This window comes from Paenibacillus sp. FSL M8-0142, assembly GCF_038597315.1.
Lineage (GTDB): Bacteria > Bacillota > Bacilli > Paenibacillales > Paenibacillaceae > Paenibacillus_AQ > Paenibacillus_AQ lactis.
Genome location: NZ_CP152008.1, coordinates 5,299,227 through 5,414,569, shown reverse-complemented (window position 1 = coordinate 5,414,569; position 115,343 = coordinate 5,299,227). Strand labels below are relative to the sequence as shown.

Here is a 115,343-nt window from a genome sequence, read left to right as displayed (position 1 = left end):
TTATAGCTCCCTTCCCGTGTAACGTCCCCGTTCAGATTGCCATAGCGACCCGGATATGATATACGTAGGACGATGTACCTGCTCTACGAAGCGTGAGCTCTCCCAATAAGCTGAATAGGAGACCGGAATGAATAACAGGCAAAAAGAGATTTTTCGCAACTTGTTAATGGAAACGAACCGCCAATGGCTCGTTCAGGATCTCGCGGATCAGACCGAGTGCTCGGAGAAGACGATCCGTAACGATCTGAAGGTGATTGAAGAATATATCGTTAAGCACTCCAGTGGCCGTCTGGTGAAAAGGCCGGGACTTGGCGTCTATCTGGAGATTGGAGAAGCGGATCGGGCTGATTTGTTCCACCGTTTGTATTCCAACGAGCGTACCGGCGAGGATGAATCCGATGAGGGAAGGGTGCTGCACCTGGCATATCGGCTCTTGATGAACGCGAAGCCCGTAACCCTGCAGAACCTGGCTTCGCCGTTTTACGTGAACAAGGCGATTATCCGACGGGATATGGACAAGATTGCGGACTGGCTGCGAAGCTTTGATCTGAGTTTAGTGACGAAGCAGCGCGTAGGCTTCATGATTGAGGGTACGGAGAAGAACAAACGGATGGCGCTGGCGCGGCTGAACCAATTGATCAACCGTCCGGAGTTGACGGGACAGATGATGCGTAACCAGTTTGAACCGCACGAGATTGCAGCCGTGTCCCATGAGTTGAAGGCGCTGCAAAAGCAGCATCAGCTCCGCTTCACCGATGAAACCTTTGAAAGCCTGATGCTGCATATTCTGCTCATGGTCAAACGGACCAAGCTGGGTCAGCCGATTTCGCTCTCTGATCAGGACATGGCCTTTTTGGGAAACAAAACGGAATTTGCATGGGCGACGGACTTTTTGAAGCAGCTGCAAAAACTGTTTGCCGTCCCTTTCTCCAAGGAGGAAACCGCTTATCTAACCCTGCACCTGCTTGGCGGGAAGATCCGATACACGCAGGAGAATGAGGGCGTTGGACGAAGCGATCTGGCAGACAGCCACCCCCTCTTGCCCCGCCTGGTTGAGCAGCTGACCCAGCGGATGTCGGAGCTGAATATGCTTCCTTTCTCCAGGGACCCCGTATTGCTGAACGGGTTAAAATTGCATTTGTACACGACCATGAACCGTCTTCATTATGGTCTGCCTGTGTCCAACCCGATGCTGGCTGAGATCAAAAAGATGTACCCGTATATGTTCGATCGGGTCATTATGGCACTGGAAGAGGTAGGGGAAGCGTTCCAGCTGTATTTTCCCGAAGAGGAGGCCGCGTACTTGACGCTGCATTTTCAGGCGTCCGTGGAGCGGCTTCACCAGAATGAAAGTCACCCTCAAAAGGTCATTATCGTGTGTCATATGGGGGTAGGGATGTCCCAACTCCTTCTCGCGAAGGTGGAGCGGAGATTCCCGTCCGTGCATGTAGAGACAACGATGTCCAAAGCGGAAGTTGAGGATTATCTGGCAGCTCATGAGGTGGATCTTGTCATTACGACCGTTGATCTGCCCAAGCTAAAAATACCTCATATCCTCGTTTCCCCTCTGCTCGAGGACAGTGACGAGCGAAAGCTGGAGCAAGCGATCCGTCGGCTTGATGAGCCGGACGGCAGGGCGGCTGAGGAATCGGTTTTTTTGAAATATACGACACCTTTTCTCATCTTTCCTCAGCAGGAGCTAGAGCGTCCGGAACAGTTAATCTCCAAGTTTGCGCAGATGCTGGTGGACAAAGGGTATGTCCAGGCCGGGTATACGGAAAGTGTGCTGGAACGTGAGAAACTGTCTGCTACGACGATAGGAGGAGGCATTGCCATCCCTCATGGCGGCTCGGAGTGGGTTACACAGTCCTGCATCGTTGTCGTTACGTTGAAGCAGCCGATTACCTGGGGGACCGAGAAGGTAGAGCTTGTGTTCTTGCTTGCGATCCAGCATGATGAGCGAAAAGAGATGCGGCAGCTGTTCAAGGAATTGTCGCGCATCAGTGAGCAGCCGGCACTGGTCAGTGCGTTGTCTAAGGAAACGGATGCGATACGATTGCTGAATAGGTTAAAAGGGTAACATGAATGGTAGAAACGGTGATGATCAAGCAGGACGGTATACGTCCTGCTTTTTATATTTTTCAGGATGCTGCAAAGCGTTTGGAATAAGCATCGTGGCATAGCCCGCTTAGAGGGATATTTTGCTTACGAAATAAATCCGTTTTTTCCGAAAGTTCCGGTAATAAGTTCATCCGATAACAGCGCTTTCAGCGTGTACACTATAAATGTAAGCGGGAACATGACAGCGAAGGAGAATGACGAACATGAAAATACTAGCGATTACTTCATGTCCTAACGGAATTGCACATACGTATATGGCCGCTGAGAATCTGCAGAAGGCAGGCGCGAAGCTTGGCGTTGAGATGAAAGTGGAGACCCAAGGCTCCATTGGCGTGGAGAATCAATTCACGGAGCAGGATATCCGCGAAGCGGATGGCATTATTATCGCAGCGGATAAGACGGTGGTGAAGGACCGGTTTGTGGGTAAAAAACTGCTTGTCGTTGGGGTGCAGGATGGCATCCGTCGTCCGGAAGAACTGATTCAACGGGTGATGAAAGGGGATGTGCCCGTCTACCAGGCACAGTCCAAGTCGGCTGAAGCTCTGACGGGAGAGAACAAACCCAAACAAAATCCGATCTATCGCCACTTGATGAACGGTGTATCCTATATGGTGCCGTTTATCGTGATCGGCGGGCTGCTCATCGCAATCGCCCTGACGATGGGCGGCGTGAAAACGCCGGGTGGCCTGGTGATACCGGAAGATTCGATCTGGAAAACGATTGAAAGTATCGGCGCGGCTGCGTTTACCTTCATGGTTCCGATCCTTGCCGGATTTATCGCCATGAGTATTGCGGACAGGCCCGGTCTTGCACCAGGTATGGTCGGCGGGTTCATTGCTGCGAACGGCAGCTTTTATGGAAGTGAAGCAGGAGCTGGATTCATCGGGGGGATTATTGCCGGTTTCCTGGCGGGTTATGTTGCACTTGCTATTAAAAGGATCAAGGTTCCTCGGTCGCTGCAGCCGATTATGCCCATTATCGTTATCCCGGTACTGGCTTCGCTAGTTGTAGGGTTAATCTTCGTCTTTGTGATTGGCGCTCCGGTTGCGGATCTGTTTGAAGCGTTAACCGTCTGGCTTGCGGGAATGCAGGGTACTAGTTCGATTCTGCTCGCGCTTATTCTGGGAGCGATGATTTCTTTTGACATGGGTGGTCCCGTGAATAAGGTTGCGTTCCTGTTCGGCTCGGCCATGATCGGTGAAGGAAACTATGAAATTATGGGCCAAATTGCCGTTGCCATCTGTGTTCCTCCGATTGCCATGGGACTGGTGGCCATGATGAACAAAAGGAAGTTTACGCCTGCGGAACGTGAAGCTGGAAAAGCAACATTTACGATGGGATTGTTCGGTATTACCGAAGGAGCGATTCCATTCGCGGCGCAAGATCCTCTACGCGTCATTCCGAGTATTATGGTCGGTTCCATGACAGGTTCGGTGATTGCCATGCTGGGCAGTGTCGGTGACAGCGTAGCCCATGGCGGTCCGATTGTAGCCGTGCTCGGTGCCGTGGATCATGTGTTGATGTTCTTCATAGCGGTCATGGTCGGTGCAGCCGTGTCGGTTATCATGGTGAGCCTGCTCAAGAAAGATGTTGCAGCTGTGACTCCAGCAGTTGTTGGAGAAGGAAGAGCAGAAGCAGTAGAAAAGCCAGCCGGAGCCGAAGCGGCCCCAGCTGCAGCCGTGGCTGCGGATGCAACCGAAGCGGCTTCAGCCGAGAACAGTAACGGTACAACGATGGAAGCGTCTCCTATCCGCGTTGAGAAATTGACGGATATCGTAACACCGGATCTCATTAACCTGAATCTGGCCGGTACGACACAGGATGCTGTTATCGACGAAATGATCGCTGTATTGGAGCGGAATGGGGCGGTCAGAGCTGACGGTGATTTTAAACAGGCCATATTAGCCCGGGAACAAGAAAGCTCCACCGGCATCGGCATGAATATTGCGATTCCTCACGGTAAATCGGATGCTGTCCTGAAACCAAGCGTGGTCTTTGGTATTCAGCGGGATGGTGTCGACTGGAAGAGTCTCGACGGCAGCGAAGCCAAATTGATCTTTATGATTGCCGTGCCGCGCAATAGTAAACAAAATGCGCATTTGAAAGTGCTGCAGATGCTGTCCCGTAAGCTGATGGACGATGATTTCAGAGAAGCGCTCTTGGCGGTGACATCGAAGGAAGAGGCCTATCGATTGCTCGATCAGGTGCAATAATTCAAGATGCTAAAATGACTTTACCTGGCCATTGGTTGGGTGGGCAGCAGCAGCCCAAGGAGCTTGGTTTAAGCAAAAAGATAATGGCTGTCGTTAGACAGCGATGAAAGGGCCGGCCATCGGTAAAAGATGGGCCGGTTCTTTATTGATTAATTAGTACGATCGTACTAAAATATAAACATGAGTACTAAAAATAAAGCAAATGACCCCAATGACTTGTCGTTTATCGAAAAAGCCCGCCGTGCTCAAATCGTCCAATGCGCGATCGGGACGATTGCCGAAGTCGGCTATGCCCAAGCTTCCATCGGGCAAATCGCCAAGCGCGCCAATGTTAGCAAAGGGGTGATTACCTATCATTTTGCCAGTAAGGATGATCTGCTGGAAGAAGTGGTGGCGGCTTACGCGATCTCGGCGGAGGCTTTTATCCGTCCAGTTGTGGCTAACGCAGCCACACCGAAAGAACGGCTTAGGAAGTATATGGAGGCGAATCTGGCGTTTATTGCGGAGCACCGGGAAATGGTATTTGCCGTCGTGGAAATCGCGGCAGGCATGCGAACGAAGGATGGAAAGCTTCGGTTCTCAGCGGATGCGGACGAGGGCATCTATCAGCCTATTGAGGAGATTCTATATGCGGGTGCGGAGGCTGGATGCTTCCGGACATTTACCCCGTTGTCGGCACGGGTCACGGCGTTAGCCATTCGCCATGCCATTGATGGATTCAGCCTTGAGCTGATGCGTACTCCGGATCTTAGCGTGAAGGAGTACACGGAGGAGCTGATCGGCATCTTTGAGCGGGCCGTAAGTAACGTAGATTACGAATGAGGAGGGGGCGGGGCATGCTGTTCTACGAGGTGGAATGCTTCTGCTGCAAGAAGAAATTCCGGCTTTACGAAGGAAGCGCGGGTTACGCTAATTTTAAGGAAAACAACCAACGCGGGAAGTATACCTGCGAGTCATGCAGCCATACGATCCGACTGGAGGCGATTTTTAACCTGCTGCGAAAATGATGAATACTAACGCAACCAAACATGCGGGATCGCTGAGAAAAGGAAAGGATCCATACTTGCCTCAAACGATCCCTCCCTATACCCCAACAACAAGCCTATAAGGTATAATCATTTTAAAAGTAATTGAAAGCGCTTTATTTAATTCCTGGAACGGCGGCTTGAACAGCACGATTCTCTACAGGTTCCGGCATGCAATATACAATATTTCGGACCAAGGGGGATAGGGATGATGCCTCAGCTGAGAATCTGGATCGACTCGATTGGAAGAATAAAAAGGCGTAAGTTCTTCTTAAAGTTAATCGTCACGACCGTGTTGATTACCGTGCTCCCAAGCTTGGTGTCCAATATCTTCGCTTATTACAGAGTATCTGACATTGTCGAGGAAGAGACGGGAAACAACAAGCTGCAGTATTTGAACCAAACGATCAACACGCTTGAGATTCTATTGAACCGGATTAAGGAAAATTCGAATTTGCTTGCGCTTAACCGTTCTTTTATCAGCTTCGAGAATTTCCCGAACGGGGCTTATTACGAGAGCCTACAAGGGGCGATCCCGAAGGAGGATTTGCCTGCTCTGTATGCTTATTTGGAGGCTAAGAAGAACACCTTCCTCACAATGAATTCATTTAAACTTTCGGATCAATTCGTGGATTCCGTATATTTTTACGACAGCAGCAAGAACCTGGTGATTACCTCGGACAATGACCGCTCGAACCGCCAGTTCCGCCGAGAGGACTTTTATGATCAAGGCTGGTATGAAGCCGTGCAAAACATGCAGATGAACCCCGTTTTCCTGGACACCCGGGTCGCCAAGCAATACCCTCAAGGCGAGAAAGAGCTCCTGTCCGTGATCTACAAGTCCAAGAAAGCCAACAATGCGATTATCGTTAACCTCGATGCATCCATGATTTATGCGGATATTATCAGCAAACTGAACGCGAATGACGACATGTATGTCGTGTCCTCCAGCGGAAATATCGTGTTCCGCAGCCAAGCTTCCGGTAAGGATGACTTTCCGCGAATCGGATTATCCGAAGCGCTCCAACATGCAGGCGGGGCGGGATCTTACTCCATTGAACTGGACGGCGGCAAGAAGCTGGTCAGCTACTCCTCCTCGAAACTGCTGGATTGGACGTTTGTCAACGTCTCCGATATGGGGGTATATACCCAGGGCACGATTGACATCAAACAGACGATAACTTATACAGCCGGCGCCTTAATCCTCTTTTCGCTGCTGCTGTCCTATTTTTCGTCCAGAAGCTTGTATAAGCCCATTTCCCGCTTGAATGCGCTGGCGAAAGGCAGGGAGGATGATATCCGGCCGGATCGTGGAAAGGGTAACGATCATCAGGATTTCAGGCACCGTAAAAGGAGCGTTCACGTTCCGGATCATACGCATAAGGGGGCGAATGATGAACTCAGCGTCATCGGCAGCTTTGTCAGTTCGACCATCGATGAGCGCAATTATTATAAAGAACGGCTGGAGGAAAGCCTGCCTTTCCAATTGGAACGGTTTAAACAATCATTGCTGCAGCGGCATGCCATGAGTCTTGAAGAGATTGAAGCGAAGAAGGATTATCTTGGGCTCGACATCAGCCTTCATGATCTGTCCGTATTCTTGCTGTCTATTGATGAGGAGCTGGCCTCGAATGGCGAGGATATGCTGGCTCAGGATCTGTGCAAGATCAAAATCATGGATGCCCTGCGGGACAGCAGGGTTTTGGGGCAGGAGACCGCATTTTTCGTGGTCAATGTGGAAAAGGACAAGGTCGCTGTTGTTTTTCATTTTCCCGGCAAGGGACGCCAGCCATTATTCCACCTGGCGCAGCAGCTGCTCGATGAAGTCAATGCCCGATTGGGAGCTCAATGCTCCCTCGGCGTTGGAAGCATCTGCAAGGGGATCGGCGAGCTGCCGCTTGCGTATGAAGAAGCGGCGGAGGCGCTGAAATATCGCATTCTGTATGGCAAAGGCTATGTTATATCCATGGACGATATCCGTGCCGACAACGGGCAGACCTTTATTTATCCAAGCCAGCTTGAGGAGAAGCTCAATAATTACATCCGGACCGCCTGCTTGGAGGAAGCACTCTCGACGTTCGGAGCCTTTGTGGCCGAGATCGAAGCCTGCAAGAATAAGCTGCATTACAACCAGATCCAGCCGATCTTCATTCAATTGCTTACATCAATCCGGCATTCTTTCAGCTCGTTCGGAACGGACATCGAGATTTTGTTCGGGGACGGAACAGATCCCTATCGGGAGCTGCTTGATCTGGAATCACTGGATCACATTGTCCTCTGGTTTCAATCGCTTATAACTCGTGGAATTGAATGCATCCGTCAAGAAATTCATGCCAGGGGCAATCAGCATATCGCCAAAATCATCGAGATCCTGGAGAACGAGTACGATAAAGATATTTCGCTCTCGTGGGTAGCCGAGCGGTTGAACCTCAATCCGGCTTATATCAGCAGATTGTTTAAGCAAAGCACCGGTCAGCCCTTCATTGATTATTTGAAGCAGGTTCGGGTCGATAACAGCAAGCGTCTGCTTGCGGAAGGCAGGCTTAAAATCAATGAGATCGGCAGACAGGTCGGATTCGGCAGCGCCCACTATTTTATTAAAGTGTTTAAGGAAATAACCGGACTCACCCCCGGCGAATACAAAAAAATATACTCTTAACCATGATCCCGGCTCCTTACTTCCGCAAAGGAGTACCGGGATTTTTAGCTTCCATAACAAATAATTGATAAGTAGAAATGTTGTTATAAATGTACGGCGTTTTTCATTTAAAGCGTTTACAATCCGTGATAAGGTGTCACCTGACAGAAGGTCCCGGCCATGTTGGAATCGTGGACCCGCAAAGTAGAAGGAGGGATTATGATGAAAAAATTCGCACAGACCACGCTGACGGCCATGCTCGTCCTGGCGATCGCGGCATGTGGCGGCGGAGGGAGCGGGGGCAATGGAACACCAACCGGATCCAAGGAAGCTGATGGAGGTTCCAGCAAGGGCTCCGGGGAAATGCCCAAAATTTATATTTACCAGAATACCGGGGCTTTGAATCAGAAGCCGGAAGGCAGCGTACCGGACGCGTTGGAGGAAATGAAACAGATGTATATGGAAGAGCTCGGCATTGAGCCGATCGCCATTGTGCCTCCGAAAGGCTCCGAGGGCGAAAAGCTGAACCTGCTGCTCGGGTCCAAGGATCAAGTGGATGTATTTCAGGGGGATTGGGATCAGTATGCTTCGAAGGGGGCCATCATTCCGCTGAACGATTTGCTGGAGGAGCACGGCCAGGATATTTTGAAGGCATGGCCGCAGGAAGCCTGGGATTATATGACCGATAAAGACGGGACGATCTGGGGGATTCCCCGCGGCTTGCCTTCCGTTCATTATCCGGTATGGATTCGCACAGACTGGCTGGAGAAGCTGGGCTTGGAAATGCCGAAAACGATCGATGAGCTCGAGGCGGTGATGAAGGCGTTCCAGGAGGGCGATCCTGACGGCAACGGCAAAGCGGATACCATTCCCATGATGACCGATATCAATGGAATCAATAATGCGCTCATGGGCGGCTTCGTTGAAGGCGGCAACAGCAACTGGCTCGACCCTGCCGATAACAAAATCAAGCCGGTCGAGCTGGCGCCGGGCTACCGGGATTTCTTGGCCAAGATGGCGGACTGGTATCAGAAGGGCTACATCTACAAGGAGGCTTTTGCCAAATTTGACCCGCTCGAGCTGCTGAAGACCAACCGGGTGGGCATGTCTTCCATGTGGTATTCAAGAATTACGCTGCTGTTCCCGCAGATCAAGCCAAACCTTCCGGAAGGCGCGGACTATGCGATTGCGAGAGATCTTACGGGTCCTGCCGGCAAGCTGATGACGGCGTCGCGCGGAAACACAACGGGCATGCTGGTCACGAAAAAGGCCAAAAATCCGGAGGCCGTAATCAAGTTTATCAATTATCAATACAAGGACTTGCCGACCAATACTCTGAATGCAGCCTTCGGCAGCAATTGGAAATATTTAGATGACCAAAAGTTCGAGATCGAGCTGCTTAGTCCGGAGCTTCGGTATGCCGGCGAATATATGCTCTCTTTGGGCCTTGCGACGGAGAACAAATACGCCTTCCGCGATCCGGTGAAGAAGATGCACGCCGATTATTTAAATCATGAAATTACGAATGTAAGCGCCGCCAAAATGCCGCTGGATGCGACCGTCGTCTATGACAAGGAGCGGCTGAAGCAGAATGTTCCCATGCTGGAGGACCTGGATCGTTTGCGGAGCGAGGAGCTCGTAAAGTTTGTGACCGGCGTAAGACCTTTGGGTGAATTTGATCAATACATTGAACAATTGAACAAGGCGGGGCTGCAGATGTGGATCGATGAATACACGAAGCAATATCACGAGCTGAAAAAATAAAAGCGGGAGGGCACGCCTATCATGGAGCTTAAAGCAGCGACGGTTCCCCCGCCGGAGTCCAAGAAAAAAAGCCGATGGCCTGCAGTGAAAAAGCATCGATTCTACTATTACTTAATCCTGCCCGGTCTATTATATTTTCTTATTTTTGATTACGTGCCCATGTTTGGCGTCATCATTTCGTTCAAAGACATCTCGCCGTTTGAAGGAGTACGCGGGATATTAACGGGCGAATGGGTAGGCTTCGATCATTTTGTCCGTTTCTTTCAATCCTATTATTTCTGGAATGTTCTCCGAAATACGTTCCTGATCAGCTTCTACAATCTGTTGTTCGGTTTTCCGGCTGCAATCGTATTGGCACTCTTGATGAATGAACTGAAGAACGGACTGTTCAAGCGGTTCGTTCAAACCGTCTCGTACTTACCGCACTTCATCTCGACCGTCGTGGTTGCAGGTCTCATCATGATGATGCTGTCCACGGACAATGGATTGCTTAATGCGATCATCGTGTTTTTCGGCGGAGAGCCGATTCTGTTCCTAGGGGAGCCCAAGTACTTCCGGTCCATCCTCGTTGTATCCCATGTGTGGCAGACCGTCGGATGGGGCACGATCTTGTATTTGGCAGCCATGGCTGGAATTGATCCGGGACTGTATGAAGCCGCAAAAATCGATGGTGCCAACCGGTTTCGCCAAGCATGGCATATCACGCTGCCAGGCATCTCGCATGTCATTGTCATTATGCTTATCCTGTCGATCGGGGGATTGCTGAATGCGGGGTTCGAAAAGGTGCTGCTGCTGTATTCGCCTGCGGTATACGAGGTGGCTGACATCATCGATACGTATGTGTATAGAGAAGGCCTGACATCGCTTAACTATTCATTCGCCACGGCTGTAGGTTTATTTAAAAATCTTCTGGCCATGACGCTCATCTTGGGCGCGAATTATTTCGCGAAACGCATGAACCAAACGGGAATCTGGTAAGGAGGGATACGGTGAGTGGAATAAAGCCGACGACAAGCGAACGAATTTTTGATGCTGCCAACATTGTTTTCCTAATCTTTTTGTCCCTCGTGTTCGTCATCCCGTTTCTGGCGGTGCTGTCGACGTCCTTCATCAGCGCAGAAGAATCCATGCGCCGGGGGGCATTCGTGCTGATTCCGGAAAGGCTCGACTTTACGGCCTATGACGTGCTTCTTAACCGGGGGAAGATCATTTTGAACGCTTATCAGGTTACGCTCTTCCGTGTAATCGTAGGCACGATTCTCAATCTGTTGTTCACGTCCATGCTGGCTTACGGCTTGGCGCGTCGTAGCTTGCCGGGCCGAAACGGGCTGGTGCTGTTCATCTTTCTGACCATGATCTTTCAAGGCGGCTTGATCCCTAATTATATGCTGATGGATACGCTGGGGCTTAAGGATACGCTTTGGGTGCTTATTTTTCCAAGCTTGGTCAGCGCGTGGAATTTGTTTATTCTTCGCAATTTCTTCATGGGACTGCCGGAGGAGCTGGAGGAGTCCGCCGTCATTGACGGGGCTACGCCTCAACTGATTCTGTTCAAAATCGTCATTCCTCTCTCCATGCCGGCTATGGCAACGATCGGCTTGTTCTATGCGGTTCATCATTGGAATGATTGGTTTGGGGCATCGATCTATATCAATGACATTAACAAGATGCCGATCCAGGTCATCATGCGCAATATTTTGCTAACGGGGATAACGCAAAACGAGGCACAGCTGGAATACGTGCAGAATCCCCCGCCGGCCGCCACTCTGAAGTCAGCGGTTATTATCATCAGCACGCTCCCCATCTTGTTTGTGTATCCGTTTCTGCAGAAGTACTTCGTTAAAGGGGTTATGGTCGGCTCCATTAAAGGTTAGGAGGGTTCGTTTATGATGAGGCCGCTTCGCAAGGCGTTTATTGGCTGGATGGTGTTTATTGTTATGGCTGCCTGCTTCCCTCATGGCCCCGTTAGCTTAAGTAAAGCTGTCGAAGCTGAGGCAGCGGCCGGTGGGGAAGCGCAGTTTCGCAATATCGATTTGTTCGTGGCAGGAACGGAAGGGTATCATACGTTTCGCATTCCGACCGTTTTGACGACCATGGACGGAACCTTGCTGGCGTTTGCCGAGGGGCGGAAAAATAGCGCCTCGGATACGGGGGACATCGACCTTGTGCTTAAGCGCAGCATGGACGGCGGCACAACATGGGGGCCGCTCCAAACGGTGTGCGACATGGGTACGGATACCTGTGGCAATCCAACTGCGGTACAAGATGAGAGCAATGGCCGCATATGGTTATTTATGAACCATAATTATGGCGACGACACGATTGAGGAGATCAACAATGGAACGAGCAGGGGCGTACGCACGATTTGGAGCGCATACAGCGACGATGACGGCGCTTCCTGGTCGGAACCGGTTAATCGGTTTGGGGAGGTGCAGCCGCCTGATATAAGGTGGGATGCAACAGGGCCTGCAATCGGCATTCAGCTTCGGCATGGACCTAACCAAGGGAGGCTGGTGATCCCGGCGATTGGCCGGAACATTCAGAGCGATGACCATGGCTTAACCTGGTATCAGAGCGGCTATATTCAGGCGGATACGAACGAGGCCACCGTGGTGGAATTGACGGACGGCACTTTGATGCGGAACGACCGCTTGTCCGCCAACAAAGAACTGAAACGGAGGGCAATCTCGACAAGCAGAGACCAAGGAGCGACTTGGTCACCTGTGCACTACGCGCCTGAACTGATTGATCCGGTTGTGCAAGCGAGCATTGTGCGTTATTTGCCAGCCGATAATGATCTTGGCAGCAAGCTGCTGATTTTCGCCAATCCGGCTAGCGAGAACGTCAGGGAAAAGATGACGGTCCGCCTAAGCCATGACGACGGAGCCACCTGGCCGGTAGCGAAAACGGTATACAGCGGGCATTCCGCCTACTCCTCGCTCACCGTACTGCCGGACGGAACGATAGGTCTGTTGTTTGAAGGCGGGGGCTATACGCCCTATGACAAAATCATGTTTGCAACATTCAATTTGGCTTGGTTCGAAACGGAGGATGCGCAGCTGGACGACCTGGTGTTCTCGGAAGGCTCGCTGTCCCCCGTGTTTAGGAGCGATATCGAGCATTACAGCCTTACATTGTATGAAGGAAGCGAAGCAGTGACGGTTACGCCGATCGCATCGAAAGCTGGAGTCGAAATCGAAATAGCGGGCGAGCCGGCAGCACCAGGAGTACCAAGAACGATCCGGCTGGGCGAGCTTGATGAGCTTCTCGTTACGGCCCGGCTTGGGAATCGCACGCGCAGCTATACGATTGAATTGGATAGGTCCAGACCGCGTCCGGAGCTGCTGCTCCACTGGAATTTCGAGCAGATAAGCGATGGCGCCGTGACGGATGTGACAGGCCGAGGACATACTGGCTTGTTGCAGAACGGCGCAGCGATCCGGCCGGGGACGGTCCGCTCCGATGGGCAGGGCCATGTTCTCCATTTGGATGCCATGCAGCGTTCGCACGTTGAGATCGCGAAGGCTGAGGATCTTCATTTTGGAACCGGCGATTTTACCTTTGCGGCATGGGTCAACCCGGAGACGCTTTCCCGGCAGCGGCATCTGTTGTTATGGTACGGAACGGCCGGCCGAGGTGTCCCGCAGTGGTGGATGTCGGTTGAACAGAACGGTGCAGTCCGGATGAATTTGAACGGGCTGCCGCTGAACAGGGAGATTGGCATAGCAACGCCATCAGGTCTAGTCAAGACCGGGGAATGGACGCATGTTGCCGGTGTCCGGCAGGGCGGCAATCTTCTGGTGTACGTTAACGGGGAATTGGCTGCGACATCGGCCCAATTTGACGGTGCCGCTATGAACGTGACGAACGAAGACGCTCCGCCGCTGGTCGGCCTTGATAAAGGCACAGTTGCCAATCGGGATTGGAACGGCAGTCTGGACGATTTAAGGATATATCGCCATGCGCTGGATCCCTCCGACATCAGAAAGCTGTATCAACTTCCGTTCGACGCAGCCGCACCGGTCACGGAGGCTGTCGTTACGCCGGATGAGCCGGACGGAATGAATGGATGGTATACGTCCGATGTGACGGTGGAGCTAACGGCAGCGGATCAAGACTCCAAGGTGACTCACACGGAATATCGGCTGAATGGCGGGGAATGGACGAATTATTCAGGAGCGGTCTCCGTTTCTGCGGAAGGAATCACCACGATGGAGTACCGGAGCCGGGACGGAGCCGGCAATGTGGAAGAGACTCAAACTCTAGTGCTTCCCATTGACAAGACGGAGCCAGAGCTTACGGCCACTCCGAATCTTGAGGTTCTCTGGCCGCCTAACCGCAAGTGGGTGCCGGTGGAGATAAGGCTTGACCCCAAGGATGAATCATCCGGAATCGATTCGATTGCATTGGTGTCTGTCACAACCGAAGGCACGCCGGACCCTCTTGAAGGAATTCGGGATGCGGACATCGGAACAGCGGATACGTCCTTTCAGCTGTTGGCCGCAAACCATCGGCGCGGAGAGAAGCGGGCGTATATCATTACCTATGAAGCAAGGGATAAGGCCGGGCACTCAACCACGAAGACAATAACCGTGGAAGTGGCGAGAACGGTTAAGGAGGGTGAACGTTAGTGGCGATTGAGAAGTTTGCGATCAGCAGAGACGAGGAATGGTATGAGGCATGGCCCGATGTAACGCTTACTGCAGCGGGCAAGCTGGTATGTGTATTCTCCCAATGCACGCATCACGGAGACAGGTCGGCAACGCGGCTGATGCTGACTGAAAGTACGGATAAAGGAAGAACCTGGAGTGACAAACAACCGTTCACGGCATGGACGAAAGGATTTCCCTACTGGAACTGCGCCCGGATTTCGAGACTGCGGGATGACCGGCTTGTTATCGTCGCAGATCTGATTAGGGAGAAGAAGGAGAACGGGGGACGGAATTATATATGGATTGGGGATGCCGAAGGGAACCGCTGGTCCGAGCCCATCGAGACGCCGGTTACCGGGATCGTGCCGGATAAGCTGTGCGAGCTTGCATCCGGACGGTGGCTGCTGTCCGCCCATGAGCGAAATGCGGAGACAGGCGTCAGCGAGCAGCGTCTATGGTACTCGGATAGCCAAGGCGAAGATTGGTACGGACCGGTTACTGTGGCCTCGCATCCGGATCTGAAGCTGTGCGAGGGGAGCATCCTTCCGCTCCCGGATGGAACCCTGGTTGCCTTCCTGCGGGAGAACTCCGGGCAGGGGCTCGATTGTTACAAATCGATTTCCTATGATCAGGGCGAGACTTGGAGCGGACCCTACCGCGTCCCCATCCCCGGGTGTCATCGTCCGGTTGCAGGGATGCTGCAGAGCGGAAACATTATGATCGCGTACCGTTTCATGCAAGGCGGCAAAGGCTGGCTCGGCACCTGGACGCAGAACTTCTTTGTCGCACTGACGGATCAGGAATCGGCAAAGACGGCCGAGCGGCGGGAGCAGTGGACGAGAATCATGCCCATCGATTATGACCGCAGCCCGGCAGCCGATCTCGGTTATTCGGGATGGGTGCAATTTGAAGATGGGGAAATCTATGTTGTCCAATATATTGCCGACGATGCGCCGAAAGCGCAAATTCGCGGGTACAGCTTTTATGAGGATGATTTTCTGTTAAGACCTAATCCATAAGGAGGGGACTCCCCTTGAACCTGGTATCTGGAGAACGAAGCAAGTTTAAAGGCATATTTACCGCATTGTTGACCCCTATGCACGAGGACGGATCGATCGATTACGAGTCGTTATCGCGTTTGGTGGAGCATCAGATCTTGCTGGGAATTACGGGCTTCTATGTTGGAGGAAGCACCGGGGAAGCGTTTATTTTGACGACGGAAGAACGGAAGCAGGTGCTTGAGTCCGTCGTCAAGACGGTGAACGGCCGGGTGATCGTGATCGCGCATATCGGCTGCATCAGCACCATGGAGTCGGTTAAGCTTGCCCGCCACGCGGAAGAGCTTGGCGCAGATGCCGTTTCGGCCGTCGTCCCGTTCTATTACAAAGTAACGATGAAAGAGATCCGGGAGCATTATGAAACGATCATGTCCGCCGTGCCGTTGCCCATGCTGGTCTATCATTACCCGGGTGCTACCAGCGTGAGTCTGACGATGGATTTTTACACGGACATGAGCAGTCATTCCCAATGTATCGGCGTGAAATTTACGTCCTTGAACCTGTTTGAGATGCAGCAAATCCGCGCCTTATGCCATGAGCGGTTCATGATTTTTAACGGGCATGACGAGGTATATTTAAGCGGGGCTTGTGCCGGAGCCGATGGCGCGATCGGGAGCACCTTCAATATGATGCCGGGACCATTCATTCAAATGCACGATCATATCAGCACTGCCCAAAGGCCTGATATGAGCCTCCTACAGTCTTTGCAGACGGAGGCCAATGCGGTGATCTCGCACATGATCCAATACGATGTTATCGCGTATGAAAAGTATATTTTATATCTCCAAGGGGTACTGCGCTCCCCGAAGGTACGCCAGCCCTTAAAGCAGCTGACGGATGGCGAACGGCGGCAGATTGATGATTTCTATCGGAATTGCGCCTTGCTGCAGGACCACCGTGTCAGCGTTTAAGCCAGCTATTGGGCAGAGCCTATGTAATGTTCTGGTTAATCGTGGAAGAAGATGAATCCGTCATTTTGGCACGCTCATCTACGGTAAAACTTGATCCATGATAAAGCAGCAACAGGCCGGTCGTGACCGGCCTGTTGTTTTGACGTTCGTTGCGTTGGGACGATTCAGATCCATTTGAATATCAACATGAATAGCAATATCAACATGAATACCAATATTAATACTATCAATACCTATTTCGGCCATGCTCCCAAACAAAACACAACCCCAACGCAAAAAAACAATCAATCGGCACCTGCCGACATCCTATAATGAAGCCATGAACGACCAAGAGCTGCTGATGAATCAGGGCAAGGAGGGCGAGCATGAAACGGGATGAATACATGGACGGTGCTGGACTAAAGACAGGGCCGATGGAGGCGCAGGGATGGAAGAGGGATGAGTTTGCGTCCGAATTCGACCGGCGCATAGCCTGGTGGAGAGCGGCCCGGTTTGGCATTTTCGTGCACTGGGGGCCTTATTCGATGCTGGGCGGCATGTGGAAGGGGAAGCGCGTAGAAGCGAATTATGCGGAGCATATCCAGCTGCGCGGGAAGATTCCCGTTGCCGAGTACGCCGAGGCTGCCGCAGGGATGAAGCCGGATGCCTTTGACGCATATGAATGGGTGTCACTGGCGAAGCGGGCCGGTGCCAAATATATGATTGTAACGGCAAAGCACCATGACGGATTCGCGATGTACGACTCCAAGGTCAGCGATTATTCCATCACTCGCCACGCTCATTTTCCGAGCGACCCCCTCAAAGCGTTGGCGGCGGCCTGCGAAGCAGAGGGGATTCGCCTTGGAATCTACTACTCCCACGCGATGGATTGGCATCATCCGGATTCGCAAGGCAATACGCTGGACTACCCGGACAATGTCGGCGCGTGGGACCTGCTGGAGGATTGGGTGGATGACGACGGCAAAAGAACCCGCTTCGAGCGCTATCTTCAGGAGAAGGCATTGCCCCAGGTCGAGGAGCTGTTGACCGGTTACGGCCCGATCGGCGTGATGTGGTTCGACTGCGGCCATAAGATCAGCGATGAGCACGCCGAATGGTTCCGTGACCGGGTGCGCAGGCTTCAGCCGGATTGCCTCATTAATAAGCGCCTTCGGGACGAGCGGTTTGCGGATTACGGCAATCCGCACGATAATCAGCTTCGATTCCGTCCGGTGCAGCCGGACTGGGAGTCGATCCACACCTTGAACGACTCCTGGGGCTTCCGCTATGACGATGATAATTGGAAGAGCCCGGATGAGCTGATCGAGCAGCTGCTCCGGGTCGTAAGCGCGGGCGGCAATCTCGTTCTGAACATTGGGCCGATGGGAAGCGGGGCGATTGATGATACGTCAAGGCGCCTGCTGGAGACGGTAGGGCGTTTCCTGGAGTACAGCGGCGAAGCGATTTACGGGACAGAGGAAAGTCCGATCGGCGTGCCGCAGTGGGGCTGGTGTACATGGAAGCCGGACGAGTCCGCGTTATATCTGTTTGTAAGAGATTGGCCTTCGGACGGGCGATTGATCCTGCCCGGTCTCGCGAGCCGGGTCCAGTATGCGCAGCCGGTAGGGGGCATCGGAGAGCATGAGCATCCCCGCAGCCTTGCCTTCCGGCAGCTTGGGCCTTGGGACGTGGAGATTGACGTTCGTTCGGTCCGGAAGCATCCGTATGCAACGGTGATCAAGGTCAAGATCCTGGGGGAGCTGAAGGCGGATCCGACCCCCAGATTCATTGCCGGAATGCCGAACACGTTCTGGGCATACGATGGATGGATTGAGGGAGGCGTTCATTACGATAACGGCAAACGCGGGCATGACGGCGTAACTGGCTGGGCTGATCCCGGTGCAGCTGTTCACTGGACATTTCGTTCGGAAGAAGAAAGACCTGTCCGATGTCGTCTTATGGTCACATTATCCGCCGATGCCGAGCAGGCGGGCGGCCGGTTCGAGGTGTCGCTTGATGAGCAGAAGGTGGAGGCAACGATAGAGGAGACGGGCGGCGACGGGAGCTGGGGAGAGCTCGAGACGGGCCCGCTTACGGTAAGCTCGCGGGGACTCCACCATCTTGAAATCCGGGGCTTATCACTAGCCGGAAACTCTTTAATGAAGTTGCAAAAAATAACCTTGCTGCCTATAGAAGAAGGAGGGAAAAGCCATGAGGCTGGTGTTTGATCCTGCACCGGCAGCCGGAGGCTTTCGCATGCCGGGCTATTGGGTCTGGTGCGGAAGCGTAATCGAGGGGGAGGACGGCCGATATCATATGTTCGCTTCGCGCTGGCCGAAATCGCTGCCCATGCATCCCGGGTGGCTTGCGGCCTCGGAGATCGTCCGGGCGGCTGCGGATCATCCGGCCGGCCCGTACCGATACGAGGAAACGGTGCTTGGCGCCAGATCCCCGGCCTATTGGGACGGATCCAGCGTGCATAATCCGCACATCGTGAAGGTGGACGGGATATATGTGCTCTATTATATGGGCACCACGTTCCCGTTCCCTCTGCCGGAGGACGGAAGGCAGCTGCGGCCGGATGATCCGCTTGCCGTGGCGGCAAGAGCGAATAAACGAATCGGCATCGCGACGGCGCCATCCGTTGGGGGGCCGTGGACCCGGCCGGACCGACCCGTTTTGACGCCGCGCCCGGACCGCTTCGACAGCTACCTGGTGTCCAATCCGGCTCCATGCATCCATCCGGACGGCCGGGTGCTGCTCATCTATAAATCCCGACCTTATGCCGGGCATTCTTACGGAAACATGCAGCTTGGGGTGGCCTGTGCAGGATCGGTGCACGGTCCATACGTTCGCGGCGATGAGCCGCTATTTCCCCCATCGGTTCATGTTGAGGATCCGTTTATATGGCGTACACCACGCGGATACGAGATGATTGCCAAGGATATGGACGGCTCGCTGTCCGGGGAGCGATATGGCGGCATCCACGCATGGTCCGCTTCCGGCGGCCGATGGCAGTTGACGACGACGCCCGGGGAGCCGGCGTACTCCCGCAGGGTACGCTGGGATGACGGCACCGAGCGGCTGATGGGCAATCTGGAGCGCCCGTTTCTGCTTATGGAGGGAGGGCGCCCTGCCTGGATGTTCGCGGCGACGTCGGATGGGAGCCGCGGATTTCATGACTGCACGGAGACCTGGAATATGGCGATTCCGATCCGGGAAATCCTTCATCCGGATGAATAGCGGCAGCATTACGCGCCGTGAGGCATACGAGTCTCGCAAGAAGGATGCACCAGCGATGCTGATTACGCGTCGATCCCGGCTGATGGAACGAGCAAGCCGGTATTGCATCGCGCCTTGTCCCTCAGGCGTGCTCTCATTTTTCGCGGGATTCAAGCATGGCCGGCAAAAAAGTCGACAGACTGATGTAGAGATGTTTATATCAATCGCTTTTTAAGCGTCCTTTTCCGTAATCCGCGGTTCTTCACTGTGGTTTGGGATTGGACGCTTTTTCACATATAGCGATAATAGCGAGCATCTATGATGTAATCGGATGGAACGACGCCTCCGTTTGACGGTTGTTCCTGGTGAGAGCTTGTACGTAATGGCAGAGAAAACCGCGTGCAATCTGATAACACTGATAACAACCGCTTCGTACCTACAACGCCATTAAGCGTATTATGGGTTTGATGATCCGCGCAGCTTTTGGTCACGACTGGGGCGTCGGCGTTAAGGGTTGTTCTGCGCGGTCGCGCATTGGAATTCGTACTCGTTCGCACTATACTATATCAATAACCTGAGGCTGTTTTTCGCTGCAGGCTCGCCTGCGGGAGATTGCCATGACCAACCAGATAGGGGGGATGGACACAATAATCGGCTCGATCAAGCCGGATCGTAAAAGAACACACAGGATCATAAAAAACGCCAATACGGAAATGAGGCGATATAGGCTACCATGAAATTGATTTTACGTAAGCGCTTACCTTTGAGTGGCAGGGTGACTGATTGGGCATGGCTCGGCATGGATAAGCGACGGATAGGCATGGACAGATATGAATTATGAATCATAAGGATCGAGATGGATCGATGGCATGTTGGAGCTTGTTTGATCTCCAGATGAAATGAACGGTTGATGATTTCGTGGAAAGGGGAGAGGTTGATGAAGAGAGGCTTTTCGGTTTTGCTCGTGAGCTGCCTGATCCTAACGCTGCTGGCAGGCTGCGGAGGAAAAGCGGGTGAGGGCGGACAAGCGGGAGCTCAGCCGGGAGCTAAGGATGGGGCGGCCGCATCCGAGAAACTGTCCTTCTCGATTTCATTCTCTACGGGCGGCAATATCTATATTGAATCCTCGCCGGATATCAATAACGACAAATGGGTGCTGAAGCTGGAGGAAATGACGAACACCGATCTGGATATCCGTTTGATGTCGCACAAGGAATTCGACCAGAAGATGAGCCTGATGTTTGCCGGCAACGATATCCCGGATGTTGTGGGAAATATGCGAGGCGGGCCTACGACGGCCTCCATGTCGGGCTCGGTGGAAGCCGGCGTATTCATGCCGCTTGATGATTTGCTCAAGGAGCATGCGCCGAATCTGATGAAAATGGTGACACCGGAGGCATGGGAGGAGGTGTCGTATAACGGCAGCATTTACGGCATTCCCTCCTGGCTGGAGAACCTGTCGCGCCGCGCTACATTTATCCGTACGGATCTGATGGAGAAGGCCGGCATCAAGGAAGCGCCGAAGACGGTCGAGGAGTACCTGGATATGCTGCGCGCGTTCAAGAAGCTGGGCGTTGAGCATCCGTATCAGTATCGCGAGAATTTCAAATATGCGGATACCTTCCTTGGCGCTTACGATGTGCTGCCGTTTCAATTCATGGAGCTGAACGGCGAGGTGGTGCCGAAGTTTTTTGATGTAGAGAATATGACCAAGGCGCTTCAAACGTACAAGACCATGTATGACGAAGGGTTGATCCCGAAGGACTTTGCCTCGCTCTCGCAGGTTGATTACAGGCGCAACATCAATTCAGGCAAGTCCGGCATGTGGGCTTCCAACGGCGAAGGGCTCATCGGCTTTCGCACGAAGCTGAAGGAAGTGGACCCTTCGATGAAAGTAGATATTTATCCGTCTCCAACCGGGCCGGACGGCAAAGGCGGCCTGGGCTTATACAGCTCGATCTCAACGACGTTTTACATCAACAACAAGGTCGGCAAGGAAAAAGCGATCGAGATCATTAAGTTTCTTGACTGGATGCTGACAGAGGAAGCGGATATGTTCTTCTCGTTCGGGATCGAAGGCGAGAACTACACGATTGAGAACGGTAAAGTCAACTACACATGGCCGGTAAAGAAGGAGGAAGTGGATGAAGCCGGGTTCCGGGCCAACCAATTGTGGTTTGTGCATGAGCTGACCTACAACAAGAAGCAGACAGCCCTTACGGAAGACGGCCAGGACGTAGTGGCCGCATTCCGCGATGTGCTCAGCAACGAAGGGCGAGGCGGCATTACCTTTACGGCGAACCTGAACAGCTTCTCCAAGTTCCCGGACCTTGCCTCGACGGGAGATACGGGACCGAAATTCATTCTGGACAGCATGGTCAAAATGATCTACGGCAAGCAGCCGATCTCCGATTGGCCGAAGGTGCTGGAGGAATATCGGGCCAAAGGTGGGAACGAGATCATTAAGGAAGCGACGGAGCGCTGGAAGAACAAGGAGAATGTCGTGGATCGCACAAGATGACTCTACTGGCGCGCAGCCTCGGTGCCCTGCAAAATAGTCGGCAGGACTTATCAAGCAAAGGCGAATTTTTCTATACAATAAAGCCGATATGTAAGCGTTTCACCTGATGTGGGCTGCGAAAAAAATAGGTATCCGCCGGTCAAGCCGCTTGTCGGCTGACCCAGGAGGTACCTTCTCGTCCCGCCGGCGAGATTGTTCATCGGAATCATTCGGATTCTTCTACATACAGGAGGCTGATAATAATGCGGTTGCTTATTGCTGATGATGAACCCGTCATTCGGAGAGGGCTGGTTAAAATGGCGGAGTCTTACCGCCTGCGGTTTGACGCGATTGATACGGCCGTAAACGGCGAGCATGCTTTGTCGCGGATCAAGGAGGCCGAGCCGGACGTGCTCTTGACCGATATTCGGATGCCCAGAATGAACGGGCTGGAGCTGTGCCGGGAGCTTCATGAGCAGTACGGGCACATTCAGATCGTCGTCATCTCCGGGTATGGCGAATTTCAGTATGCCCAGCAGTGCTTGGCTTACGGCGTAAAGCATTATCTGCTGAAACCGGTGACGGGGGCGATGCTTCATCAGGCGTTCGATGCGATCATGAAGCATCGTCACAAAGGGATTGTGTCCCTTGCTTCCTATGTCGACTGGATCGAAAATATTGGACAGGAAATTTGGATGCTGCAGACGGAACGGCTGGATCAGCTGTTAAAGGAATGGAGAGAGCAGCTGCTGGCAGCCGGGCTCAGCGTCCAGCAGCTGCAGCAGCTGCTGGATGACGCGGTGGGCATGATCTACCGGCGCTTGGTGTCCAAGGGATACATGGAGCTGACGGCCATCAAGCCGCTGGGTCATGGGGCTGCTCCGGAGCCGCTGCTCCAAGCGTTTGAACTAAGGGTCAAGCAAATGACCGCGGATTTGATCACCCAGCGCTGGGGCAACTTCAAAAATCCGCTGGAGGAGGTGAAGTCCTACATCGATTCGCATCTGTCCGAGGAAATCACCTTGGAGGAAGTGGCTGAAATGGCGGGCTACACGCCCACGTATTTTAGCGCGATGTTCAAGAAGATGACGAACGAAACCTTTGTCCGGTACCGTATCCACAGACGGATGGAGCGGGCGAAGGAGCTCCTGGCGCTGCCGCATATGCGGATCATCGATGTCGCCGCGAATGTAGGCTATGAGGATTACCCCCATTTTACGAAGATGTTTAAGAAAGTGACGGGGCACACCCCGACGGAATACCGGTCCATGCTGGGGTTTAACGGATGAGCAGCAAGCTGTACCGCAAGCTGTTTCTGTACTGCGTGTCCATCATCGTACTGTCCTCACTTCTAATCGGCATTGTCACTTATTCCCGTTCATCGGCAGAACTGGACCAGCAGCTGGACCGGCATATGTCACAAACGGTACAGAATGCGCTGATTCATACGGATATGTACATTAAGTCGTATGACCGGACGATGATTACGCTGCTGACGAACCGGGAATTGAAAAAATTCGTGGATCTGCCGAATCCCGCCGACAACTACGAGTACTATCATATCAGCTCGACGATTAAGGAAATGGTCTTTCGCCCGCAGATGGACCGGGGGCCGGATTTGCTGACCATGTATATTCTCTCCAACGACGGCAATGCTGTCTACAGCTTCAGCTCCGACGTTGCGGAGCCGGTGTTCAGCGCGGAGGAGAAGTCGGCACAGCTTGCGGATCTGCGCAGGCTGACAAAGGATGAGAGCGGGCTGATGATCGATACCGCAAGCATCATTCCGGGAAGAGGCGGCAGCGTGGTTCGGATGACAAGACAGATCAAGGGCCTGTCCTCCATCGCGGAAAAGGGCGTGCTGGCCATGGAGGTACGGTCTCAAGAGCTCTCGACGCTTTGGCAAGGAATCGATCTTGGGGAGCAAGGATACTTCTACATCGCCGATGCCGACGGCCACGTGGTGTACCAGCCGGAGAGCCTGGTGGGCGACGCTTCATCACCTGCACAGGATCCGAAGCTGAGGGACCGGATTATGGATGCGGGCGAGGATTCCTTCCGGTACACGACGGCGGATGGCGAGGAGCGGGTATTCATGGCAAGAATGTCGCCTTATTCGGGCTGGCGTCTGGTCACCTCCATACCGCTCGAAGAGTGGCGCAAGCCCATCGCCAATATCCGCACCACCGTCTGGGGCATCGGCCTTGTCAGCCTGCTTGCAGCGTGCTTGCTCGCTTACCGGTTCGTGCGTTCCATCACCCAGCCGATCCAGACCATCATCCGGGGGATGCGGCAGACGGAGCAGGGCCGCTGGACGCCGCTTGAGCTTCCCGAGCGGGACGATGAATTGACCGAGATGATGCAGCGTTACAATTTGATGGTAACCCGTCTGTCGGAGCTCATCGAGCGGGTGTACGAAAGCGAGCTGCAGCAGCAGAAGATCATTATCGCCAGGCAGCGTGCGGAATTCCAGGCTCTTCAGCTGCAGATCAATCCGCATTTTATGTATAACACGCTGGAGACGATCGTCTGTTACGCAGAGGTCAGAGGCTCGTCCGAAATTACGGAAATGGTATCCTCTCTTGCTTATATGATGCGTTACTCCCTCCTTACGTCTCTGGAGGAGATTACAGTGGCTAATGAGCTGAACCATGTGCTGAGCTACATGACCATCATGAAGCATCGGCATGAACTGGAATTTGACCTGCGGGTGGAGGTGCCGCCTGAGCTGCTGCTATTCAGCATGGTTCGCTTGACGCTGCAGCCGCTGATCGAAAATGCGTTTCAGCACGCGTTTCCGGACGGCATCGACGAGTCGAGCTGGATCACGATTTCAGCAGGCCTGAGCGATGACATCTTCTGGGTCAGCGTGACGGATAACGGCGCAGGTCTGTCCGCTGAGAGGCAGCGCGAAATATTAGACCGGTTCTCCCATGCTCATGAGTGGGACGCTGCGACGGCAGAATCCTCGTCAGCTGCAAGCGGAGACGCGTGGGGCATCGGAGGGATTGGAGGCATCGGGCTGCTCAATGTGCACCGCAGGATCCAGCTTGTGTTCGGTGAACGCTATGGTCTTAGGCTGAGCTCGGAAGGCGGGGGGATGGGCACCACCGTCAAGATGATGATGCCAAGTCCGCAGTCTGCTTAAAGCCGGCTTCTCCTAGGAATCGAAAACAGGTGCGATCACCCATACCTCAACTTCTCTTGCCTTAAGGCTTCCCTCGGTTTCAAGCCGCTTAATCATGGTCGCACAGCTTCGTGCAGCCTCATTGTAACGGATGTAACGCCAACGGCACATGCGGCTCCGTTCGTTTGCGATTGTGTTTTCTTAGGAGAGCATATTTCTTAAAAAAACACCCTGTCTCCGCAAGTTACGGCATGGCGTAACGGGCCGGGCAGCCCTACGATGGAATCATAATCCGCTAAGTGGAGGAAGGAGGAGCGCGTCAATCACGGATCGATCGTCAATCACGACATTAGACGAAGGATGGGGGATGAATGATGAAAAAGGCACGAAAGCGCGATGGATGGGAAAACCGCAGGATTGCCGTCCTGCTGCTGGGCGTTCTGCTGCTCTCCTTGGGAAATTTGCCGGTAAAAGGGGACGCGGCCTTGACTGCCGGCGGCGCTCCCGTGAATCTTGCGCTCGACAAGCCGGCCATGGCCAGCTCTGCCGTAAGCGGGCGGGAAGCCGGAAAAGCCGTTGACGGCAGCAGGGATACCTATTGGCAGCCGGCAAGCACGGATCGCGAAGATATGAGCGTGCATATCCAGGTCGAGCTTGGAAGCGGACAGCCGTTGAACCAGGTCATACTTGATTTGAACCGGGGGGATAACCTGAAGGCTGTGGAAATCGATTACTCGCTGGAAGGGGAGTCATGGAGCCGCGCGTTCACAAAGACCGAGGGCATTCGGGCGGACGGTCAGGAGCGTATTTCATTTGATGCCGTAACGGCATCTCAAGTCCGTATCACGCTGCAGCTGTCGCGGAACCTGAACGTGCAGCTGAAGGAGATGGAGATTTATATGCAGGACGGCAGCTCGGAGATTCCGGTCGATGTAACGGAGCTTGCCTTCGTGAAGGAGGACGGAACTCCATTTGGCAACAATGACGAGCTAAGCTTGGAGATTGGCGGTACCACTCCTCTCGAGGTCCGAGGAAGAGGGGCGAACGGGGAGTGGGCGGCGCTGCCTCCTCACCAAATCCGGTATCTAGCGGATGGAGCCAGCTCGACGGTTACGTCAGACGGGACTGTGACCGGCCGCAAAGTCGGCGCGACCCGGATCTACGCCGAAGCCAGCGTGGGCGGCAAGACGGTCCGTTCGCCGGATTTATGGTTCGTCGTGAAGGATGAGCACGAATTCGAAGATGCGAAATATGTTGCCTTCACTTCCTTTCGTCATCCGGCATTGACGCAAAGAATCGGCGAGGCGGCGATTCTGGAGGAGACCAAGACCTTGCCGGTCGTCATGATTGCACCGAATCTAAGCGGAAGCGTCTCCGCGAGATGGCTGAGGGACGGCCAATCGAGAGGAAATCTCGGGACGAAAACGCTAATCGCTGGCGAGGATGCCTCCATACAGCTTCCAGGCGGTATGAAAGTGCCGGGAACCTATGAGATCCAAATGACGTTCCATATGTCGGACGGCGGGACGTACTACGACAGCCTGTATTATACCGTCATGCCCAAGAACGGGGTGCCTGACGGGCAGAGCCGGATCGCCTACGTCGGCAAAAACGGACGGATGGTTTACGTTCCCGACTATAAAGGCAATCGGATCATCGACTTCTCTCATGTCGGATACCAAGGGGGCGGCGTAAGGCTGCCGGATGTTCAGGCGGAGGTTGCCGTGGAGCCGACCGGCGGGGACGATACGGCGATGCTGCAAGCGGCGATTGATGAAGTGTCCCGGCTCCCGCGGGATGCGGACGGGTTCCGGGGCGCCGTGCTGCTAAGAAGCGGAACGTATTTCGTCGGCGGAACCCTGCGCATTCAGGCAAGCGGCGTCGTGCTCCGGGGCGAAGGCAAGGACGACAATGGGACGATCATCCGCGGCACGGGGACAGCTGCCCGAAACCTGATCGAGGTCGGCGGTACGGCCGGTCCGTCGATCGTGGAGGGGACGGAGACGGACATCCAGGACTTGTATGTTCCGGCGGGCTCCCGAACGTTTCATGTTCAGGATGCTTCGGGCTATAAGGCGGGGGATTCCGTTATCGTCAGACGGATCGGCAGCGAGCGCTGGATTCATGAAATCGGCATGGATCATATCTTTATGAGGCCGCTCACCGGCGGAACGAAGCAATGGACGCCCTTTAACCTTGATTTTGACCGGGTGATCACCGCAATTGACGGCAACCGGATTACGGTTGACGCACCGCTGGCCAACGCCATCGAGCGTCAGTGGGGCGGCAGCAAGCTCTTCAAAGCGACGGACGAGGAGCGGATCGAACAGGTCGGCATCGAGAACATGCGGGCCGTATCCGATTTTGACCCGAGCAAGACGGACACGAAGATGGATAATGACGTTCTGGATACGCCGTATTATTCGGATGAAGACCACGCCGAGCGCTTTATCATGATGAACAGCGTGAAGAATGCCTGGGTTCGCGAGGTGGAAGGATACCACTTCTCTTATGCCTTGGTGCAGGTCGGCCGGCAGGCCAAATGGGTAACGGTGCAGGACAGCGAAATGTACGACATGGTGAGCATCATCACCGGGGGAAGACGCTACAGCCTCTTCATTCAGGGGCAGTTAAACCTAGTCCAGCGAAACTATACCGAAACCTCCCGGCATGCTTACGTCATTGAGAGCCGCGTACAGGGACCCAATGTAATGTACGATAACAGGGCAACCCGGGAGTACAATACGAGCGAGCCTCATCACCGCTGGTCGACGGGCGGTCTGTACGACAATGTCAGCGCACGGATCAGCGTTCGCGACCGGGCTTGGCTCGGCAGCGGACACGGGTGGGCAGGCGCCAATTACGTCATGTGGAATACCGAGGGCGGGCTCGTCGCTCAGAAGCCGCCGACTGCTCAGAATTACGCAATCGGGCATGTTCCGACGGAGGACGGCTTGAACGTCAGGCCGCTCGTGCCGAACGACTACGACCCGCGTCCGCGGGAGGACGGTTTTTGGGAGTCGATGGGTCGGCATGTTGCGCCGCAAAGCTTGTTTATCCAGCAGCTGAAGGATCGTCTCGGCCAGGAAGCGGTGGATCATCTCGCCCGTACGCCGGTGGGAGGCGGTGCTTTGGATGTACCGGAATTACCTTGATCTGATATAGGGGAAGAGGGGATGTTCAGCGATGTCTGGAGTCCCCTTTTCCATAGGAATGGGAGGCATGAATACGTATGGGCAACCAGGGCTCGAACATGGACGGGAGGCAGCGATTCGATGCGGAGGTTAAAGCAAGGATCATGGGGACTGACGAGGTGTCATTATCAGGAGGCGTTGAGCGGCCTCTGCGGTTATGGTATACCTCGCCTGCGGCGGAATGGAATGAGGCGCTGCCGATCGGCAATGGACGGCTCGGAGGGATGGTGTTTGGCAGAACCGGCCTTGAGCGGGTGCAATTGAACGAGGATTCGCTATGGTACGGCGGACCGGGAAGGGGGGGCAACCCGAATGCTATCCCATATTTGGGCGACATCCGGCAATTGCTTCAGGATGGCCGTCAAGCGGAGGCCGAGCATCTGGCCCGGATGGCAATGACCTCTTCGCCGAAATATGAGCAGCCCTATCAGCCGCTGGGCGATCTGCTGCTGAAATTCCTGAACGCCGAAGCACCGGCGACGCACTATGAGCGGGAATTGGACTTGCAGCGTTCCATGGCGGCCGTGACCTACACATCGGGGGGAATCACGTACCGCAGGCAGTACTTTGCAAGCGCGCCGGACGGTGTGCTGGTCATCCGTCTGACGGCAGACCGCCCCGGCAGTTTGACCTTTGCCGCAAACCTGATGCGCCGTCCTTTCGACTGCGGCACCCGATCGATCGGGAATGACACCCTGACTATGAAAGGGGAGGCCGGGGCGGACGGCGTCTCCTTCTGCGCCGCTTTGCGCGGAGCCGCTGAAGGGGGGAATATCCGCATCATCGGCGATTTCATGTCCGTTGAAGGTGCGGATGCCGTAACGCTGCTGTTATCCGCTCAGACGACGTTCCGGTGCCGGAAACCGGAAGAGATGTGCCTGCAGCAGCTGGACCATGCGTCTTCGATCCCCTATGAGCGGTTGTTCAGCCGCCACGTGGAGGAATACAGGGAGAAGTTCGGCAGGTTTTCGCTGAAGCTGGAGGTGGACGCCGGCGCGCGGGATTATGCTTCCCTCCCTACCGATCAGCGGCTGAACCTTTTGAAGGAGAGGGTCAGGGTCAGTAACTCGGGGGCGAATCCGGAAGGAAACTCAGGCGCAGATCCGGAGGGTAACTCTGGGGCGTATCCGGATGATGACCCTGGACTAATTGAATTATATGTGCAGTACGGTCGGTATTTACTGCTGTCCAGTTCCCGGCCGGGGTCCCTGGCAGCCAATCTCCAAGGGATATGGAACGACAGCTTTACGCCGCCGTGGGAGTCCAAGTACACGATTAACGCGAACATCCAGATGAACTACTGGCCCGCGGAGCTTCTTGGATTGCCGGAGTGCCATGAGCCGCTGTTCGATCTGATTCACCGAATGCTGCCGAACGGCCGGAAGACGGCCGAGGAGATGTACGGCTGCCGCGGCTTTGCGGCCCATCACAATACGAATGTATGGGGGGAGACCAGACCCGAGGGGATCTTGATGACCTGCACCGTGTGGCCGATGGGAGCCGCATGGCTGTGCTTGCACCTGTGGGAGCATGTCCGCTTCGGAGGAGATGCCGATTTTCTTCGCGACCGGGCATACCCCGTCATGAAGGAAGCGGCCATCTTTCTGCTGGACTATATGACGATAGACGGGGAGGGCAGGCGGATTACCGGGCCCTCCGTATCTCCGGAGAACCGCTTCATGCTTCCGGATGGTGCCGTGGGCAGTCTCTGCATGGGCCCATCCATGGACTCGCAGATTGCCCATGCTTTATTGCAAGCCTGTCTGGAGGCCGGGCGGCTGCTTGGGGAGGACACCCGCTTTCTTGACGAGCTTGAAGCAGCGATCCGTAACATCCCGGCTCCGCAAATCGGAAGGCACGGAGGCATCATGGAGTGGCTCAAGGATTATGAAGAGGCGGACCCGGGCCATCGCCATATCTCTCAATTGTTCGCGTTATATCCGGGGGAGCAGATCGACCCGTTTCATACGCCGGAGCTGGCCGAAGCCGCCAAGAGGACGCTTGAGCGGCGGCTTGCGCATGGGGGAGGACATACCGGCTGGAGCCGGGCTTGGATCATTAATTATTATGCGCGGCTATTGAACGGAACGGGAGCGTACGGGCATTTGCTTCAATTGCTTGCCTCTTCGACATTCCCGAATATGCTCGATTGCCATCCGCCTTTTCAAATCGACGGAAATTTTGGGGGAATTGCAGGCGTTGGCGAGATGCTGCTGCAGTCGCATGCAGGCGAGCTGAGGCTGCTGCCGGCGCTCCCGTCTGGATGGAGCAGCGGCGATGTAAAAGGGCTGCGCGCTCGGGGAGGCTGGGTCGTGGATATACGATGGGAGGATGGGGAGTTATCCGAAGCGAAGGTGTATGCATCGAGAGCAGGCCGGTGCACGGTGTGGTCCTCCACGCCCCTTGTTCCCGTTCCCGTGGAAGCGTCGAGCACGAACGAGGAGGATCGCCACGATAACTCTTCTGGCGGCCATCGCCTGTCGTTTCTTATGAAGGAAGGGGAGTCGTATATTCTGAGGAGGGACTTCGAAAAGCCCGGCGGTGATCCATCCATGCAAACCTTCCCGATATGAAGGGATGGCGCCAGCGCAAGCAGCGACCAGCAACCAGCAACTATGAATCCAGGCAGGGCAGAGGGGCCAAGCTTCTCTGCCTGTCTACTGCTCGGCGTCCTCTCTATTAGAAACGGCCTATTTAAAAACTCACAGGACAAGTCTCGCCAAGCGGTGGGATTTACGCGTTTTTGCTTGATTTTATCCTAATTGTGCCGCCCATCTGCATACATATGTTGTGTAGAGGAGCGTGAGATGCGATGGATGTGAAGTTGCGAAGATACTATCAACTCAAGCAAAAGCAAAAAGAGCTGGAGCAGGAATTATCGGAGCTGCGCGGGCAAATCATTGAGCATTGCCAGCAGCAGGGGGTCCAGGAGCTGGAGGCGGGGACGTATCGGGCTAAGCTGGTCCTTCAAGACCGGAAGGAGTTCGATGAGCAGAAGCTGTACGAAGCGCTGCCGGATCCGGATGTATGGCGGCTGCTCTCCAAGCCGGATGCGTCCAAGATTGCCGGGCTTATCAAATTGAACGTGATTTCCGAAGACGCCATCAAGGATACCTATGCGGCAAAGCGCATTACGATACTGCAAGTGGAAAAAAAATGAGGAAGGAACAATAAGCATGCACGGAGCCCCGCGATGTCGCGGGGTTATTGCATGTCTGGATACAAGCTTCGAGTAAAAATCGCCTATACCCATTCTCCCCCATCCGCGGCGGCTGCCGCTCCTGTACAATGACATCAAGGAAGGGACGTATGTACGTCCGGGCCTTGAAGGAGCCATGGAAAGGGGTGACGTTGTTGAATACGCATTTCATTCACAATCGGATACAGGAGAGAGGGCTCGGGATTTAGGGATATACGCTCGGTCCTCTCGCGCTGTCATGGGAGGAACGCTTGAGAAGATGATGAGGTTAACGACAATGGTTCGAGGTCTGGCCGGCGATACGGTGGCCCGCGAAATGGCGAAGCGATGGGAGCATGACGAAGGGACGATGAAGCTCTGGAGAGCAAGCACCAATTTCGTGTATGTGCTTGACCGTCAGGGCGTCCGGTATTTTCTGCGTTTTAGTTCGGATGAGGATCGTAGCATGGAACAGCTGACCGCCGAGCTGGATTATATGCGGTTTTTGGCCGAGCGGGGGTACCCGTGCGTACTTCCTGTGCCATCATCCGGCGGAAATATCGTCGAAACGGTACGGACCTCGGAAGGCACATACTACGGTGTCGTATTTAGCGCGGCCATCGGTGCCGTGCTGAACAACGAGACTGTGTCGAAGCGGCAGTGCCGGGATTGGGGGAGGGCGCTTGCACGGCTTCACAGGTTATCTTGTGAATACGAGCCGGGGCTATACCGGCGGAGAGGTCCGGAGCAGATCCTGCAGTGGATCGACGGGGTGCTGAAGCGGCATCCCGAAGAACGGGAGGCGAGGGAAGAGCTGTACCGCATCTGTCTATGGCTGCAGTTCATGCCTGCGTCCAGACAGAGCTTCGGTTTGATCCACTATGATTTCCAACTGGATAACGTATTCTATCAAGCGGATCAGCGCTCGTTTCAAGTTATCGATTTTGACGACTCGATGTATCATTGGTTTGCGATGGATATCGCATCAACGCTGGCGGATACGGAGTGCCGGATCCAGCGGGAGGCATTTCTTGAAGGCTATCGCTCCATCCGGAGCTTGGAGCCGGAGACCGAAGAGGAGCTTCCGAGGTTCCGGCGCTTTGGACGCTTGTATAGCTTCGCCAGAATCCTCCGCTCCTTGGAGCATAGCGATCTCGTTCTTGACGACGCGCCCCCTTGGTATAAGGGGCTTCGGGATAAACTGATTGCCTATTGCGACGACGATCGCGGAAGCTTCAGTGAACCATGGTAAATTGCAGCTCTGTTTCGCTGTGCTTCTCCCGGAGTGCGGTGTAATGCTGACTGTAGCACGATGATCAGCGTCAACTTCGGATTACAATCATGGGGAAGTGAAGGGCGCAACGCAGCGATTATTAGCAAGAGGATAGCCGAGACTTGTTACAGACAGGTCTTGGCTTTGTTCGTTAATAAGGAATCATACATATTAACCGTCTCGTTTCATATTGCTGGAATCCAAATAACGTTTGACTCTCCTCTTGGAGGAGGCTTTAGACTGATAGCTGAAAGGAGGTTAACCGCATGCTGTACACGGTAAAGGAAGTGTCGACATTGTCGGGCGTGACCGTCAAGGCACTGCATCATTACCATAAGATCGGTCTTCTTATCCCCGCCGAAATCAGCGACGCTGGCTACCGATTGTACGGGAAGCGCGAGCTGGAACGACTGCAGGAAATTTTATTCTACCGGGAGCTCGACATTCCGCTGGATAAAATCAAAGAGCTGCTGGACGGCTCGCAGAACCGTCGGACCATCCTGTCGGAGCAGGAAGAGCTGCTTGCAGCTCGCCTGGACCGCCTGGACACGATACTGGACACGCTCAGAAAATCAATGAAAGAACTGGAGGGAGGACAACCGATGAAACCAGAGGAAATGTTTAAAGGCTTTGATAGCGATGAAGCCTGGAAGGAAGCGTTAAAGGAACAGAATGATTACTTGAAGGACGCCTATGACGTTGATTTGCTTCAGGATGGGCAGATCCATGCAGCGGATCTGAACGAGCAAGCGGCTGAGGCCTCCGCATTCATGGCGGCGATGGCCGAGTCGTTAACGTCCGGGGTCAAGCATAACGATGAACGCGTACAGCGCCTGATCGGCAAGCATTTGGCATTCTTGAACGCCCATGGCCATTCGATAACGCCGGCGGATTTTGCGGCGCAGACGAAGTTTTTCCTGCAGGATGACTTCCATCTCCGGATGCTGGAGGAGCAGCAGACCGGTCTTGCGTATTATCTTCATGCAGCCGGGGAGCAATACGCAGCCCTTGCCTAATCGAAGCGGCAGAGATAGCAGAATAGACGAAAAAGCGAAAAAAACAAGCGGCAGGAATGCCGTTTGTTTTTTTATTCCAGGATGTTAGGTAGACGCGGAAGAGGGGATCACCGCAACCGATTCCTTTTTCCAGCGTAATAAGAGGAAACCAATACGAAAGAAGGAATATTCCATGTTAATTTCAACAACATCCACCCTTGAAGGTTATCCGGTTCAACGTTATATCGGCGTCGTGACAGGCGAAGTGATTATGGGCGCTAATGTGGTGAGGGATTTTCTGGCCTCGATCACCGACATTGTCGGAGGGCGTTCGGGCGCATATGAGAACAAGCTGCAGGAAGCAAGGGACGCAGCCATCGCCGAAATGAAACAGCAAGCCGATCATATGGGAGCCAATGCGATTTTAGCCGTCGACATTGATTATGAGGTCATTCGCGAAGGCATGCTGATGGTCGCCGTCAGCGGAACGGCCGTAGTTGTTTAGCAGAGAAGATCCCGGGGCGGTTATATAACGATAACGCTGCTCGTTCCCGAGCTGTCTGCGGACAGCCAGCGGTTCGATTTCATTTTGTTCGGGGGCGGCTGCTAGGACAATCGGTGCATCTTTAATATGAAAGGGTTAGGCAGAGGGCTCGAAGCCCGATCTGCCTAACCCTTTTTTATCGTAATCGGTCCTAATCCGACGTTTATCCTGCCCCCATATAGAGCGTTATATCATTTGCGCTTTATTGCTCTAGGTCGTTATTGCTCTGAGTAGCAATTGGCACGGCTGAAACATGGGGAGGTCTTAAAAAATATTAAACTTGCAGTACCTTAATCAGATTCGTGTTGCCGGATTGGCCGATCGGCACGCCGGCGGATAATACAATAATATCGCCTTTTTCAATGTAGCCTGTCTTAATGGCATTCCGGGTTGCGGATTCAAACATTTCGTCCGTTGTCGTAACCTTGTCGCCTTTTACCGGAATGACGCCGGAGAGCAGGCAGATTTTCGCCAGCACTTCCTCGTGCTGCGTGACGGCGATAATCGGCGCCTTCGGCCGGTACTTCGAAATCATCCGCGCGGTAAATCCGCTCTCCGTCGCCGTAATAATGGCTTTCGCATTCAAGACAAGGGAAGAGCTGACCGCTCCCTGGCTGATGACTTCCGTAATGTTAGCCACTTGTTGTCTGGATTTGAAGGCGAATTGATCTTTGTAATCGATCATCGTCTCGGCGCGGCGGGCGACGGCCGCCATGGTGCGCACGGATTCCACCGGGTATTTGCCCGCGGCGGATTCCCCGGACAGCATGACAACGTCCGCGCCTTGAATGACCGCGTTAGCCACGTCACTTACCTCGGAGCGGGTTGGGCGGGGATTGACCTGCATGGATTCGAGCATGTGCGTGGCCACGATAACCGGTTTGCCGGCGAGGTTGCATTTATCGATCATTTCTTTTTGCATCATAGGCACTTCTTCGACTGGCACTTCGACGCCAAGATCTCCCCGGGCAACCATGATGCCGTCCGATGCTTCAATGATGTCATCCAGGTTCTGCATGCCCTCTTCGTTCTCGATCTTGGCGATGATCTGCACATGGTCCGCGCCGCGTTCTTTGAGGATGCGGCGAATCTCGCGAATGTTATCGCCCTGGCGCACGAAAGAGGCGGCAATGATCTCAATCCCGTTCTCCAGTCCGAAGCCGATATGCTTCACGTCCCGCTCGGTGACCCCGGGAAGCGTCGTTTTTATTCCCGGCAGATTGACGCCTTTACGCGGTTTGAGCACGCCGCCGCTAATGATTTTGCAATGGATGTCGTGCCCGTCGATATGCAGAACGTTCAGGTCCACGAGGCCATCATCGATGAGTATGCGGTCTCCCGGCTTGACCACTTGATGAAGCTCTGGATAGTTGACCGAGATGCGGCGGGCGTCGCCTAGAATTTCCTCCGTCGTCAGGATGAGCTCCTGACCCGGCTCCAGCAGGCAGGAAGGCTCTTTCAGCTTGCCGATCCGCACTTCCGGTCCTTTAATGTCCATCATGATAGGCACATACTTGTTTAACTCGGACGCGGCCTGACGAACATTCCGGATCCGGGTCACGTGATCTTCCGGCTCCCCGTGGGCCATATTCAAACGGGCAACGGTCATTCCCTCTTGAATCATATTCTTCAACACCTCAATGGAATCGCACGCAGGTCCCATCGTACAAATGATTTTTGTTTTGAGCATGATTATTGGATCCTCCTTTGTATTCGTACTATTTTGTACCCTTCAGTCTGTTTCCGTTATACAAGTTCAATTCAAACTTTCCTAATGATGACATTGTAGCCTGTCTTGTCGAATCATGATAGGAACTATAGTACAATGATTAGACTATAGTATCGTGAAAGAGGTGGGTTATGGTCACTCCGATAGATGTAAGGCAAATTAACGGCGTCGATTGGTATGAAGAAGCAGACCCGGCGAAGAGAGCATGGCTGTTAAGCCTTGTGACATATGGAACATGCGTGTATTGGCTGAATGGGGATAAGCAGATCATGAAGAAGGGCGAGCTTCTGGTTATTCCGGCGGGCGTTCCGTTTTATGCCAAAAGCATCCCGACCGTAACGCATACGCAAATCGTCGTTGAATGGACGGAAGACGTCTCCCGGGCTTTACCCGTGCTCGGACGGGAAGACGTTTTGAAGCATAAACCGGGCTGTTATGAATTGCTCCTGGAACGTATGAAAGGGATCCATCAGCAGTGGCAGGAGCGCCCATCGTATTATGCCATGATGATAGAAGCATTATTGACAGAAGTATTGATTTATATCAGCCGCGAGCTGGACAGGGGGGCCATTCCGCCAGAAAAGCACTTGCATGCGGAACGGATGAAGTCATATATCGAGCGGCATTACCGTGAGAAAATAACGAAAGAGGAGCTGGGTGATGCCATTGGCAAAACCCCCAATTACGCGGCGGCGCTCTTTAAGAGCGTAACGGGGCAGACGATCAGCCAGTACGTGCACGCTCAGCGGATGAAACGGGCAGCCTATTTGTTAACCGAATCGCAGCTGACGGTACAGGAGATTGCCGTATTTTTAGGATATCAGGACCTCTCCTATTTCTATCGAACCTATAAGCGTGTCATGGGCACCGCTCCGTCGGATTTATTGCATGAGCGTCCACGGACGATATAGGCATTCTTGGGGAAGGACGATGCTTGGCGGATTAGCAGTCCGGTTGGAGGGGGACCGTATAAATTGACGAAAATATTGGTTTACGCTTTTAGCCGCGCGGGTCGCGGCTTTAATTATTATGGCTTTAGCCAGTTGAGCTCGCGAAGCGTGCGAAACAAAAAACCACCCGCTATGCGGGTGGAGGGATCGAGGGTTTGACCAACAAGACCATTCCGATAAAATTGAGATGTTCAGGCTCAATAATGAAAGGAATGGTCTTAGATGGCAAACAAGAGCTATAGTTTAGCTCACACGAAGTGGATGTGCAAGTACCACATTGTGTTCACCCCGAAGTATAGACGGAAAGAGATTTATAATCAAGTGAGGAAAGACTTAATCGAAATTTTCAAACGATTATGCAAATACAAGGGAGTGGAGATAATCGAAGGTCACATGATGCCCGATCATGTACATATGTTGGTAGCAATTCCCCCAAAAATCTCAGTATCATCATTTATGGGATACCTGAAGGGGAAAAGCTCACTCATGATATTCGAGAAGCATGCTACCTTGAAGTATAAATATGGTAATCGAAAATTTTGGGCGGAGGGATACTACGTCAGCACAGTGGGCTTGAATGAAGCCACCGTGGCAAAATATATCCGTGAGCAAGAAGCACACGACCAGGCAATTGATAAACTGAGTGTGAAAGAGTATGAAGACCCATTCAGCAAAAACAGTAGCAAGAAGAAGTAAACCAGTTTAACTGGTAAGTGAAAGTGACAAATTACACTGAGCCTGAACAATTTTATTGTCAGGCTAGCGTCTTTAGGCGCAGTTTGGCAACAAGGGGTTATACCCCAAGAGCAAACCACCCGTTTGACGGGTGGTTCTGATTTATGAACGGAACATTGAAGCTTACGCGGACTTCATGATGCACAATTGTTTAATATCGATGGGTCCGGGTAAGAAATAATCGTTCGATCCATATCAATCCAACCCTGAAGGAGGACGACTTGATGTTTATTCACATGAAAGAACTTCAATACCGCGCAAAACCGGAAAGACCGGATCCGGTGTTTGCCCGGAAGCTTCAGGAAGTGCTGGGTGGACAGTATGGCGAGATGTCCGTCATGATGCAGTACCTGTTCCAAGGCTTCAACTGTCGTGCGGAGCAAAAATATCGGGACATGCTGCTTGATATCGGGACAGAGGAGATCGCGCATGTCGAAATGCTGAGCACGATGATCGCTCAGCTGCTGGACGGTGCACCGGCGGATCAAGTCGACGAAGCGGCCAAGGATCCGGCTATTGCCGCCGCGCTCGGCGGTATGAATCCGCAGCATGCGATCGTGTCAGGGCTTGGCGCAATGCCGACGGACAGCAACGGCTATCCGTGGAACAGCAAGTATATTATCGCGAGCGGCAATCTGCTGGCCGATTTCCGGGCGAACCTGAATGCGGAATCCCAAGGGCTGCTTCAGGTCGTGCGACTGTACGAACAGACGACCGATCCTGGCGTCCGGGATATGCTGTCGTTCATGATTGCGCGTGATATTATGCACCAGAATCAATGGCTGGCAGCCATCGAGGAGATCGAAGCGATTGACGGTCCGATCGCACCGGCGTCGTTCCCTCGGGAGCGTGCGGTTACGGAGGCAACCCGGCAATTCATGAACTTCTCCGTAGGCGAGGAGAGCAGCATGGGACGCTGGGCGAACGGGCCGTTGCCGGACGGTACGGGCAACTTCGAGTATGTGGCTAATCCGACGGCTTATGGGGAAGCGCCCGTTCTGAAGCCGGCTGCCAAGCACCAGCATTCGACGCTCGGAACCGGGCCATACGTTGTGAACGAAACCGTGAAGAACTAAATAATAGTACGAAGGATATCGGATGTTTCACCCCAGTGGGAATGGTTAAATATGAGACATAGCAGTAATCAATAAAACGACTAGGAGTGATGAAACATGGCTAACAACGATAACAAAATGAGCAGAGAAGAAGCAGGACGCAAAGGCGGCGAAGCAACGGCCAAAAATCACGACAAGGAGTTTTATCAGGAGATTGGCCGCAAGGGCGGCGAAGCCACGTCTAAATCGCATGATAAGGAATTCTATGAGGAAATCGGCCGTAAGGGCGGAGAGTCCCGCGGCAATAATAACGACTGATGATTTCCTGCTGCGCTAAGGAAGCGTGGAATCAGGAAATGATGAAACCAAAAGCAGCAGATGAAACCAATACAGCAATGAACAGCGACCGTCCCCGTATCGGGAACGGTCGCTGTTCTATGTTTCTTGCATATTTTGCGCTGGGTGTGCTTTTGGTCGCAAGCGAGCCACGATGAATTCATGGCTCCTAAGAGCTTTTGCTCAATCGAGGCGATATGTTGCAAACGGCTTGCCATGAACAAACGGTTCGCTGATTTGATCCAGGCTGCGTGCAAGCGAATCGTCCATCTTAATGTCCAGGCTCTTCAAATTATCATCAAGCTGCTCGGTCTTCGTTGCGCCGACAATGACGGTGGAAACCGCAGGACGATGGATCAGCCATGCCAGGGACAAAGCGCTTGGGGAGTGCCCATGCTCGGCAGCCAGCTGGGAGACCTGAGTGCCGAGCTTGAGATTGTGATCCTCAAGGAAACGCTGGAAGTTCGGGTCCGTATCCGCCCGGGAACCGGACGGCACCCGGTTGTCCTGATTATATTTCCCCGTAAGAATCCCCCCTGCCAGCGGAAAATACGGGATAATGCCGACGCCTTGATCCATGCACAGCGGCACAAGCTCCCGTTCAGGCGTGCGGTCGGCCAGCGAATAGCTTACTTGCGTGGATACATACCGGGCATACCCCTTAAGCTCGCTGATGCCGAGGGCCTTCATGATCTCCCATGCCGCGTAATTGGAGGCGCCGATGTAGCGGACCTTGCCCGCAGAGACCATGTCGTCCAAGGCGCGCAGCGTTTCGTCCAGCGGCGTGTGCGGATCGAAGGTGTGGATCTGATAAAGATCGACATAATCGGTCTGGAGCCGCTTTAAGCTGTTGTCCAGCTCCTGCTGGAGATGATAGCGGGAGGAGCCGCGTTCGTTCGGGCCCGTCCCCTTTATCAACCCCGCTTTGGTGGCCAGCACGACATGTTGCCGCTTCCCGGCGAGCGCTTGTCCGATAATTCGCTCCGATTCGGTGCCCGCGTAGATGTTGGCCGTATCGATAAAGTTAATTCCGTGATCGAGAGCATGTTCGATAATGCGGATCGAGGTCTTCTCATCGGCTCGTTTGCCGAACGCATTCGTGCCGAGGCCAAGCTCCGACACCTTAAGCCCGCTGCTGCCAAGACGACGGTAGTTCATCATGATCGACTCCTTTTATGTACGTAAATGTATAGTTTTTCTTTAGTATAAACAGTTTGGCCGAACGGGTTCAAATCATCGGGAGGGCCATGGGACTGAGGGGTTACCCAAAAAACATTCTTTTTCAGCGGCATAGGAAAAAATATAGATTAACTTCCATGTCATGAAATGGTAATATAGTCATAGGATAAAAGAAGTAGTTTTTGTCTATCGGATTCCTACCTAAGAACTGCACGAGAATATGAGAGACTGCTGCTTTTTTCACTATGAATCATGGGATGTGAAATGGTGAAGATTTATTTAAAGAATGATGCAGGGGTCACCAAACGAGTGAAGCTGGGGTTTAGCTGGACTACCCTTTTCTTCGCGTTTCTTCCGGCTTTATTCCGCGGGGATTTGAAATGGGCAGTTATTATGTTTATTATTTCTGCAGTTTTTGGTTCATTTACGCTCGGGCTCGGGGCATGGATTAGCGGAATCGTATTTTCCTTCGTCTACAACAAGATTTATATCAAGGAGCTGTTGGAAAAAGGTTACCGCCCTGCTGATGATTCAGCCCGTACCGCTTTGGAACGCAGCCAAATCATCGCAAGAACGGCGGCGTAGTTACAGTAGAGCAATAAAGCTTGTATTTCCCCTCAAGAAAGAAGGGATACAAGCTTTTTATTTTCGATATCGACTGACTGAAATGTATCTCCCCTCACGGGAACACGCCTATTCTTGCGAACTCTATGGAATTTCGATAGGATAGTTACATACGATTAGAAAGGAGATATCAGATGATGAATGAAGCATTGCTGAATCAACTGGATTTTGCCAGAGCATCGACCCTTGCAGCGGCGAAGGATGTAACGGAGCAGGAGGCCGACATCGTGCCGGAAGGATTCGCGAACAGCATTCGCTGGAATCTGGGGCATATCTACACCGTTCATGAACAGTTTTCCTTTGCGACGGCAGGCGAGAAGCCGCATTTGCCGGAGGGATTCGAGGCTTGGTTTGCAACGGGGACCAAACCGGCCGATTGGACCTCCAAGGCCCCTGCACTCTCTGAACTGATTGAGCTTCTGGAAGGCCAAATCAAGCGGATTCGGGATACCTTCCAAGGCCGCATGGACCAATCCTCGGCGCATCCGGTCACCATTGGACCGCTCACGCTTCAAACGGTTGGCGAGTTTCTTTCATTCAGCTTGTTTCATGAAGGGATGCACACCCAGACCATTAAAGCCTATAAGAAGCTGATTCGAAAATAAGTTATACCGAGAGCGATAGTAGGGCTGCCTGACCGCAGTTGCCAACTATCGTTTTTTTATTTGTAGCTTGCCCCTTTCGTCTTTATAATTGAGAAACGATAGCAAGGGTTTAACGAGTGGAGGCGAATAGGAGTTATGGCGGTTGAAATCGAACGGAAATACCTGCTGGGCGAATACCCTGCAGCTCTTATCGAGAATGGGGCGCTTATCGTCGAGAAGGAGCAGCAAATCGAGCAGACGTATTTGGCGTTGGACGGCGATCAAGAGCTGCGCGTGCGCAAAATCATCGACATGAGGACCGGGGTGGTGGAGTTCACCCATACCTTTAAGAAGGGTTGGGGGCTGGCCAGGGAAGAGGTTGAGTATTCCATTTCGGAAGGGCTGTATGAACAGGTGGTGACGGCGCACGGGGCGATCCCGCTTACCAAGAGGAGAGTCACTGCCCGCTGGGGAGAGCGCATCATTGAAATCGATGACTACAGCCAAATCGAGCTGCTGGTGCTGGAAGTGGAGTTTCCTTCGCTCGAAGACGCTGAAGCGTTCGTGCCGCCGGCATGGTTTGGCAGGGATATCAGCATGGAGAAGCAGTATAGCAATAAAAAGGTGTGGCGGGATCTGCAGGCACGCTCTGAAGCTTGATACCGGCACAGTCGATGCGGGCTGTTGAAGCGGAGGACCGCTGCGCTTCTCGCTTGGCATTTTTCAGTCGGCGCCCGACGAGGCCCTTTCAACAGGTCAGCTATGACCGGTGTGAAAGGGCCTTTTTTTGCGTTTGGCTGATGCAAAGGAGTGTCGTTTCGTTCAGGGGGAATTCGTGCAGTCGATTAGAGTTCACTTCGTATGGCGTCACGCCACTTCTTGATGTTGTCGATCGCCATCGCTTCCCCGCCGATGTAAACATCATTGATCGTACGCGTCCAGCTTCTCTGGCTGCGGGATCTCTCCTTACTTGAGAGGGGATTCGCTATTTTGCCTACGGTTTGAATCCGTTCGCGGTTTTCCCGTAATATCGTTGCCGCATCCCAATTGTTGTCATAAGCATCTCGAAATAAGTCGACTAACTGGTCGTACCCTGCATCGGTATAATTGGAAGGGTGCTGGATCATATAACAGGAGACAAGCCAGAAATGAAGGGCGTATAATTCCGGATCCTGATGCTCCCAAGCGAGAGGAAAGCCGAATTGTTCATAACAAGAGTACTGATCAAGCTCCATTGCCCCGCATTCCATACACCGTCCGTTCTTCATGATGGTTGAATGGTCAACCATGACGTTCCCCTCCCATAACTGTTTTCATGAATATGTATGAATAGGATAAACGATGACGTAACGTTAATGTCCAGAGCGAGAATTGATTTTAAAATAAAAGTTGTAAACGTTTCATTTGTATAATATAATATTATCATGATAAATAATTATTATTTATGCAGTTATGACATTATACAATTACACTCAACAGAAAGGAGAACGTTCCATGAATGAGACCCGGCAGCTGCTCGAAAGCTATTTTCCGATTGCTTCGTTCATCGCGGCAATTATCGGGCCGAAATGCGAGGTGGTCGTGCACGACATCAGTGATCCGGAACGCTCCATCATTTTTATCGAGAACGGGCATATTAGCGGACGCAAGGTCGGTGATGCTTCAACCGACCTCGTATTGAAGATTCTGAAGGCGGAGGCATACCGCGAAGAGCAATTCATTGCAAACTATAAAGCCTCCGGTCCGAGAGGGCAGACTTTCAGGTCGGCAACGTATTTTATTAAAGACCGAAGCGGCGGGCTGGTGGGCCTCATGTGTCTGAATATTGATGTTACGCATATGGATGTTGCGGCCGAATGGATCAACAGTATACTGCAAGGCGCTTCACTGACGCCGCCGACATCGATCGATGCTCCGAAAGAAGAGAAGCCGTCAACGGAATACCTGCAAGGAAACGTCGACGATTTGCTTCAGCACATCATCCAGTCTGTTCTTAGCAAAATCAGCATGCCGGCTGATCGGCTATCATCCCAAGAGAAGATCGATATCGTGAAAGAATTGAATGAACAGGGCGTATTTTTGCTAAAAGGCGGAGTATCCAAAGTCGCCGCAGCCTTATCCATATCCGAGCCTACCGTGTACCGATATCTGCAGAAGCTGAAATAACCGGCTTTAGTCCATCAATCATCATGAATGAAAGAATAACAACCAAGGAAGGTGACATCATGACATTCAACTTCGACCATATTGTCAGCAGGTTTGGTACGAACAGTGCGAAGTGGGACGGAATGGCGCAAAGCTTGGGCAGCGACATGATCGCCCTCTCCGTAGCCGACATGGATGTGCCGGCGCCGCCAGCCGTTGTGGACAAGGTATGCGAGATGGCCCGCCACGGTATTTACGGATACACAGATCCGTTCCCGACTTATTATGAGGCTGTCCGTCAATGGATGGATCAAGCTTATCAATGGAAAGTAGAGAGGGATTGGATCGTCTATTGCCCGAGAATTATTCAAGCTGTTTCGGTATTGATCCAGAAATGTACGGAAGCCGGTGACAGGGTGCTGATCCACTCGCCGGTTTATCAGCCTGTTGCGAAAGCGGTTACGCTTAATGACCGTGTCCTGACCGAGAGTCCGCTGCATCTGGTGAACGGCCGGTATGAGATCGATTTTGCGGACATGGAGCAGCGCATGCGGGAAGGCGTCAAAATGGTTCTGCTTATTTCCCCGCATAATCCGGTAGGACGGGTATGGACAAGGGAGGAGCTGGAGCGCATCGGCAGGCTCTGTATCGAGTATGATGCATTGATAGTCTCCGATGATATCCATGCGGATTTCATTCATCAGGGACATGAGCACACGGTCATCGCCAAGCTGTCGGAAGAGATCGCGGAGCGGTCCGTCATCTGTACGTCGCCCGGCAAAACCTTTAATTTGGCCAGTCTCGAAATCGCTAACATTATAATTCCGAATCACGATCTGAGGGAGCGGTTTAAGCAGGGATTGCTGCAGGCGGGCATCCACAATCCAACCTTTTTTTCCATACCTGCGCTCGAAGCAGCCTATACCTCATGTGAGGAGTGGTTAACGGCACTTCAAGGATACATTAAGGACAATATTACTTTTACGAAACAATATATCGCCGAGCATATGCCCGAACTAAAGATTATTGAGCCGGAAGGAACTTATTTGCTGTGGATCGATTGTTCGGCCGTCAGCCGACGGGAGAGCGATCTGGTGGATTGGATCCAGGAGAAGGCCCGAGTAAGCGTCAGTTATGGCACATCCTTCGGCTCAGGCGGTGAAGGCTTCATCAGGGTCAATATCGCCGCTCCGCGAGGGATTATTCAAGAAGGCTTAGCGCGGATGGCTTCGGCATATCCGTTAAACCGTTAAAAAACAAACGTTTATTTACATCCAGGGGGAATTGATATGGCTAAGCCGAAAAAGGAACGAGTAATTAAGCAGCCTACCATGTTTCTTGCGCTGCTTCCGATATTTACGATGGTGATTCTGCTGTGTCTTGGTTTCGTTTTATTTGAGCTGCCTCCGGAGCCGTTGATTATCACATCGGCCATTGTCGCAGGCATCATCGCGATCAGGCTGGGTTACAGCTATAACGACATATTGGAGTCCATCTCGCAAAAAATAGCGAAGACGATGCCGGCCATTCTTATTCTGATCGTCGTTGGATTCATGATCGGCGCATGGATGGTCGGCGGTACCATTCCGATGATGATATTCTACGGGCTCAAAATCATTGATCCGCAGTTCTTGTTAATTACCGCCTTTCTGGTCACATCCGTCGTATCGGTGTGTACCGGCACATCCTGGGGATCGGCCGGTACGATCGGAGTTGCCTTCATGGGCGTTGGCGCCGGTATGGATGCCAATCTTGCAGCCGTAGCAGGTGCTGTAGTGGCAGGCGCTTATTTCGGGGACAAGCTGTCGCCGCTCTCGGATACGACCAATATCGCGGCACTGTCCACCGGCGTTAACCTGTATGAGCACATCGGCCACTTGCTGTACACGACGCTGCCGTCCTTTTTCGTGGCAGGGATTGTATATGTAGTGACAGGATTGAACACGCATACATCGAGCAGCGGAGTTCCGGAGAAGGTCACCGAGATCATGAATACGCTCACCACGATCTACGACTGGAATTTGCTGCTGATTCTGCCTGTTCTGATCGTACTATACGGCTCCATTACCAAAAAACCGACGATTCCGGTTATGCTGATATCCTCTTTTGTCGCGATGGCGAACGGTATGATCTTCCACGGATTCACACTGCATGATGTAGTAACCTCTGTGGTAAGCGGATTTGATATCGCAATGGTACACGTGAGCGGCTTTGATCCTCAGGCGGTCATTGCGGACATTCCACGGCTCATTAACCGGGGAGGCATGAGCTCCATGATGGGAACGCTGCTTATCTGTTTCAGCGCCATTACATTTGCCGGCACGATCTCGCTAACCAAGTCGCTGGAGCTGATTGTCGATAAGCTTCTGAAACTCGTCCATTCCACCGGATCGCTGATTCTGGCTACCATTGCAACGGGTCTGACGATGATCGGGGTAACCAGCAACGGCCAGGTATCCATCTTAATGCCGGGCGAGATGCTGCGTGAGGCGTATATCCGGCGGGGGCTGCATCCGAAAAATCTGGGGCGGACGGTTGAGGATTCTGCCGCCATTACCGAGCCGATCCTGCCATGGACGGCGGCCGGTGCCTATATGGCAGGAACGCTGGGCGTGGCGACGCTGTCCTATCTGCCTTGGGCCGTGCTGTGCTGGACCGGCATCATTTTTGCAACGATTTGGGGCTTTACCGGGTTCGGGATCGCGAAGCTGACGCCTGAGCAGCAGGAGGAAATGCTAAAGGAGTATGGGGGCGATCAAGAGCGAAGCCTCAGCAAGCCTAACGCAACCACCGCATCTGCCAATTAAGAATTACCCTGAAGGAAATGCACCAAGTACCATCAAAAAATATAAATGCGTGCTTAGACACGCTAATGAGGAGAGAGACAACATGACAGAACAACAGAGAACAACCATTTCCACAAACCAAGCTCCAGGTGCCATCGGCCCTTATTCGCAAGCCGTCCAATACGGAAATATGCTGTTTACCTCCGGTCAGCTGGGAATGGATGCAGACGGACAATTTGCGCAGACGGCCTCAGAACAAGCGGAACGTTCTTTGCTGAACGTCAAGGCGATTCTGGAAGCTGCCGGCTTCGGGATGGAGCATATCGTCAAGACCACCGTATTTTTAAAGGATATGAACGATTTCCAAGCAGTCAATGAAGTCTATGCTTCGTTCTTCGCGGAGCCTTATCCGGCACGCAGCGCTGTGCAGGTAGCGCGTTTACCTAAGGATGGATTGGTCGAGATTGAAGTGGTGGCGATCAAGTCATAATCGGATTTCTCTTTATATTGACCTCTATATAAGCGGACAAACGGCCGGGCATAATGCCCGGCCGTTGTTCGTATGATCAACCATGATAAGGGGACCAGGCTATTTATATCTGCCGTACTGCTTGCCAAAAGAAATAACGCGGTTATACAGGCTCTTGTCCTTCAGCGTCAGGAGCGGGTAGACCTGCGGTCTCGTGTTCACCTCGAGAATCCATGGCCGCCCGCTGAAATCCAGCGCAACGTCGAGTCCAAGCTCCTTAAAGCCTTTGTAGTGACGGTCAAAATTATGGCCAGTCGCTACGCCGACCCGTTTCAGCTCGGTCTCCATCTGGGAGATGAAGGCGGGGTTGAAGCCGGCGCCCTCCATCGTATGCCGGAACGTGCCGATTTTGCCTCCCTGATTGTAGTTGGTGGCGACTTTGCCGGGACTGCCGACCTTTGTAAACAAGGCAGTGCCGACCCAGCTTCCCTTCTTGGTCTTCTGGACCATCACCCGGATATCGAACGGCTTGCCGTTGCTCTTCGCGAGTCGGATGCCTTTCTGAAGCAAGTAGGAACGGTTGCCGGCAAAACGCTTCAGCTCCTGATACAGCTGATCGATGCCGGAATAATACGTTTTTTTCGTTTTGAACTGCTTCTGATAGCCCCCATCGGTTTTGCGGATCCGAATAATGTTCTTGCCGCCGGACCCGTCGGTCGGCTTAAAGAAGACGGTGTTATAGTCGTTCAGCATGGAGGTCAGGTTTTTTTTGCTAAAGAGCAGGGTTTGCGGGACATAACGCCGAAAATAGGCGTCCTCTAACAGCCACTTCGTTTTCTTCCATTTGCTTTTGATGGTGCTGCTTTTATAGGGCATATTCTTAGAGGCTCACCTCTCTTTTTTGATCAGCATATGCCGGGAAAGATGAGCAAGCCTCCACGTTGGCCTTGAGCCAAGCTGTGAGATTGAAAACAATTTTTTATCGAATAAGCGCAAGGTGATAACTAATGTCATGGCAATGAGCAGGAATCCTGCGGAAATGATGAACTAACCGTGCGGGAGTGACCGAACATGATCGAACACGAAAGCAGGAACAAATCATGGACAAGGATGGTAAGGAAAATTATGATGTAAGGTAGTCCCGAATCTATCGGTTCGAATGATTCTATGATGAGTCTATTTTTAGAAGAGGAGAGTGGTCGCTTGCGAGACCCGATTATGGCGTACTGCCTTTCAAAAAAGGGAGCCCTGGAGGATTATCCGTTCGGTCCGCTCCCGGTCGTCATGAAGGTCGGCGGCAAAATGTTCGCTCTGTTAACGATAGCGGACCAGAAGGTCAGTCATATTTCCTTGAAATGCGATCCGGTGATTGCAGCGAACTTACGGGAACAGCATGAAGCCGTCCAGCCTGGATACCATCTGAACAAGAAGCATTGGAATACGGTCACGATCGACGGTTCCTTGAGCGAAGCCGATCTGCAAGACATGATTGATCATTCTTACGACCTGGTGCTGAATACGCTGCCGAAGGCAAAGCGTCTGGCGATTACGCAGCGACTGGTGTCATTGGATGGAGAGGCTACGTAAGCGGTAATCTGCATAGGCGTCGCGCCTGTCGATCGCGCAGCGATTGGATTATCGGACAGCAAGGCAGTTTAAGACGGTAGGCTGCATCAGGAGCCCTGCCCGTCGATCGCGCAAGGGTTGGCATTATGGGATTCAAGCCTGCGCACGATGGTAAGCTGCAAGGAGCACCACCAATCTTCCGACCGGCGGTGCTTGTCTCGGGTTATCCCGCCAATGGAGGCGACAGTTAGAAAGGTCTCATACCGAGCGTATCCACCTTTTCGCCCGTAATATCGACGCCCATCCGGGCGGTAATATCGCGGTAGTGCCCTGCCCGCCGCTGGACCGGACTTCCTTCGGTTTCACCTAAGTTTGCTTCCAGACCGTTCAAGACGATAATCGTTGTGCCGAAGCCCGGGTCGCCGAGGCCTCTAAATTTATCGAGTGCGGAAGGCTTCCATTTGCCGACCATGACGTCATGGGCCGAAGGCTTCGGATTCTGCGGCGTCATCCAGAATAGAATCGCGGTCATATAACCGATCTTGCCGTCGGCTGCGACAATCTCCGGCTGGTTAAGGAGCACGCTTTTGTCCCCGTAAATGATGGAGCTGAACAGACCGTAGTTGAAATTCCAGCTGAGCATGATCGGTCCGCGGCCGTAATAACGCTTGCCGGGCGTTCCCGGGTACAGCTCGGCTGACGCAGGATCGACGAAGGCGTCCGGATTGGCTCCCGTCCGGCCCGCGATGTTCTCATTCCAGAACAATCCCCAGCGCAGCGGGCCTCCAGGCGCCGTCGCCCATCCGCCGCCCGTTTCATGCGACAGGTTGGCGAGGAAGGCGGCCAGCTCGCGTTTGCGGTCCTTCTTGAAGCCTTCTTTCAGAAACGTACCGCCATCAATGATAACGGTTTCAATCGGCTTGCTGCGATTCTCCGGAGCGTTAAAGTCTGCCGACCGCAGCACAAGCGTCTCGATCCGGGCCTCCTTGTCCAGCCGTTGGATCTCTTGAGCTGAAGGGGCTCCTTGTCTCGTGCTGATTTTGATCTTCAGATTCGATACGTCCGCGACCGCGGAAATAAGATTGTCATATGAGAAATAATCCGTCTGGTCGGCCTTATAATATTCCTTCCCCTTGGCGACCTGGAACCACGCTTCCGAGCCGAGCCGGTAAGGGAACAGCTGCTCAAAGTCTTCCTCCGACAGCAATGATTGAACAGCGGCGACGGCCTTCTCCGGTGCATAATCCGGATCAAGACCATCCCATTCCTGCATCAGCTCCTTACGGTTTAGAAAACGGTGTTCGCCAACATTCAGCAGGCTGCCCTCTATCACCGGTTCTTGTCCGGAAGGAGCAACCGGCTCGGCTTTCGCGGATTGGCTGGACGGGGAAGCTTCGGGACTTGGCGCGGAATTGGCAGCAAAAGCTTCAAGTGGAGAGATGAGAAGCGCCGTTCCCAGCACGGCAATCATACTGCGTTGAATCATCTTGGTGGATAACGGATATTTCCACACGGTCATACACATTCTCCTTCGTTCCATAATTTGGATTGGGAATCCATTGCCATCATATCTACGGTATGTTGGTTTGTACATAGTCTGTTGCGACTACGAAAGCCAGCCGGAGCGCCGCCTCATCCATAGGCAGATTCATATCCTTGGCGATTGCTATGACGTATGGCAGGGAACATGCTGCGGAATCGGGAGGGATGCCGTCGAAGACGGGCAGCTGCCATTCGCAGTCCCCTCCGTCTTCACGACTAGTTTTTTACCCCAAAAACATTATAATGTTATTATGTCCGCTCCAAATCTATGAATCTATCGCATCGTTTGCGTCATGAGTGTGTTTCGATTCCGATTGTTCTTTTCATTTTCTGCAATTCATATATATTTAAATAAAATAAATAGACATCTTATAGACGAAGAAGGGTAGACGACATGAGTTTATTTGTGCGCGAGAGCGGGTTTTACCGGCGATTTTTCTGGCTGACGCTTGTGATCGGGATGCAGAACCTGATATCGGTAGGAGTGAATTTATCGGATAATATGATGCTTGGCGGTTACAGCGAGACGGCTTTGTCCGGCGTCGCGCTTGCGAACCAGATTCAATTCCTGCTGCATATGCTCGTGATGGGAGCCTGTGAGGGGCTTGTCATCATGTCCTCCAGGTTCTGGGGGGCAAAGCGGATCGATTCGATTAAACAAGCCGCAAGCATCGGCATGCGGATGTCGATTGCGCTCGGCGTCATCATGTGGCTGGTGGTATTCTTCTTCCCGCAAGAGGTACTGTCCCTGTTCACGAAGGACGCGAACGTGATCGCCGCCGGTGTCGAGTATTTGCGGATCATGTGCTTCTCCTACATCTTCTTTGCCGTGACCAGCTCGCTGCTTGCCACGCTGCGGAGCGTGGAGACGGTGAAAATCGGCTTTATCGTGTCGTTATCCACGCTGGTGATTAATATTGTACTGAATTATATTTTGATTTACGGTCACCTGGGCTTTCCCGAATTGGGCGTTCAGGGGTCGGCGATCGCTACGCTGACGGCGCGCATCCTGGAATGTATCATCGTTTGCTTCTATATCAAACGATTCGACCGCAAAATCGGGCTCGCGCTTCGGGATTTCCTGCATATCGACCGGGAGCTGTTCAAGCAGTATATCCGGGTCGGCTCCCCGATTCTGATGTCCAATGCGATCTGGGGACTGGCCATGGCCGTACAAACCGCTATTCTGGGCCATATGGGGGAATCCGCGATCGCGGCCAACTCCATTGCGAACACGATCTTCCAGATGGTCACGGTCATCATCTACGCTTCAGCCAGCGCGACCGCGGTGCTCATTGGGAAGACGATCGGCGAAGGCATGATGGATAAAATCATAGCTTACGCCAAAACGCTGCAGATTTTGTATGTATTCCTTGGCCTCGCGACCGGCGCGGTCCTGTTCCTGCTGAAAGGCCCCGTCCTCGGCTTCTACTCCATCTCCGAAGAGGCGAAGACGCTTGCCGGACACTTCATGACGGTGCTATCGATTACGGTCGTCGGCACCGCCTATCAGATGCCGGCCCTGACAGGGATCGTCCGCAGCGGCGGAGATACGCGCTTCGTGCTGTACAACGACTTCATCTTTATGTGGCTCATCGTGCTGCCGTCCTCGGCGCTCTGCGCTTTCGCGTTCAGCCTGTCGCCGCTGATTGTATTCATTTGCTTGAAATCGGATCAGATTTTGAAGTGTTTTGTGGCGATCGTGAAGGTCAACCGGTTTAAATGGATACGATCCTTCAGCTCATAAGCGATGGAAGGATGCCTAAAGGAAATCGAAAAGTAAAAGGAACCTCGGGTCCACAGACCGCGAAAGGTTCCTTTTTTTATATATGTTACATTCACTCTTCCAGCAGATTTAACGACTGGGCTTTAACCAAAGCCTGCGTTCGGGTGGTCACCCCGAGCTTGCCGTACAGCCTGGATAAATACACCCGGATCGTTCCTTCGGACAGGCCCAGGGCAGCGGCCATTTGTTTATTGGCGGCACCCTGCCGGATCAAGCGCAGCAGATTCATTTCGTTCCGATTCAGCCCTTCCGGAAGAACCGGCATGGCCGGCTTGGCGGTAGAAGGATCCGTTAAGGAAAAATGCTCCATCAGCGTGCGCGCATAGTCAAGGTTCTGCAGGGCTTCCGAGTTCAAGCTATCTTCCTGCCCAGCCTGGTTGGAATACAGCTTCAGAAGCCGGTACATATCCGCACCTTCGTCCAGGAAGGTACGGACATAACCGTTTTGCGCTCCCACATGCAAAGCATGCCCAAGAAGCTGAAGCGACTTCCGTCGCTGACCACGCTGATGCTCCAGCAGCGCTTGAAGGCTCGTGATCTCGATGATGCTGGACCGCTGCTGCTCGCGCTCCGCCTGGGGCTTTAACAGGTCCAGCAGATGAAGCGCTTCGGCTTCCCTGCCCTGTCTGCCTAACAGGCGGATGAAAGCCAGGTATTCGGTTTCCCGGCTATAGGCAGGCCTGTCCTTGACCGAAACGTGAAGGGCGGAAATTTCCTTCCGGGCTTCGGATATCCGCCCTTCCCGGAGATAAAGCAAGCCCCGTACGGCCTTTAACGGAGGGAGCCATAGGTTTGATCTTCCGGAGAGGACAGCGGCCTGCGCTTCATCGAGCGCATAATGGGCAAGATGGAATTTGTCCTCCGCTGCGTACAGCTTGGCTTCGGTAATATGCAGCGGCACAAGCAAACCCATTGTGTCTTCGGCTGGCGGGGCGTTTCGAATGTGAACCAGCAGCTCACGGCATTCGGTAAGGCGATTCCATTCATAATACCCCTCGCACAAAGATTGCTTCACGTATAAATTCATAAGCGAATGATCCCAGCCATGGGATTCGAGCACGCCGGTAAACAGATGGGCAATTTTCTCCGTATCGGCCGATAGTGCACCCTTCATGCCTAGCGGAGTTCGTCTTACGTATGGCTCCCGCCGATTGTAATCGAACTGATAGTATATGGGATTGTCGGGCATCAGGTTATTGAGGAAGCCTTCGCTGAAGGCGAGCCATTTGGCGAAATCCCCGTTCAAAAACACGAGATTGGAGCGCACGAACAATATGCTGCTCTGGAGCTTCTCTCGTCGATCCGAAGGCGCGAGTGCAGCGCACGCTTCTTCAATCCGCGACAGCATGCGCTCGGAGCGAATCAGATCCCCTGTAAGAACCACGATAAAGGCATGCGCCAATGATAATTCGGGTGTCATCGGGTATTGAGGGGGGATTCGGTCAAACCATTTTAGGAGCGTGGCGATTTCGCCCCGTTCAAGCACGCTTTGCATATGCGGCTCCAGCAAATTCACGGCAGCCTCGAAGTCCTGCGCTGCTAACAGATGGTCGATGGCTTCATCCATGGAGCCGATGGCGGCGTAATATTGCCCGGCAAGCCGGTGACGCTTCGCATGCTCACCGTCATACTCACGCTGCAGGAGGTCCAGCAGAAATTGCGAAAACAGATGATGGTAGCGGAACCAGGCATGCTGTTCATCCAGCGGTACCAGGAACAGGTTCAGCTTCTGCAGCTCCTCCAGCATCGGGCGGCTGTCCCTGAAATCCGTTACGGCATTGCAAATCTGCGGATGGAGCTCTGAAAGGACGGCCGTCTGGAGCAGAAAGGAAAACACCTTGGAGGATTGCTTACTCACGACCTCCTGAAACAAGTATTTTGATAGCAGAGACGGATTCCCCCTCATATCATCCATAAAGGGTTCCGGTCCCATGCCGTTCTGAAGGGAAACGGCAGCCAGCTGGAGACCGGCAATCCAGCCTTCCGATTGGCTCCAGACGGTATCCAGCTGCATTGGAGTCAGGAGAGGCTGCTGCCCAGTGTCATCTGCGTGATGAAAAAAACGCTCCGTCTCATCCAATGTAAACTCCAGCTGCTTTATTCCGATATGACGGATCTCATGGTTAATCACGCCCTTGATCGTAGGGAACGGAAGCTCGGTTCGGGAGGAGATGAGGAGATGGAGATGCTCTGGGAGGTAGTCGATCAAGTAGGAAATCCCCTCATGGATGGCCGCATTGTGAATGCTGTGCAGGTCCTCGAGAATGAGATGGAGCGGTTCATGATGCTCGTATAATTCACTGATCAGCGTATCCAGAAAGCTTTCGACCGAGGAGCCCGGCAGCAGATGCGTATGGTCCAGAAGGCGATCTCCCAGCTGCTTGGGAAGCGCCGAGCCGAGAGCTGCGGTGACGTATCGCCAAAAGCGGACGGGGTCGTTATCCCGTTCATCCAGGGACACCCAGGCGCATCGTTTGCCGGCTTCATAAGCCCACTGGGCAAGCAGCGTCGATTTGCCGTATCCGGCAGGGGCGATAATGGTGGTCAGCTGTCCTCCTTGCCCTGCCGTCAACATTCGCAGCAGCCGATCCCGATGGATCAGATGCTTTTTCAGCCCGGGAGGGCTTATTTTCATTTTCAGAATAGGTGGGTCGGTCAGTAGTTTCATAGGATACCCTCACAATATACGAACGTTATTTTTACGGGAATTGAGTCGAGATAACTAGATTATATGAAAAAAAAGATGAAAAGTTAACGTTTGTCAATCGTTTTCCTGCGATAAGTTTGATACCATCCTTGGTGCCGCGGTCCCAATCGGGCTGTGGCTATAAACGCTTAATGAAACGAAGGAGGAGAATATGCTAAGGCGTTCAGTGAAAATCCTGCTGTGCATGGCGATGCTTCTGCTGCAGCTGGATTGGGTCGCGGGATATCGTCATGCGTTTGCGGCACCGGCCGCTGCACCGAAGCTTGTGGCCGGGTACTATCATACCGCTTCGCTCGTAAGCAGCGGTGAAGTTTATTCGTGGGGGTATGGAGACAGGGGACAGCTGGGTAACGGCACCTGGAGTGCCCGCACGACGCCGGTGATGGCGAAGGGGTTGAACCATGTCATCGACGTTCACACCGGCGTTCGCAGCACTATGGCGCTTCGGAGCGACGGTACCGTATGGACCTGGGGATCCAATGAGAATGGGCAATTAGGAATCGGGACGGTAACGGATATGAACGTGCCTGGCCAGGTGAGCGGGCTGAGCGGAATAAAGGCCGTTTCCGGAGGGCTTGGCTATCACAGCATGGCGCTTTCCGAGGACGGGAGCGTATGGACTTGGGGGAAGAATGACAACGGCGAGTTGGGCAATGGAACGACGTTACAACAAAATACTCCGGTTCAGGTCGCCGGTCTGAACGATGTGACGGCGATTGCGGCAGGCGGTTACTTCAGCCTTGCCTTGAAATCCGACGGCACCGTATGGGCTTGGGGAGTAAACGGGGACGGGGAGCTTGGCGATGGGACGACGACGGATCGGTACGTTCCGGTGCAGGTTGCCGGGCTGACTGACGTCATGGCGATCGCCGCCGGAGGCTCCCATAGTTTGGCCGTTACTCAAGACGGCACCGTATGGGCATGGGGAAAAAACACATACGGCACGCTTGGGGATGGCACACGAACCAACCGAACAAGACCCGTGCAAATTAAAAACTTGCAGCATATCGTTGCCGTTGCGGGCGGAGGCTACCACAGCCTTGCCCTGGACCGGACGGGAAACGTATGGAGCTGGGGGGATAACAGTCAGAGGCAGCTTGGCGTGGGCTCGAATGCATCCAGCCTCATTCCGGTCCCGGTGTCAGGCATCGAGCATGTTCGGGAAATTGCGGCAGGCGGTTTTCACAGCGTGGCAATGAAGAAGGATGGAACCGTCTGGGGATGGGGCTTTAACGGCGGAGGACAACTCGGGGACGGGACATCCAGCACCAGGGATACGCCGACGCTGACGAAGGCCGTACTGGATACAACGCCGCCGGATCCAGGCAGCGGGACTCTGAATCCGGACAGTATCACGACGGACTCGGTTGCTTTGCAATGGCCCAAGGCTGTGGACAATATGACGGAGCAGCACGAGCTGCAGTATCTTTTATATTCATCAGGCAGCCCGAATATCGGGGACGTCAGTCAGATGGAGAAGAACGGTAAGCCGGTCGGAAGCTATGCGGCGGATCAAACCGCCCTTGTGGTGAACGGTCTTTCTGAAGGCACGGACTATTATTTTAATGTCATTGCCAAAGATGCTGCCGGCAGAAAAAGCAGCTACCGTATGGTAAAGGTGACAACGAAATGGCCGAACCTTTACTCGTTAACCTATGACGGCAACGGACACACCGCAGGGAATGTTCCGGTAAGCAGCGGTTTGTTTGCCAGAGGAGACGAGACGTTGGTGGCGGATAATACGGGACAGCTGCGCAAGGATGAATTTGTCTTCGAAGGCTGGAACACGGAGCCGGACGGCAGCGGGAGCGATTATCCGGCCGGCAGCAAGCTGACATTCGGTACACAGGATGTCACGCTGTACGCCAAATGGAAGCCGCTCCAGTCCCCGACCGAGCTTAGAGCATTGTCGTATACGCCGTCTCATCATTCTGTCGGAGTGGAAAAAGACGTGCCCCTGCGAGTGGTATTTCAAGAAGAAGTGACAGCTGTCTCGGGCCGATTGATTACGATCAGGCAGAGCCCGGATTCGCATGTTGTGGAGACCATCGATGCGGCCGATGCAGGGAGAGTAACGATTCTCGGCAACACGGCGATTATTGATCCGCTGAACGATTTCGATGAGGGGATGGCTTATTATGTCGAGATCGATCCGGGGGCTTTTACCGGTAATCTTTCAGGTGCCTCCTTTGCCGGGATTCAAGGGGCCGATACATGGAGCTTTACGGTGAAGGAAGCTGCGGTTCCGGCGTACGACGCAAGCCTGCAAGGTTTGCGCTTTGAGTCATCCGAAGGCGAAGTCGGTCTTAGCCCTGCATTCGATCGATATCACTATGATTACAAGGCAGCTGTTCCAAAGGAAACGAATCGGATCACAGTGACGGCGCAGGTGTATGATGCGAGGGCGACGGTTGCGGCCAGCGTGTACGGCGTAGCCGGAGATTTGGTGTTCGGACCGATCGATCTCGTCTCCGGGCAAAAAAGCCCAGACCTTCCCATTGCTGCTGGGAACCATGTCATCGAGGTGGTTATTACGGCGCCCGATGGTCAGCAGCAGAAATATAGAGCGGCGGTGACGGAAGCAGCGTCAACCGGGGGCGGCGGAACTCCTGAAGCTCCTGGAGGCTCGGCGCCAGATTCGGGCCAAGGGCCGGCTTTGCCGAGCCAATCGAACCATGCCGCACCTTCGGAGAATCGCGTGAAGATCAGAGTTACCCTAAACGATGAGTCACAGGAAGGGATGGTTGCTGGTTTGTCCCATGAGATAAATGGACATACCGTCGTATCGATGAAATTGGATACGGCTAAGCTGGAAGCCCGTTTAAAGACAGTGGACTACAAGCCGGTAATCATTATCGCGCTGGATCAGCCTGCGGATCAGGTCTCCCTGGAGGCAAGCGGAGAAGCGATAGATCTGCTTAGCGCCAAGCAGGGAGCCGTTGAAATCCGATCAACGCTGGGCCATTTCCATGTTCCTGCAGCCGTGATGGCATCGTCTCGCTGGCACGAGCCGGACAATCCGAAGCTGCCGTTAGCGGCAGATCAAATGTCGGTGACCTTGAAGATGGCTGCTACCGATGCAGCTAAGGCAGAAGCCGTTAAGAAGGCTCTATCGGAATCAGGGGCTGCTCTGGTCGGTTCCCCAGTCGATTTCGATATAACAGCGAAAGCGAAGGCCCATGATAAGCCGCTTGAGCTGAAGCGATTCCCGCAATATATGGAGCACCGAATCACTTGGACGCAGGGAATGCCGGGCCGCATCACGACAGCTGTCGGAGTGGATGACAACGGGGAATTATACCACATCCCGACACGCGTTGAACCGAGGAAGGATGGCAGCGTTGAGGCCATCATGCACCGTTTGGATGAAGGAACCGTTGCTTTCGTTGCTCATCAAGCGAATGTTGCCGATGTTACGTTTCATTGGTCCAACGATGCGGTGAATGATCTTGCCTCACGCATGATCCTAAGCGGAAAGGGGAGCAGCGAGGATGGAGCTGGAGCGGGCTCAGGTGCAGATCATGCGACGCTCCATTTTGCGCCGAACGCTCAAGTGAACCGTGCCGAATTTGCCGCCATGATCGTGAGGGCTCTCGGCTTGCCTGAGGTGAAGGGTGAAGGCTCCGCGTTCCAGGATGTCCATGCAGGCGACTGGTACAGCGGCGTCATTGCACAAGCTGTGCAGTATGAGCTGATCCAAGGGGATGCGGTCGGCCGTTTCCGGCCAGATCAAGGCATTACGCGTCAAGAGGCTATGGCCGTTATGGCCAGAGCGATGAAGCTGGCAGGATTAACGACTGTAATGAATAAGAAGGAAGCAGATATTGTTCTTGACGGTTACAGAGACCTTCAAGACCTGTCCGATTGGGCCAAACCGGCAGCGGCCGTCCTTGTGAACGAAGGGATCGTCTACGGAGCCGACGATGCGCTTAAGCCGCTTTCGAAGCTGACCCGCGGCGAAGCGGCGGCGATGCTGCAGCGGTTATTGAGGGCGGCGCAGCTCATCGATTGAGATGCCTTTGAAGTAAGCTTGGATTCGGGATCAGTTGTTGTTTCATAGGCTGCTTCATTTTAATGGAAAGGGGATGCCGTGTCAGGCATCCCCTTTAGCATGAGGCCAATATCTAATTCTTCACGAAAGACTTTATCTTTTTGCTCAGTTCAGCTTCATCAAGAATTTGGGTAGGTTTTCCGGAGGATTGTTTAGCAACGAAGCTTTATCTTGAATATCTAGAAGCTCATTTTTAATGAATGCCTGTCTTTCAACTAGTTGATCCCCGATTACTTTATACATGTTTGATTCTTCTCCAGTGATCCAATATAAGTCAGGATACTCTTGTGTTATTGGTCCCACGGCTTTTTTCAGGAATAAAATGTATTCCTCATTCTCATTAAATATAGGGTTATCATTGAACAATATTTCATCGGTACCCTGCTGAATAATCTGGATAGATTCCAGCTCAACCTTCACATCGGATTTCTGAGTTTCTAATATCTGAGCATTAAATACCGTTTTTGGTACAGGCTCATTCAATTCTCCTGACTTTTTTCCTATTCTAACTTTGGCAATTAAATCAGATCGGTTAACTGCCTCTTCAAAAGGAAAAATCTGAATTTGACCATGCACAGATTTCGGTTTTGATGTTGATGTATCGATCCTCTTGTCTGCGGATGTATGGTCCGTCTGTGTAGCGATATTTGTTGAACCTTGTTTACTATTAACTGTACCCGTTGAATAGATCACCCCGCCAATCAATACGGAAAATGCCAAAATTATAGCCAACCATTTATTTTTCATTGAAATGCTTCCTCCTAAATGATGGGGGAGTTGGAGAGTTTTCTCCCTCTTTTCATGAATTATAAAAATCACTACTAAATAATGATCGTTCATATTCTTAATGCATAACAACTCATAAATGTTGCAAATAAAAACCATTTTTTAACTTGTATTTAATTCTCGAATTAATTAAGAAAGGTTTTAGCTGGGACTAGATGCAATAATTGTGGTGGTCCTCTAAACAAAATCCATGGTCCTATGGTAAAGGAAGAAGTCCAAGTCGTGGTCTATTCTCCAATAAATTGCCTTCCTCTAGTACGGCCGAAGGTCTGGATGTATCTCTGCTTTGTACGATATAGAAATAATAAGGAGCGGTTGAATGCCGGCTGTTTTGAAAATAATGCGCTTTCACCCTGGTTCTATGGTAAAAACGACTGATCAAATGTTGGCATTTTCCGAACATTAATGACATTTTTATTAAGGAATGTTCTGTGATATATGCAGTTTTCGGCCAAATTTTTGCTAAAAAACACATTAAACTACATAAAACGCTAAAATTTTTGTTTTGACATCTGCTTGTCTATACCCTAGGATAATAGTATAAAACGTGCTCACTTAGGAGGATAAGCTCAGGACATGAAGAAGACATGGTCAATTCTATTAACACTCGTACTCTCCGTCGGACTGCTGGCAGGCTGCGGCAGCAATGATAAGTCGACCGACAAAGGCGCTGAAGCTGGCGGTGCTGAAGGGTCTAAAGATAAGAAACGCATTGCGCTCGTTCTTCCTGAGAAGATCGGCGTGAATCCATTCTTTGCCTTGATGGACGAAGGCTTGAAGAAAGCGGCTGCCGATTTCGACGTGGAAGTGAAGACGATCGAATCGACGGATCCGGCCTCGATCGAGCAAAATCTGCGCACCGCCGTGGCAGAGAAATATGACTTGATCATCACAACCACATTCCAGATGGAAGATGCGCTTAAGAAGGTTGCGCCGGAGAATCCGGACGTACCGTTCGCGATCATTGATACCGTTGTCGACTTGCCGAATGTTCGCAGCGTCGGATTCCGCGAGCATGAGGCGGCTTACCTCCTTGGAGCGGCTGCCGGATTGGCAACGAAAACGAACAAGATCGGCAATGTCGTGGCAGATGATATTCCGATTATGCACAAGTATATCAAGGGGTTTGAGGAAGGCGCGAAATCCGTCAACCCGAATGTCGAAATCTTCGTTAACTTCGTCGGCGGATTTGACGATCCGGCGAAAGCGAAAGAGCTTGCGCTCCTGCAAAATTCCAAAGGCGCGGATTTCGTAGCAGGCATGTCCGCCGTCGGCGACCTGGGCGTATTCGAAGCTGCGAAAGAGAAGGGCTTCTACACATCGGGCCAAGATACGGACAACACCGGCACCGATCCCGAGCATGTTGTCTTGGCTCAGCTGAAGGGAACGGACGCCGTTGCGTACGAGACAGTCAAAGACTTTGTGGAAGGCAAATTTTCCTTTGATGTTCGCGAGTATGGCTTGAAGGAAGGCGGCGTAGGCCTCACTTATGTAACGCATGAGAGCAAAACTCCGCTGAACCCGTTCATTGGACAAGACATTGTAGACCAGCTCAAGGTGATTTCTGACGATATAATCGCTGGAAAAATTAAAGTAACGAACGCATTGGAACAAAACTAGTTCTCACCTGGACCGGCTGCGCATAGGGCAGTCGGTCTTTTATTCAGAAGCGAAAGGAAGGCATAACCGACATGCTACTCCAGATGGACAGTATTACGAAAAAGTATGGCGAGTTTAGCGCAAACCGCGGCATTGATTTTTCGCTGCGCGCAGGTGAAGTTCATGCGATTGTCGGAGAGAATGGTGCAGGTAAAACGACGCTGATGCGGATTTTGTACGGGATGGAGCAGCCGACCTCGGGTACGATTCGTCTGAACGGCAAGGAAGTGTCCTTTGCCAGTCCCTTGGATGCCATACAGAGCGGAATCGGCATGGTGCATCAGCATTTCATGCTGTTTCCTTCCTTTACGATCGCGGAGAACATTGTTATCGGCAACGAACCGGGCGCAGGGGCCGTCTTTGACCGGAAGCAGGCCGTGAAGACGGTGGAAGAGCTATGCGAAACATTCGGCATGAAGGTGGATCCGCAGGCGATCGTAAGCAGCACCGCTCCCGGTGTGCAGCAGCGGGTCGAAATTTTAAAGGTGCTCTATCAAGGGGCGGACATCATTATCCTGGACGAGCCGACGGGGGTTCTCACACCGCTGGAGGTCCAGGAGCTTTTGGAGGCTATAAAACAGCTGTCGAAGCAGGGCAAAAGCTTTATTCTGATCAGTCACAAGCTGAATGAAGTGCTTGATGTGGCCGACCGCATTACCGTCCTTCGGGACGGAGCGGTGACGGGCGTGGTGGATAAGCATGCTACCGATGCGCATGAAATCTCCCGGCTGATGGTCGGACGTGAGCTGCTGGAGCTGGATCGCAAGCCGATTACGCCTGGAGATAAGGTGCTGGAGGTAACGGACCTTTCGCTGCGCGGCACAAAGGGCAAGCCGGTGCTGGATGCGGTTAGCCTGAGCGTCCGCGCAGGCGAGATCGTAGGAGTAGCGGGCATATCCGGCAACGGACAATCCGAGCTGCTTCAGCTCATCTCGGGTCTGGCCCAGCCGGACGGCGGCCGGATCGCCGTCGCTGGCAAGGACGTTACGGGCAAGGCACCAAGAGATATTCGGGAGAGCGGTCTTGCGCACATCCCGGAGGACCGTTACGTGTGGGGGGCCAACCGGACGGCCACGGTGATGGATACCGGACTGATGGGTCACCATCGTCGGCTGCAGAAGAGCGGCCTCCTCAAGCTGAAGGACATCCGTGCCCTCGTTTCGGGATGGGTGCAGAAATTCTCGATTAAGACGGGCTCGCTGGAGACGAGCACGCAGTATTTGTCCGGGGGCAATCTGCAGAAGCTGATTGTCGCCCGCGAGCTGGAGCAGGGCACGCCGTTCCTGATCGCGGCGGAGCCTACGCGCGGCGTCGACATTGGCGCCATGGAGACGATTCACGGCGAGCTGTTGAAACGGCGCGAAGAAGGAACGGGAATTTTGCTCGTGTCCTCCGAGCTGACCGAGATTTTGAAGCTCTCTGACCGGATACTGGTTATGTATGAAGGCCGAATTGCAGGCGAGCTGTCCGCGAAGGAAGCGACGGAGGAAAAACTGGGATTGCTGATGGCGGGAGGAACATTGCAATGAACAAATGGACAAAATTAACGCTTCCGCTGCTTCAGCCGGTCGCAGCCATCATCGTGGGTCTATTGGCTGGAGCGATTGCAATTATTATTGCCGGAGGCGACATTTTAGAGACGTATGCGGAAATGTGGAAAGGCGCGTTCGGAGGAATGTATTTCTTCACGAACACCCTCTCGCGGGCGACGCCGATCATTCTGATCGGATTGGGCGCGGCGCTTGCCTTCCGCGCGGGCTTCTTTAACCTTGGAGCGGAAGGTCAGATGGTGTTCGGGGCGCTCTGCGCCGCATTGGTCGGATTGTATATGCCGGGACCGGGCTGGCTCGTATGCGTTGCCGCTCTGCTCGCCGGCATTATCGCAGGCGGATTATGGTCGGTCATGGCCGGGTACTTCGATTCGAGATTCGGCGTGAACCTGCTGATCTCGACGCTGCTGCTCAACTATGTGGCCGTACTGTTTGCCGGCTATTTGGTTGCCTACCCGCTGAAGGACCGCTCAGGCTCAGCGGCGATGGCCCAGTCGGAAATGCTTGACAACAGCGTTTGGCTGCCGAAGCTGATCTCGGGCATGCCCCTCCACGTCGGGTTTGTGCTGGCCGTTCTCGCGGCTTTGATCATTTTCGTGGTGCTGAAGCGTACGGTGGTCGGTTATGAAATCCGGATGCTCGGCGGGAACCCGCTGTTCGCCTTGTTCGGCGGGGTGAAGCGGGGGCCGATGATGATCGGCGCCATGTTTGCAAGCGGCGGTCTTGCGGGTCTCGGCGGTGCTGTCGAGATCTTGGGCTCCCAGTATCGTTATATCGACGGCGCATTATCCACGGCGGATTATGCATGGACAGGCATTATGGCAGCCCTGCTGGCCGGATCGAATCCGATCGGCACGCTGATTGCGGCGATCTTTCTGGCCGCGCTGCAGACCGGCGGCATGGGCGTCGAGCGGAATACGGAAGTGCCGCTTGAGGTGGGGGATATCATCCAAGCCGTTCTGATCCTGTTTATTTCCGCCCGATTCACATATAGCTTCCTGAAGCGCAGAAAGGAGAACAAATCCGATGGAACAGCTGTTTGACCTTGCCCTGATTAACTCGGCGCTCCGGGTGCTGACGCCGATTCTGCTCGCAGCCCTCGGCGGCGCCCTTTGCTCGCGCGTCGGATTGTTCAATGTCGGCCTGGAAGGCTTTATGCTGCTGGGTGCGTTCTCCGCAGTGGTTGGGAATTACTACTTCGGCAACGTGTTTTATGCGATATTGTTTGCGATTGCGATTGTATCGATCTTTTCGTTGATATTTGCCTATTTGAGCATAAACCTGCGGGCGAACGTCATCGTCGTCGGGATCGCCATGAATGCGCTGGCGGCCGGGCTTACCACGTTCAGCCTGCGGGCGATCTTCGATGTAAAAGGCGCCTTTTACGACAACACAATGGTGGGGCTGCCGAAATGGAATATCCCCGTCATTGAGGATATTCCCGTGATAGGGCCGATTTTGGCGGGATTGACGCCGCTTGTGTACTTGTCATTTTTGATTGCGGGTTTGATGTGGTACTATTTTTATCGCACGAAGAGCGGATTCCGCTTCCTGGCTGCGGGTGAAAATCCGCTGGCGGCCAAGAGCGTCGGGATTCGGGTAGCCCGTTATCAATACGGCGCCGTACTGGCTAGCGGCGTGCTGTGCGCGCTTGCGGGTGCGCAGCTGTCGCTTGGACAAGTGACGATGTTTACGGAGGGCATGACCGCCGGTCGCGGCTTCATCGCGCTGGTTGCCACAATGCTGGGCCAATCCGGCCCGCTTGGCGTAACGGCGGCAAGTCTGCTGTTCGGGTTCATGGATGCGCTGAGCATCCGGTTCCAGGGACTGGCGCTGCCGACACATTTCACCCAAATGCTGCCGTATGTCGTTACAATCCTGGCGATGTTCTTCTTCAAGGATAAGAGCTTCCAGAAGGATGCGCTGAAGCAGGGCTCAAGCTCGCGATAAAGCTTGATGCCCCGGTGATCTTTCGGAAATGGACCCGAGACTTTGCATAAGGAGATGAGCGGAAGGTGCATAAGAAAGCGGAACGTTTGAAAAAAATGAAGCCGGTCGCGGCCGGCAACCTGACCGAGGAGCAGCGCGTCAAGCTGCCTCCCGGACAGACGCTGACCGAGAAGTTCCCCATTTTGCATGAAGGGGAGGTACCGGTTTATGACATGTCTGAGTGGACGCTGCGGGTATTCGGCGAAGTTGAGGAGGAGCGGATATTTTCGTATGAGGATATTTTGTCGATGAAGTCGGTAACGCTCCAAACCGATATTCATTGCGTCACACGCTGGTCCAAATTCGATACGGTGTGGGAAGGGGTTCTGTTTCGGGATTTCCTGAAGGAGCTGAAGGTCAAGCCGGAAGCCAAGTACGTCATGTTCCATGCGGATCCGGACTATGACACGAACGTGCCGATCGAGGACCTGCTGCGGGACGATGTGCTGCTTGCTTACCGCTTCAACGGAGAGCCGCTGACGGACAAGCATGGCTGGCCGCTGCGCACGGTTGTGCCGCATCGGTATTTCTGGAAAAGCGCGAAGTGGCTGCGCGGCATTGAGTTTATGGCGGAGGACCGGCCGGGCTTCTGGGAACGCAACGGCTTCCATAATGAAGCCGATCCGTTCAAGGAGCAGCGGTTTAGCGGGGAAGCGCTGGATATACCGGAAGACGAATGGACACGTAAGGAGTTTGATTGATATGTTGATGCCGATATTGCAAGTGAACTCTGAGGATATACCCGAATTCGTCGTGGTCTGCGGCGATCCGAAGCGTGCGGAAGTGATCTCCCGCAAGCTGGAAGGCGCGCGCGAGCTGGCGTTCAGCCGCGAATACCGTACCTTCGTGGGGACGTACGAAGGCGTGGAGCTGGCCGTGACGAGCCACGGCGTCGGGTGCCCGGGGGCGGCCGTCTGCTTCGAGGAGCTGATTCGCGCCGGTGCAAAGACGCTGATCCGCGTTGGCACCGCCGGCTCCTACCGGGCGGATACGCCGGCGGGAAGCCTGGTTGTCAGCACCGCGGCCATCCGTACGGACGGGCTGACGAAGCAGCTTGTGCCGGAAGGCTTCCCGGCTGTGGCGGACAGCGCGGTCGCTGAGGCGCTGTACGAATCCGCACTCTCGTTAGGCGAGGGCGTCGTCCGCAAAGGGATGACGGTGACGCTGGATGTATTCTTTAACGGGGTGGAGGAATTCCCCCATCCGAAATATAAGGCGGCCGGCGCGCTCGGCGTGGAGATGGAAATCTCGGCGCTTTATGTAGTGGCCGCCCTCCGCGGCGTCCGCGCTGGTGCGATCGTGGCGATCGACGGCTTCGCGGACGCGGATCTCGCGGCGGAGTATGATCCGAACACGAATGTCGTGTCGGATGCCGTGGAGCGCGAGATTCATGCGGCCTTGATGGCCGTTGCGAAGCTGGCGAAGCAAGGGTGATGGATAAAAGCCGGTTATTCCCGAGGCGTGGGAATAACCGGCTTTTTGATGGGGGCGCGGGCGGCGCTTTGCGGCGTCCCCGCGGGGCCTGACAAGTCCCGGAGAGGGACTTGTACCAGGAAAAGCGCGCCCGCGAGGCCAACAAGTCCCAAAAAGGGACTTGCAGCGATGGAAAGCGCGCGTGCGAGGCCAACAAGTCCCGAAAAGGGACTTGCAGCGATGGAAAGCGCGCCCGCGTGGCTAACAAGTCCCGAAAAGGGACCTGTAGCCAGGAAAAGCGCGCCCGCGGGGCCAACAAGTCCCGAAAAGGGACTTGCAGCGATGGAAAGCGCGCCCGCGAGGCCAACAAGTCCCGAAAAGGGACTTGCAGCGATGGAAAGCGCGCCCGCGAGGCCAACAAGTCCCGAAAAGGGACTTGTAGCCAGGAAAAGCGCGCCCGCGAGGCCGACAAGTCCCAAAAAGGGACTTGCAGCGATGGAAAGCGCGCCCGCGTGGCTAACAAGTCCCGAAAAGGGACTTGCAGCGATGGAAAGCGCGCGTGCGAGGCTAACAAGTCCCGAAATGGGACTTGCACATCAACCCGGGAAACACCTTGCCAGCCCTGGCCCGCTTGTCTAGATTCGCCCCTTATGCTCTAGGCGGTTGAACAATGAAAAACGGTAACTTTTCAATGCCGACCGATCTCGCGTAAGTAAACAATTGTCCCTTGTGGTGGATCTCATGGTCGACCATGTTGCCTAGCCAGACGGAGCCCGGGGCCACAAAGCCGTTAAAATCCAGCGGTTGCTCCAATTGGGCTTCCGTCAGTTCAGCAAAGCCTTTTTCCGTAGCATTGGTTGAGGCTTGAACGATCTCCCGGATATCGCTGATCGATTCGAAGCTTGTCGGGAACGTTGGCGGGGAGAAGGCCCCATGCTTGATCGATTGCAGGAACATATCGGAAGATGCAGCCATGTGGACTATCAATTTCCCTAATGTCATAGCATTCGGCCAAGGCTTATATTCCAGATGCTCGTCCCGTATTTCTTCAAGCAGCTGCTGCAGCACACCCCGATGGCGGAGCCATCGCTTTAACTGTTGTTCAGTTTCCATGTACATCGAAAGTCCCTCCTCATAATCGTCACAGTAGATTCGAACTGCTTCTGGTATTAACCTTGTTTGTCATATGGCCTGACTTTGGCGCATGGGTGTAGTGGAGCAATAGTAAGTAAATTCGATAGTATGCATGAATATCCTTTATCTAGGCATGCTTAATAAGCATATAAAAGTGAAATGTCGAAAGGATGATTCCCCATCCTTGCCTGGACCTCGTTTTCTAGTTCAACTTAGCCGAATGGAAAATCATGAAAAATAACTGTTGCAATCGGACATTCTTTCGCATATACTGATTTCAGTTAGTAATTGGTCAATCAATAATAAAAATTAAAAATTAACTTCTGAAAGGAGTGATTCCGTATGCCGCGCGAAGCCTCCGCGAACCGACGTCAGGATATTGTTGCAGCAGCAATCGAGGTGTTTGCAGAGATCGGCTATTATCGTGCGACAACCGCACAGGTTGCCGAACGTGCAGCCATATCGCAGCCTTACGTGTACCGTTTTTTTACCAAGGAATCGCTGCTGGTTGAAGCGCTGGCCGTATCTTGGAAGCGGATTGTTCATGCCTTCCGTCAGGTGATTGATTCGGCACCGTCCCAGGAGCTCGAAGAGGGATTGATCCGTGCTTACGAGGAGATCATGCTTGCTCATCGTAGTGAAATCTTACTGCAGATGCAGGCACAGACGATCTCGGATGCACCTGTTCGAGCAGCGATGCAGCAGGGAATGGGAGAGGTAAAGGAGCTGGTGGAGAATGCCTTCATCCATGCCGGATTTCAGGATGCGGATGTGAGAGTCTCCAATTTCCTTGCAAGGGGAATGCTCTGTAATGCCGCAATGGCCATGGACATGCCGAGCATCATGCCGAAGCGTTAGGGGTTGCCGATGGCAGCGGGAGATGGTAAAGGTGAGTGCAGCCCAGCACTTTACACCATGGAGGCATCAAAGCATCGAGCCGTAAGGTCTGCCATAGTTGCTTGAGAGCAAGCTACATTCGCCGGGAATGCGCGCCCCGTACAGTGAGAGCACCAAGCTACGTTCGCCGGAAATGCGCGCCCCGTACAGTGAGAGCACCAAGCTACATTCACCGGGAATGCGCGCCCCGTACAGTGAGAGCACCAAGCTACGTTCGCCGGGAATGCACACCCTGTACAGTGGGAGCACCAAGCTACATTCACCGGGAATGCACACCCTGTACAGTGGGAGCACCAAGCTACATTCACGGGGATGCGCGCCCCGAACAGTGAGAGCACCAAGCTACGTCCACCGGGAATGCACACCCTGTACAGTGAGAGCACCAATCTTGCCTCGCCGCGACTGCCTGCCCCTTACCGGGAGGGGCGCCCCCGGATTGCCGCAACAGCTTATCGGAGAGCACAGCTAACGGCAGGTCACGTCTGCCCCACTGTAGTGTAAGAGCTCTGATTTTCCAGTCATTTGGAGTTAGGCATTATTTTTTTGAACATTAGTAATTGGTCAATCAATAACGAAAAACAAAGGAGATGTTTGATTATGAAAAAGGCGATTGTTCTGGGTGCAACGGGCGGAGTAGGAAATCCGCTGACTGCCGAATTGGTGAGAAGAGGGATCGAAACGATTGCCTTCGGCAGATCGATGACCAAGTTAAATGCACTTGCCGAGGAGATTGGCAGCTCCCCATTGTTGAAGCTCCGGACCGGGGATGCCTTTAAACCGGAGGACATCGTTCAGGCGGCCGAAGGGGCGGATGTCATTTTTCACAGCGCGAATATTCCGTATCACGAGATGGAATCACGGCTGCTTCCACTCGGGGAATCCGTAATGCAGGCCGCCCAGCGGATGAACGCAAGAGTAGTTGTCGTGGACGGCATATATCCCTATGGGCGACGCAGAATGGAGAAAGCGACGGAGGAGCACCCGAAAATGCCCCATACCCGAAAAGGCAAAACCAGGCTTGCCTATGAGGAGCTTCTGTTTTCGTCACGTTGGAAACCCCGCACCCGCCCGTTGATCGCCCGGTTACCGGATTATTACGGCCCCTCGGCTCAAGCATCTTATCTATCCGTGACGATGGAGGCTATCGCAGCAGGTAAGCCTACGGCCTTCATCGGAAATATGACGGTTCCCCGCGAATATGTCTACTTGCCGGATGCGGCCCGGATGATTTTGGATATCGCCGTTCAGGAGGAGGCTTACGGGCAAAACTGGCACATTCCCGGTCCTGGCGTCATCTCAGGTCGTGACTTGGTACGCATCGCTCAGGAGGCGAGCGGGAGCCGCAAAGCCGTCATACCGCTGGGACGCATCGGTTTATCCCTGATCGGCCTGTTCAATCCCGTGATGAAGGAGGTCGTGGAGATGCTGTATCTTACCGAAGAGCCTCTCGTGCTGAGCGGGGAAAAATACGAGCGTCTCATCGGACCGTTATCCTGGACGCCGCATGAAAAAGCGATTAAGGAGACCATTCAGAGGTTGATGAAGAAGCAGGGCGTGTGAACGGATTGTTCAAATAGCAAGCGTACAAGATACGCGCAACGTCTGCCCATTATTTTTTACTAATAGTAATTGGTCAATCAATAATACCTAATAAGGAGGTGATTCGATGGCCAAACTTCAATTGAAGTTTGTGGACGGCGTACTGGCTGCCATCATTTTGGTGTCAATGCTTAGCTGGTGGGATTAGTAAACGAGCTTTAAAGCGCAGTGTGCTACAAATCATTGTTAGGGAGGTTTGGATCTATGAATGAAGGTTTACGTTCGGCCTGGGCATCGAAGCATACGCTTTGGCTCGGAATTGCCGCGGTATTGTTGTTACTGTTCTCCATATGGGATTAGCGAAAAATGCTTGCACGCTGGCCGAAAGGGCTGGCGTTTTTTTTTTTCAAAAATATTTATATTCCATCCATCAGTTGCAGTCGTTCAAACGTTATATTAACAAGAAAGACGAAAACGGAAGATACGAGGTCGGCTATGGACGTAAATGATCTGTACGAAAATTTGAAGGTGGATGTCCAGCGCTACGCCCGGTCGATCGCAAAGCACGCGTACGAAGCCGACGATCTGGTGCAGGATGCCTTCATCAAGGCGATGAAGGAGCCGCAGCTGGCACAGTGGCCGCTCCACAAGCAAAAGGCTTGGTTCTTCAGGGTCATCAAAAATCGTTTGATCGACATTACCCGGCGGGAAAAACGGCTGCTCCCCTGGGATGATGATCTGGATGCTACCTTGTTATCCGTGCCAAACCTCGATATGGAGACCACGGAATGGCTGGGCCGCTTGCCTCAGTCCCAAAGCGATATTGTGTTTAAGCGCTACTGGCTTGGCATGTCCAGTCAGGAGATCGGGGAACAGCTTGGATTGCCGGCCGCCACGATCCGTTACAAGCTGCAAGCCGCCATCAAGAAATTAAGAACCTATTGGGAGGAAGATATGAAATGAGCAGAATCATTGGCAATGTGGGGATGCTGGATCTTACAGAGGCAACAGAGGAAAGCGTGAAAAGCATTGAACGGATCGACAATGTGGGCATGGTGCTGTACCGGGCAGAGACCGCCCATCTTCTGGCGCTGCTCACGAACGCCGGCAACATCGGCAAAACACTGGAAATCCCCAGGGGCTACCGCTTTTTTAAAGGCACTTTGAGATTGAACGCCGAGTATTTTAGGCAGAAGCAGCCGGAGAATGTATTTACGTATGGCACGGTGGTCATAGATCAGGATGTAACCCTTGAAGCTTTTGAGCATAGCGGGCTGCACATGGTAGTGAGGGGCGAGGTGTATGTTCCAAAACATTTGGAGGGAGCCATAACCGCATCGCTGCTTAAAATGGAGGGAGCGGAAGCGAGCATCCAAGCCTATCAATCCGAGCTTCGGTTTGAGTCCGGGAAATTCCGTCTGACCAACGCGTATTTGTCTTCGCTCAAGGAGCCCCGGTACTTGGTCGTGAATGGCGTCCTTGAATTGGAGAAGGATCTGGACATGGAACAATTCGCCGCCCGGCTTGAAACGATCCATGTGAACGGCATCGCGATGATCCATGAGGAGCAGAGCCCCTATTTCTATGACAAAATGCAGTCGATCAACGGTCAGGTAAAAGTAATTCCTGCAGGGTTCGAGCATGTAACGAAAACGCTGAGACTGAACGCCCGAACGATTCGCCGATTAGCCGACCGTAAATTATATACCAAGCACCCCATTGTGCTTGATGCTGACGTGACAAGGGAGGCGTTCAGCCGCGCCATCGCCGGAATTCAATCGTCCTCGGTCGTGATCTGCAGCGAAGATATCGAGGATCTGGTCTGGGAACGCTGTCCGGACGTGAATACGGAAATCGTCAGCTATGAGCAGGCATTCGTATTCGTGGAAGGCGAGGAAGCATGGTCGAAGGACCAGTTGCTTGCTTTAAAGGAACCGGCCAGCTTCATTGTAGACGGAACATTGATCCTCGAAGACGACGTTACGGAGGATGTATTGGAGGCCAAGCTGCGTTCCTTGGATCTGTTTGGGAAAGTGATGATCGCGGAAAAAAGAATTAAAGGTGTTTTATACCCTTACCTTCGGAGCATGAGCGGCAGTATTATAGTGAAGGGGACGGAGGAGAAGTTTGCAGGTATCGGTAATGTCGGAATGTTGTCGCTATAAAAGAAAAGAGGAAGGTAAAATGAATATCAATAATGAAGATATTGCCAACCAGCATGTGAACGATCTCCGCCAGGAACTCGAACGATGCAGGTTGGCTCAACAAACGAAAGCCACCCGTAATGAAGCTGCAGATGCTGCCGCAGGCGGCGCGAAGACTGCAGGCAAATGGAAGGCTTTGCTTGATACCATCATGATGATGGGAAGACGATTGCTGTAATTTCAATATGTGATCCATTTTATAGATCGCCGGTGCCAAGAAAGTGGCCCGGCGATTTTTAATGGGGCAAGTCAACTCGCTCAACCCGCGCAACCTGCTCAGCCCGAATCAACCCGAGACAAGCCCAATCAAGCCAAATCATGCGGAATTCAGGCCAGTCATGCGGAACCTCAGTCATGCAGAATCAAGCGTTGCGTTCATTCATTCGCTCATATAGAAAATCAACCACATGCTTGACTTCCATCGTTTCACTGCAGCCGTGCTGTTCCACGCCCAGCTTCATCTGCAGCAGACACCCCGGATTGCTGGTCAGCAGGTATCTGGCTCCGGTGGCGTTGACATTCTCCATCTTATGCTCCAGGATTTGACCCGCCATTTCCGGCTGCGTCACATTGTATATGCCTGCCGAGCCGCAGCAGCGGTCCGCTTCCCTCATCTCTTGGAAGCTGACGTTGGGCACCTGGCTTATGAGCTGCCTTGGTGCCGCCCCGCTGCGCATCACATTCCGCAAATGGCAGGAGTCCTGATAGGTCACAACGACAGGCTCGGTGGACGTCGCGGATTCACTGAATGCAGGCAGTCTGCCATGCTCCACGAGCAGCTTGCTGATGTCCACGACCCGGCTGGCGAACCAGGCGGCTTGTTCCTTCCAAGTCTCATCCTCATAAAGCAGATGGTCATACTCCACCAACAGGGCACCGCAGCCGCCGGCATTGGATACGATATAATCCACATCCAGCTCCTTGAACACCCTCACGTTGATCCTCGCCATATCTCTTGCCAGCTCCAGCTCGCCGCTGTGGGCATGGAGTGCGCCGCAGCAAACCTGCTCCGGCGGTATAACCACCTCGAAGCCTGCCTCCGACAGCAGCTTCACGGTATTGACGTTGGTGCCGGCGAACATGACATCCATGATGCAGCCTCTGAATAAAGCGACGCGAGCGATCGGAGTGCCTTTAGCCGGATACACCGTTCCCAGCTGTTCGACGACGCCATCGGCGGTGGCGTCCGGCAGAATCCGCTCCATGTCCCGCAGATGCTTGGGGAAGAGACGCATGACGCCGGTTCCTCTCGCCACGCGCTGCAAGCCGGATTTTTGGTAAAATTTCAGCGTTCTTCCCAGCGTCTTCAGACGTTTGCGGTGCGGGAAGACGCCCTTGAAGAACAGCTTGCGCATTCCCTTCACAGGAATGGAATGCACCGGATGATCCTCAATGGCGTCTCGGGCCTGCTCAATGAGCTGACCGTATTTCACATCTGCCGGACATACCGGCTCGCAGGCTCGGCAGCCCAGGCAATGGTTCATCTGATCGCGGAAGCGATCATCCGGCTCCATCAGCCCGTCGGCCACGGCCTTCATTAAGGCAATGCGCCCGCGGGGAGATTCGGGCTCTACGCCCGTTTCCCTGAATGTAGGGCAGGCCGGGAGGCAAAACCCGCAGCGCATGCAGTTGGTCAATTGATCGTAATCGAGCTTTTCGAGCAAGGTACGGGCCAGGGGATTGGTATGGTTGATCTGGGGCTTTTTCCCGATATTCGCTTGGCTAGTCATGATGAATTACCACCCTTTTTCGTGATTCTTTGGCAAACACCTTGCCTGGATTCAACAAATTATCGGGATCGAATACCTGCTTGATCCCTTTCATGAGCGAGACGCCGGAAGCGCCGATCTTCCACTCAAGGAATGGTGCCTTCACCATGCCCACGCCGTGCTCGCCGGTAATGGTGCCGCCAAGCTCAAGGGCCGCCGCGAAAATCTCTTCAAAGGCTTGCTCCACCCGGTGAATTTCCTCCGCATCCCGGGCATCGGTCGTTGCCGTAGGATGCAGGTTGCCGTCGCCGGCATGACCGAAGGTGGCAATCGTCACATTATACTTGGCTGAAATGTCATTGATCCGGCGGACCATATCGGCGATTTTGGACCGGGGAACGGTCGCGTCCTCCAGAATCGTGGTCGGACGAAGCCGTGCCAGCGCCGTAAAGGCGCTTCTTCGCGCTGTCAACAGCCGCTCCGCCTCTTCCCGGGTGGCAGCCACCTGAATGCTGTCGGCTTGCTCGCGCATGCAAATTTGGCGGATCTGCTCAATGTCCCTGGTTACAGTTTCGGGGTCACCGTCCTGCTCGATCAACAGGATCGCCTCCATGTCCAGCGGAAGGCCAAGCTTGGCAAAATCATCGACGACACGGATCGTCGGATTATCCATGAATTCCAGCGTCGCCGGAATAATCTTGGATTCGATAATGTCGGAAACCGTCCGTGCCGCTCCGTATAGATCGCGGTACATGGCGAGCATCGTCATTTTGCTCTTCGGCGGGGGAATCAGCTTCAAGGTCGCTTCGGTAATAATCGCAAGCGTGCCTTCCGAGCCGACCAGCAGCTTGGTCAAATCATATCCCGCTACATCCTTCATCAGCTTTCCGCCGGTACGAATGATTTCGCCGCTGGCGAGCACGGCCTCGAGCCCGATCACATAATCCTTCGTCGTGCCGTATTTCAAACCGCGCAGACCGCCCGAGCATTCGGCGATATTGCCGCCGATCGTCGAGATGCGCATGCTGCTTGGGTCCGGGGGATAGAACAAGCCCAAGGATTCAATATGTTGAATGAAGTCGGCCGTAATGATCCCGGGCTGAACGGTGGCCGTCAAATTTTCCAGATCCAGCTCCAGAATTCGGTTCATCCGGTGCATCACCATGACGACGCCGCCTTGAATCGGAACGGTTCCTCCGCAGAGATTGGAGCCTGAGCCTCTGGACACGAGCGGGACTTTATAGGCTGATAACGCCTTCATAATGGCGGAAACCTGCTCCGTGTTGGCAGGATAGATTACAGCGTCAGGCAAAGCCTGCAGCATCGGAGTGCCGTCATAGGAATGCGCGATAAGCGCCTCTTGATCATCCCGGAAGTGGGCATCGCCAACGATGGAGCGAAGCTGTGCGGCGAGAGACGGGTCTAACATAAACGAGTTCCCTCCTAATTGATCAGGTCATCTGATGACTTTTGTTTTATTATATGACATGATTATAGTAATGAATAGTACAAAAAATGAGCAGGAGGCAAACGGACCATGCGAACGATCAAAGTGGAGAACCAGAAGGGGCATGAAATTGTGGGGGAGCATCTGCTTCAGCAGATCCGGGAGGGGCATCTCAAGCCGGGCCAGAAGCTCCCCTCCGTCGTTGAATTAGCGGCCGCATATGGCGTAGGAAGATCCACGATCCGTGAGGCGGTCAGCGCCCTCAAGGCCATGGGATGGGTCGATGTGCGTCAGGGAGGCGGGACATATGTGAAGACGGTTCTTCCCAGCGAGCCCCGAAGCGGCGCCGACTTATTGTTCCAAGGGGCCGAGTCCCTTATTGAGCTGCTTGAAGTCCGCAAGGTGTTGGAGTCCGGTACCGCCTCATTGGCTGCTGAACGGAGGACGGAGCAGGATCTTGTCCGAATGCGCGATGCCCTTTCGCAGATGGAGCATGGGCTGAAAGTAAACGATACGGGGGAAGGCGAGAGGGCGGATGTCGCTTTTCATATGGCGATTGCGGCAGCGTCCGGCAACACGCTGCTGATTCAGCTGATGGAGTCGCTATCCGACCGTTTAACGGACACCATTCAGAAGTCCAGGGAGCTGTGGTTCTACAAGGAACAATCAACCGCCGCCCGGTTATTGACGGAGCATCAAATGATATTTGATGCGATTGAGCGGCAGGATCAGGAGCAGGCCGGTGCGAGAATCGCAGCACATCTGACCAAGGTGGAGCAGGTGCTTCGATCAGGGCTGGAGTCGGAAAGCGGCAGACTGCCGGATTAACGCGTACATGGCTGAGGGAGGGGGAAGAACTCGATTTTTTTGCTGCCCTTGTACCCAAGTAACCTGCAATCGACTTAAGGATGAGCCTTACACTTTACTTCGGGTCAGTGCCGCTTGGCACTGGCTTATTTCATTTTATTGTGCGGTCCGGTTTATTGCATTCTGTTTTTCTACCTATCGTTAAAAAATATTGACTTAACGGAGAGTTGCACGCTATTATTTTACCTAACGATAGTTAAAAAAGAGGTGAGCAACCAATGAAGAAACGTGATATGACTTCACAGCAGTTGATTGAAGCGGCCCTGCACTTATTTGCGCAGCACGGCATCGAGAAGACCAGCCTTGCAATGATCGCAGCGGCGGTAGGCATGACGAAGCCTTCGATTTATTATCATTTTGCTTCAAAGGATGAACTCATCGAGCGGGTCTTCGAATACATGTTCAGTGACTACCATTTCGACCATTACTTCTCGGTTTCAGAGTTGACTGCGGAGAATTTCGCCTTGAAGCTGTACGAGGGCGGGCTGCGTATGTTTCCAGAGGATGAGGAGCATTTTGCCCCGGTCTTCCGATTGTTGAACGAATTCATGCTGACTGCCGGCCGAAACGGACACTATGGCGAGCGAGTCATCGCCATGCAGCGGGAATTTCTGGACGGATTCGAGAAGGTCATGCAGCGGGGAGCCGAGTTAGGCATAATCGAACCCGAGAACGTGACGGTTAAGGCCCATTTGCTGGCACTTCTCATTGACAATATCACCAGCTACATGATGATGGGCATGAAGCTGCCGTATCAGGAGTTATGGAAGGAAGCCGTCAACAGCGTCTTCCGGAAAGGGGAGGATCGTATTGGATAAACGAACGGTATGGACGGAGCTTGGATTATCGACAGTGGATAAAATGCTGATATGGGCGATTCCGCCGGTGCTTGGGGGCGTGCTCGGCTGGTTCCTTCCTGTCATCGCGGAATGGGCGTCCAGCCTGCCATGGGTGCCATTCCAGGGGCCGCTGGAGCTGGTTGCTTCGCTGCATGGACCGTGGGTTGCGCTGATTACGGCACTGCTCGGGCTCCTTGCGGGCATGTGGCTTTCCCATGCGGCCATACGAGAGAGCCTCCACGTACGATTATCCGACCGGGAACTGCAGCTATCAGTGAATGGCGCCGAGGCTGTTTACACGAGAGAAGACATATTCGCCGCCTTCCTGGATGGCAAGGAGCTCGTCCTTGTCGGTCAGCAGGGTCAGGAGCTGTATAGACAGAAGATTGAAGGGAAAGCCCGGCTGTTCACGGAGGAGTTTCTAAGGCACGGCTACCCGTGGCGGGAAGGAGATCCGTATGCGGATGAATACCGCAGGTGGGTCGCAAATTCCCCGGAATTGACCGCAGCCATGAACGCCCTGTTCGAGGCGAGGGAGAAGGCACTGCGAGAGGATGACAAGGATGATGCAGACGATCTGCGTCGGGAGCTCTCAAAGCTCGGGGTAACGGTCCGTGACGAAGGAAAGCGGCAGTACTGGCGTCTGCATGGATCGCGGCTTTAACGACTGTAGCGACCGTAATGGCAGCAACCTGCTCTTCCACTCTCAAACAAATGAACCCCTTCCATCTGACAAAAAGACACCCTACACCGCTCTCGCAAACAATTTTCCCTCTTGAGATAAGACATCCGGCGGTCCTTTCCTTCAAAGAGAAGCTTTACAATGAAAGCGATACCCCGAAAGCGATACCTCACTCGAAGGAGATGTCTTATGAATTTTGATCTGAATATCGTGCCTTTCAGCCGAAGAGAGTCCTTCTTGGCGATCTCCCTCCTGCCCGAGGCTAAGGAGCGGAGAAAGGGGCTTTACCTGCGTACAGTCCGCGGAGGAGACGACAAGTTTGGCGAGGCCTTTCTGATTGAGCTGCTGGACCGAAACAACGAGCCGGTTTCTTTTGAATCTATAGCATCACCTGAAAAAATCAGGCTGGAGGCGACGGATTCGGCTAGCCACGCAGATATTTGTTTATCCGACTCCCGGACCGTCAGGTTCCGGTCGAAAGGATGCGGCATACGCCTTACCTTTTATCCCGCCGCATATGATTATGCTTATGAGACGGACCCGGACCGCTGGGAAGTGAACAGCTTTACCCATGGCTGCCGCTTTATGCTGACAAGGCTTGCGGGACGCATGAGCATGGAGGTTGCATGGGATGAGATCAAGAGCTCGCGGGTAACCGCCGTATTTTCAGCGGATGAGGAGACCGACACGGCGGAATTTGCCGTGGAAGAGTTCATGACGGTAATGACGCCGCGCTCCGAATGGGAGAGCTTCGAGGAGGCGGTGCGGCTCGTTCAGGAGGATTACGGCAGCTGGTTAAACCGCACCTTAACCGTCCCGGAGCGTTGGCAGGAAGCCAGAGAGCTCGCCGCCTATATCACTTGGTCCTGCCTGGTTCCCGCCGAAGGCTGCCTGACCCGCCCGGCGATGTATATGTCAAAGAACTGGATGACCAACATTTGGAGCTGGGACAACTGCTTTAATGCAATGGCCTTGGTGCGGCATAACCCGAAGCTTGCGTGGGACCAGTTTATGATCTTTTTCGACCGGCAGGATGAGAGCGGGCTGATTCCGGACTTCGTGAATGATAAATACGAGCTCTGGAACTGCAACAAGCCGCCGATTCACGGCTGGACGCTGTCTTGGATGATGCGACGCACCGATTTCATACAAGAGGAGCAGCTGCGCGAGGTGTACGGACCGCTCTCCAAATGGACGCAGTGGTGGTTCACGTACCGGGATCATGACGGCGACGGCATTCCCCAGTACAACCACGGCAACGATTCGGGCTGGGATAACAGCACGGCGTTCAATAACGGGATTCCTGTGGAAAGCCCCGACCTCTCATCCTATCTGATTATTCAGATGGAGGTGCTGGCCGAAATCGCCGGCCTTCTCGGGTTGCCGGAGGAAGCTGCCGCATGGAAGCAGAAAGCGGACGATACGCTTGAGCGCATGCTCTGCCATTTTTGGAGGGATGGAAGGTTCACGGCCTGCCGTTCAGGCACGCATGAGGTGTCGGAAGGCGACAGCCTGCTGCTGTTCGTCCCGATCCTGCTGGGCAAGCGGCTGCCGGAGCATATCCGTGCCGCGCTGCTTACGGGACTTCGGGATGAGACCCGATTCCTGACCTGGAACGGCTGGGCCACAGAGAGCGTCAGCAGCCGCTATTATAAGCCGGACGGATACTGGCGCGGGCCGATCTGGGCTCCCTCGACGATGCTGCTCGTCGAAGGCGTTGCGGCAGCCGGTGACCGAGAGCTGGCCATGGAGGTGGCGCAGCGGTTCTGCCGGATGCTTAGCAGCAGCGGCATGGCTGAGAACTTTGACGCCCTGACCGGAGCGGGGCTGAGAGACCGGGCGTTTACCTGGACCTCCAGCGTATTTTTGATACTCGGACATGAATACACGCATTAACCGACCTTAGAGAAACACTTCTTCCCGGGCATTTTTTGCCTTGGGGGGAGGTGCTTTTTCCGTTTCCCCTGTGTTTTCCAGTTGGCGCCTAATTACAAGCCATAGGTTGAGGTTTATAATGAAAGCGGTATCAATTCCGCCGGGGCTGTGAATGCCTTCAGGCTTAAAGCTTGTTTTTGAAAAAAAAGACGAAAAGACAGCGGGGAGATTATCATGAGCTTTCAGCGGACCAAAAAGGTAGCCGGCCGCATGTTCGCCGGCGCCTATCGTAGCATCCGAACCAAGCTGCTCTCCTGGTTTTTAATCGTAACCCTGATCCCTCTGTTTTCGCTTGGCGCGCTGTCCTACTACCAGTCGGCCCGGATCATCAACTCCCAATTCGGGAAATACGGAGATAATGCCGTCGCCCAGCTGGAGCAGCAAACCAGCTCAACCCTGAGCCGGATGAAGCAGACGGCCGAAACGATTTATTCCTATCTGCTGGATCCGAGCCGCATGGGGATTGGAAACCAGGCACCCACCACCTACCGCGACATTTTGGAGAAGAATGATTTTGAATCCTTGCTGAAATCCCTTCGGACCCAGCTGACGGCCGGCATCTACATTATTACGACCTCGGGTTATTACTACGGGGAGAACAACCTGGATGTCGCCAAGCTTGACCGTATCCCCTTATGGCGGTCGAAGCCGAAGGCGTATGCCGGAACCTATTGGCTCGGCTTTTATCCGCAGGATCATTTCATCAAGAGCAGCGACAGCGGCAACCGAAGCGTCATCGGCCTGGCGGTTCCGATTCACCATCCGGACAAGTCCCAGGACGGCAGCATCATTCTCATCGAAGAGTATGCGGAAGAGCTGCTGCAGATGTTCCGGCAATTCGAGGAGGATACCCATGCCCATCTGCAGATCAGCTCGCCGGACGGTACGGTCATCTACGAGACGGATGCCGCCTACTCGCCCAAAGACAGCGATGTAACCTGGTCACGGACGCTCGCCGTCAATCAATGGACGCTCGAGGCCCGGATTCCGGCGAAAGCCTTCTATCGATCCTCAGGCATCATCCGGGCGAACACGATGACGGTTGCCATCTTGTCCTGCCTGCTCGCTTTCGGCATCGCCTACCTGTTCTCTTCGCGCTTCACCTCAAGGATCAGGACATTGAAGGATTCGATGCAGAAGGTCAGCTTCGGCAAGCTGGACACCCGCACGCCGATCGATGGCCGAGACGAGCTGGGCAGCCTGGATATGAGCTTCAACCGGATGGTTACGGGGATTCAGGAATTGATCGGCGAAGTGGAAAGAAGCGAGCGGCTGAAGAAGGAGGCGGAGCTGCGGGCATTTCACTATCAGATCAATCCCCATCTGCTGTTCAACACGCTCAACTCCATTCAGTGGAAAGCCAGGCTCGAGGGCGCCGAGGACATCCGCCTGATGCTGTATCATCTGACGATGGTGCTCGAGGGAAATCTTGATATCTCCCAGGAGCTGGTCACGCTTCGCAGGGAGCTGCGCATGATCGAGCATTTTCTTAAGGTCCAGGAAATCCGGTACGGGGAAGTATTTCGTTATCGCCTGGAATGTGACGATTCACTGCTTCCGTATTTGATTCCGCGGATGACGCTTCAGCCGTTATTTGAAAATATATTCTTCCACGCCTTCACGGACGGCGAAGGAGAGATCGATATGTCGATCAGGATGGACGGCGACGATCTGGTGCTAATGCTCCGGGATAACGGGGCAGGCATGAAGGAGGAGCAGCTGGCGAGGCTATTCTCGCCTGAAGTAAAACGCAAGGGACGGGGCGGGCTTGGCGTACGCAACGCCGATCAAAAATTCAAGCTGCATTTTGGCCCGCTGTACGGGCTCACGGTGTATTCCGTGAAGGGAGAAGGAACGACAATCACCATACGCTGGCCGAAAAAGGAGGAGTCTGACGATGTTGGAAACAGAGAAAATCAAGGTGCTGATTGCCGATGACGAGAGTATCGTGCGCAAGGGACTCCGCACAACGGTGGCTTGGGACCGCTTCGGGATGGAGGTTGTGGCGGACAGCCCTAACGGCCAGGCAGCCTGGGAAGCTTTCCTGGAGCATCGTCCCCAGGTCGTCATCACGGATATCGTCATGCCGGAGATGGACGGGATCGAGTTGTCCCGCAGGGTCAAGGAAGCAACGCCGGAGACCAGAATCATTCTGCTCAGCTGCCATCGGGACTTCGAATATGCCCAAGAGGGGATGCGGCTCGGAGCCTCGGCCTATTTGTTGAAGACCGCCTTCGAGGATGAAGAGCTCGAGGCCCTGCTGGGCAAATTTCAGCGGGAGCTGTATGAGACGGCAGTATCCTTGCAGGATCAGGACGATCAGCTGTCCACGCATCTGTATGCTTGGCTTAATGGGCATAACGACAAATTCCTGGAGGTGCTGCGGAAGCTTTGGAGCGGCAGTTGGCGCATGAAAGGACAGCCTGCCGCGCTGTACCTGGTTAAGTCCGCCGGCTGTGGCAGCTCATGGGAGAGCCTTCTTCAGGAGCATGAAGCCGATGAGCCGAGACTGCACAGCGGCAAGCGGATTCGCTACGGGTCGGACAGCTGTTATTGGGTCGTTCCGGATGGGCTAAAGGACGGTATAGAGAGCCTGCTGATCGAGATGAAGAGCCGGTGCGGCAAGCTGACGTGGGATTCGCGGCGAGGCCTTGAGGACCTGGAGGATGTACAGGATGCCTTTCAATCGCTGCATAAGGAAGCCGAATTGGAGCGGGTGTACGGACTTAGCGCGGAGCATTGGCCCGAACCGATTCTGCAAGCCGTTCATCTGCTGCATGCGTTTCCGTCGGCCGAATGGTCGGCGGCGGAGCTGGCCCAGAAGGTGGGATTAAGCCGCAGCCATTTTTCGATTTTGTTCAAAAAAACGGTTGGCGACAGCTTCATCGCTTTCCAATATAAGCGCAAGCTTCGTCTCGCTTACGGATTGCTGCGCGAAACCTCCTTAACCATGCAGGAAATCGCCGAGCGGACAGGTCTTGGGGACAGCAAATATTTCAGCAAATGGTTCAAGCGCTGCACCGGGAAGACGCCAAGCCAATACCGTACCGAACAAAAAGGGGAATCATCGTAAACAAACGAACACCGAGAATGACCATTTCGAACAAAAACACGATAAACTGCGAATCAGCGCACGTTTTGGACCGCTCTTCATCGGGTTATGATGAAAGCGGTTTAATTCATATTACCTCAACTCTTTAGGGGGAATCGACATGATGAAAAGAAGGTCATGGATGGTTATCGTATCCGTGATGGCGTTAACGGCATCCATGCTGGCCGGATGCGGCGGCGGAGGCACCGGTACGGCGAAGGAGCCGGACAATGGCTCGCAAGCCGGGGTTACAACGCTTCGGTTCGCAACTTGGGATACCGGCGATGCGCTGAAGATTGAACAGGATATCGCCAAAAAATTCGAGGAATCGCATCCCGGCACGAAGGTCCAGGTAGAGGCCTATGCAGACGGGTTCGATCAAAAGCTGGCAGCCGGCTTCGGCGCTGCAAACCCGCCGGACGTGATGTATATGTGGGATTTCCCGACGTATCATCAGTCGCTGGAGCCGCTGGACGATTACGCGTCCAAGGACAAGGATTTGAACATTGACGATTTTTACCAAGGCCTGTTCAACTACGGCAAGATCGGGGATAAGCTGTACGGGATCCCGGCCGGATTCACGACGCGGGTCGTGTATTACAACAAGAAGCTGTTCGATGAGGCGGGAATCGCATATCCAAACGACGGATGGACCTGGACTGACTTCCAGGACATTGCCAAGAGGCTGACGGACCCGTCCAAGAAGCAGTACGGCTTCGGCGTACGCGCGGAGAACGACACGTATGACCTGCAAGGCCTGGTATGGAGCAACGGAGGTTCATTCATATCGGAGGACGGCACGACGATTGAAGGCTATATGAACAGCAAAGAGACGGCGGAAGCCATTCAGATGCTGGGTGATATGCTGAAGAACGGTACCGCCGTGCTTGCCGGTGGCAAGGGACAGCAGAGCGGGGAGGACATCTTCAAGGCCGGAAAGATCGCGATGTGGGAGAGCGGAATATGGCCGCTCGAATCGTTCAGGGAAGCCGGAATCGATGTGGGCACCGTCGAGATGCCGGCCTTCCCGGGCAAGCCGGTCAAGGGGGTTCTTGCCGAATCGGCGCTGTCGATTGCGAAGGACTCCAAGCATAAGGATCTGGCCTGGGAGTTCATCAAGTTCTATGTATCCGATGAGGCGATCAAAATGCGCGTGGCTGACCTTCCGGTCCGGGCAAGCGTCGTCAATGAGCTGAAGAAGGATCAAGATCCGCTCTACAAGCCGTATTACACGATGCTGGAGCGTTCGGACAATACGCCGGCCTTCCTGCTCAACCCGAAATGGAACGAAGTCAACCGCCAGCTGTCGGCAGCCGTGGAGTCCGTCATGTTCGGCAGCGATGCGCAAGAGGCCCTGAACCAAGCGGTGAAGGACAGCGAAGGCTATTTGAAATAAACGATAGAAAGAAGGCTCGCTACTATGGCCCGGATCAATGTGCTTAACCCGCAGCAGCAGACAGCGGCCCCGAAGCGGCTTGGACGAAAACGATGGGGTGGGGCAGCGCCCTACCTCTTCATTTTTCCATGGATATTCGGCTTCCTGGTCTTCACGCTGGGCCCGCTGTTGTTCTCTCTTGTTATATCCTTTTTTGACTGGCCGATCGTCGGCCAAGTCACCTTCGTCGGCTTCGACAATTACGTGGAGATGTTCTCGGATGATCCGCTGTTCTGGAAATCCCTGATGATTACGCTGAAATTTGCGGCTTTATTCGTGCCGCTGAACATTATCGTCGCCTTGGGACTGGCGATGCTGCTGAACCAGAAGGTAAAAGGCAGCGCCTTCTTCCGAACCGCCTTCTACCTGCCGTCGGTCATTTCCGGCGTGGCCCTCGCCATGATCTGGTCATGGGTTTACAGCGGGGATTACGGGATCCTGAATTACTTCTTGTCGGTATTCGGCATTGAAGGTCCCGACTGGCTGAACGATACGAAATGGTCCCTCGTCGCGATGGTGATCGCAAGCCTGTGGGGCCAGGGCTCGATGATGCTTATTTTTCTCGCGGGGCTCAAAGGCATCCCGAAGGACTTGTACGAGTCGGCTTCCATTGATGGAGCCGGCAAGATCAGACAGTTTTTCAATGTGACCGTTCCGATGATTACGCCGACGCTGCTGTTCAACCTGATCACGTCCATCATCGCCGCCTTCCAGCAGCTGACGCTGGCGCTCCTGTTAACGGGCGGGGGGCCGCTGAAATCCACCTTTTTCTATGCGATGTACATGTACGAGAATGCGTTCAAATACTTCAAAATGGGCTACTCTGCAGCGAATGCGTGGTTCATGTTCCTGATCGTCCTGACGCTTACGTTCCTTGTGTTCAAGTCCTCGGAGGCTTGGGTGTTCTATGAGGGCGAGATGAAGAAGGCAAAACCGAAGCATGTCAAACGCCGGGCTGCCGGCAGAGAGGGGCATTGACGCATGAGAAAAGTAATCACGTACACGCTGCTTGTATTCTGCTCCCTGCTGTTCATTGCGCCCCTGTTCTGGGCCGTAACGACCGCGCTAAAGTCCCCGCAGGAGCTGTATCTGTTTCCACCGAAATGGCTGCCGTCCGTTTGGCGGTTCAGCAATTTCGCGGAGGCCTGGAGCATCCAGCCGTTTAACCTGTTTTTGAAAAATACGGTGATCGTGACGCTGCTGTCCACGCTCGGGCAGCTCATCTCCTGCACGCTGGTGGCGTACGGGTTCGCCCGGTTCCAATTCAAGGGACGTGATGCGCTGTTCCTGATCGTGCTTGCAACCATGATGATCCCCTGGGAAGTGACCATGATCCCGCAGTATATGGAGTTCAACTACCTGGGGTGGATCAATACGCTTAAGCCGCTGATCGTCCCGTCCTGGTTCGGCTCCGCGTATTTCATCTTCCTGCTGCGGCAGTTCATCATGACCTTGCCAAGAGAGCTTGACGAGGCGGCCACGATTGACGGTGCGGGAAAAATGACGGTTCTGGCGAGGATCATCGTGCCGCTCATGGGACCGTCGCTGATCTTAGTTGCGGTGTTTCATATGATGAGCTGCTGGAATGATTACCTGGGCCCGCTCATCTTCCTGAATGATCAGACCAAATATACGTTGACGCTGGGCCTGTCCCAGTTCAGGGGCATGCATGGCGTCGACATGCAGTCCATCATGGCCATTACATGCCTGATCTCCATTCCGCCGCTTGCCGTATTTTTCTTCGCCCAGCGGTATATCGTCGGCGGAATCGCGACGACGGGGATCAAAGGCTAGATCAGATGACAGCAACGATAAAGCAATATGGAAAGGATGGAGAGAATAGCATGAAAGTCAGACCGATTGACCGGGATTGGGATAATCTTGGCGTGCTGGAGCGAAACCGCTCCAAGAGCCGGGCCTATTTCATCCCGTTTACGGATGCCGAGGAAGCGCTCCGCTATGACAGGGGCAGCTCGGCATGGTACAAGTCGCTGAACGGCATGTGGAAATTTCATTATGCGGAGGAGCCGGAGGCGGCTCCTGAAGATTTTTATTTAACCGAGTATAACGTTTCGGATTGGGACGATATTCCCGTACCGGGACATTGGCAGCTGCAGGGCTACGGCCATCCGCATTATACGGATCTGTATTATCCGTTCCCGGTGGATCCGCCGCATGTGCCGGATGCGAACCCGACCGGCAGTTATGTCCGGGAATTTGAGATCCCCGGCGATTGGGACGGCAGAAGGATCAGCGTCAAGTTCGACGGCGTGGACAGTGCGTTTCATGTATGGCTCAACGGGTCGTTTATCGGCTACAGCCAAGGAAGCCGGCTGACCTCCGAGTTCGATCTGACGCCCTATGTGACGACCGGGGTGAACCGGATGGCCGTGCGCGTATATCAGTGGTCCGATGGAAGCTATCTGGAGGATCAGGATATGTGGTGGATGAGCGGCATTTTCAGGGATGTGTACCTGGTCGCGGAGCCTGCAGCTCTTCGCATCGCCGATTTCCGCGTGATCACCGAGCTTGATGCGGAGTACCGGCAAGCCAAGCTGAACGTCCTCCTGGAGCTGGAGGGGACGGAGGACGGCTCGGTCCAGCTGCAGCTGTTGAACGGGAACGGCACCGAGATTGGCGCAATCGGGAAGGAAATCGCCCGCTCCTCCTCGGCGGAGCTTGAAATCGAGGTGATCAACCCGGCCCTGTGGAGTGCGGAGTCCCCGGCTTTATATCATCTGGTCATGACCTTGAAGGATTCGAAAGGGCAGTCTCTGGAGACCATTGCGCAGCGCGTCGGCTTCAGGAGCGTTGAAGTCAAGGAAGGCCAGCTCATGGTGAATGGCCGGCCGATCCTGCTCAAAGGAGTCAACCGCCATGATCATCACCCGGATACCGGCCGGACCGTGACGATGTCAACGATGCTCGAGGACATTCAGATGATGAAGCAGCACAACATCAATGCCGTGCGGACGGCGCATTACCCGAATGACCCGCGGTTCTACGATCTGTGCGACGAGTACGGGCTGTACGTCATGGAAGAGGCTGATCTGGAGACCCACGGCTTCGAGCTGCTCGGCAATATTTCGCGTCTAAGCGATGATCCGGCGTGGAAGGAGGCTTATGTGGACCGTGTCCGCCGGATGGTGGAGCGGGATAAGAACCATCCTTGCGTGCTGTTCTGGTCCCTCGGCAACGAATCCGGCTTCGGCTGCAATTTCCGCGCGATGGCGGACTGGTGCCGGGAGCATGACACCACGAGGTTGATCCATTATGAGGAGGACCGGGAAGCCGAGGTGTGCGATGTGGTGAGCACGATGTATTCCTCCGTTGAGAAGATGGAGGGGTTAGGTCAACTGGAGGGGCATCCCAAGCCGCATATTCTGTGCGAATATGCCCACGCCATGGGCAACGGACCCGGCGGACTGCGCCCTTATTTTGACACCTTTGAAAGGTATCCCCGTCTTGCGGGAGGGTTCGTGTGGGAGTGGATCGACCATGGGTTGACGAGAACGACGGAAGACGGCAGGAAGGATTATGCGTACGGCGGAGATTACGGCGACGTGCCGAATAACGGCAACTTTGTCATCGACGGATTGGTGCGTCCGGACCGAACGCCTTCGCCGGGACTTCTCGAGTATAAGAAGGTGATTGAACCGGTCCGCGTTACCATGCCGCAAGCCGGCACGCTGCTCGTCATGAACCGGTACGATTTCATTACGCTGGAGCATCTGCAGGCCCATTACCGGATCTTGGCCGATGGCGAGCTTGTCCGCAGCGGGGTGCTGGAGCTGCCGCTTATCGAAGCGGGCGAGAGCGCGGAGCTGCGTCTTCCCGTGAGCCTCGAGGAAGCGGCGGCCGTGGTGAATCCTTATGCGGAGCTGTGGCTTGAGGTATCCTTCCATCTGGCTGCGGACTGCCGCTGGGCGGAGCGCGGGCACGAGGTGGCTTGGTCCCAATTCCAGCTGCGGGCAGCAACGGTACCCGAATTCCGGCCTACGGATACGGCTGGACGGGGGGAGCTGCGGATCATTGAAGAGAAGCGCAAGCTCAAGGCGGCGATGGACGGCATCGAGCTGTCGCTGAATTCCTCCCGGCCGGGGTTTGAAAGCTTGTCCGTGAGCGGCAAGCTGCTTACGCTTGACGGTCCGCGGCTGAATTTCTGGCGGCCGCCGATCGACAACGACATGTACGTGCTGGCGGATTGGCGGAAGGCCCATCTGGACCGGCTCACCGAGCGGGTCGACCATTTCGAATGGAAGCGACCGGATTCTGCTTCGATTCAAGCCCGCTGGGTCTCCCGAATCGCGCCGCCGGTGTACGATTGGGGGTTCCGTTGCGAAACCGTCTATACGATCACCTCAGGCGGCTTGATCATCATGAATATCAAGGGCGAGCCGATCGGTACGCCGCCATCCACGCTGCCGAAGATCGGGCTGCAAATGAAGCTTGCGGCAGATATGGAGCATGTCCGCTGGTATGGACGGGGTCCGGGCGAAAGCTATCCGGACAGCAAGGAGGCAGGGCGTTTCGGTACGTACCGCAGCACGGTGGAAGGCTTGTTTACGCCGTACATTTATCCGCAAGAGAACGGGAACCGCACGGATGTCCGCTGGATTTCCATCGCGGATGGCGCAGGCCTTGGCCTGCTTGCCGCTTCCGAGTCTGCCCTGAATTTCAGCGCGAGCCGGTATTCCGACTCTGATGTGGAATATGCCAAACATGCCAGCGACCTGATGCCGAGCGAATATATTACGTTCAACCTGGATTACCGCCAGAACGGGCTCGGAAGCAACAGCTGCGGTCCGGCGCAGGCTCCGGAGCATACGGTTAAGCCGGAACCGTTCGAGTTCCGAATTCTGCTGCAGGCATACGCCTCGGAGGATACCGATCCGGGGACGCTCTCCCGGCGGATGCGTTCGGAAGCAAAGCTTTACAGCTGATCCTGGTTTTTGCTCATATTCTTATCGTTTCGGATATTCCGACAGAAGGGGAATCACATGTCCTTTTACATCAAAGACCTGCTGCAGCTGTCTACCGGCGTACGCCGGTTCCTTATAAGCGAAGCCTTGTACGGCATAGGCATCGGTCTTTACACGCTGGTTCTGAATTTGCATTTGCTCTTCCGGGGGCTGAGGGAGGATCAGATCGGCGCGCTGGTATCGATGGGCATTCTGATCATGGGGATCCTCGCCATTCCGGTCTCTCTGCTCGCGAATCGGACGGGAAGAAAAAAACTGCTGGTTACCGGCGTGTTCTTTATCGCCGCAGGAAATGTGCTGTTTGCCGTCAGCGATCAATTGCTCTGGTTCTATGCCGCCCAGATTCTCGTGTCGACCGGGCTGACGCTCGTCGAAACCACGGAGATTCAGCTTCTCTTCCATTATTGCCGTTCCCGTAAGGAGGAAGCCCGCGCCTTCTCCCTGATGTTTGCCGTGTTTACGGCCTTTACGGGTCTCGGCACGCTGGTGGCCGGATATATCGCGGAGGGGGCAGAAGGAAGTCGAGGGTATGAAGCCTCCCTTCTCCTCACCGGGCTGGTTCTCGTGATTCATGGAGCCGTTCGGGCGTTCTGGCTGCTTGCCGAGCGTGTGGGCAGGGAGGAGGAAGCGCCGGGCCGTCCGCTTTCCGAAGGGGCATCCAAGCTAACGGCGCCCATTCTTTCCGGGACCTTATGGCTGTTTGCCGTGTTCATGGCCCTCTTGGGAGGGTGTATCGCGATGACGGGCTCCTTCCTGAATGTGATCGTGAAATTCCGGCTGGACTGGATGGATGATCAAGTATCGCTCATCTTGGCCGTCGGTGCCATTCTGCTCTTTATCTGCTCTCTAATGACGCCTTACGTCATGGAGCGGTTCGGTTATCATACGGCGATCGTTTCCGTATTTATCGTCAATATTCTGCTGTTCGCGGCTTTGTATACGGTACTTCCCGTATGGCTGTTCGTCGTCCTGTTCCTGCTGCGGGGCGGCGGCGTAACGATGCTGTCCAATCTGCTTGACAGCCTGCTGATGTCCGCGTTTAACGAACAGGAACGGAATCTATATGCCGGCATGCGGTCGGTATTTCGGAGCTTGGGATCTTCCGGGGCAACCTTTGTCTCGGGATTGATTCTGGCCAGGCAGGATTATCAGCTTCCCTTCCTTGCCACGGCCGGGGCGCTGCTGATATGCGGTCTGTATTATGTGTTGTGGATACGTCCGGTCTTGTCGAGGAGATTGGGCGGCAGCATAGAAACGTAAAATCAAACCCCGGTTGTGGCTGGATTTCAGCGCGGCCGGGGTGAAGTTTTATGCGGAGAATTCCGGTGGAGGATCCGGAGAGTGTCCGCGGAGACTAGACAGAGGATCCGCAGAGTATCAGCAGAGTATCAGCAGAGTATCAGCAGAGTTATCAGCAGAGCATCCGCGGTGCATCCACAGAGTATCAGCAGGGAATCCGCAGTATAACGGCAGAATTACACCAGAATTACACCAGAATTACACCAGAATACAACGATAAAGACAGCGCTTTTATTTTCGTACCGAAAAGTCCTCAAATAGGTTGACATGAAAAATTGGAACATGTTTAAATAGAAGAAGTGTTAGCACTCTATGCGATGGAGTGCTAAAATCCTGATTCATAACGGAAAGGGGACCTCTTCTCATGGCGAAAAAACAGTTTAAAGCGGAATCCAAGCGTCTGCTTGAGATGATGATCAATTCCATCTATACGCAGCGCGAAATATTCCTGCGCGAGCTGATCTCGAATGCAAGCGACGCTATCGATAAAATCTACTACAAGGCGCTGACGGACGATCAGCTGGTGTTCAATAAAGACGATTATTTCATTAAGATTACGCCGAACAAAGCGGACCGTACGCTGACCATTACCGATACGGGGATCGGCATGACGAAGGAAGAGCTGGAGAACAACCTCGGCGTCATCGCGAAGAGCGGATCGCTCGCGTTCAAGAACGAAATTGAAGCGAAGGACGGCCATAACATCATCGGCCAGTTCGGTGTCGGTTTCTATTCGGCATTCATGGTCGCCGACGTCGTAACGGTAACCAGCCGGGCGCTTGGCAGCGACGAGGCCTATCAGTGGGAATCCAAAGGCGCGGACGGCTATACGATTACTCCGGCCGAGAAAGATACAGTTGGTACGGAGATTGTGCTCAAGATTAAACCGAACACCGAAGAAGATCAATATGACGAGTTTCTGGAAGAGTACCGCCTGCGGGCGATCATCAAGAAATACTCCGACTTCATCCGTTATCCGATCAAGATGGACGTCAAGACGCAGCGGCCAAAGGAAGGCGCGGACAACGAATTCGTGGAGGTTCAGGAGGAGCAGACCCTCAACAGCATGGTGCCGATCTGGCGCAAGAACAAGGGCGAGCTGACCGACGCGGACTACGAGAACTTCTATAACGAGAAGCGCTACGGCTTCGACAAGCCGCTGAAGCATATCCATGTGAAGGCGGACGGCGCGGTCGTGTACAACGCGATTCTGTTCATCCCTGAGCATACGCCGTTTGATTATTACACGAAGGAATATGAGAAAGGGCTGGAGCTGTACTCGAACGGCGTGCTTATTATGGAAAAATGCGGCGATCTGCTGCCGGATTACTTCAGCTTCGTGAAGGGGATGGTCGATTCGGAGGACCTCTCGCTCAACATCTCCCGCGAAATGCTGCAGCATGACCGTCAGCTGACGCTCATTGCGAAGAACATCAAGAATAAGATCAAGAGCGCGCTGCAGAGCATGCTCAAGGATGAGCGCGAGAAATACGAGAAATTCTATCAGTCATTCGGGCGCGGTCTGAAATTTGGCGTCTATAACGAGTACGGCATGCACAAGGACGATCTGCAGGACCTGCTGCTGTTCACCTCCTCGAAGGAGAAGAAGCTGGTTACCCTGGATGAGTATGTATCCAGAATGCCGGAGGATCAGAAGTATATTTATTATGCCGCAGGCGATTCGATTGACCGCCTCGAGAAGCTGCCGCAGACGGAGATGGTGCTGGATAAGGGCTATGAAATTCTGTACTTCACCGACGATGTGGATGAGTTCGCCATCAAGATGCTGATGAAGTATAAGGAGAAGGAATTCAAATCCGTGTCGAGCGGTGATCTCGGAATTGAATCCGATGCGGACAAGAAGGAGACCGAAGCGGAGGAGAACGACAACAAGGAGCTGTTCACCGCGATGGAAGGCATCCTGGCGGGTAAAGTGAAATCCGTCAAGGCTTCCAAGCGCCTGAAATCCCATCCGGTCTGCTTGTCGGCGGAGGGCGAAGTGTCCATCGAGATGGAGAAAATCCTCAAGGCGATGCCGAACGGGCAGGATGTGAAGGCCGACAAAGTCCTTGAAATCAACACGGGCCACGAGGTGTTCCAAGCCTTGAAGGCGCATAAGGATGATCAGGATAAGCTGGCGCTCTACACCAATCTGCTGTACAACCAGGCGCTGCTCATCGAAGGGCTGCCGATTGCCGATCCGGTAGAGTTTACGAACGACATCTGCAAAATTATGGTGTAACAGCGGCGATCTCCGTTCATGGGGGAAGCTAACAAAATAAAAACGGAAGACCCGATCAGCTGGCGATAACCGCCGGGCTGGCCGGGTCTTTTTCGTTACGGATAAATTTCCTTAGGCGAGATGCTAGAGCAAGCGCAGCTTTGCTGATCGCGGGTCCATATTCGCCTCTCCTGCTTATTCCGCGCGCTCTACCGGTGTTCCGGCTGCGCTTACTAAGACAGCATCGGTTCTGAGCAATCTTTTCACAAACAGCGCAAATATGACAAGCGACACCACGACGGAGACAGAGGCGATCGCGAATAGCAGCGGATACCCGGTTTGCTCCGATATCCAGCCGAGGATAATGGCCCCAAGGCCGATGCCGAGATCAAACGCAGTCATAAAGGAAGCGTTGGCAGCGCCCCGCCGGTCCTCGGGAGCGATTCGCAGGGTTGCCGCTTGCAGTGCAGGCTGCGCCGAGCCGAATCCGATCCCGTGAGGATGGCGGCGGCGATCAGACCGACGAGGCTATCGGAAAGGCTGAGGAGAAGCAGCGACAGCGCCGTTATAATGAGGGATGGTATGATGACGGCGGCTTCGCCGAAGCGGTCCGACAGCTTGCCGGCCAGCGGACGGATCAAGGTCAGCGCAATGGCATAAACCAGAAAGAAGGTTCCCGGATTGACGCTGATGGATGCAGCGAATAGTGGAAGGAAGGTCGTAATTCCTCCATAAGCCACGGCGAGAAAAAAGATAGCGGCCGTTACCGGCAGAACCGACGGTTCGATCAGCCGAATCCGCCCGGCCGAGGGCTTCGGTTGAAAGGGGACCTTGGTCATAAACGCGAGCACCCATGCAGCTAAGGAAAGTCCGGCGGCAACAAGGAACAGGGTGTGGAAAGAGTCGCCGGAGGCAAGCGCGGTGCCGAGCATCGGACCGATCGCCATCGCAACCGTCATGGCCATGCCGTACCAGCCCATCCCCTCGCCCCGGCGCGAGGCAGGAATCAAATCCGTGATGGCGGTCCCCACGGACGTCGTGGCAAATGCCCAGCTTACACCATGTACCATCCGGAGGGCGAGCAGCAGCAGAATGCCGCCGACCCAGTCATACGAGACCATGGAAATGACGAACAATAACAGTCCCCACACATAAAAGGGCCTTCTACCGTGACGGTCGACGAGAGCTCCCACGAACGGGCGGAAGACGACCGCCGACAAGGTGAACAGCCCTGCAGCAAGGCCTACCTGGGATTCGCTGCCCCCCAAATGCTTGATATACAGCGGCATCGTGGGAAGCAGCAGGTAAAAGCCCGTAAACAGAAACAGCATGCCAACCGTCATTTGAATAAACGGCTTGGTCCATAAACGCTCCACTCTCAATTCCTCCTTTATCATCCTTGATTAGGTAAGCTTATTCCGGTTCCGACGCGAGACGCTCGATTTCAGCTCTTACCCATTCGATATCGGCTGATCCGATCCGTTTCCGGTGATCCAGCACGCGCAGGAGCTGCGTCCGCTGTTTCTCGGGCTCCGGTTTATAGAACATCAGCTCTGCCTCGAAATCGCTGACATGCTTGAGATTTGTTTCAAGGTACTTCAAATACTGGTTAAGACATTCGAGCCGGACCGATTTCGGGACATAACGGAAGTACACCATCTTGTAATGGAGCAGCTCTGTTGTATCCGCTCCGTATTCCAGCGGCTTCTCCATCAGCTCTAAAAACCGACTTCTTCCCGCATCGGTGATTTGATATATTTTGCGAGGCCGTTTACCTGTTGGGACTTCATCCATGGTAAGGTGGATCCAGCCGTTCTCCACCATTCGGGATAGCAGCGGGTACAGCGTACCGGAACTGATCTGCCGATAGGGGCCGCCGGCATTTTTAAGGATTTCCTGAAGCATGTAGCCATGCTTCTCACCCGTCATCAATTCGCCTAACACAAATAGTTCGTACATGAGCACCTCCAAAATATGTCGTATCGATATAAATATATATCGATACGACATATTAATCAAGCCGAAAAGCGGCTCACGTTTCTAAATTATAGACAAGACAAGGCTCCTATAACGAAACGGAACATGGCGGCACAGGGAACCCCTCACCGCCATGTTCCAGCCATTAAGCTGCATGCCTCTTCATTTCGCAGCGCTTAACTAGAGGCATTTAGCTCTGCATGCCTCTCCATTTCAAAGCGCTGACTAGAGCCGCTTGAATTGCGTTACGAGCTGCCCGTGTTCTTCCTCACCGGCTCCTCTTCGCGGCTGTTCATGCGCCCGGTATACTCCAGATGCTGAAACCCCCAACTGCACATATCGGTAAGCACCGTTCCCAGCGTCTTTCCATGCTCCGAGATCGAGTATTCCACTTTAGGCGGAATCTCGGGATAGACCGTTCGCACAACGAGCCCATCCTGCTCCAACTCCCGCAGCTGGTTGGTCAGCATGCCCTGGGTGACACCCGGAAGCAGCCGCCGCAGCTCTCCGAAGCGCTTGGTTCCGTCTTGAAGCAGAATAAACAGGATCAGCGGCTTCCACTTTCCGCCGATCAACTGCAGGGTTGTCAATATCCCGGCCGTTTCATGCGGTTGATGCTCAAATCTGTTCATATCCCTTCACTCCCCCCTTTTGTTAACCCCATTGAATCATTCCGCGATCTATAGGTTGAACGATGGAATACCGGTTAAGCCAGCTGAGTGGCAACCATGCTGACTGTTTAGATCCCTCCCGGCATCGCCGTTCGTTTTAGAAATCTCGATGATTGTAATGTAGCACAATATCCGTTTTAGACCCAGTACGATTCTAAAATGTACTTAGTACGGTTTATCGTACCATGAGGGAGGAAGGGAAGCCGCGAATCATATGGATAGGACAAGAGAAAGGACGGCCCGCCGAGGGCTCGTCTTTTTGTTGTGCGCAAAAAAGTAAAATTCGTTCCAAAATACTCATTTCTATTTCTTATATGCTGCAGACGGCTTTTTTACAATGAAGATACAACATTTCTATCGCCATATTCGAAAAGGGCTTTCGAATTACGCTTTGCCAAGCATTAACGCCAGGAGGAGAGAAATATGAAACGAACAAAGAATTCCGTGAGGCTCAGCATGGTCGCGAGGGAGCGAATCGCCGGCTATTTATTTGTGGCTCCTTTAATGTTGGGACTGCTGGTTCTGACGCTCATTCCCGTAATCGGGTCTTTGCTGCTCAGCTTTACGAATTGGAACTTTGTTGCCGGCATGGGTGCCATGAAATTCGCCGGCTTTGATAATTTTGTCAGATTGGTTCATGACAGCGCATTCGTGAAGAGCCTGGTCAACAATCTTATTTTTATCATTACGGTACCGATTACCATGATCATTGCGCTAGTGCTTGCTGTACTCATTGATAAGCATGTATACCTGAAGGATGCCTTCAAGGTTATTTACTTTCTTCCTTATATTTCGAGCATCGTTGCGGTGGCTATGGTCTGGCAGGTCTTATTCCACCCTTCGCTCGGGCCTGTAAACAAGACGCTCATGTCGCTAGGGATCGACAATCCCCCGAAATGGCTTGCGGACATCGACTTTGCACTGCCGTCCTTGATGATGATTCAGGTGTGGATTCTTCTAGGATACAACATCATTATTTACATCGCTGGCTTGCAATCGATTCCGAAGGACCTATACGAAGCGGCTGAGATCGATGGGGCAAATGCATGGGTGAAATTCCGCAGCATCACGCTGCCGTGCATTTCGCCAACCACCTTTTTCCTGCTGGTGACCGGCATCATCGGAACCTTCAAAATTTTCGACCTGATTCAGGTGCTTACCCAGGGAGGTCCGGCTAATTCCACAACCGTCATTGTGTATGAATTGTATGACACGGCCTTCAATCAGCTGAAGACAGGCTACGCTTCAAGCATGGCGATGATTTTATTCCTGATCTGTCTGCTTATTACCGGCGCGCAGATGCTGGCCCAGAAGAAATGGGTCAACTATTAAGACGACTTGGCAAGAAAGGAGATTGACATGAGAATCAGTATTTCAAAAGCCTTCTGGACCGTCATCATGGCCTTAATCGGCATTCTGTTCATTCTTCCGTTTGTGTGGATGCTGTCCACTTCCTTCAAGCCGGAGGCGGACGTATTCAAATTCCCGATCGAATGGATTCCGAAGCACTGGAATGCAATCGAGAATTTCCGGACCGTATGGAGCGGCCAATTTGTCCGTTACTATTGGAACTCCATCTATATCACGATCGCAACGACGGTCATTAATGTTTTTGTGTGCGCGTTGGCCGCTTACGGCTTCTCCAAGCTCCGATTCTGGGGCAGGGACGCGATGTTCGTTCTGGTCCTGGCCTTGTACATGGTGCCGCCGCAGGCCTCCCTGGTACCGCAGTTTCTGTTGTTCAACTGGATGCAGCTGATCGATACCCATGCCGGCCTGATTCTGCTGAACAGCTTCAGCATTATCGGGGCCTTCATGTTAAAGCAATTTTTCATGGGCGTGCATGATGAATACATCGAATCCGGAAAAATGGACGGGGCGGGGTACTTTCGAACTTTTTGGCAAATTGCCCTCCCGCTGATCCGTCCCGGCGTCGCGACGTACGCCATTCTCCGGTTTATCTGGACGTGGAACGATTACCAGTATCCGCTGATCTTCCTAAAGTCCAAAGAGCTGTTTATGATTCAGCTCGGCATTCGGCTGTTCGGGGATCAATACGGCGATGTCTATTCCTTGATGATGGCCGGTGCCGTATCCGCCATACTCCCGCTGCTGATCATTTTCGCCATTGGCCAGAAGCAGGTTATTGAGGGCATCTCCCTTGGGGGAGTGAAAGGATGATAAAGTCAAAATCGTTTGGCTTCCGTAAAAAATGGTGCCTACGCCAGAAGCTTACGCATGATAGGATGGATCCTGTAAGCACTTACAAATGTTGATGACAACCTGAAAAAACCTGTTACTATTAGAGGAGGGTCTATATGAAAATCAAAAAAATACCATCGCTATTGCTAAGTCTGTCTCTTGCCTTGGCGGTTACAGCTTGCGGAGGCGGAGGCGGGGGCAGCACTTCAGAGTCTGGCCAAGCCAAGAACGAACCGGGCAAGGAGGCTGCGCCCGAACAGATCGTACTCAAATTAAGCACGTGGCAGACAGACGCAAAAGCGCAGTGGAGCAAGATCATACCGGAATTCGAGAAGAAGCATCCGAACATTAAGGTGGAGCTGGATCTTCTGAACGAGAAAGGAGACTCGGTTGCTGCCATGCAGAAGCTTGATCTGATGGCGGCCTCAAACGACCAGCTGGACATCGTGGAGCTTCCGTATACGAATTATTCGCAAAGGGCGGATATCGGACTGTTCGAGCCGCTAGATAGCTACATTGAGAAGGACGGCTATAAATACGAGGATGAATACCTGGTAGATACCAAGGTAAACGGCAAAATTTACGCGCTTCCTTCTTCCATGCAGCGGTGGTTCGTGATTATGAACAAGGCCATGCTGGAGGAAGCCGGATTACCGGTCCCTACCGATTGGACTTGGGCGGAATTCGAGGAATATGCGAAGAAGCTGACCAAGGGGGACGGCGCGGAGAAACGCTATGGCGCTTATCTGCATAATTGGCCGGATTACTTCCAGCTGCAGCTCATGAGCAAGCCTTCCGATAATACCTTCCTCAAGAGCGACGGCACATCCAATGCGAAGGATCCCCTGCTGAAGGCGAATCTGGAAATGATGAAACGAATGATGTATGAGGATAAGAGCGTCAACCCGTACGAAGATATCATTTCCCAAAAGCTTGCCTATCGTAATCAATACTTCAACGGACTTGCGGCAATGCTTCCTATGGGAGACTGGATGGTTGCGGAATCCGGGGGAACCGAAGCGATTCCGGCGACATTCGTGACAGCCTTTGCTCCGCTTCCTAAACTCGAAGGGGAAAGCAAGCATTACTCCCCGGTGCAGCCGACATATATGGCAGTGGCTGCAAAGTCCAAGAATAAGGAAGCAGCTCACCAGTTCGTCAGATGGTACACATCCGAAGGGCTCGAAATCGGAGGCAGAGTATTCTCCGGCTGGGCTAAATCCGATACGGATAAGCTTGTGGACACCATTGTCAACTCCTCGATCGATCCTTCGAAGATCGATATAGAATCGTTGAAATACACCATCAACAACACTATACCGGGATCCGCCCCGGTACCTGTTAAATATGCCGATGAGGCGAAGAACGTCGTGATTCCGGAGGCGGAGCTGTACATTCTCAATAATCAGGACCTCGATCAGACGATTGACAGCATCGATCAGAAAATTACCGAGGTCGTAAACAATAATCAAAACTAATCCGTTCATAAACGTACGGAAGATGGATGCTTCATTTACTAGAAATATAGATCATGGGCAGGGGAAAACTTCAGGTTTTTCCCTATTCCAATTCAATCCGATTTGAGGCGTCGTTTTTGTGATGATACCAAGGTTCTCGTTACGCAAAAAGCTTATTTGGTCGGCATTGGTATGCTTTCTCCTTCCGCTTGGCGGAATCTACTTACTGACAAACTATTTAACTAAGGATCTGCTGCTCGAACGGGCGGTTGTCAGCTCTGAGGATGCGCTGCGAGCGGTCCAGTCGGATGTGAACGGCGTGCTCGATCAGACGCTGGAGCTGTCGAACATCGTCCTCACGAATACCGAAATCAGGCAGCTGATCACAGCCAGGCAGAATCGCAAGCTTAAGGAAGAGAACCTGGTGAATTACAGCAGGCTCGTTCGGCTGCTTGATGAGCTGTTCCGGCAGCATGACGAATACTATGTCACCATATTAGGAAAAAACGATGTTACATATACCAATTACTCTCACAGCGATTTCGATCCCAAGCAGCTGTATAAGCAGCCGTGGTTTGAACACCTGAATCAACTTCCGTCCTTCTCAACCTATTGGGTCGGGCTGCAGGAGAACAGCTTCAATCCCCTGCAAAAACAGAGCTCCCACATCATAACCATAGGGCGCCCGATTCGGACGTCGGCCGGCAGTGTCATTGGTTATGTCATTATCAGCGTGAATGAGCGAAAAATTCGAAGCCACCTAATCCAGCGGGCAAATTCGGATCAGAAGATGATGCTGCTAAGCGAAGAGGGGATGGTCATTTCCCATTCAGACCCTTCCTTGATCGGAAGTCAAGTAGCATGGTGGAACAGGGACGAACAGTCATCGACAGTCGAAATGAACGGTCAGGAATATGTGTATGCCGAGCAGCCGATCCGCGCGAATTCCTGGCGTCTGGTTAGTTTAATCCCGTTATCCTCGGCCGTATCGAAGCACAAACAGATTCTATTAATCAGTTTTGGATTACAGGTGTTTTTCTTTACATTATTTTGTGTGCTGCTAACCGTGCTGATTGCGACATTCACGAAGCCTATCCGGGATTTAAGCCGCTTTATTACCCATATCGGCCGGGGAAGGCTGGATATGCGCTCGGGTATTAGAGGCAATCATGAGGTGTCCCTCCTGGCACGGACGATTGATCATATGCTGGATCGGATCGAATCCATGATCGAGCAGATTACGATTGAACAATCCAAGAAGCGCAAGGCGGAGCTGGAAATGCTGCAGGCACAAATTAATCCGCACTTTATGTTTAACCTCCTGAATTCGATCAGGCTTAACATTCTGATTCGGGGCGATCAGGAAAATGCCGAACTAATCGCTTCGCTGTCTTCACTGCTCAGGATGACCATTAACCGCGATAATGAGTTCATTCCGCTTCGCGAAGAGGTGGAGACCGTCCAGCATTATATCCGGCTCATGAATTTTCGCCATGCGAATCAGGTTCGACTGCGTATTGATTACGAGCCGGGCTGTGAGGGGGCCCTTGTTCCCCGGTTCATGATTCAGCCGTTCATTGAAAACGCGATTATTCATGGATTTGAGCAGTATGCCGGAGACATCTTTATTACGGCGGCACAGGTCCGTGACAATGCTTCGAATCAATTGCGCATATCTGTACGGGACAACGGGGTAGGCATGAATGAATCCAAGCTGCATGAGCTGCGCGCCAAGGTGATGAGCACACAGGAGCCTGCAGCATCTGCCAGGAAAGGGTTTTCCGGAATCGGCGTGCACAATGTGTTTCAGCGGCTGCGCCTAATCTACGGAGCGGACATTCAGCTGGAGATCGACAGCGAGCAGGACTTAGGAACAACCATCACGTTAATATTTCCATTCGAGATGGAGCGAGGTGAACAGGGTGCTGACAGCAATACTGGTGGATGATGATTATCCGGTAGTACGTTACTTGTCTCAAAGTATTTCATGGAAGGATCTTGGTATCGAATTGATCGGCTGTTATTCGAATGGCTTGGAGGCATGGGAGGATGCGCAGCAGCGCCTGCCCGACATCGTCATAACGGATATCGGAATGCCCAAAATGAATGGCTTGGAGATGCTGGAGAAATTCAGCAAGATCAATCCCCGGTTTAGAGCCGTTATCCTATCCTGCCACAATGAGTTTCATTACGCACAGCAAGCCATGAAATTAAAGGTAAGCGATTATATTCTTAAAGAAAGCTTGAAGGTTGAGCAGCTGCAGGATGTGCTTCACAACCTGTCCGTTGATCTGAACGAGGAGAAGAAACAGGCGTCGGAAGTCATAAAGTATATGCAGAAGGATGCGCTGAACCGGTCGGCGCTCAAAGAAAAGCTGCTGAAGGATACGCTGTACCAGCCGTCTTGGACGAAGGAGGCATGGCTCAAGCACGCCCGGTTGAACGGAATTGTCCTGGATGCCAGATATTACTTGCCTGTGATCGTATCTATCGACCGGATATCGGAAGTGTCCCGGGCTCGCAATATGTATGATTACACCATCGCTTTTGCCGTCGAAAATATCCTGCAGGAAGTGCTGGACACCATGCACCGGAGCGTTATTTTTCATCACAATAATTGCGAACTGGTGGTGTGGATCTGCTGCGAGGACCCTGTCAAGGAACAGCAGCTGCTGCATTACTCTTTGCAGAATGCCATAAGCGCCGTCCAACAATATCTGAAAATATCGATCACCTGTCTGCTGGGGAGGGAAGCGTCCGGGCCTACCGAGCTGCGGGCAGTGCTGATGCCTATGATGAAGGAGCTGAACCATCGGTTTTATTTAGAGGAAGCGAGAGTCCATCGTTTCGAGAAATCCTCCTTTGCGGATGGAGATATGTACGCGGAGTATGCTGCATTTTTCTCGAGAATGAATGACGCTCTGGCGCTGAACCGCTCGGAAAGCTTGGAAGGAATGCTTAACGAATGGGCGAAATGGGTGAAGAAGAGCCGGTTTCATCCCGCAGACGTCAAAGAATGGGTGCTTCAGCTTCTCATGGATTTGCAAATGAAGACGAAGGTCACGCTGCAGGTCCAGCAGAGCATTTCCGAAGAGAGGCTGTATGACGCCGTGAACGGCATTCATACGATGGAGCATTTGCTCAGCTGGATCAGGCATTATTTAAAGGAGCTCTCCCGCAAATTAAGCGTATTGTCAATCCAATCGAAACGGCCCGAAGTGATCCGGGCCCAGCAGTACGTCATACAGCATGTGACCGAGAAAGTGACCCTTGAGGAAATCGCGGGATATTTGAATCTGAATGCCAGCTATTTCAGCCGCCTGTTCAAGCGTGAAACCAACCAGAATTTCATCGAATATGTCAATATGGTCAAGCTGGAGAAGGCCAAACAATTATTACAGAAATCCAATAAATCAATTGAAGAAATATCGGATTATTTGGGCTATGCGAATAAGAGCTATTTTATCAAATTGTTCAAACGGGAATACGGAAAGACACCCAGCGAATATATGTCATGGAACTAATCCTGGTCCATGAGTCAGAGAGGAAGCGATAGCTTGCGGCAGAATGGTAGTGCAGCATATAACGCATTTCGTACGAAAGCCGATGTGAGGCAGGCGGTTACGGATATGCTGGAGCCGTTGAAACGGCGATTCACGCCGGGATGCGCCGGTCTTCAGCTTGGAGATACGGCTGCCGAATACAATGAGGCGATTGCTCTCATGGAGGCTTTCGCAAGGCCGTTATGGGGGCTGGTTCCCCATGCCGGCGGGGGAGGCGAATCAGATCTATGGCCTCTCTACCTGAAGGGGATCGTTAACGGAACCGACCCGGAACACGAGGAATACTGGGGGGCCTTTGCAACCAAGGACCAGCGAATGGTCGAGCAGGCCGTGCTGGGGCTTGGGCTGGCGCTTGCGCCGCATAAACTTTGGCACCCGCTGAACGAGCGCGAGCAGGAAAACCTGTATGGGTGGTTGAATCAAATTAACTTGGTGGATCGTTCGAATCCGAATAATTGGCTGATGTTCACGGTTCTTGTGAATATCGGGTTCAAGAAGGTAGGAATGCCATATAACCAGGCCATCATGGATGAGTACCTGGATACGATAGATTCCTATTATCTGGGGGATGGCTGGTATTCCGACGGCAAGACGGATCAGCGGGATTATTACATTCCTTTTGCCATGCATTTCTACACGCTGATCTACGCCAAACTGATGGAAGATGATGATCCGGTGCGCGCCAAGGTTTACCGGGAGCGGGCGAAGATATTTGCCGAGCAGTTCATCTATTGGTTTGCTGAGAATGGAAGCAGCATTCCTTTTGGACGCAGTCAGACCTACCGCTTCGCTCAAGTCTCCTTCTGGTGCGCGCTCGTATATGCCGGCGTCGAGCCGTTTTCGCTGGGGGTCATGAAAGGGATTATTATGCGCCATTTGCGGTGGTGGCTCGCCCAGCCGATCTTTACGACGGACGGTTTGCTTAGCATAGGCTACGCTTACCCTAATCTGATCATGGCGGAGAGCTATAATGCTCCCGGATCTCCTTACTGGGCGTTTAAAACCTTTCTCATTCTGGATTTGCCGGATGACCATCCATTCTGGTCGGTGGAGGAGGAACCCCTCCCCAGCTTGGAGCCGATCTCCGTTCAGCCACACGCTCGCATGATGATTTGCCGTCCGGAGGATGATGGACATGCTGTTGCTCTGGCATCGGGGCAAATGGCGAATTTCACTATGGCACACAGCGCAGCCAAATACTCAAAATTTGCTTACTCCACGCGCTTTGGCTTCAGCGTTCCCAAAGGCTATTACGGCTTGACGGAAGGGGCCTTCGATTCCATGCTTGCCCTGAGTGAGCGGGATGAGCATTATCGTGTGCGGCGTTACTGCGAGGAGTTTCAGGTTGAACAACAGTTTGTGTATTCGAGATGGCTGCCTTGGCACGACGTCGAGGTACGGACATGGCTTATTCCTGCAGGGCTGTGGCATGTGCGGATTCACCGCATTCATACGGGCCGCAGACTGACGGCGGCCGAAGGCGGATTCGCAGTGGGGAGGATGACCGGCTTGACCGGAAGCGAACCGGACGCCATCCGGACGGCAGCGGATCGAATTGCAGCGATTATGCCTGGAGGCATTAGCGGCATCGTCAATTTGCAAGGATATGACGGCGCGATGATGGTCTATCCGGAAGCCAATACGAATTTGCTGAAGCCGCGAACGATGATCCCTACGCTGATCGCGGAGCTTGAACCGGGGGACAGCTTCCTGATTTCTGCGGTATTCGGCGCTTCGAGCTCTGAAAGGAACGAAAGCGTTCTCAAACATCCGCCAAAGGTAGAACAGACGCCTGGAGGAACGATCAAGATCACCGAAGCTCTCTCCAGGAGCGTTATTGTTGAAATCAAGACAGAATAATCGGCAAAGGGGAGAGTAAAATGTGGAAGTTTGCGATTGAGGACGCCCTCGTCAAAATCAAACAGAATATTCAAAAACACCCTGGAAAATTACCACACATCATCGAAGGACAGCGCTATGATTGGGGTGAGAACAACGACTGGATCGAGGGCTTCTATACCGGCATGATGTGGCTCGCCTATGAATTTGGTCAGGATCCGTTCTATAAAGAAGCAGCCGAGTCCTATTTAGCCAACTTCAAGCATCGTCTGGACCATCATATCGAGCTGGACCACCATGATATCGGATTTTTATACTCACTGTCCGCGGTTGCACAGTGGCGTGTAACCGGGAATACAGCTGCGCGCGAGCTTGCGCTCCAAGCAGCCGATGCCTTATTAGCGCGGTGGAGGCCTAAGATCGGAATTATTCAGGCATGGGGGAAAGAGGACGATCCCGAAAATGGGGGGCGGATCATTATCGACTGTCTGCTGAATCTCCCGCTTCTGTTCTGGGCGCATGAGCAAACAGGTGATGCTAAGTATTATGATGTAGCAATGAAGCATGCTCTTAAGAGCCAGAAGTTTCTGGTACGGGGGGACGGTTCTTCCTATCATACCTTCTACTTCGACACCGACAATGGAAATGCGCTCCGTGGAGGCACCCACCAGGGCTACCGGGACGGATCGACGTGGACCCGGGGCCAGGCATGGGGGATTTATGGTTTTGCCCTTGCATACAGATATACGAAGCATGCCGATTTCTTGTCAACGTCAAAGCGCATGGCCCGTTATTTTATCGATCGTCTGCCGGAGGATGCGGTCGTTTACTGGGATTTCGATGTTCCGGTCGAGGATGGCACACCGCGCGACAGCTCGGCCTCGGCGATTACGGCGTGCGGACTGCTTGAGCTGCTGGAGCTGATAGGCGACAGCGATCCCGATCGGGCTCTGTTTGAAGATGCGCTGAATCGCAGCATGAAATCACTCGTTGAGCGCTATGCCACGACCGATTTGCCGGACGCGGAAGGGCTGCTGAAGCATGGCTCCTATCACGTAAGGGGGGACCGGGCCCCGGACGATTATATGATTTGGGGCGATTATTATTATCTGGAAGCCCTTGTCCGGCTTGAGCGTGGAATCAAAGGCTATTGGTATGAAACATAAGATGGCGTTATAAGGTTCTAAACCTCTGACAGCTTTTAGCTGCAGAGGTTTTTTTACGATATGCGAGGGCAAGGCAAAGGGATGAACCAACAAGTAAAAATCGTACGGTATCCGTCAAATATGTTCATTATATCCACGCTTGAAGCCCGACTATAATAAGGGTGGCAATAAAATGAAAGCGATTTCAATTTAAGGAGGAGATTCTGTTGGTAATAAAGAGGCCTGCCAGGACGGGAATGCTGCTCGTCTTCCTGCTGGTTGTGGTCACCGGACTTTCCGTCACCGTGATCTGGAGCCATGCGGCTCAGTCATCAGAGGATCCCGTTGTATTTACGATTAATGATGAACCCGTGACGGCTGAAGAGTTTCGATTTTTTTTGCAGCAGAACAAAGCTTTAACCGTCAGTGATTTCAAACGCAAATATCGTGCGGATTACCATGCGGATTTCTGGACCTCCTCCTACCAAGGACAGAATCCACTGGACTACGCCAAACAGAAAACGATCGAGGATTTGAAAAAAATAAAGATCGAGCAAATGCTGATGAAACGGTACGGGATCATCGAAGATTCGTCCTTTGCCTCCTTTTTGAAGCAGCTCGAAGCGGAGAATAAGGACAGGCAGCAGAATATTCGCAATAAGCAGCCGATTTACGGTCTTCAGAAGTATGGGGCCGAGCCATTTTATTCGTATCTCCACAGCATGAACTATCAAGCTCTAATCGATGACCTGGTCAAGAAGAAAAAGGCTGCGCTTACGGATGCAGAGCTGAAGCCATTGTATGACGAGATTAAATCGGACGATTTTCATCTAGGCTATTCTTTTGATTACGAAATCATCTCGGCGGAAAGCCCGCGACCGTTGGAGCAGCTGCGGGATCAACTCTTATCGCGGCCTGGCAGTGTCCAGGAATCTATCGTTCCATTAGGGTTTTCGAAGGATATCGCCGTTCGGCGGGACACGCTGGACATGGATACAAAGTCCAAAGACGATGATGGGGCACAAGAGCTGCAGGAGATGTTCATGACCATGCAGCCCGGGGAGTTTACCGGCATTCTACGTGATCATAACGGCCCGATGATGCTAAGGCTTCTCGAAACCGAGGACAAGGGCTACGTGCCTTATGAGCAAGCGAGAACTTCCTTGGTTCAGCTATATATGGAGAGGCAGCTGGAGCAGCTCGTTGAAGACCAACTGCGTCAAGCAACGATGGAGATCGACGAGGAGGTGCTTAAGACGATTTCGTTCTCGAATTAGATCATAAGAACAGGAGGGTGTTAAAAAATGAAGCTTGGTAAAATAAAGCCGATTCGAAGGCTGTTTGCCGTTTGTCTCAGCATGCTGTTAGGGTTCTCCCTGGCAACAACCGGTTTAACAGGGGGGCAGGCCAATGCAGCCGCTAACTATAATGATGAAGCGGTTCATACCCTAACGGATGCTGCGGTACCTCAAGCAGCTGTCGGCACAACCTATTATGTCAGTGTAGACGGGAATGATGCGAATGACGGAAGGTCGGAAGATCATGCGTGGGCAAGCCTTGAGAAAGTAAACAGCATGAAATTTGCTCCGGGTGACCGTGTCTTATTCAAAGCAGGGGACGTATGGAATGGCTCGCTTAAGCTTCGGGGCATCTCGGGTACCGAAGATGCTCCAATCGTATTCAGCAGCTATGGTGATATCGAGCAACTCGGCCGTCCTGTAATTAACGGAAATGGAACAACCACAACGGAAATTTCAAAGATCATACTTAATTATAAAGGGGTAGCCGACAAGACGATGTCAGCCACCATCGATGTCGTGGACGGAAGCTATCTCGAGTTTTCCAACTTTGAGCTGACCAACTACAACCCGAACGTCGTTTCCCAGCGCGCAGGCATCAATATTCGTACGGCTTCCACCACGGTAACGGAATGGGAGGCGAACCCCCATAAGGGAATCGTCATCAAGAATAACTATATCCATGATGTGGACGGGAATCCGAAGGGGTGGAAGATCGGCAGCGGAGGCATCCTGATCCTTGGCAATATTTCGGATGTTCTGGTTGAAGGCAATATTGTAAAGCGGGTGGATATCGAAGGCATCCGTAACGCCGGGCTGTATAAGGAAGGCGATGTCAAAGCCAACTTCCCAAGGGTTTTTGAAAATATTATTTTCAGAAATAACTACGTGGAAGAGGTTCAAGGCGATGGCTTTGTCATGAGCAATGTCGGCACGAATGGAAGAATGGAGTACAACACCGTAGTCAAGCATTCCGCAAAGAACGTGGGGAATGTCAATTATGCCGGTCTTTGGGTCATCGGCGTCAAGGATATGGTGATGCAATTCAACGAAGTATATGGCGGCATCTACGGGTACAATGACGGTCAAGCCTTTGACGTCGATATGTTCTGTGAGGGGACGTTGTATCAATACAACTACAGTCACAGTAATCGAGGCGGCTTTATTCTTTTTATGGACGGCTCCACCAATTCCGTCGCCCGGTATAATATCAGCGTAAACGATGGCGACGGCAGATATTTGCTGCATTATTTGCCGACAAGGGAAGCGTACGCGCCGCTTATTCATAACAATACGTTCTTCACGGATGCGAATATTTCGACCAAAATCTTTAATGCCTCCGGTAAATACGCCAAATTGTATAATAATATTTTCTATACGAAAGCGGATACGCCGATGGGGGCAAGCACGTTTTCCGGCGGTGAGATCAAGCATAATGTGTTCTATCCCGGGACGAATATCAAAGATACCGACTTTCCTGGTGCAGCTGTAGAAGATAATATCTTCGAAAGCCCGAAATTGGCCAGACCCGGCGAAGAGCCGAAGGATATTATTGATGCAGGAGCCGGTTTTTTCGATGTTGAGCAATTGAATGGATATAAGCTGTTACCGGGATCGCCGGCTATTAATGCAGGGACGGATATTCGGAATCTCACTCCCTCTGTGTGGGCTCCGGCAGATAAGGATTTCTTCAACAACCCGATAACGGATGGCTCCATTGATATCGGCGCTCACGAATATTCGAACGACGAACCGAATCATCAGGTTCCCGAGGTCTTGCCGGTATCGATGAGTTTAAATTATGAGAAACTGGACCTGTACGCGCAGCAGGCAGGCAAAACGTTAACCGCCCAGTTCGAACCGAAGGACACCTGGTTCAAAGGAGTCAAGTGGTCAAGCAGCGACAGCCAGGTCGCAGCGGTAAGTCCGAATGGGTTCATTACACCCGTTCGTCCCGGTGAAGCCATCATCCGGGCTGAAAGCACGGTTCATCCGGCTATCTATGCTGAGGCCCATGTAACCGTGCATGCTGCATCAAGCATTGAATCATATCAGGTCGCTGCGGATTCACTCGAGTTATCCGAATCCAATCCATCCGTTCAGCTGCGAGTGGACGGCATAACCGAGGACGGAGTTGTGATGGAGCATGCGCCTTATTATCGCGTTCGATATGAGGCGGATCCGAAATCGTTCAACATTGATCCGGACACCGGCATTTTGACTGCAATCGGCGACCTTTCCGGCATGGATTCCGTCGAGGTTAAGGCCGAGGTACAGGAATATCAGGATCTTCAATACTCCCAGAGCTTTGAAGCCGGGTGGGGGGACTTCATACCGGAGACCGGAACCGAGATTACGACAGGAGCGATCTCCGATAAAGTCGCCTATCAAGGCGAGCGCAGTGCGCTGTTTGTTACCGGGAACGGCAGCAATGCGATCCAGAAGCTGTTCGGGACCAAGCAGCAAGGAATTGTAACGATCATGATGTACGATGACGGCTCCAAATCCGGAAACACGCGGGTTGTAGCCCATGTCGGCAACGCGAGAACCACTTTGCTCGCAGGAATGGGCGTGCTTTACGATGGCAGTAGCTATGGGTCGCAGGATTATTATTCCGTACGGGCAAGCAGCTCCTCAACCGCTTGGGAGGCAACCCAAGTGAAACGCAGCAAGGGCTGGCATGAGTTGAAATGGGACTACACTTCAGGCACAGATTTAAAGATGTACATTGACGGGCAATTGGTAAAAACGACGAGTGCCATAAAAGATTTTGACCGGATCGTACTCGGCTTTTTGTGGGATTCGGCGAATGGCCGCATCTTCGCTTTCGATAACATCAAGTACGCTCTAACCGATGAGAAGATCACCAAGTCTGCGGCTCCGCTTACTTTGTCCGTGAAGCCTAAAGCGGATAAGGCGGCATTAGAGCAGGCCATCACCGTTGCGCAGAGCGTCTATGACTCTGCAGTAGAAGGAGATGGACCGGGCCAGTATCCTGAAGGCTCGAAGCTTCGCTTGTATGAGGCGATCGAAGCCGCCGAGCAGATGCTGAGTAAAGCGGATGTAACGCAATCGGAGATCGACGCGGCTGTGATCGCACTTCAGGAGGCGGTAAAGGCATTCCAATCCTCGGTGATCGTCGATCCGTCCGTACCGGCGGATAAGCGTGAATTGAATGAAGCCATTACGGTTGCGAGAGCGGTCTACGCCGAGGCCGTAGAAGGAAGTGCGCCGGGGGAATATCCGCTGGGAGCAAAGCAGAAGCTCCATTTAGCCATTGAGGCTGCTGAAGCCGTCATGGAACGCGAGGATGTCACGCAAGGAGAAATTCAAGCAGCCGTTACGGCTTTAATTGCGGCTGTCGCCGAATTCAAGGCAAGCGTTATTCCAGGCAGTGAAGCGCCGCCTAGCTGGACGGAAGGGAGACTCGTAGCGGAGAAAGTATCGCCATCGAGCGTCACCCTGCATTGGTCCGGTACCATTAAAGCCGATCAGGTGGATAAGTTTATAATCTATCAAAATGGTGCAGAACGAGTGACCGTGACCGGATCCGTATACCGGTACGAGGCTGCCGGATTAAGACCGAATACGCCATACACATTCAAGATTGAAGCCGGCGATTCGAATGGACGATGGAGCACCGACGGTCCTGAAATATCCGTAACGACAGCAGCCGCCGTCGTCGATCCGGGCGCTGGGGGCGGCTCTTCGGATGGCGGGCCATCAACGCCTATGCCAGCCCCTTCTGTGCCGAATACGGGCGGACAGGAAGACGGCAGGGATGCGGAGGGAGATGACGGGGAAGAGGTCGTGAAACCAACACCTCCGAAGCCAGGGATAAGCCTTACCGATCTTTATGGACACTGGGCTGAGTCTGCGATCCGGAAAGCTGTTGAGCTAGGGTGGGTTCGGGGATATGCGGATAAGACCTTCCGGCCGAACGCCAACATTACTCGTGCGGAGTTTGCCGTGTTGTTGGGAAGGGCCTTGGATTTGGATCAGCAGGAGGCTTCGGCAGACCTCAAGGATATGAACCGGATTCCTGTCTGGGCTAGACCGTATGTGGCTGGGGCCGTCAAGGCCGGAATCATTCAAGGGTATAGGGATCATACCTTCCGGCCGTCGCAGGAAATTACCCGACTCGAGATGGCTGTCATGATCGCAAGAGCGAAGGGGGTGCCATTGGATTCCACGGCGAGCGTTCCATTTGCCGATGCAGAGCTAATCCCTGCTTGGGCTAAGCCGTATTTGGCTGCAGCTTACGACGCGAAGCTGATTCAAGGAAGAGGAGGCGGCATGTTTGCCCCGCACCAGCCTGCGACCCGGGCTGAATCCGTTCACTTGATCGTTGCTATGCTGAGCGAGTAATAGAGGGGATGCCTAAATGTATTTTGAAGGGGCTAACGGCTAAAACTTAAAATTTTGCATTGTAAAGGGGCTGGCCCATAAGTAAATCCGCTGCTTGATGACAGCCCCACAATCAAAAAGCATATCAAAACAAGGGATGGTGCTGCTTCGGATGTTATCCGTGAGCCGCCATCTTTTGTTTATCGATCATGCGGAGCACCCCACAAGGTACGAAAAACCTGACCATGTACGGAAAAAGAGCGTACTTTTCAAACATCCCGATCGGAACGATAATGAGGGTGTCTACAACATCAAACCGAATGGAGAGAGAACGCATGAATATATTGGTTGTTGCTGCTCACCCGAATTTGGAGAATTCCCGCGCGAACCGGGCACTGCTTGATGCAATCCAAGGAATCGAAAATGTGCATGTCCACGATCTGTATAAGGAATATCCGAATTGGCATATTGATGTAAAGCGGGAGCAGGAGCTCCTGCTCGGATACGAGCGGATCGTATTCCAGTTTCCGTTCTATTGGTACAGCTGCCCGCCGCTTTTGAAAAAATGGTTCGATGATGTATTGGTACGCGGCTGGGCATACGGGCCGGACGGCAATCATCTGAAGGATAAGGAGTTTATGGTTGCAATAACGGCAGGCGGCTCGGAGAACGGGTTCCGTGCAGGCGGTGACAATCGGTTTACGATTAGTGAGCTGCTGCGGCCGATTCAGGCCACGTTGACGCACTGCAAGGGGGAGTTCCTTCCGCCCTATGCCATGTATGATGCGGACCGGCTAACGCCTCATCAGTTCCGGGAGCAGGCAGAACGTTATGCGGAGCATATCCAGGCCGGGGTCAAGCAGCTGGCGCGCTAAACATTCACTTGCCTGCCGCAACGCCAATGAGGGATGATATGGTAATGGGTCGGCGGGCAGCTTCTTGGACTGCTTACCCGCCGACATTTCCCGCTTCGTGCCCGCGCCGCACGAGCGAAAGGGGACGAAGCGTCTGATTGGGGGAATGACGATGCAGATCGATGAACCGGTCCACCTTGAACCTTATGTCGAGAGCTGGAGGGAATTATACCTTTCGGAGCGTAAGCGCCTGCTGCGTTCCGTCGGCGAGTTAACGAAGGCCATCGAGCATTTCGGAAGCACATCCGTGCCGGGAATGACCGCCAAGCCGATCATCGATATATTGGTGGGTGTAGAGGACCCGTCTGCTGCAGCGGATGAGATCATCCGGCGTCTGAACGGCATCGGATACGAGCATCTGGGCGAAGCCGGTATTCCCGGAAGGCGATATTTTCGCCAAAGAGGCCTCCATTATTACAATGTGCACGTCGTTCAATATCGAGGGGAGCTTTGGAACAACAACCTGCTGCTCCGCGATTATTTGAGGGAGCATCCCGAGGAAGCGCAGCGCTACAGCGACATGAAGGAGCACATTCTTGAACGCGGTGCGCAGACCTTGTTATCCTACTCGGCTCAGAAGCATGCATTTGTGAGCGGACTGCTGGAGCGGGCAGCAGCATGGGCCGGAGCTTAGCGAAAATATTTATCCCTGCTTTATCGGGCCGGGCCCTGCGTCATGGTCTTGCTCTGCTTTCGGAATTCCGACGGGGTAAGGCCATGCACCTTTTTAAACGTTTTGCTGAAGTGGACATAGTCCGAGTACCCGACGCGATATGCGGCCTCCTGCGCGGACAAGCCGCCTTGTGCGAGCAGCTCCTTCGCTTTCTCCATCCGTACCTGCGTTACATACTTGACGAAATTCATATTGGTCTCGTTCTTGAAGGTCCGGCTTAAGTAGGTCACCGACATCCCGAGCGAGTCGGCCACCTCCTGCAAGGACAGATCCTCCGCCGCATAATTCTCCTCGATATAACGCTTGGCTTTCACGATATTGTGATGCGCGCCGAGATTCCGCATGCCTTTTATCCAACAGATGGTCTCGCTTATGATCTTAAGAAGACGCTGTCTACAGGCTTCCTTGTCATCGTCCTGAGCGATGTCCGGGGTGTGCATGCCGTTCCTAAGCTCCCCGTCCGGCAGCTTTAATCCACGCTCCTCCAGCATTAGCAGCAATTCCTGCATAAGCATTCGAACATAGCGCGGCAGACTGACATCTGCCGGTCCGCCTGTTTCGAAATGGGCGATCATGTCGCCGGCGAGCGCCAAGGCTTCGCGCTCCTGCGCCGACCAGAGCAGGTCGACGAGCTGTGCCTTCGACCGCTGCTGGGCAAGCGTCCAAGCGGTCTGACGGGAGAAGCGCTCCACCCGGCGATCCAGCTCTTCGCAGGCCTTCACCAGCGCCGCATGGAACTGGGCAGGATCGACCGGCTTCAGCAGAAAATCGGATACCCCGCAGCGCATCGCCTGCCGGGCATACTCGAAATTGTCGTGACCCGACAGAATCAGGATAAACGTATGCTTGCGGCTCTCTCTAACCCTGCGGATGAACTCCAGTCCATCCATTTCGGGCATGCAAATATCCGTCACGATAATATCGGGCGAGGTCTCTTCCATCAATTTCAGCGCTTCGGCGCCATCCTCCGCTTCAGCCACCACTTCAATCCCAAGACCCGACATCTCCGTCAGTTTTCTTAGGCTCAAATGAATCGCATATTCGTCATCGATGATCATCAATTTGTACATGCCGAAGCCTCCTCGTCAGCAGTATAGGGAAGACGGATTTCGAAGATGGTTCCTTCGTCCGGCGCCGAATGGATCAGCTGCAGCCCATATCCGGAGCCGAAGGTAAGTGCGAGCCGTTCATGAACGTTCATGAGGCCGATGCCGCTCGTAGCTTCCCCTTGTGGTTCCTCGGCATGCAGATCTCCTCCCGGATACACCGCCGATTGTAGAGACCGCCGAATCCGGGCCAGCTTCTCCGGCGGCATGCCGTTGCCTTCATCGCGGATGACGATGACGAAGCAGCTGCTCTCGGCCCGCGCGCTGATGCCGATATACCGAGGCTTCCTGCCGCGATATCCGTGAATGAACACATTCTCGACGATCGGCTGCAGCGTCAGTCTGACGGCCTGGACCCGGGTGACAAAGCGTTCATCGACATCCAGCTCGACTTCAAGCTTGCGGAAGCGGGCTTGCTGAAGCTCCAGATAGGCCTGGATATGCGCAATTTCCTCTCGGAGCAGGACGATGGATCCGGCGTGGCTAATATTGTAACGGAACATATGGGCAAGCGCGCGCGTCATGCGGCTGATCTCCATATGGTTGTCTGCGATAGCGTAAGAGTTAATGATTTCCAAGGAATTGTATAGAAAATGCGGATTGATGTGGGATTGCATCGACCGCAGCGCGGACTCCTTCTGTTTGATAATCAGCTCGCGCTCTTTGAGCTGCGAGGTATGAACCTCCCGGATCAGACGCTTGAGCTCATCCGTCATTCGGTAAAAGCTATGGAAAACAGCGCGCATTTCATTGTTCCGGAATGAATGCGTCTTGGCAGGCAGAACAAAGTCACCCTTCTCCACTCGGGCCATCAGCTTCTGCAGCATCACAAGCGGCCGTGTCAACGACAAGGAGAAGCCCCCAACAAGAGCCAGCGAGATGCCGATGAGTACGGCCGCCGCCGCCAAAGAATAATTCCGCTGCGTGATCAGATTGCCGATCAGGCTGCTCAGCGGAAGATCGGCAACGACGGTCCAGCCGGCAATCCGCGATTGCTCATGGATCACCATCTTTTCTGCCGGAGAGGCCGGATCCTGGTGGCGAAAGAAGGAGGAGCTGCTGCGGCTCTCCAAGCGTTGCAGCAGACTTTCTTCGACCTCGGTTCCGATGAGGCTGGAATCGGGATGATAGATGATTTGCCCTTCGCTTCCCATAATCCAGACGTTGAAGCTGCCCAGGGAATCATTGGTGCAGATCGCTCCGATCTGCTGCAGATTGAGATCAACGACCAGCAGGCCCTTGTACAGAAAGGACGAGTTGTCATAGAGCTTCCGGGCAATCGTCAGGGACGGTGTGGGTCCAACCTTGCTTAGCCCCAGGATCTGAAAGTCGCTCAGCTGATCCATCCGGGAGAGATAGGACAGGTTGCGTTTGCGGATATCCGTCATATTGAGCAGTCCGGGAGCCTGTTCGTAATCGGTGATCTGCCGTTTGTTGCTGGCAACCAGCGAGATGCCGATGATATCGGATCGGCCGTAGATCATCTGGGCGAACAGATCGTCTTCGACCTTCTTGGCGAGCTGGAAGTACTGGTAGGGAGTTAAGGGCTGGGCCGACAGAAATTGTTGAATCTGCGGATTATGGATGAAAGGATACGTAGAATTCTCCAGATTGTTGATATAAGAATCTAGCGACACGTTGGTCTGCTCGATGATGCGTTTATTCGTGTCGACGGCAAACTTCTCGATGGCTTCGGTGGAGGACTGGTACCAGAAGCTGCCAAGCAGAAAGAATGGAAGACCGATGAATACAATAATCAATACGAACAGTCGCTGGTTGATGGTCAGATTGCCAAAGGACATCCGCTGCTTGTTCATCTATGGATCCGCCTTCCT

The 115,343-nt window shown here is 53.3% G+C and carries 83 protein-coding genes and 2 pseudogenes; 70 read left to right on the top strand and 15 right to left on the bottom strand.

Features of this window, described 5'->3' with window-relative positions; translation table 11 throughout:
- Positions 1 to 127 precede the first annotated feature (127 nt).
- From NSQ46_RS24680 to NSQ46_RS24575, 22 genes are all read left to right on the top strand, one after another.
- The gene (locus tag NSQ46_RS24680) at positions 128 to 2,080 is read left to right on the top strand and encodes a BglG family transcription antiterminator (RefSeq protein ID WP_342575088.1); all 1,953 of its coding nucleotides are present in this window, start codon (positions 128 to 130) and stop codon (positions 2,078 to 2,080) included.
- A 244-nt stretch (positions 2,081 to 2,324) separates the two neighbouring features.
- On the top strand, positions 2,325 to 4,334 hold the full coding sequence (locus NSQ46_RS24675; protein ID WP_341341562.1) for a PTS fructose transporter subunit IIABC: 2,010 nt from the start codon (positions 2,325 to 2,327) through the stop codon (positions 4,332 to 4,334).
- Between the two features lie 180 nt (positions 4,335 to 4,514).
- The gene (locus NSQ46_RS24670) at positions 4,515 to 5,156 is read left to right on the top strand and encodes a TetR/AcrR family transcriptional regulator (protein ID WP_341341563.1); all 642 of its coding nucleotides are present in this window, start codon (positions 4,515 to 4,517) and stop codon (positions 5,154 to 5,156) included.
- Between the two features lie 14 nt (positions 5,157 to 5,170).
- Complete coding sequence (locus tag NSQ46_RS24665) at positions 5,171 to 5,341, top strand: hypothetical protein (RefSeq protein WP_167392965.1); 171 nt, start codon at positions 5,171 to 5,173, stop codon at positions 5,339 to 5,341.
- Positions 5,342 to 5,567: 226 nt separating this feature from the next.
- Positions 5,568 to 8,018, top strand: a complete 2,451-nt coding sequence (locus tag NSQ46_RS24660; RefSeq protein WP_342575086.1) for a helix-turn-helix domain-containing protein — start codon at positions 5,568 to 5,570, stop codon at positions 8,016 to 8,018.
- A gap of 159 nt (positions 8,019 to 8,177) precedes the next feature.
- Complete coding sequence (locus tag NSQ46_RS24655) at positions 8,178 to 9,761, top strand: extracellular solute-binding protein (protein WP_342575085.1); 1,584 nt, start codon at positions 8,178 to 8,180, stop codon at positions 9,759 to 9,761.
- Positions 9,762 to 9,782: 21 nt separating this feature from the next.
- Positions 9,783 to 10,739, top strand: a complete 957-nt coding sequence (locus NSQ46_RS24650; protein ID WP_342575084.1) for an ABC transporter permease subunit — start codon at positions 9,783 to 9,785, stop codon at positions 10,737 to 10,739.
- 11 nt (positions 10,740 to 10,750) lie between these two features.
- Complete coding sequence (locus NSQ46_RS24645) at positions 10,751 to 11,635, top strand: carbohydrate ABC transporter permease (protein ID WP_342575083.1); 885 nt, start codon at positions 10,751 to 10,753, stop codon at positions 11,633 to 11,635.
- A gap of 12 nt (positions 11,636 to 11,647) precedes the next feature.
- On the top strand, positions 11,648 to 14,392 hold the full coding sequence (locus NSQ46_RS24640) for an exo-alpha-sialidase (RefSeq protein WP_342575082.1): 2,745 nt from the start codon (positions 11,648 to 11,650) through the stop codon (positions 14,390 to 14,392).
- A complete protein-coding gene (locus NSQ46_RS24635) occupies positions 14,392 to 15,432 on the top strand; it encodes a sialidase family protein (protein ID WP_342575081.1) in 1,041 nt (346 codons plus the stop codon). The genes NSQ46_RS24640 and NSQ46_RS24635 overlap by 1 nt, the downstream gene beginning before the upstream one ends.
- Positions 15,433 to 15,446: 14 nt before the next feature.
- Positions 15,447 to 16,382 carry an N-acetylneuraminate lyase gene (locus tag NSQ46_RS24630; RefSeq protein WP_342575080.1) on the top strand — a complete coding sequence of 312 codons (936 nt, stop codon included), beginning with the start codon at positions 15,447 to 15,449 and terminating at the stop codon, positions 16,380 to 16,382.
- Positions 16,383 to 16,747: 365 nt separating this feature from the next.
- Positions 16,748 to 18,589, top strand: a complete 1,842-nt coding sequence (locus NSQ46_RS24625) for an alpha-L-fucosidase (RefSeq protein ID WP_342575078.1) — start codon at positions 16,748 to 16,750, stop codon at positions 18,587 to 18,589.
- Positions 18,573 to 19,604 carry a glycoside hydrolase family protein gene (locus NSQ46_RS24620; RefSeq protein WP_342575077.1) on the top strand — a complete coding sequence of 344 codons (1,032 nt, stop codon included), beginning with the start codon at positions 18,573 to 18,575 and terminating at the stop codon, positions 19,602 to 19,604. The genes NSQ46_RS24625 and NSQ46_RS24620 overlap by 17 nt, the downstream gene beginning before the upstream one ends.
- A 916-nt stretch (positions 19,605 to 20,520) precedes the next feature.
- On the top strand, positions 20,521 to 22,104 hold the full coding sequence (locus NSQ46_RS24615) for an extracellular solute-binding protein (RefSeq protein ID WP_342575075.1): 1,584 nt from the start codon (positions 20,521 to 20,523) through the stop codon (positions 22,102 to 22,104).
- A 242-nt stretch (positions 22,105 to 22,346) separates the two neighbouring features.
- Entirely contained in the window at positions 22,347 to 23,372 is a 1,026-nt protein-coding gene (locus NSQ46_RS24610; protein WP_144878200.1) for a response regulator, read from the top strand.
- Positions 23,369 to 25,231, top strand: coding sequence for a sensor histidine kinase (locus NSQ46_RS24605; protein ID WP_007131239.1), 1,863 nt, complete (start codon positions 23,369 to 23,371; stop codon positions 25,229 to 25,231). The genes NSQ46_RS24610 and NSQ46_RS24605 overlap by 4 nt, the downstream gene beginning before the upstream one ends.
- A 350-nt stretch (positions 25,232 to 25,581) precedes the next feature.
- A complete protein-coding gene (locus NSQ46_RS24600; RefSeq protein ID WP_342575073.1) occupies positions 25,582 to 28,365 on the top strand; it encodes a discoidin domain-containing protein in 2,784 nt (927 codons plus the stop codon).
- Between the two features lie 77 nt (positions 28,366 to 28,442).
- On the top strand, positions 28,443 to 30,977 hold the full coding sequence (locus NSQ46_RS24595; protein ID WP_342575072.1) for a glycoside hydrolase family 95 protein: 2,535 nt from the start codon (positions 28,443 to 28,445) through the stop codon (positions 30,975 to 30,977).
- Between the two features lie 239 nt (positions 30,978 to 31,216).
- On the top strand, positions 31,217 to 31,564 hold the full coding sequence (locus NSQ46_RS24590; RefSeq protein ID WP_007131242.1) for a hypothetical protein: 348 nt from the start codon (positions 31,217 to 31,219) through the stop codon (positions 31,562 to 31,564).
- Between the two features lie 298 nt (positions 31,565 to 31,862).
- Entirely contained in the window at positions 31,863 to 32,834 is a 972-nt protein-coding gene (locus NSQ46_RS24585; protein ID WP_342575071.1) for a phosphotransferase, read from the top strand.
- 287 nt (positions 32,835 to 33,121) lie between these two features.
- Positions 33,122 to 33,871, top strand: coding sequence for a MerR family transcriptional regulator (locus NSQ46_RS24580; RefSeq protein ID WP_342575070.1), 750 nt, complete (start codon positions 33,122 to 33,124; stop codon positions 33,869 to 33,871).
- Between the two features lie 172 nt (positions 33,872 to 34,043).
- Positions 34,044 to 34,355: a YbjQ family protein gene (locus tag NSQ46_RS24575; protein WP_007131245.1), complete on the top strand. Its 312-nt coding sequence runs from the start codon at positions 34,044 to 34,046 to the stop codon at positions 34,353 to 34,355.
- 313 nt (positions 34,356 to 34,668) lie between these two features.
- On the opposite strand, the gene pyk is transcribed toward NSQ46_RS24575, so the two are convergent.
- On the bottom strand, positions 34,669 to 36,084 hold the full coding sequence (pyk, locus tag NSQ46_RS24570) for a pyruvate kinase (protein ID WP_007131246.1): 1,416 nt from the start codon (positions 36,082 to 36,084) through the stop codon (positions 34,669 to 34,671).
- 170 nt (positions 36,085 to 36,254) lie between these two features.
- Between pyk and NSQ46_RS24565 the strand changes: the two genes are divergently transcribed.
- The 4 genes and pseudogenes from NSQ46_RS24565 to gsiB form a co-directional block, all read left to right on the top strand.
- A complete protein-coding gene (locus NSQ46_RS24565; RefSeq protein ID WP_342575068.1) occupies positions 36,255 to 37,034 on the top strand; it encodes a helix-turn-helix domain-containing protein in 780 nt (259 codons plus the stop codon).
- Between the two features lie 261 nt (positions 37,035 to 37,295).
- Complete coding sequence (tnpA, locus tag NSQ46_RS24560) at positions 37,296 to 37,769, top strand: IS200/IS605 family transposase (protein ID WP_213613863.1); 474 nt, start codon at positions 37,296 to 37,298, stop codon at positions 37,767 to 37,769.
- 263 nt (positions 37,770 to 38,032) lie between these two features.
- Positions 38,033 to 38,884: a manganese catalase family protein gene (locus NSQ46_RS24555; RefSeq protein WP_342575066.1), complete on the top strand. Its 852-nt coding sequence runs from the start codon at positions 38,033 to 38,035 to the stop codon at positions 38,882 to 38,884.
- A 96-nt stretch (positions 38,885 to 38,980) separates the two neighbouring features.
- Positions 38,981 to 39,160, top strand: a pseudogene (gene gsiB / locus NSQ46_RS24550) (glucose starvation-inducible protein GsiB); the annotation flags it as partial.
- A 222-nt stretch (positions 39,161 to 39,382) separates the two neighbouring features.
- Here the strand turns inward: gsiB and NSQ46_RS24545 are convergent.
- Positions 39,383 to 40,357 carry an aldo/keto reductase gene (locus NSQ46_RS24545; RefSeq protein WP_342577014.1) on the bottom strand — a complete coding sequence of 325 codons (975 nt, stop codon included), beginning with the start codon at positions 40,355 to 40,357 and terminating at the stop codon, positions 39,383 to 39,385.
- Between the two features lie 288 nt (positions 40,358 to 40,645).
- Between NSQ46_RS24545 and NSQ46_RS24540 the strand changes: the two genes are divergently transcribed.
- The 3 genes from NSQ46_RS24540 (at position 40,646) to NSQ46_RS24530 (ending at position 42,246) form a co-directional block, all read left to right on the top strand.
- Positions 40,646 to 40,963 (top strand): hypothetical protein, encoded by a 318-nt coding sequence (locus tag NSQ46_RS24540; protein ID WP_028405404.1) that lies wholly within the window; start codon positions 40,646 to 40,648, stop codon positions 40,961 to 40,963.
- A 173-nt stretch (positions 40,964 to 41,136) separates the two neighbouring features.
- Positions 41,137 to 41,607 (top strand): DinB family protein, encoded by a 471-nt coding sequence (locus tag NSQ46_RS24535; protein ID WP_342575065.1) that lies wholly within the window; start codon positions 41,137 to 41,139, stop codon positions 41,605 to 41,607.
- A 135-nt stretch (positions 41,608 to 41,742) separates the two neighbouring features.
- The gene (locus NSQ46_RS24530; RefSeq protein ID WP_342575063.1) at positions 41,743 to 42,246 is read left to right on the top strand and encodes an adenylate cyclase; all 504 of its coding nucleotides are present in this window, start codon (positions 41,743 to 41,745) and stop codon (positions 42,244 to 42,246) included.
- Between the two features lie 185 nt (positions 42,247 to 42,431).
- On the opposite strand, the gene NSQ46_RS24525 is transcribed toward NSQ46_RS24530, so the two are convergent.
- Positions 42,432 to 42,875 carry a DUF5946 family protein gene (locus tag NSQ46_RS24525; RefSeq protein ID WP_342575062.1) on the bottom strand — a complete coding sequence of 148 codons (444 nt, stop codon included), beginning with the start codon at positions 42,873 to 42,875 and terminating at the stop codon, positions 42,432 to 42,434.
- 205 nt (positions 42,876 to 43,080) lie between these two features.
- Between NSQ46_RS24525 and NSQ46_RS24520 the strand changes: the two genes are divergently transcribed.
- From NSQ46_RS24520 to NSQ46_RS24505, 4 genes are all read left to right on the top strand, one after another.
- Complete coding sequence (locus NSQ46_RS24520; RefSeq protein ID WP_007131255.1) at positions 43,081 to 43,752, top strand: PAS domain-containing protein; 672 nt, start codon at positions 43,081 to 43,083, stop codon at positions 43,750 to 43,752.
- 59 nt (positions 43,753 to 43,811) lie between these two features.
- Positions 43,812 to 44,984, top strand: a complete 1,173-nt coding sequence (locus tag NSQ46_RS24515; protein WP_342575061.1) for a MalY/PatB family protein — start codon at positions 43,812 to 43,814, stop codon at positions 44,982 to 44,984.
- A gap of 36 nt (positions 44,985 to 45,020) precedes the next feature.
- Positions 45,021 to 46,538: a Na+/H+ antiporter NhaC gene (nhaC, locus tag NSQ46_RS24510; protein ID WP_251536647.1), complete on the top strand. Its 1,518-nt coding sequence runs from the start codon at positions 45,021 to 45,023 to the stop codon at positions 46,536 to 46,538.
- Between the two features lie 82 nt (positions 46,539 to 46,620).
- Positions 46,621 to 47,007: a RidA family protein gene (locus NSQ46_RS24505; protein WP_007131258.1), complete on the top strand. Its 387-nt coding sequence runs from the start codon at positions 46,621 to 46,623 to the stop codon at positions 47,005 to 47,007.
- 99 nt (positions 47,008 to 47,106) lie between these two features.
- On the opposite strand, the gene NSQ46_RS24500 is transcribed toward NSQ46_RS24505, so the two are convergent.
- A complete protein-coding gene (locus NSQ46_RS24500) occupies positions 47,107 to 47,862 on the bottom strand; it encodes a YheC/YheD family protein (protein ID WP_342575059.1) in 756 nt (251 codons plus the stop codon).
- A 327-nt stretch (positions 47,863 to 48,189) separates the two neighbouring features.
- Here NSQ46_RS24500 and NSQ46_RS24495 point away from each other — a divergent pair, with 327 nt between their 5' ends.
- The gene (locus NSQ46_RS24495; protein WP_007131260.1) at positions 48,190 to 48,573 is read left to right on the top strand and encodes an MmcQ/YjbR family DNA-binding protein; all 384 of its coding nucleotides are present in this window, start codon (positions 48,190 to 48,192) and stop codon (positions 48,571 to 48,573) included.
- Positions 48,574 to 48,799: 226 nt separating this feature from the next.
- On the opposite strand, the gene NSQ46_RS24490 is transcribed toward NSQ46_RS24495, so the two are convergent.
- Positions 48,800 to 50,071, bottom strand: a complete 1,272-nt coding sequence (locus NSQ46_RS24490; RefSeq protein ID WP_342575057.1) for a chitinase — start codon at positions 50,069 to 50,071, stop codon at positions 48,800 to 48,802.
- A 417-nt stretch (positions 50,072 to 50,488) separates the two neighbouring features.
- Here NSQ46_RS24490 and NSQ46_RS24485 point away from each other — a divergent pair, with 417 nt between their 5' ends.
- Positions 50,489 to 51,841, top strand: coding sequence for an MATE family efflux transporter (locus NSQ46_RS24485; protein ID WP_341034270.1), 1,353 nt, complete (start codon positions 50,489 to 50,491; stop codon positions 51,839 to 51,841).
- A 91-nt stretch (positions 51,842 to 51,932) separates the two neighbouring features.
- On the opposite strand, the gene NSQ46_RS24480 is transcribed toward NSQ46_RS24485, so the two are convergent.
- Positions 51,933 to 54,548 carry a LuxR C-terminal-related transcriptional regulator gene (locus NSQ46_RS24480; protein WP_341341582.1) on the bottom strand — a complete coding sequence of 872 codons (2,616 nt, stop codon included), beginning with the start codon at positions 54,546 to 54,548 and terminating at the stop codon, positions 51,933 to 51,935.
- Between the two features lie 190 nt (positions 54,549 to 54,738).
- Here NSQ46_RS24480 and NSQ46_RS24475 point away from each other — a divergent pair, with 190 nt between their 5' ends.
- A complete protein-coding gene (locus NSQ46_RS24475) occupies positions 54,739 to 58,599 on the top strand; it encodes an S-layer homology domain-containing protein (protein WP_028405395.1) in 3,861 nt (1,286 codons plus the stop codon).
- A 144-nt stretch (positions 58,600 to 58,743) separates the two neighbouring features.
- On the opposite strand, the gene NSQ46_RS24470 is transcribed toward NSQ46_RS24475, so the two are convergent.
- On the bottom strand, positions 58,744 to 59,385 hold the full coding sequence (locus tag NSQ46_RS24470; RefSeq protein WP_341034268.1) for a hypothetical protein: 642 nt from the start codon (positions 59,383 to 59,385) through the stop codon (positions 58,744 to 58,746).
- Positions 59,386 to 60,000: 615 nt separating this feature from the next.
- On the opposite strand from NSQ46_RS24470, the gene NSQ46_RS24465 reads away from it, so the two are divergent.
- The 6 genes from NSQ46_RS24465 (at position 60,001) to NSQ46_RS24440 (ending at position 66,056) form a co-directional block, all read left to right on the top strand.
- Positions 60,001 to 61,044: a BMP family protein gene (locus tag NSQ46_RS24465; RefSeq protein WP_144871196.1), complete on the top strand. Its 1,044-nt coding sequence runs from the start codon at positions 60,001 to 60,003 to the stop codon at positions 61,042 to 61,044.
- 71 nt (positions 61,045 to 61,115) lie between these two features.
- The gene (locus NSQ46_RS24460) at positions 61,116 to 62,612 is read left to right on the top strand and encodes an ABC transporter ATP-binding protein (RefSeq protein ID WP_144871198.1); all 1,497 of its coding nucleotides are present in this window, start codon (positions 61,116 to 61,118) and stop codon (positions 62,610 to 62,612) included.
- Positions 62,609 to 63,676 (top strand): ABC transporter permease, encoded by a 1,068-nt coding sequence (locus tag NSQ46_RS24455; RefSeq protein WP_028405779.1) that lies wholly within the window; start codon positions 62,609 to 62,611, stop codon positions 63,674 to 63,676. Before NSQ46_RS24460 ends, NSQ46_RS24455 begins: the two co-directional genes overlap by 4 nt.
- Entirely contained in the window at positions 63,660 to 64,583 is a 924-nt protein-coding gene (locus tag NSQ46_RS24450) for an ABC transporter permease (RefSeq protein WP_007131269.1), read from the top strand. Before NSQ46_RS24455 ends, NSQ46_RS24450 begins: the two co-directional genes overlap by 17 nt.
- Positions 64,584 to 64,648: 65 nt before the next feature.
- A complete protein-coding gene (locus tag NSQ46_RS24445) occupies positions 64,649 to 65,323 on the top strand; it encodes a sulfite oxidase-like oxidoreductase (RefSeq protein WP_007131270.1) in 675 nt (224 codons plus the stop codon).
- Position 65,324: 1 nt separating this feature from the next.
- Complete coding sequence (locus NSQ46_RS24440) at positions 65,325 to 66,056, top strand: nucleoside phosphorylase (protein WP_007131271.1); 732 nt, start codon at positions 65,325 to 65,327, stop codon at positions 66,054 to 66,056.
- Positions 66,057 to 66,683: 627 nt separating this feature from the next.
- Here NSQ46_RS24440 and NSQ46_RS24435 read toward each other — a convergent pair.
- Entirely contained in the window at positions 66,684 to 67,154 is a 471-nt protein-coding gene (locus NSQ46_RS24435; RefSeq protein ID WP_028405782.1) for a DinB family protein, read from the bottom strand.
- A 357-nt stretch (positions 67,155 to 67,511) separates the two neighbouring features.
- On the opposite strand from NSQ46_RS24435, the gene NSQ46_RS24430 reads away from it, so the two are divergent.
- From NSQ46_RS24430 to NSQ46_RS24410, 5 genes are all read left to right on the top strand, one after another.
- Positions 67,512 to 68,027, top strand: a complete 516-nt coding sequence (locus NSQ46_RS24430) for a TetR/AcrR family transcriptional regulator (RefSeq protein ID WP_007131493.1) — start codon at positions 67,512 to 67,514, stop codon at positions 68,025 to 68,027.
- 636 nt (positions 68,028 to 68,663) lie between these two features.
- Positions 68,664 to 69,626 carry an NAD-dependent epimerase/dehydratase family protein gene (locus tag NSQ46_RS24425; protein ID WP_342575051.1) on the top strand — a complete coding sequence of 321 codons (963 nt, stop codon included), beginning with the start codon at positions 68,664 to 68,666 and terminating at the stop codon, positions 69,624 to 69,626.
- A gap of 474 nt (positions 69,627 to 70,100) precedes the next feature.
- On the top strand, positions 70,101 to 70,568 hold the full coding sequence (locus NSQ46_RS24420; RefSeq protein ID WP_342575050.1) for an RNA polymerase sigma factor: 468 nt from the start codon (positions 70,101 to 70,103) through the stop codon (positions 70,566 to 70,568).
- Positions 70,565 to 71,770: a hypothetical protein gene (locus NSQ46_RS24415; protein ID WP_342575049.1), complete on the top strand. Its 1,206-nt coding sequence runs from the start codon at positions 70,565 to 70,567 to the stop codon at positions 71,768 to 71,770. Before NSQ46_RS24420 ends, NSQ46_RS24415 begins: the two co-directional genes overlap by 4 nt.
- Before the next feature lie 19 nt (positions 71,771 to 71,789).
- Complete coding sequence (locus NSQ46_RS24410) at positions 71,790 to 71,987, top strand: hypothetical protein (protein WP_340901387.1); 198 nt, start codon at positions 71,790 to 71,792, stop codon at positions 71,985 to 71,987.
- A gap of 184 nt (positions 71,988 to 72,171) precedes the next feature.
- Here NSQ46_RS24410 and NSQ46_RS24405 read toward each other — a convergent pair whose 3' ends face one another.
- Entirely contained in the window at positions 72,172 to 73,539 is a 1,368-nt protein-coding gene (locus NSQ46_RS24405) for a (Fe-S)-binding protein (RefSeq protein WP_342575047.1), read from the bottom strand.
- A complete protein-coding gene (locus tag NSQ46_RS24400; protein ID WP_342575045.1) occupies positions 73,532 to 74,947 on the bottom strand; it encodes an FAD-linked oxidase C-terminal domain-containing protein in 1,416 nt (471 codons plus the stop codon). The genes NSQ46_RS24405 and NSQ46_RS24400 overlap by 8 nt, the downstream gene beginning before the upstream one ends.
- Positions 74,948 to 75,055: 108 nt before the next feature.
- Here NSQ46_RS24400 and NSQ46_RS24395 point away from each other — a divergent pair, with 108 nt between their 5' ends.
- The 12 genes from NSQ46_RS24395 (at position 75,056) to htpG (ending at position 92,337) form a co-directional block, all read left to right on the top strand.
- Complete coding sequence (locus tag NSQ46_RS24395) at positions 75,056 to 75,793, top strand: FadR/GntR family transcriptional regulator (RefSeq protein WP_342575043.1); 738 nt, start codon at positions 75,056 to 75,058, stop codon at positions 75,791 to 75,793.
- Positions 75,794 to 76,050: 257 nt separating this feature from the next.
- Positions 76,051 to 76,650: a TetR/AcrR family transcriptional regulator gene (locus NSQ46_RS24390; protein ID WP_342575042.1), complete on the top strand. Its 600-nt coding sequence runs from the start codon at positions 76,051 to 76,053 to the stop codon at positions 76,648 to 76,650.
- The gene (locus NSQ46_RS24385; protein ID WP_028405790.1) at positions 76,643 to 77,335 is read left to right on the top strand and encodes a hypothetical protein; all 693 of its coding nucleotides are present in this window, start codon (positions 76,643 to 76,645) and stop codon (positions 77,333 to 77,335) included. Before NSQ46_RS24390 ends, NSQ46_RS24385 begins: the two co-directional genes overlap by 8 nt.
- A gap of 207 nt (positions 77,336 to 77,542) precedes the next feature.
- A complete protein-coding gene (locus NSQ46_RS24380) occupies positions 77,543 to 79,249 on the top strand; it encodes a trehalase family glycosidase (protein WP_342575041.1) in 1,707 nt (568 codons plus the stop codon).
- A 213-nt stretch (positions 79,250 to 79,462) separates the two neighbouring features.
- Positions 79,463 to 81,226: a sensor histidine kinase gene (locus tag NSQ46_RS24375; protein WP_007131506.1), complete on the top strand. Its 1,764-nt coding sequence runs from the start codon at positions 79,463 to 79,465 to the stop codon at positions 81,224 to 81,226.
- Entirely contained in the window at positions 81,186 to 82,361 is a 1,176-nt protein-coding gene (locus tag NSQ46_RS24370) for a response regulator (RefSeq protein ID WP_342575040.1), read from the top strand. The genes NSQ46_RS24375 and NSQ46_RS24370 overlap by 41 nt, the downstream gene beginning before the upstream one ends.
- A 139-nt stretch (positions 82,362 to 82,500) precedes the next feature.
- The gene (locus NSQ46_RS24365) at positions 82,501 to 83,775 is read left to right on the top strand and encodes a sugar ABC transporter substrate-binding protein (RefSeq protein ID WP_342575039.1); all 1,275 of its coding nucleotides are present in this window, start codon (positions 82,501 to 82,503) and stop codon (positions 83,773 to 83,775) included.
- Positions 83,776 to 83,799: 24 nt separating this feature from the next.
- Positions 83,800 to 84,792: a sugar ABC transporter permease gene (locus NSQ46_RS24360; RefSeq protein WP_144871225.1), complete on the top strand. Its 993-nt coding sequence runs from the start codon at positions 83,800 to 83,802 to the stop codon at positions 84,790 to 84,792.
- Between the two features lie 3 nt (positions 84,793 to 84,795).
- On the top strand, positions 84,796 to 85,608 hold the full coding sequence (locus tag NSQ46_RS24355) for a carbohydrate ABC transporter permease (RefSeq protein ID WP_007131510.1): 813 nt from the start codon (positions 84,796 to 84,798) through the stop codon (positions 85,606 to 85,608).
- A gap of 50 nt (positions 85,609 to 85,658) precedes the next feature.
- Entirely contained in the window at positions 85,659 to 88,757 is a 3,099-nt protein-coding gene (locus NSQ46_RS24350; RefSeq protein ID WP_342575037.1) for a glycoside hydrolase family 2 TIM barrel-domain containing protein, read from the top strand.
- 57 nt (positions 88,758 to 88,814) lie between these two features.
- Entirely contained in the window at positions 88,815 to 90,056 is a 1,242-nt protein-coding gene (locus NSQ46_RS24345) for an MFS transporter (protein WP_342575035.1), read from the top strand.
- Between the two features lie 403 nt (positions 90,057 to 90,459).
- Positions 90,460 to 92,337, top strand: coding sequence for a molecular chaperone HtpG (gene htpG / locus NSQ46_RS24340; protein WP_210095418.1), 1,878 nt, complete (start codon positions 90,460 to 90,462; stop codon positions 92,335 to 92,337).
- Positions 92,338 to 92,511: 174 nt separating this feature from the next.
- On the opposite strand, the pseudogene NSQ46_RS24335 reads toward htpG, so the two are convergent.
- The 3 genes and pseudogenes from NSQ46_RS24335 to NSQ46_RS24325 all read right to left on the bottom strand — a co-directional run bounded on the left by NSQ46_RS24335 (position 92,512) and on the right by NSQ46_RS24325 (position 94,925).
- Positions 92,512 to 93,692, bottom strand: a pseudogene (locus NSQ46_RS24335) (MFS transporter).
- A gap of 37 nt (positions 93,693 to 93,729) precedes the next feature.
- Complete coding sequence (locus tag NSQ46_RS24330) at positions 93,730 to 94,275, bottom strand: PadR family transcriptional regulator (RefSeq protein WP_007131515.1); 546 nt, start codon at positions 94,273 to 94,275, stop codon at positions 93,730 to 93,732.
- 263 nt (positions 94,276 to 94,538) lie between these two features.
- Complete coding sequence (locus NSQ46_RS24325) at positions 94,539 to 94,925, bottom strand: helix-turn-helix domain-containing protein (protein ID WP_007131516.1); 387 nt, start codon at positions 94,923 to 94,925, stop codon at positions 94,539 to 94,541.
- Between the two features lie 462 nt (positions 94,926 to 95,387).
- On the opposite strand from NSQ46_RS24325, the gene NSQ46_RS24320 reads away from it, so the two are divergent.
- From NSQ46_RS24320 to NSQ46_RS24270, 11 genes are all read left to right on the top strand, one after another.
- Entirely contained in the window at positions 95,388 to 96,296 is a 909-nt protein-coding gene (locus NSQ46_RS24320) for a sugar ABC transporter permease (protein ID WP_007131517.1), read from the top strand.
- Positions 96,297 to 96,323: 27 nt separating this feature from the next.
- Entirely contained in the window at positions 96,324 to 97,145 is an 822-nt protein-coding gene (locus NSQ46_RS24315) for a carbohydrate ABC transporter permease (RefSeq protein ID WP_342575030.1), read from the top strand.
- Positions 97,146 to 97,282: 137 nt separating this feature from the next.
- Positions 97,283 to 98,644, top strand: coding sequence for an extracellular solute-binding protein (locus NSQ46_RS24310; RefSeq protein WP_342575028.1), 1,362 nt, complete (start codon positions 97,283 to 97,285; stop codon positions 98,642 to 98,644).
- 121 nt (positions 98,645 to 98,765) lie between these two features.
- Complete coding sequence (locus NSQ46_RS24305) at positions 98,766 to 100,571, top strand: sensor histidine kinase (RefSeq protein ID WP_251536739.1); 1,806 nt, start codon at positions 98,766 to 98,768, stop codon at positions 100,569 to 100,571.
- Positions 100,546 to 102,147 carry a helix-turn-helix domain-containing protein gene (locus NSQ46_RS24300; protein ID WP_342575026.1) on the top strand — a complete coding sequence of 534 codons (1,602 nt, stop codon included), beginning with the start codon at positions 100,546 to 100,548 and terminating at the stop codon, positions 102,145 to 102,147. Before NSQ46_RS24305 ends, NSQ46_RS24300 begins: the two co-directional genes overlap by 26 nt.
- Before the next feature lie 33 nt (positions 102,148 to 102,180).
- Complete coding sequence (locus tag NSQ46_RS24295; protein WP_342575024.1) at positions 102,181 to 104,046, top strand: DUF2264 domain-containing protein; 1,866 nt, start codon at positions 102,181 to 102,183, stop codon at positions 104,044 to 104,046.
- Positions 104,047 to 104,066: 20 nt separating this feature from the next.
- The gene (locus NSQ46_RS24290) at positions 104,067 to 105,191 is read left to right on the top strand and encodes a glycoside hydrolase family 88 protein (protein WP_342575022.1); all 1,125 of its coding nucleotides are present in this window, start codon (positions 104,067 to 104,069) and stop codon (positions 105,189 to 105,191) included.
- 206 nt (positions 105,192 to 105,397) lie between these two features.
- Complete coding sequence (locus NSQ46_RS24285; RefSeq protein WP_342575020.1) at positions 105,398 to 106,447, top strand: peptidylprolyl isomerase; 1,050 nt, start codon at positions 105,398 to 105,400, stop codon at positions 106,445 to 106,447.
- A gap of 27 nt (positions 106,448 to 106,474) precedes the next feature.
- Positions 106,475 to 110,836, top strand: coding sequence for an S-layer homology domain-containing protein (locus tag NSQ46_RS24280; protein WP_342575018.1), 4,362 nt, complete (start codon positions 106,475 to 106,477; stop codon positions 110,834 to 110,836).
- Positions 110,837 to 111,150: 314 nt separating this feature from the next.
- Complete coding sequence (locus NSQ46_RS24275; protein WP_007131528.1) at positions 111,151 to 111,690, top strand: NAD(P)H-dependent oxidoreductase; 540 nt, start codon at positions 111,151 to 111,153, stop codon at positions 111,688 to 111,690.
- A 64-nt stretch (positions 111,691 to 111,754) separates the two neighbouring features.
- Positions 111,755 to 112,363, top strand: a complete 609-nt coding sequence (locus tag NSQ46_RS24270; RefSeq protein WP_341034248.1) for a GrpB family protein — start codon at positions 111,755 to 111,757, stop codon at positions 112,361 to 112,363.
- Between the two features lie 20 nt (positions 112,364 to 112,383).
- Here the strand turns inward: NSQ46_RS24270 and NSQ46_RS24265 are convergent, their stop codons facing one another.
- Together NSQ46_RS24265 and NSQ46_RS24260 are read right to left on the bottom strand one after the other, a co-directional pair.
- Positions 112,384 to 113,472 (bottom strand): response regulator, encoded by a 1,089-nt coding sequence (locus NSQ46_RS24265; protein ID WP_342575014.1) that lies wholly within the window; start codon positions 113,470 to 113,472, stop codon positions 112,384 to 112,386.
- The gene (locus tag NSQ46_RS24260) at positions 113,460 to 115,325 is read right to left on the bottom strand and encodes a histidine kinase (RefSeq protein ID WP_342575012.1); all 1,866 of its coding nucleotides are present in this window, start codon (positions 115,323 to 115,325) and stop codon (positions 113,460 to 113,462) included. Before NSQ46_RS24260 ends, NSQ46_RS24265 begins: the two co-directional genes overlap by 13 nt.
- Positions 115,326 to 115,343: the final 18 nt, after the last annotated feature.

Coding starts and splice junctions, on each gene's coding strand:
- NSQ46_RS24680 (WP_342575088.1), top strand. CDS start 128: ATGAATAACAGGCAAAAAGAGATTTTTCGCAACTTGTTAATGGAAACG.
- NSQ46_RS24675 (WP_341341562.1), top strand. CDS start 2,325: ATGAAAATACTAGCGATTACTTCATGTCCTAACGGAATTGCACATACG.
- NSQ46_RS24670 (WP_341341563.1), top strand. CDS start 4,515: ATGAGTACTAAAAATAAAGCAAATGACCCCAATGACTTGTCGTTTATC.
- NSQ46_RS24665 (WP_167392965.1), top strand. CDS start 5,171: ATGCTGTTCTACGAGGTGGAATGCTTCTGCTGCAAGAAGAAATTCCGG.
- NSQ46_RS24660 (WP_342575086.1), top strand. CDS start 5,568: ATGATGCCTCAGCTGAGAATCTGGATCGACTCGATTGGAAGAATAAAA.
- NSQ46_RS24655 (WP_342575085.1), top strand. CDS start 8,178: ATGTTGGAATCGTGGACCCGCAAAGTAGAAGGAGGGATTATGATGAAA.
- NSQ46_RS24650 (WP_342575084.1), top strand. CDS start 9,783: ATGGAGCTTAAAGCAGCGACGGTTCCCCCGCCGGAGTCCAAGAAAAAA.
- NSQ46_RS24640 (WP_342575082.1), top strand. CDS start 11,648: ATGATGAGGCCGCTTCGCAAGGCGTTTATTGGCTGGATGGTGTTTATT.
- NSQ46_RS24625 (WP_342575078.1), top strand. CDS start 16,748: ATGAAACGGGATGAATACATGGACGGTGCTGGACTAAAGACAGGGCCG.
- NSQ46_RS24620 (WP_342575077.1), top strand. CDS start 18,573: ATGAGGCTGGTGTTTGATCCTGCACCGGCAGCCGGAGGCTTTCGCATG.
- NSQ46_RS24615 (WP_342575075.1), top strand. CDS start 20,521: ATGAAGAGAGGCTTTTCGGTTTTGCTCGTGAGCTGCCTGATCCTAACG.
- NSQ46_RS24610 (WP_144878200.1), top strand. CDS start 22,347: ATGCGGTTGCTTATTGCTGATGATGAACCCGTCATTCGGAGAGGGCTG.
- NSQ46_RS24605 (WP_007131239.1), top strand. CDS start 23,369: ATGAGCAGCAAGCTGTACCGCAAGCTGTTTCTGTACTGCGTGTCCATC.
- NSQ46_RS24600 (WP_342575073.1), top strand. CDS start 25,582: ATGATGAAAAAGGCACGAAAGCGCGATGGATGGGAAAACCGCAGGATT.
- NSQ46_RS24595 (WP_342575072.1), top strand. CDS start 28,443: ATGGGCAACCAGGGCTCGAACATGGACGGGAGGCAGCGATTCGATGCG.
- NSQ46_RS24590 (WP_007131242.1), top strand. CDS start 31,217: ATGGATGTGAAGTTGCGAAGATACTATCAACTCAAGCAAAAGCAAAAA.
- NSQ46_RS24585 (WP_342575071.1), top strand. CDS start 31,863: ATGATGAGGTTAACGACAATGGTTCGAGGTCTGGCCGGCGATACGGTG.
- NSQ46_RS24580 (WP_342575070.1), top strand. CDS start 33,122: ATGCTGTACACGGTAAAGGAAGTGTCGACATTGTCGGGCGTGACCGTC.
- NSQ46_RS24575 (WP_007131245.1), top strand. CDS start 34,044: ATGTTAATTTCAACAACATCCACCCTTGAAGGTTATCCGGTTCAACGT.
- pyk (WP_007131246.1), bottom strand. CDS start 36,084: ATGCTCAAAACAAAAATCATTTGTACGATGGGACCTGCGTGCGATTCC.
- NSQ46_RS24565 (WP_342575068.1), top strand. CDS start 36,255: ATGGTCACTCCGATAGATGTAAGGCAAATTAACGGCGTCGATTGGTAT.
- tnpA (WP_213613863.1), top strand. CDS start 37,296: ATGGCAAACAAGAGCTATAGTTTAGCTCACACGAAGTGGATGTGCAAG.
- NSQ46_RS24555 (WP_342575066.1), top strand. CDS start 38,033: ATGTTTATTCACATGAAAGAACTTCAATACCGCGCAAAACCGGAAAGA.
- NSQ46_RS24545 (WP_342577014.1), bottom strand. CDS start 40,357: ATGAACTACCGTCGTCTTGGCAGCAGCGGGCTTAAGGTGTCGGAGCTT.
- NSQ46_RS24535 (WP_342575065.1), top strand. CDS start 41,137: ATGATGAATGAAGCATTGCTGAATCAACTGGATTTTGCCAGAGCATCG.
- NSQ46_RS24530 (WP_342575063.1), top strand. CDS start 41,743: ATGGCGGTTGAAATCGAACGGAAATACCTGCTGGGCGAATACCCTGCA.
- NSQ46_RS24525 (WP_342575062.1), bottom strand. CDS start 42,875: ATGGTTGACCATTCAACCATCATGAAGAACGGACGGTGTATGGAATGC.
- NSQ46_RS24520 (WP_007131255.1), top strand. CDS start 43,081: ATGAATGAGACCCGGCAGCTGCTCGAAAGCTATTTTCCGATTGCTTCG.
- NSQ46_RS24515 (WP_342575061.1), top strand. CDS start 43,812: ATGACATTCAACTTCGACCATATTGTCAGCAGGTTTGGTACGAACAGT.
- nhaC (WP_251536647.1), top strand. CDS start 45,021: ATGGCTAAGCCGAAAAAGGAACGAGTAATTAAGCAGCCTACCATGTTT.
- NSQ46_RS24505 (WP_007131258.1), top strand. CDS start 46,621: ATGACAGAACAACAGAGAACAACCATTTCCACAAACCAAGCTCCAGGT.
- NSQ46_RS24500 (WP_342575059.1), bottom strand. CDS start 47,862: ATGCCCTATAAAAGCAGCACCATCAAAAGCAAATGGAAGAAAACGAAG.
- NSQ46_RS24490 (WP_342575057.1), bottom strand. CDS start 50,071: ATGACCGTGTGGAAATATCCGTTATCCACCAAGATGATTCAACGCAGT.
- NSQ46_RS24485 (WP_341034270.1), top strand. CDS start 50,489: ATGAGTTTATTTGTGCGCGAGAGCGGGTTTTACCGGCGATTTTTCTGG.
- NSQ46_RS24480 (WP_341341582.1), bottom strand. CDS start 54,548: ATGAAACTACTGACCGACCCACCTATTCTGAAAATGAAAATAAGCCCT.
- NSQ46_RS24475 (WP_028405395.1), top strand. CDS start 54,739: ATGCTAAGGCGTTCAGTGAAAATCCTGCTGTGCATGGCGATGCTTCTG.
- NSQ46_RS24470 (WP_341034268.1), bottom strand. CDS start 59,385: ATGAAAAATAAATGGTTGGCTATAATTTTGGCATTTTCCGTATTGATT.
- NSQ46_RS24465 (WP_144871196.1), top strand. CDS start 60,001: ATGAAGAAGACATGGTCAATTCTATTAACACTCGTACTCTCCGTCGGA.
- NSQ46_RS24460 (WP_144871198.1), top strand. CDS start 61,116: ATGCTACTCCAGATGGACAGTATTACGAAAAAGTATGGCGAGTTTAGC.
- NSQ46_RS24455 (WP_028405779.1), top strand. CDS start 62,609: ATGAACAAATGGACAAAATTAACGCTTCCGCTGCTTCAGCCGGTCGCA.
- NSQ46_RS24450 (WP_007131269.1), top strand. CDS start 63,660: ATGGAACAGCTGTTTGACCTTGCCCTGATTAACTCGGCGCTCCGGGTG.
- NSQ46_RS24440 (WP_007131271.1), top strand. CDS start 65,325: ATGTTGATGCCGATATTGCAAGTGAACTCTGAGGATATACCCGAATTC.
- NSQ46_RS24435 (WP_028405782.1), bottom strand. CDS start 67,154: ATGTACATGGAAACTGAACAACAGTTAAAGCGATGGCTCCGCCATCGG.
- NSQ46_RS24430 (WP_007131493.1), top strand. CDS start 67,512: ATGCCGCGCGAAGCCTCCGCGAACCGACGTCAGGATATTGTTGCAGCA.
- NSQ46_RS24425 (WP_342575051.1), top strand. CDS start 68,664: ATGAAAAAGGCGATTGTTCTGGGTGCAACGGGCGGAGTAGGAAATCCG.
- NSQ46_RS24420 (WP_342575050.1), top strand. CDS start 70,101: ATGGACGTAAATGATCTGTACGAAAATTTGAAGGTGGATGTCCAGCGC.
- NSQ46_RS24415 (WP_342575049.1), top strand. CDS start 70,565: ATGAGCAGAATCATTGGCAATGTGGGGATGCTGGATCTTACAGAGGCA.
- NSQ46_RS24410 (WP_340901387.1), top strand. CDS start 71,790: ATGAATATCAATAATGAAGATATTGCCAACCAGCATGTGAACGATCTC.
- NSQ46_RS24405 (WP_342575047.1), bottom strand. CDS start 73,539: ATGACTAGCCAAGCGAATATCGGGAAAAAGCCCCAGATCAACCATACC.
- NSQ46_RS24400 (WP_342575045.1), bottom strand. CDS start 74,947: ATGTTAGACCCGTCTCTCGCCGCACAGCTTCGCTCCATCGTTGGCGAT.
- NSQ46_RS24395 (WP_342575043.1), top strand. CDS start 75,056: ATGCGAACGATCAAAGTGGAGAACCAGAAGGGGCATGAAATTGTGGGG.
- NSQ46_RS24390 (WP_342575042.1), top strand. CDS start 76,051: ATGAAGAAACGTGATATGACTTCACAGCAGTTGATTGAAGCGGCCCTG.
- NSQ46_RS24380 (WP_342575041.1), top strand. CDS start 77,543: ATGAATTTTGATCTGAATATCGTGCCTTTCAGCCGAAGAGAGTCCTTC.
- NSQ46_RS24375 (WP_007131506.1), top strand. CDS start 79,463: ATGAGCTTTCAGCGGACCAAAAAGGTAGCCGGCCGCATGTTCGCCGGC.
- NSQ46_RS24370 (WP_342575040.1), top strand. CDS start 81,186: ATGTTGGAAACAGAGAAAATCAAGGTGCTGATTGCCGATGACGAGAGT.
- NSQ46_RS24365 (WP_342575039.1), top strand. CDS start 82,501: ATGATGAAAAGAAGGTCATGGATGGTTATCGTATCCGTGATGGCGTTA.
- NSQ46_RS24360 (WP_144871225.1), top strand. CDS start 83,800: ATGGCCCGGATCAATGTGCTTAACCCGCAGCAGCAGACAGCGGCCCCG.
- NSQ46_RS24355 (WP_007131510.1), top strand. CDS start 84,796: ATGAGAAAAGTAATCACGTACACGCTGCTTGTATTCTGCTCCCTGCTG.
- NSQ46_RS24350 (WP_342575037.1), top strand. CDS start 85,659: ATGAAAGTCAGACCGATTGACCGGGATTGGGATAATCTTGGCGTGCTG.
- NSQ46_RS24345 (WP_342575035.1), top strand. CDS start 88,815: ATGTCCTTTTACATCAAAGACCTGCTGCAGCTGTCTACCGGCGTACGC.
- htpG (WP_210095418.1), top strand. CDS start 90,460: ATGGCGAAAAAACAGTTTAAAGCGGAATCCAAGCGTCTGCTTGAGATG.
- NSQ46_RS24330 (WP_007131515.1), bottom strand. CDS start 94,275: ATGTACGAACTATTTGTGTTAGGCGAATTGATGACGGGTGAGAAGCAT.
- NSQ46_RS24325 (WP_007131516.1), bottom strand. CDS start 94,925: ATGAACAGATTTGAGCATCAACCGCATGAAACGGCCGGGATATTGACA.
- NSQ46_RS24320 (WP_007131517.1), top strand. CDS start 95,388: ATGAAACGAACAAAGAATTCCGTGAGGCTCAGCATGGTCGCGAGGGAG.
- NSQ46_RS24315 (WP_342575030.1), top strand. CDS start 96,324: ATGAGAATCAGTATTTCAAAAGCCTTCTGGACCGTCATCATGGCCTTA.
- NSQ46_RS24310 (WP_342575028.1), top strand. CDS start 97,283: ATGAAAATCAAAAAAATACCATCGCTATTGCTAAGTCTGTCTCTTGCC.
- NSQ46_RS24305 (WP_251536739.1), top strand. CDS start 98,766: ATGATACCAAGGTTCTCGTTACGCAAAAAGCTTATTTGGTCGGCATTG.
- NSQ46_RS24290 (WP_342575022.1), top strand. CDS start 104,067: ATGTGGAAGTTTGCGATTGAGGACGCCCTCGTCAAAATCAAACAGAAT.
- NSQ46_RS24280 (WP_342575018.1), top strand. CDS start 106,475: ATGAAGCTTGGTAAAATAAAGCCGATTCGAAGGCTGTTTGCCGTTTGT.
- NSQ46_RS24275 (WP_007131528.1), top strand. CDS start 111,151: ATGAATATATTGGTTGTTGCTGCTCACCCGAATTTGGAGAATTCCCGC.
- NSQ46_RS24265 (WP_342575014.1), bottom strand. CDS start 113,472: ATGTACAAATTGATGATCATCGATGACGAATATGCGATTCATTTGAGC.
- NSQ46_RS24260 (WP_342575012.1), bottom strand. CDS start 115,325: ATGAACAAGCAGCGGATGTCCTTTGGCAATCTGACCATCAACCAGCGA.